97 protein-coding genes, 5 tRNA genes and 3 pseudogenes (2 of these 105 running past the window's edge) are annotated in these 115,343 nt (G+C 68.7%); 47 read left to right on the top strand and 58 right to left on the bottom strand.

Annotation, left to right across the window (positions count from 1 at the left end):
- On the top strand, positions 1-811 hold the 3' portion of the coding sequence (locus tag RBB84_RS24885; protein ID WP_024103041.1) for a universal stress protein. 83 nt of this gene lie to the left of the window's left edge; 811 of the gene's 894 nt are visible here — the last part of the coding sequence; the start codon falls outside the window, past its left edge; it ends in the stop codon at positions 809-811.
- Between the two features lie 71 nt (positions 812-882).
- Here RBB84_RS24885 and RBB84_RS24880 read toward each other — a convergent pair whose 3' ends face one another.
- Positions 883-2,364: a bifunctional aminoglycoside phosphotransferase/ATP-binding protein gene (locus tag RBB84_RS24880; RefSeq protein ID WP_064852773.1), complete on the bottom strand. Its 1,482-nt coding sequence runs from the start codon at positions 2,362-2,364 to the stop codon at positions 883-885.
- Positions 2,365-2,579: 215 nt separating this feature from the next.
- Between RBB84_RS24880 and RBB84_RS24875 the strand changes: the two genes are divergently transcribed.
- The 6 genes from RBB84_RS24875 (at position 2,580) to RBB84_RS24850 (ending at position 10,318) form a co-directional block, all read left to right on the top strand.
- Complete coding sequence (locus RBB84_RS24875) at positions 2,580-4,982, top strand: glycerol-3-phosphate 1-O-acyltransferase (protein WP_051424882.1); 2,403 nt, start codon at positions 2,580-2,582, stop codon at positions 4,980-4,982.
- On the top strand, positions 4,979-6,409 hold the full coding sequence (locus RBB84_RS24870) for an HAD-IB family hydrolase (RefSeq protein WP_064255941.1): 1,431 nt from the start codon (positions 4,979-4,981) through the stop codon (positions 6,407-6,409). The genes RBB84_RS24875 and RBB84_RS24870 overlap by 4 nt, the downstream gene beginning before the upstream one ends.
- Positions 6,410-7,528, top strand: coding sequence for a YbhN family protein (locus RBB84_RS24865; protein WP_024103037.1), 1,119 nt, complete (start codon positions 6,410-6,412; stop codon positions 7,526-7,528).
- A gap of 84 nt (positions 7,529-7,612) precedes the next feature.
- On the top strand, positions 7,613-9,217 hold the full coding sequence (locus RBB84_RS24860; RefSeq protein ID WP_019289992.1) for a sodium-dependent transporter: 1,605 nt from the start codon (positions 7,613-7,615) through the stop codon (positions 9,215-9,217).
- Positions 9,214-9,321, top strand: coding sequence for a methionine/alanine import family NSS transporter small subunit (locus RBB84_RS24855; RefSeq protein ID WP_006551747.1), 108 nt, complete (start codon positions 9,214-9,216; stop codon positions 9,319-9,321). Before RBB84_RS24860 ends, RBB84_RS24855 begins: the two co-directional genes overlap by 4 nt.
- A 169-nt stretch (positions 9,322-9,490) precedes the next feature.
- Positions 9,491-10,318, top strand: a complete 828-nt coding sequence (locus RBB84_RS24850; RefSeq protein ID WP_064255942.1) for a hypothetical protein — start codon at positions 9,491-9,493, stop codon at positions 10,316-10,318.
- 47 nt (positions 10,319-10,365) lie between these two features.
- Here the strand turns inward: RBB84_RS24850 and RBB84_RS24845 are convergent, their stop codons facing one another.
- Positions 10,366-11,049: a TetR family transcriptional regulator gene (locus tag RBB84_RS24845; RefSeq protein WP_006551749.1), complete on the bottom strand. Its 684-nt coding sequence runs from the start codon at positions 11,047-11,049 to the stop codon at positions 10,366-10,368.
- Between the two features lie 163 nt (positions 11,050-11,212).
- Here RBB84_RS24845 and RBB84_RS24840 point away from each other — a divergent pair, with 163 nt between their 5' ends.
- On the top strand, positions 11,213-12,058 hold the full coding sequence (locus tag RBB84_RS24840) for an LLM class F420-dependent oxidoreductase (RefSeq protein WP_024103036.1): 846 nt from the start codon (positions 11,213-11,215) through the stop codon (positions 12,056-12,058).
- Positions 12,059-12,081: 23 nt separating this feature from the next.
- A complete protein-coding gene (locus tag RBB84_RS24835) occupies positions 12,082-13,545 on the top strand; it encodes an FAD-dependent oxidoreductase (RefSeq protein ID WP_064255943.1) in 1,464 nt (487 codons plus the stop codon).
- A gap of 49 nt (positions 13,546-13,594) precedes the next feature.
- Here the strand turns inward: RBB84_RS24835 and RBB84_RS24830 are convergent.
- The 3 genes and pseudogenes from RBB84_RS24830 to RBB84_RS24820 all read right to left on the bottom strand — a co-directional run.
- A pseudogene (locus RBB84_RS24830) lies at positions 13,595-13,747 on the bottom strand (GMC oxidoreductase); the annotation flags it as partial.
- Between the two features lie 237 nt (positions 13,748-13,984).
- The gene (locus tag RBB84_RS24825) at positions 13,985-14,545 is read right to left on the bottom strand and encodes a TetR/AcrR family transcriptional regulator (RefSeq protein WP_024103033.1); all 561 of its coding nucleotides are present in this window, start codon (positions 14,543-14,545) and stop codon (positions 13,985-13,987) included.
- Positions 14,546-14,621: 76 nt separating this feature from the next.
- Positions 14,622-15,361, bottom strand: a pseudogene (locus tag RBB84_RS24820) (cytochrome P450); the annotation flags it as partial.
- On the opposite strand from RBB84_RS24820, the gene RBB84_RS24815 reads away from it, so the two are divergent.
- Positions 15,290-15,709, top strand: coding sequence for an oxygenase MpaB family protein (locus RBB84_RS24815; RefSeq protein WP_331712450.1), 420 nt, complete (start codon positions 15,290-15,292; stop codon positions 15,707-15,709). The pseudogene RBB84_RS24820 and the gene RBB84_RS24815 overlap by 72 nt on opposite strands.
- Positions 15,710-15,755: 46 nt before the next feature.
- On the top strand, positions 15,756-16,028 hold the full coding sequence (locus tag RBB84_RS24810; RefSeq protein ID WP_252174248.1) for an oxygenase MpaB family protein: 273 nt from the start codon (positions 15,756-15,758) through the stop codon (positions 16,026-16,028).
- 97 nt (positions 16,029-16,125) lie between these two features.
- On the opposite strand, the gene RBB84_RS24805 is transcribed toward RBB84_RS24810, so the two are convergent.
- Positions 16,126-16,761, bottom strand: a complete 636-nt coding sequence (locus RBB84_RS24805; protein WP_024103032.1) for a TetR family transcriptional regulator C-terminal domain-containing protein — start codon at positions 16,759-16,761, stop codon at positions 16,126-16,128.
- 93 nt (positions 16,762-16,854) lie between these two features.
- Here RBB84_RS24805 and RBB84_RS24800 point away from each other — a divergent pair, with 93 nt between their 5' ends.
- On the top strand, positions 16,855-17,082 hold the full coding sequence (locus RBB84_RS24800) for a hypothetical protein (RefSeq protein WP_197481815.1): 228 nt from the start codon (positions 16,855-16,857) through the stop codon (positions 17,080-17,082).
- A gap of 34 nt (positions 17,083-17,116) precedes the next feature.
- Here RBB84_RS24800 and RBB84_RS24795 read toward each other — a convergent pair.
- A pseudogene (locus RBB84_RS24795) lies at positions 17,117-17,281 on the bottom strand (short-chain dehydrogenase); the annotation flags it as partial.
- Between the two features lie 83 nt (positions 17,282-17,364).
- Between RBB84_RS24795 and RBB84_RS24790 the strand changes: the two are divergent.
- Entirely contained in the window at positions 17,365-18,102 is a 738-nt protein-coding gene (locus tag RBB84_RS24790) for a phosphotransferase (RefSeq protein ID WP_024103030.1), read from the top strand.
- Between the two features lie 48 nt (positions 18,103-18,150).
- A complete protein-coding gene (locus tag RBB84_RS24785; protein ID WP_006551778.1) occupies positions 18,151-18,813 on the top strand; it encodes a class I SAM-dependent methyltransferase in 663 nt (220 codons plus the stop codon).
- Position 18,814: 1 nt separating this feature from the next.
- Here the strand turns inward: RBB84_RS24785 and RBB84_RS24780 are convergent, their stop codons facing one another.
- The 8 genes from RBB84_RS24780 to RBB84_RS24745 form a co-directional block, all read right to left on the bottom strand.
- Entirely contained in the window at positions 18,815-19,906 is a 1,092-nt protein-coding gene (locus RBB84_RS24780) for a prenyltransferase (RefSeq protein ID WP_041803549.1), read from the bottom strand.
- Positions 19,893-20,624, bottom strand: a complete 732-nt coding sequence (locus tag RBB84_RS24775; RefSeq protein WP_024103028.1) for a class I SAM-dependent methyltransferase — start codon at positions 20,622-20,624, stop codon at positions 19,893-19,895. The genes RBB84_RS24780 and RBB84_RS24775 overlap by 14 nt, the downstream gene beginning before the upstream one ends.
- Positions 20,618-21,856 (bottom strand): glycosyltransferase family 4 protein, encoded by a 1,239-nt coding sequence (locus tag RBB84_RS24770; RefSeq protein ID WP_024103027.1) that lies wholly within the window; start codon positions 21,854-21,856, stop codon positions 20,618-20,620. Before RBB84_RS24770 ends, RBB84_RS24775 begins: the two co-directional genes overlap by 7 nt.
- Before the next feature lie 224 nt (positions 21,857-22,080).
- A tRNA-Asp gene (locus tag RBB84_RS24765) sits at positions 22,081-22,154 on the bottom strand.
- A gap of 85 nt (positions 22,155-22,239) precedes the next feature.
- Positions 22,240-22,316, bottom strand: a tRNA-Phe gene (locus RBB84_RS24760).
- Positions 22,317-22,355: 39 nt separating this feature from the next.
- Positions 22,356-22,429 (bottom strand) — tRNA-Asp (locus tag RBB84_RS24755).
- 54 nt (positions 22,430-22,483) lie between these two features.
- A tRNA-Glu gene (locus tag RBB84_RS24750) sits at positions 22,484-22,556 on the bottom strand.
- Between the two features lie 100 nt (positions 22,557-22,656).
- The gene (locus tag RBB84_RS24745; protein ID WP_006551782.1) at positions 22,657-23,316 is read right to left on the bottom strand and encodes a TetR/AcrR family transcriptional regulator; all 660 of its coding nucleotides are present in this window, start codon (positions 23,314-23,316) and stop codon (positions 22,657-22,659) included.
- Between the two features lie 333 nt (positions 23,317-23,649).
- Between RBB84_RS24745 and RBB84_RS24740 the strand changes: the two genes are divergently transcribed.
- Positions 23,650-23,722, top strand: a tRNA-Lys gene (locus RBB84_RS24740).
- Between the two features lie 84 nt (positions 23,723-23,806).
- Here RBB84_RS24740 and RBB84_RS24735 read toward each other — a convergent pair.
- Positions 23,807-24,445 (bottom strand): hypothetical protein, encoded by a 639-nt coding sequence (locus RBB84_RS24735; RefSeq protein ID WP_064255946.1) that lies wholly within the window; start codon positions 24,443-24,445, stop codon positions 23,807-23,809.
- Positions 24,446-24,632: 187 nt separating this feature from the next.
- Here RBB84_RS24735 and RBB84_RS24730 point away from each other — a divergent pair, with 187 nt between their 5' ends.
- The 6 genes from RBB84_RS24730 (at position 24,633) to phoU (ending at position 31,765) form a co-directional block, all read left to right on the top strand.
- Positions 24,633-25,094: a hypothetical protein gene (locus tag RBB84_RS24730; protein WP_006551784.1), complete on the top strand. Its 462-nt coding sequence runs from the start codon at positions 24,633-24,635 to the stop codon at positions 25,092-25,094.
- A gap of 86 nt (positions 25,095-25,180) precedes the next feature.
- Positions 25,181-25,783, top strand: a complete 603-nt coding sequence (locus RBB84_RS24725) for a DUF937 domain-containing protein (protein ID WP_019290016.1) — start codon at positions 25,181-25,183, stop codon at positions 25,781-25,783.
- Positions 25,784-25,988: 205 nt separating this feature from the next.
- Entirely contained in the window at positions 25,989-26,942 is a 954-nt protein-coding gene (locus RBB84_RS24720; protein WP_024103025.1) for an acyl-ACP desaturase, read from the top strand.
- Between the two features lie 167 nt (positions 26,943-27,109).
- Positions 27,110-28,252, top strand: coding sequence for a tRNA dihydrouridine synthase DusB (dusB, locus tag RBB84_RS24715; RefSeq protein ID WP_024103024.1), 1,143 nt, complete (start codon positions 27,110-27,112; stop codon positions 28,250-28,252).
- A gap of 770 nt (positions 28,253-29,022) precedes the next feature.
- A complete protein-coding gene (locus RBB84_RS24710; RefSeq protein ID WP_350247723.1) occupies positions 29,023-30,957 on the top strand; it encodes an LCP family protein in 1,935 nt (644 codons plus the stop codon).
- Positions 30,958-31,042: 85 nt separating this feature from the next.
- The gene (phoU, locus tag RBB84_RS24705) at positions 31,043-31,765 is read left to right on the top strand and encodes a phosphate signaling complex protein PhoU (RefSeq protein WP_006551790.1); all 723 of its coding nucleotides are present in this window, start codon (positions 31,043-31,045) and stop codon (positions 31,763-31,765) included.
- Positions 31,766-31,853: 88 nt separating this feature from the next.
- On the opposite strand, the gene pstB is transcribed toward phoU, so the two are convergent.
- The 6 genes from pstB to RBB84_RS24675 all read right to left on the bottom strand — a co-directional run bounded on the left by pstB (position 31,854) and on the right by RBB84_RS24675 (position 37,865).
- Entirely contained in the window at positions 31,854-32,630 is a 777-nt protein-coding gene (pstB, locus tag RBB84_RS24700; protein ID WP_064255947.1) for a phosphate ABC transporter ATP-binding protein PstB, read from the bottom strand.
- 45 nt (positions 32,631-32,675) lie between these two features.
- The gene (gene pstA / locus RBB84_RS24695; protein ID WP_006551792.1) at positions 32,676-33,599 is read right to left on the bottom strand and encodes a phosphate ABC transporter permease PstA; all 924 of its coding nucleotides are present in this window, start codon (positions 33,597-33,599) and stop codon (positions 32,676-32,678) included.
- Between the two features lie 3 nt (positions 33,600-33,602).
- Entirely contained in the window at positions 33,603-34,658 is a 1,056-nt protein-coding gene (gene pstC / locus RBB84_RS24690) for a phosphate ABC transporter permease subunit PstC (RefSeq protein ID WP_006551793.1), read from the bottom strand.
- Between the two features lie 88 nt (positions 34,659-34,746).
- On the bottom strand, positions 34,747-35,871 hold the full coding sequence (gene pstS, locus RBB84_RS24685) for a phosphate ABC transporter substrate-binding protein PstS (protein WP_064255948.1): 1,125 nt from the start codon (positions 35,869-35,871) through the stop codon (positions 34,747-34,749).
- A 276-nt stretch (positions 35,872-36,147) separates the two neighbouring features.
- Positions 36,148-37,059: a mycothiol synthase gene (gene mshD / locus RBB84_RS24680; RefSeq protein WP_350246984.1), complete on the bottom strand. Its 912-nt coding sequence runs from the start codon at positions 37,057-37,059 to the stop codon at positions 36,148-36,150.
- Positions 37,056-37,865: a response regulator transcription factor gene (locus RBB84_RS24675; RefSeq protein ID WP_024103019.1), complete on the bottom strand. Its 810-nt coding sequence runs from the start codon at positions 37,863-37,865 to the stop codon at positions 37,056-37,058. Before RBB84_RS24675 ends, mshD begins: the two co-directional genes overlap by 4 nt.
- Positions 37,866-38,030: 165 nt before the next feature.
- On the opposite strand from RBB84_RS24675, the gene RBB84_RS24670 reads away from it, so the two are divergent.
- The 7 genes from RBB84_RS24670 to RBB84_RS24640 all read left to right on the top strand — a co-directional run bounded on the left by RBB84_RS24670 (position 38,031) and on the right by RBB84_RS24640 (position 42,044).
- Positions 38,031-38,813: an LmeA family phospholipid-binding protein gene (locus RBB84_RS24670; protein ID WP_081364962.1), complete on the top strand. Its 783-nt coding sequence runs from the start codon at positions 38,031-38,033 to the stop codon at positions 38,811-38,813.
- Entirely contained in the window at positions 38,810-39,235 is a 426-nt protein-coding gene (locus RBB84_RS24665; RefSeq protein ID WP_064255949.1) for a thioredoxin family protein, read from the top strand. Before RBB84_RS24670 ends, RBB84_RS24665 begins: the two co-directional genes overlap by 4 nt.
- 66 nt (positions 39,236-39,301) lie before the next feature.
- The gene (locus tag RBB84_RS24660) at positions 39,302-39,364 is read left to right on the top strand and encodes a putative leader peptide (RefSeq protein ID WP_350247722.1); all 63 of its coding nucleotides are present in this window, start codon (positions 39,302-39,304) and stop codon (positions 39,362-39,364) included.
- Positions 39,365-39,482: 118 nt separating this feature from the next.
- A complete protein-coding gene (locus tag RBB84_RS24655; RefSeq protein WP_006551799.1) occupies positions 39,483-39,947 on the top strand; it encodes a DUF4395 domain-containing protein in 465 nt (154 codons plus the stop codon).
- 105 nt (positions 39,948-40,052) lie between these two features.
- On the top strand, positions 40,053-40,889 hold the full coding sequence (locus RBB84_RS24650; RefSeq protein WP_006551800.1) for a sulfurtransferase: 837 nt from the start codon (positions 40,053-40,055) through the stop codon (positions 40,887-40,889).
- 2 nt (positions 40,890-40,891) lie between these two features.
- Entirely contained in the window at positions 40,892-41,197 is a 306-nt protein-coding gene (locus tag RBB84_RS24645; RefSeq protein WP_006551801.1) for a DUF1416 domain-containing protein, read from the top strand.
- A 184-nt stretch (positions 41,198-41,381) separates the two neighbouring features.
- Positions 41,382-42,044 carry an FABP family protein gene (locus RBB84_RS24640; RefSeq protein WP_006551803.1) on the top strand — a complete coding sequence of 221 codons (663 nt, stop codon included), beginning with the start codon at positions 41,382-41,384 and terminating at the stop codon, positions 42,042-42,044.
- A 75-nt stretch (positions 42,045-42,119) separates the two neighbouring features.
- Here RBB84_RS24640 and RBB84_RS24635 read toward each other — a convergent pair whose 3' ends face one another.
- Entirely contained in the window at positions 42,120-43,817 is a 1,698-nt protein-coding gene (locus tag RBB84_RS24635) for a BCCT family transporter (RefSeq protein WP_231911985.1), read from the bottom strand.
- Here RBB84_RS24635 and RBB84_RS24630 point away from each other — a divergent pair.
- On the top strand, positions 43,756-43,893 hold the full coding sequence (locus RBB84_RS24630; protein ID WP_228045205.1) for a hypothetical protein: 138 nt from the start codon (positions 43,756-43,758) through the stop codon (positions 43,891-43,893). The genes RBB84_RS24635 and RBB84_RS24630 overlap by 62 nt on opposite strands.
- A gap of 309 nt (positions 43,894-44,202) precedes the next feature.
- Here the strand turns inward: RBB84_RS24630 and cydC are convergent, their stop codons facing one another.
- The 5 genes from cydC to RBB84_RS24605 all read right to left on the bottom strand — a co-directional run bounded on the left by cydC (position 44,203) and on the right by RBB84_RS24605 (position 51,242).
- Positions 44,203-45,849, bottom strand: a complete 1,647-nt coding sequence (gene cydC / locus RBB84_RS24625) for a thiol reductant ABC exporter subunit CydC (RefSeq protein ID WP_197481818.1) — start codon at positions 45,847-45,849, stop codon at positions 44,203-44,205.
- 17 nt (positions 45,850-45,866) lie between these two features.
- Positions 45,867-47,594, bottom strand: coding sequence for a thiol reductant ABC exporter subunit CydD (gene cydD, locus RBB84_RS24620; protein WP_019290026.1), 1,728 nt, complete (start codon positions 47,592-47,594; stop codon positions 45,867-45,869).
- Positions 47,595-47,596: 2 nt separating this feature from the next.
- Positions 47,597-48,634 carry a cytochrome d ubiquinol oxidase subunit II gene (gene cydB, locus RBB84_RS24615; protein ID WP_006551807.1) on the bottom strand — a complete coding sequence of 346 codons (1,038 nt, stop codon included), beginning with the start codon at positions 48,632-48,634 and terminating at the stop codon, positions 47,597-47,599.
- A 12-nt stretch (positions 48,635-48,646) separates the two neighbouring features.
- The gene (locus tag RBB84_RS24610; protein ID WP_006551808.1) at positions 48,647-50,146 is read right to left on the bottom strand and encodes a cytochrome ubiquinol oxidase subunit I; all 1,500 of its coding nucleotides are present in this window, start codon (positions 50,144-50,146) and stop codon (positions 48,647-48,649) included.
- A 241-nt stretch (positions 50,147-50,387) separates the two neighbouring features.
- Entirely contained in the window at positions 50,388-51,242 is an 855-nt protein-coding gene (locus tag RBB84_RS24605) for an aminodeoxychorismate lyase (RefSeq protein WP_024103013.1), read from the bottom strand.
- A 56-nt stretch (positions 51,243-51,298) separates the two neighbouring features.
- Here RBB84_RS24605 and RBB84_RS24600 point away from each other — a divergent pair, with 56 nt between their 5' ends.
- The 4 genes from RBB84_RS24600 (at position 51,299) to RBB84_RS24585 (ending at position 54,493) form a co-directional block, all read left to right on the top strand.
- Positions 51,299-52,429, top strand: coding sequence for a folate-binding protein YgfZ (locus RBB84_RS24600; RefSeq protein WP_064255952.1), 1,131 nt, complete (start codon positions 51,299-51,301; stop codon positions 52,427-52,429).
- Positions 52,426-53,130, top strand: coding sequence for an MOSC domain-containing protein (locus RBB84_RS24595; protein WP_064255953.1), 705 nt, complete (start codon positions 52,426-52,428; stop codon positions 53,128-53,130). Before RBB84_RS24600 ends, RBB84_RS24595 begins: the two co-directional genes overlap by 4 nt.
- Positions 53,127-54,107 carry an asparaginase gene (locus RBB84_RS24590; RefSeq protein ID WP_006551812.1) on the top strand — a complete coding sequence of 327 codons (981 nt, stop codon included), beginning with the start codon at positions 53,127-53,129 and terminating at the stop codon, positions 54,105-54,107. The genes RBB84_RS24595 and RBB84_RS24590 overlap by 4 nt, the downstream gene beginning before the upstream one ends.
- A 194-nt stretch (positions 54,108-54,301) precedes the next feature.
- Positions 54,302-54,493, top strand: a complete 192-nt coding sequence (locus RBB84_RS24585; RefSeq protein WP_006551813.1) for a DUF3073 domain-containing protein — start codon at positions 54,302-54,304, stop codon at positions 54,491-54,493.
- 225 nt (positions 54,494-54,718) lie between these two features.
- Here RBB84_RS24585 and purM read toward each other — a convergent pair whose 3' ends face one another.
- The 12 genes from purM to RBB84_RS24525 form a co-directional block, all read right to left on the bottom strand.
- Positions 54,719-55,792 (bottom strand): phosphoribosylformylglycinamidine cyclo-ligase, encoded by a 1,074-nt coding sequence (purM, locus tag RBB84_RS24580; protein WP_006551814.1) that lies wholly within the window; start codon positions 55,790-55,792, stop codon positions 54,719-54,721.
- A gap of 137 nt (positions 55,793-55,929) precedes the next feature.
- Positions 55,930-57,513 (bottom strand): amidophosphoribosyltransferase, encoded by a 1,584-nt coding sequence (gene purF / locus RBB84_RS24575; RefSeq protein WP_006551815.1) that lies wholly within the window; start codon positions 57,511-57,513, stop codon positions 55,930-55,932.
- 98 nt (positions 57,514-57,611) lie between these two features.
- A complete protein-coding gene (locus RBB84_RS24570; protein WP_024103011.1) occupies positions 57,612-57,998 on the bottom strand; it encodes a sterol carrier family protein in 387 nt (128 codons plus the stop codon).
- 11 nt (positions 57,999-58,009) lie between these two features.
- Entirely contained in the window at positions 58,010-58,696 is a 687-nt protein-coding gene (locus RBB84_RS24565; protein ID WP_064255954.1) for a CPBP family intramembrane glutamic endopeptidase, read from the bottom strand.
- Positions 58,693-60,468, bottom strand: coding sequence for an alpha/beta-hydrolase family protein (locus RBB84_RS24560; protein WP_006551818.1), 1,776 nt, complete (start codon positions 60,466-60,468; stop codon positions 58,693-58,695). Before RBB84_RS24560 ends, RBB84_RS24565 begins: the two co-directional genes overlap by 4 nt.
- Positions 60,469-60,470: 2 nt before the next feature.
- Positions 60,471-62,750, bottom strand: coding sequence for a phosphoribosylformylglycinamidine synthase subunit PurL (purL, locus tag RBB84_RS24555; RefSeq protein ID WP_024103009.1), 2,280 nt, complete (start codon positions 62,748-62,750; stop codon positions 60,471-60,473).
- Positions 62,751-62,817: 67 nt separating this feature from the next.
- A complete protein-coding gene (locus RBB84_RS24550; protein ID WP_024103008.1) occupies positions 62,818-63,408 on the bottom strand; it encodes a Uma2 family endonuclease in 591 nt (196 codons plus the stop codon).
- An 80-nt stretch (positions 63,409-63,488) separates the two neighbouring features.
- Complete coding sequence (locus RBB84_RS24545; protein WP_064255955.1) at positions 63,489-64,784, bottom strand: M18 family aminopeptidase; 1,296 nt, start codon at positions 64,782-64,784, stop codon at positions 63,489-63,491.
- Between the two features lie 72 nt (positions 64,785-64,856).
- On the bottom strand, positions 64,857-65,207 hold the full coding sequence (locus tag RBB84_RS24540; protein WP_024103006.1) for a VOC family protein: 351 nt from the start codon (positions 65,205-65,207) through the stop codon (positions 64,857-64,859).
- Positions 65,208-65,555: 348 nt separating this feature from the next.
- Entirely contained in the window at positions 65,556-66,233 is a 678-nt protein-coding gene (gene purQ, locus RBB84_RS24535) for a phosphoribosylformylglycinamidine synthase subunit PurQ (RefSeq protein WP_006551823.1), read from the bottom strand.
- Entirely contained in the window at positions 66,230-66,475 is a 246-nt protein-coding gene (purS, locus tag RBB84_RS24530; RefSeq protein WP_006551824.1) for a phosphoribosylformylglycinamidine synthase subunit PurS, read from the bottom strand. Before purS ends, purQ begins: the two co-directional genes overlap by 4 nt.
- Positions 66,476-66,601: 126 nt before the next feature.
- Positions 66,602-66,997: an LLM class flavin-dependent oxidoreductase gene (locus RBB84_RS24525; RefSeq protein ID WP_006551825.1), complete on the bottom strand. Its 396-nt coding sequence runs from the start codon at positions 66,995-66,997 to the stop codon at positions 66,602-66,604.
- Between the two features lie 187 nt (positions 66,998-67,184).
- On the opposite strand from RBB84_RS24525, the gene RBB84_RS24520 reads away from it, so the two are divergent.
- The gene (locus tag RBB84_RS24520) at positions 67,185-67,829 is read left to right on the top strand and encodes an MBL fold metallo-hydrolase (RefSeq protein ID WP_064255956.1); all 645 of its coding nucleotides are present in this window, start codon (positions 67,185-67,187) and stop codon (positions 67,827-67,829) included.
- A gap of 94 nt (positions 67,830-67,923) precedes the next feature.
- Here RBB84_RS24520 and RBB84_RS24515 read toward each other — a convergent pair whose 3' ends face one another.
- Both RBB84_RS24515 and RBB84_RS24510 read right to left on the bottom strand, forming a co-directional pair.
- Positions 67,924-69,567, bottom strand: a complete 1,644-nt coding sequence (locus tag RBB84_RS24515) for an FAD-binding dehydrogenase (protein WP_064255957.1) — start codon at positions 69,565-69,567, stop codon at positions 67,924-67,926.
- Between the two features lie 58 nt (positions 69,568-69,625).
- The gene (locus tag RBB84_RS24510) at positions 69,626-70,330 is read right to left on the bottom strand and encodes a DUF2334 domain-containing protein (protein WP_064255958.1); all 705 of its coding nucleotides are present in this window, start codon (positions 70,328-70,330) and stop codon (positions 69,626-69,628) included.
- A 138-nt stretch (positions 70,331-70,468) separates the two neighbouring features.
- Here RBB84_RS24510 and RBB84_RS24505 point away from each other — a divergent pair, with 138 nt between their 5' ends.
- Positions 70,469-72,595, top strand: coding sequence for an FAD-dependent oxidoreductase (locus RBB84_RS24505; protein ID WP_064255959.1), 2,127 nt, complete (start codon positions 70,469-70,471; stop codon positions 72,593-72,595).
- An 82-nt stretch (positions 72,596-72,677) separates the two neighbouring features.
- Here the strand turns inward: RBB84_RS24505 and bluB are convergent, their stop codons facing one another.
- The 3 genes from bluB to RBB84_RS24490 all read right to left on the bottom strand — a co-directional run bounded on the left by bluB (position 72,678) and on the right by RBB84_RS24490 (position 75,426).
- Positions 72,678-73,337, bottom strand: coding sequence for a 5,6-dimethylbenzimidazole synthase (gene bluB, locus RBB84_RS24500; RefSeq protein ID WP_019290034.1), 660 nt, complete (start codon positions 73,335-73,337; stop codon positions 72,678-72,680).
- A gap of 1 nt (position 73,338) precedes the next feature.
- A complete protein-coding gene (locus RBB84_RS24495) occupies positions 73,339-73,833 on the bottom strand; it encodes a glutathione peroxidase (protein ID WP_019290035.1) in 495 nt (164 codons plus the stop codon).
- A 228-nt stretch (positions 73,834-74,061) separates the two neighbouring features.
- The gene (locus tag RBB84_RS24490; RefSeq protein WP_064255960.1) at positions 74,062-75,426 is read right to left on the bottom strand and encodes a cation:dicarboxylase symporter family transporter; all 1,365 of its coding nucleotides are present in this window, start codon (positions 75,424-75,426) and stop codon (positions 74,062-74,064) included.
- Between the two features lie 261 nt (positions 75,427-75,687).
- Between RBB84_RS24490 and RBB84_RS24485 the strand changes: the two genes are divergently transcribed.
- Entirely contained in the window at positions 75,688-77,241 is a 1,554-nt protein-coding gene (locus tag RBB84_RS24485) for a sensor histidine kinase (protein ID WP_064255961.1), read from the top strand.
- Positions 77,238-77,930, top strand: coding sequence for a response regulator (locus tag RBB84_RS24480; protein WP_006551834.1), 693 nt, complete (start codon positions 77,238-77,240; stop codon positions 77,928-77,930). The genes RBB84_RS24485 and RBB84_RS24480 overlap by 4 nt, the downstream gene beginning before the upstream one ends.
- Positions 77,931-78,013: 83 nt before the next feature.
- On the opposite strand, the gene RBB84_RS24475 is transcribed toward RBB84_RS24480, so the two are convergent.
- Together RBB84_RS24475 and RBB84_RS24470 are read right to left on the bottom strand one after the other, a co-directional pair.
- A complete protein-coding gene (locus tag RBB84_RS24475; RefSeq protein WP_064255962.1) occupies positions 78,014-80,161 on the bottom strand; it encodes a S9 family peptidase in 2,148 nt (715 codons plus the stop codon).
- Positions 80,162-80,167: 6 nt separating this feature from the next.
- Positions 80,168-81,055 carry a phosphoribosylaminoimidazolesuccinocarboxamide synthase gene (locus RBB84_RS24470; protein WP_064255963.1) on the bottom strand — a complete coding sequence of 296 codons (888 nt, stop codon included), beginning with the start codon at positions 81,053-81,055 and terminating at the stop codon, positions 80,168-80,170.
- 108 nt (positions 81,056-81,163) lie between these two features.
- Between RBB84_RS24470 and RBB84_RS24465 the strand changes: the two genes are divergently transcribed.
- Both RBB84_RS24465 and RBB84_RS24460 read left to right on the top strand, forming a co-directional pair.
- On the top strand, positions 81,164-82,597 hold the full coding sequence (locus RBB84_RS24465) for an MDR family MFS transporter (RefSeq protein ID WP_024102997.1): 1,434 nt from the start codon (positions 81,164-81,166) through the stop codon (positions 82,595-82,597).
- A gap of 74 nt (positions 82,598-82,671) precedes the next feature.
- On the top strand, positions 82,672-83,070 hold the full coding sequence (locus tag RBB84_RS24460) for a hypothetical protein (protein ID WP_064255964.1): 399 nt from the start codon (positions 82,672-82,674) through the stop codon (positions 83,068-83,070).
- Positions 83,071-83,138: 68 nt separating this feature from the next.
- Here RBB84_RS24460 and entS read toward each other — a convergent pair whose 3' ends face one another.
- The 5 genes from entS to RBB84_RS24435 all read right to left on the bottom strand — a co-directional run bounded on the left by entS (position 83,139) and on the right by RBB84_RS24435 (position 102,962).
- On the bottom strand, positions 83,139-84,389 hold the full coding sequence (gene entS / locus RBB84_RS24455) for an enterobactin transporter EntS (RefSeq protein WP_024102995.1): 1,251 nt from the start codon (positions 84,387-84,389) through the stop codon (positions 83,139-83,141).
- A gap of 10 nt (positions 84,390-84,399) precedes the next feature.
- The gene (locus RBB84_RS24450) at positions 84,400-84,621 is read right to left on the bottom strand and encodes a phosphopantetheine-binding protein (RefSeq protein WP_006551840.1); all 222 of its coding nucleotides are present in this window, start codon (positions 84,619-84,621) and stop codon (positions 84,400-84,402) included.
- Positions 84,543-93,920, bottom strand: coding sequence for a non-ribosomal peptide synthetase (locus RBB84_RS24445; protein ID WP_064255965.1), 9,378 nt, complete (start codon positions 93,918-93,920; stop codon positions 84,543-84,545). Before RBB84_RS24445 ends, RBB84_RS24450 begins: the two co-directional genes overlap by 79 nt.
- Positions 93,921-94,030: 110 nt before the next feature.
- Positions 94,031-95,059, bottom strand: coding sequence for an ABC transporter substrate-binding protein (locus tag RBB84_RS24440; RefSeq protein ID WP_039585887.1), 1,029 nt, complete (start codon positions 95,057-95,059; stop codon positions 94,031-94,033).
- Between the two features lie 94 nt (positions 95,060-95,153).
- A complete protein-coding gene (locus RBB84_RS24435; RefSeq protein ID WP_064255966.1) occupies positions 95,154-102,962 on the bottom strand; it encodes a non-ribosomal peptide synthetase in 7,809 nt (2,602 codons plus the stop codon).
- 178 nt (positions 102,963-103,140) lie between these two features.
- Here RBB84_RS24435 and RBB84_RS24430 point away from each other — a divergent pair, with 178 nt between their 5' ends.
- Genes RBB84_RS24430 through RBB84_RS24420 form a run of 3 tightly spaced genes read left to right on the top strand, consistent with a single transcriptional unit; the run spans position 103,141 to position 106,755 of the window.
- Positions 103,141-104,283, top strand: a complete 1,143-nt coding sequence (locus RBB84_RS24430; RefSeq protein WP_024102991.1) for an isochorismate synthase — start codon at positions 103,141-103,143, stop codon at positions 104,281-104,283.
- On the top strand, positions 104,280-105,062 hold the full coding sequence (locus RBB84_RS24425; protein ID WP_064255967.1) for a 2,3-dihydro-2,3-dihydroxybenzoate dehydrogenase: 783 nt from the start codon (positions 104,280-104,282) through the stop codon (positions 105,060-105,062). Before RBB84_RS24430 ends, RBB84_RS24425 begins: the two co-directional genes overlap by 4 nt.
- A gap of 43 nt (positions 105,063-105,105) precedes the next feature.
- The gene (locus tag RBB84_RS24420) at positions 105,106-106,755 is read left to right on the top strand and encodes a (2,3-dihydroxybenzoyl)adenylate synthase (protein ID WP_064255968.1); all 1,650 of its coding nucleotides are present in this window, start codon (positions 105,106-105,108) and stop codon (positions 106,753-106,755) included.
- Here RBB84_RS24420 and RBB84_RS24415 read toward each other — a convergent pair.
- Positions 106,706-108,604: an ABC transporter ATP-binding protein gene (locus tag RBB84_RS24415; RefSeq protein WP_350246972.1), complete on the bottom strand. Its 1,899-nt coding sequence runs from the start codon at positions 108,602-108,604 to the stop codon at positions 106,706-106,708. The two genes, RBB84_RS24420 and RBB84_RS24415, sit on opposite strands and share 50 nt — an antisense overlap.
- Positions 108,605-108,693: 89 nt before the next feature.
- Between RBB84_RS24415 and RBB84_RS24410 the strand changes: the two genes are divergently transcribed.
- Both RBB84_RS24410 and RBB84_RS24405 read left to right on the top strand, forming a co-directional pair.
- On the top strand, positions 108,694-109,122 hold the full coding sequence (locus RBB84_RS24410; protein WP_033096969.1) for a MarR family transcriptional regulator: 429 nt from the start codon (positions 108,694-108,696) through the stop codon (positions 109,120-109,122).
- An 82-nt stretch (positions 109,123-109,204) separates the two neighbouring features.
- Positions 109,205-109,924, top strand: coding sequence for a 2OG-Fe(II) oxygenase (locus RBB84_RS24405; RefSeq protein ID WP_064255993.1), 720 nt, complete (start codon positions 109,205-109,207; stop codon positions 109,922-109,924).
- A 36-nt stretch (positions 109,925-109,960) separates the two neighbouring features.
- On the opposite strand, the gene RBB84_RS24400 is transcribed toward RBB84_RS24405, so the two are convergent.
- Together RBB84_RS24400 and RBB84_RS24395 are read right to left on the bottom strand one after the other, a co-directional pair.
- Positions 109,961-110,932: a phosphotriesterase gene (locus RBB84_RS24400; RefSeq protein ID WP_064255970.1), complete on the bottom strand. Its 972-nt coding sequence runs from the start codon at positions 110,930-110,932 to the stop codon at positions 109,961-109,963.
- A 44-nt stretch (positions 110,933-110,976) separates the two neighbouring features.
- Positions 110,977-111,807: an SDR family oxidoreductase gene (locus RBB84_RS24395; RefSeq protein ID WP_064255971.1), complete on the bottom strand. Its 831-nt coding sequence runs from the start codon at positions 111,805-111,807 to the stop codon at positions 110,977-110,979.
- A 120-nt stretch (positions 111,808-111,927) separates the two neighbouring features.
- Here RBB84_RS24395 and RBB84_RS24390 point away from each other — a divergent pair, with 120 nt between their 5' ends.
- From RBB84_RS24390 to RBB84_RS24380, 3 genes are all read left to right on the top strand, one after another.
- Entirely contained in the window at positions 111,928-112,590 is a 663-nt protein-coding gene (locus RBB84_RS24390) for an alpha-ketoglutarate-dependent dioxygenase AlkB (RefSeq protein ID WP_024102984.1), read from the top strand.
- 149 nt (positions 112,591-112,739) lie between these two features.
- The gene (locus tag RBB84_RS24385) at positions 112,740-113,492 is read left to right on the top strand and encodes a cutinase family protein (RefSeq protein WP_064255972.1); all 753 of its coding nucleotides are present in this window, start codon (positions 112,740-112,742) and stop codon (positions 113,490-113,492) included.
- Positions 113,493-113,550: 58 nt separating this feature from the next.
- Positions 113,551-114,030, top strand: a complete 480-nt coding sequence (locus tag RBB84_RS24380; protein WP_064255973.1) for a MarR family transcriptional regulator — start codon at positions 113,551-113,553, stop codon at positions 114,028-114,030.
- Positions 114,031-114,086: 56 nt separating this feature from the next.
- Here the strand turns inward: RBB84_RS24380 and RBB84_RS24375 are convergent, their stop codons facing one another.
- The 3 genes from RBB84_RS24375 to RBB84_RS24365 form a co-directional block, all read right to left on the bottom strand.
- On the bottom strand, positions 114,087-114,332 hold the full coding sequence (locus RBB84_RS24375) for a type II toxin-antitoxin system RelE/ParE family toxin (RefSeq protein ID WP_082920998.1): 246 nt from the start codon (positions 114,330-114,332) through the stop codon (positions 114,087-114,089).
- Positions 114,333-114,361: 29 nt separating this feature from the next.
- A complete protein-coding gene (locus RBB84_RS24370; protein WP_006551856.1) occupies positions 114,362-114,652 on the bottom strand; it encodes a type II toxin-antitoxin system Phd/YefM family antitoxin in 291 nt (96 codons plus the stop codon).
- Between the two features lie 213 nt (positions 114,653-114,865).
- Positions 114,866-115,343, bottom strand: partial view of a family 1 encapsulin nanocompartment shell protein gene (locus tag RBB84_RS24365; RefSeq protein WP_006551857.1) — the 3' portion only. 341 nt of this gene lie beyond the right edge of the window; 478 of the gene's 819 nt are visible here — the last part of the coding sequence; its start codon lies beyond the right edge, outside the window — the gene reads right to left on this strand; it ends in the stop codon at positions 114,866-114,868.

Genomic DNA, 115,343 nt, shown 5'->3' with positions numbered 1-115,343 from the left:
TGCCGTCGCGTCGCGCATCGGAGCACCCCTCCACCTCGTGCACTCGATGCCCCCGGAGGGCATCTTCTACAGCGAGGCCGCAGTGCTCGTGCAGTCGCAGATGATCCAGCAGCTCGAGGAGGACGGCAAGAAGCTCCTCGCCGACGCCGCCGAGCGAGTCCGCGCAGATCACCCCGAGCTCGAGATCAGCAGCTTCATCGGTCCCGGTCCCGCAGCCAAGTCGCTGCTCGAGGCCGCCGAGGACGCACGCCTGGTCGTCATGGGCGCCACCGGCGCGGGTGCGCTGGAGAACTTCCTCCTCGGCTCCACCGTTCTGCGCGTCGCGAACCATGCGCCCTGCCCGGTGGTCGTGTGGCGCGGCAACACCGATTCTCCGCTGCCCGATTCCCGGCCGATCGTCGTCGGTGTGGACGGTAGCGAATTGTCCTCTGCCGCAGTCACTCACGCGTTCTACCTCGCGTCGACCCTCGGGGTTCCGCTGCGGGCAGTGCACTCCTGGCTCGGTGACGCCGCACTCGGTGTCGGCGCCACGGCCGCGCTGGTCGATTGGGATGCCGTGGAGACCTCGGAGACCGCGGTTCTCGCCGAGACGCTGGCCGGCTGGAGTGATCGCCACCCCGAGGTCACCGTCGAGCGTGTGATCGACCGGGGCCCGGCCTCGAAGGTCCTGCTCGCGCACCTCGACGACGCCCAACTCGTCGCAGTCGGAAGCCACGGACGTGGCCAGTTCCGCGCCGCCCTGCTCGGATCCACGAGCCAGAACCTGCTGCACAAGGCTCCGTGCTCGGTGCTCATCGCCCGCAAGGTCTAGAACCGATCGTTCCGGTCCGACGGGGATCGCTTCGACGAAGCGATCCCCGTTCACTGTTCTCAGGGGCGCGATCACCAGGGCGCTGGACCGAGCATGCTCTCCAGTCGCGCCGCGTCGACGGTCTCGACACCCGTATCGATCGCCGCTGCCTCCGGCCACGGATCCCGCCGGCGGAGTTGCTGTTCGAGCACGGCAGGGGTCGCATCGGAGGCATCGTCGCCGCGCTCGGCTCGGGATGCCATCCGTTGCAACAGGATTCCCTTGTCTGCACGGCACTCGATCTCGATCACATCCACGGAAGCACCGTCCGCGACCTTGCGGGCCGCGTCGCGCTGCCCGGACGACAACCAGGTCGCGTCCAGCACGACGGATCGTCCCCGGGCCAGAGCGGTCTCGGCACGGCGCAGCAGTTCGCGGTAGGTCGCCTCCGAATGCGTCGGTGCGTACAGACCGGCATCCGTACCGTCGCCGGTGCGGTCGGTGGGTTGCAGACCCGCCAACTCCTTGCGGACGATGTCGCTGCGCACTACATCCGCTCCGAGATACGCACCGACCGTGCGCGACAGTGTCGTCTTGCCGGTCGCGGAGACACCACCGACGAGCACCATGCGCACGCGTCCCCGGTCGAGATGTCCCTCGAGCAACTCGACGAAACCGGTCGCTGTTTCCCGCGCCGCTGCATCACCCTGCTCGTAGCGTAGGGCAGTCACCTTCGCGCGCACCAACGCTCGATAGGCGATGTAGTGGTGCACGAGAGAGGAGGGCGGGTGATCGCCCGAGACCTCACCATATTGCTCGAGCAACCGCCGTGCTGCGGGTTCGGCACCGAGACGTTCGAGATCCATTGCGAGGAAGGCGAGATCGAGTACTGCGTCGCCGTAGCGCAACTCGTCGTCGAACTCGAGGCAGTCGATGATGCGCGGACCGTCGTCGAGACAGAAGATGTCGTCGGCGAGCAGGTCGCCGTGTCCGTCCACGGCCCGGCCCGCCGCGATGCGTTCGTCGAACAGCACCGCCCGGCCGGCGAGGTAACGGTGCACGGACTCCCGGATCCGCGTCAACGCCCCGGCACGATCCGCCCCTACCTCCAGCCGGCCGAGATGGTCGAGACTGAGATCCCATAGCTCGGCGACGAAATCCGCGGAGGCACACCGGTCGATCTCGGGACCGTGCGGCGAGGAGGCGTGCAGTGCGGCGACCTGCTGTGCCACCTCGTCGATCACCACCGACACGTCCTCACCTCGGCGGACCGCGGCGGCCAGGCGCCGGTCGTCGGGCAGCCGCACCATTTCGACGAGGTGCTCGCACAACTGTCCGTCCGGGCCGTGGACGTCCGCGACGCCCAGATAGACGTCCGGTGCGAGACGCCGATTGAGCTCCACCTCCCGGTGGCAGATCCGTTCACGGGCCTCACGCGTGCGGTTGTCGAGGAAGCCCAGGTCGAGCGGCTTCTTCAGCTTGTGCACGCGCTCGCCGACGAAGAAGACCACCGACGAATGCGTCTCCCTCACCCCCGCGTAGCCGACACCCTCCGGTCCGGCACCTGTGGTCACTGCGCCCTCCCTGTCGTCGGCGGCTCCCACCGAGTCCTCTCGTCCACCATATTGTCGTTCAGACACTCCAACGGTGCATCTGCACAGCGCCCACCGGTGCATCCGCACAGCCCACCGGTGCATCCGCACAGTGTGTGTGTTCTCCTCCGGATCGCCCGAACGAACCGGCCGCGACAGGTAGCTTTCACACCGAGGTGACTTCTGGACGGGGTGAGATGAGAAACGATCAACCGAGCCGGGTACGAGGAGACGACACCGTGCGGGCGGACGACGGACCCACGGTGGCGGTCCTCGCGTACACGACGGCTCTCGAACGAACGATGATCGAGGATTGGCTGCGCTCGGACGAGCTTCCCGCCGAGTACCGCACGCCGACCCGCCCCGAGTCGCTCGACCTCGACTCACGGGTGCTCACCGAGGAGCTCGTGACCCGCACCGACGATCCGCTGATCCTGCCCTTGCGGGTCGTGTGGCTCCCGGAAGAGCGCGACGGTGCGCGGCGTATCCGGTTCGCCGACGTCCTCGCCCTCACGAACCCACGCAATCCGAATCTGCTGCTGCAGAAATGGCTCGTGCGCAAGGGTGCCGACCGCTACCGGATCGTCGTCGCGAAACCGGCCCGCCTGTCCGAACTGCGGGACGCGCTCAGGGCGGAGGGCGGTGACGGTGACGACGGGGCACTAGCGCGGTACGTGACCCGTCGCGCCGTCGTCGCGCTCGAACGCGCGGAGCGAGCGGTGATCGGCGACCGCTACAAGGTCCCGCGGCTCGTCGCCGCCCAGATCATGGACTCGCCGATCTTCCGGCGCCGTCTCGACGAGATCGCCGCCGAGCACGGCCTCTCGCGCGCCGAGGTCGAGTCGCGGGCGCGCAGTTCCCTCGACGAACTCGTGGCCGTGCAGTCACGATTGGTCACCGACCTGTTCACGCAGGCGATGCGGCCGTTGCACGCGTCGGCATGGACCGTGCACGCCGACGAGGCCGGTCTGCGCGCACTGCGCGAGTCCAACCGCCGGTACGCCCTGGTCTTCCTCCCCTCGCACCGGTCCTACGCCGATGCCTTCGTGCTGGGCGACATCCTGGCGGCGAACGATTTTCCCGGCAACCACATCATGGGCGGGGCCAACCTCACCTTCTGGCCGATCGGTCCCGTCGCCCGCCGCACCGGCACGGTGTTCATCCGGCGCAGTTTCGCAGACGACGACGTCTACAAGGCCGCGCTCGAGGAGTACTTCGCGTTCCTGCTGAGCAAGCGGTTCAACCTCGAGTGGTACTTCGAGGGCGGCCGGACCCGCACCGGCAAGCTCCGGGCCCCGCGCTACGGATTGCTCAGCTACGTCGCCAACGCGATCCGCGGCGGACGCGTCGAGGACGCGATGCTGGTGCCGGTCTCGATCACCTACGAGGGACTCGCCGAGGTCGCGGCGGTCGCCGCCGAACAGACCGGCGCGACGAAGAAAACCGAAGGCCTGGGATGGCTGGTGCGCTACGCCCGCAATCAGCGCAAGCGGGCCGGGAACGTGTACGTGCGGTTCGGCGATCCCGTGTCGATGCGCGAACTGCTGGTCGCCGGTGGGGATCCGGACCTGACCGCACCGGCGCCGGCAGCCGACCCGTCCGCGGCGCCGACGGATTCCGAGGAGATACGGGTGCTGCGCCGCAAGGCGCTGCAGAAGGTCGCCTTCGAAGTCGCGGTCGGCATCAACTGCAACACTCCGGTGACGGTGAACTGCCTGGTCACCCTGGCCCTGCTCGGTGTGCGCGACCGCTCGCTGACGCTCGAGGAGGTGCGGGCCGTGATCGCACCTGTCCGCCGTTATCTCGATCGCCGCGGTGTCCCGCAGGGCGGGCTCCACATCCTCGACGTCGAAGGTGGGCTCGAGGACGTGCTCTCGTCGCTCACCCACGCGGGGGTGGTCACCACCTACGCCGGCGGGGAGGAACCGGTCTACTCGATCCAGCCGGGTCAGCATCTCGTCGCGGCGTTCTACCGCAACAGCGGCGTGCACTGGTTCGTCAACCGGTCGATCATGGAGCTGGCCATCCTCTACGCGCACGCCAATCTCGGTGACGATCCTGTCCGGGTGGCGTGGGAGGAGGCGAAGAACCTGCGCGACCTGCTGAAGTTCGAGTTCTTCTTCCCCGACCGAGACACCTACGAGACCCAGATGCGCGACGAGCTCGCCTGGCTCGTCCCGTCCTGGGGCGACACGCTGCCGACGAAGGACGAAGCGCTGACCGGTCTCGTCGAGACCGGCTTCTTCATGTCGCACCGCACGCTGCGGTCGTTCTTCGACGCGCAGCTCGTCGTCGCCGAGCGCCTCGCCGTCCGGGATCCGGAGCTCGAGGTCGACCGCGCCGCCTTCCTGTCGGAGTGTGTGGCGGTGGGCCGGCAGATGCTGCTGCAGCGCCGCCTGTACGGGCCGGAATCGGTGTCGTCGGAGTTGTTCGCGTCCGCGCTCGACCTGGCGCGCAATCGAGGATTGCTCGACCACGACGAGGATCCCGAGACCGTCCGCGAGCGCAGGAAGGCATTCGCAGCGGAGCTGTCCGAGTTGGCCCAGCGGGTCGCGCTGGCCGAGTCGCTCGACGTGTCGAACAGAAAGGTGGAACGGTGAACCTCGAGCAGGCCCTCGAACGGGTGCGTACGGGTCCGCAGGGACCCGAGGTGGCGGCCTTCTTCGATTTCGACGGCACCATCGTGCACGGCTTCTCCGGTGTCCACTTCTTCCGCGACCGGGTGCTCGCCGGGAAGGTCTCCGCATCCGAACTGGCCGCGACGATGATCAACGGGATCCGCGGGACGGAGACCGAGGAGGACTTCGAACGCTTCGTCGCGATCGCCTTCAAGGCGTGGCGCGGTCACACCGAGGACGAGCTCTACGAGATCGGCCACCGGCTGTTCATGACGACGATCGCCGGACACCTTTATCCGGAGGCGTGGCAACTCATCGGCGCGCACCAGAACGCGGGCCACACGGTGGTGATCGCCTCGTCGGCGTCCCGCTACCAGATCCAGGCCGCCGGGGACGCGCTGGGCGTCGAGCACATCCTGTTCACCCCACTCGAGGTCGAGAACGGTGTGCTCACCGGACGGGTCGACGGGAAATCGTTGTGGCGCAGCGGCAAAGCGGAGGCGGCACGCAATTTCGTCGAGACACACGGCATCGACGCCGAGGCCAGCTACACCTATTCCAACGGTGGTGAGGACGTGGAGTTCCTGGCCGTCGCCGGCAACCCCACGGCCACGAACCCCGATCGCACTCTCACCCGATTCGCCATCGAACGCGACTGGCCGATCATGCGGTTCCGGCCGCGCGGTACGCCGGGCGCCCGCGAACTCGTCCGCACCGCCGCCGCCTACGGCGGGATGTTCGGCTCGGTGTGGACGGGTCTCGGTCTCGGTCTGATCAACCGCAGCCGCAAGACCGCGCTGGACTCGATCATCAGCATCGGCACCGAGGTCTCCCTGGCCCTCGCCGGAGTGAACGTACGAATCGTCGGGGAAGCGAATGCGTGGGCCGCCCGGCCGGCGGTGTTCATCTTCAACCACCAGAGTCAGCTCGACCCGGTGGTGCTGGCCAAGGTCCTGAGGCAGGACTTCACGGGCGTGACGAAGAAGGAGATGGCCAACGACCCGTTGTTCGGGCCGCTTCTGCGGTTCGTCGGCGCCACCTTTGTCGACCGCACGAACACCGAGCGGGCGGTTGCGGCGCTCGGACCCGTCGTCGACACCCTCCGCGAGGGGACGTCGATCGTCATCGCCCCCGAGGGCACACGCTCGCTGACCCCGGCGATCGGCAGGTTCAAGAAGGGCGCCTTCCACATCGCGATGCAGGCCGGTGTCCCGATCGTGCCGGTCGTGATCCGCAACGCCGGCGAGATCCTGTGGAAGCACTCGACCCTGCTGCGGTCGGGCACCGTCGATGTGGCGGTGCTCGAACCGATCGACGTGAGCGGCTGGTCGCGGGAGAACTTCGGTGAGCACATCGCCGAAGTCGAGGACCTCTACCGCCGCACGCTGTCGAGCTGGCCCACCGACTAGATGACGAACGAGACCGTGACACCCGAGGAGCCGGACGACGGAGCCGACGAGAGCCCGCACGGTGAGAGCGGGCCGCTCACCCCGAAGCGACGCCGGTATCTCAAGTGGATCGTCGGCGCTCTGCTCGTCGTGGTGCTCACCGTCGAGATCGTGCTCGTGTGGCCGGAACTGTCCGACAGCGTCCGCGGCCTCGGGCATCTTCACTGGGGCTGGGTCGCGGCAGCGGTGTTCGCCTCGATGGCGGAGATGTCGACCTTCGCACGGGTGCAGCGGGCGCTACTGTCCGCGGCGGGTGTGAAGGTCTCGCAATGGCAATCGCTTTCGGTGGCCCTCGCGGCGAACTCCATGAGCGTGACCCTGCCGGGCGGACCGGTGGTCGGGACGACCTTCACCTACCGACAGATGCGGCGCTGGGGCGCACCCCCGGTGGTGGCGACCTGGCAGCTGGTCATGGCCGGGCTCCTCCAGGCCGCCGGACTCGCACTGCTCGGCATCGTCGGCGCTCTGCTCGTCGGCGCCAGCAACAACCCGTTCTCGCTGATCTTCTCGCTCGGCGGTCTGCTGCTGCTGGTCGTGCTCATCCAGTACGCGGCCGGCAATCCTGGTTCGTTCGAATCGATCGGCCTGATCGCCCTGCGGAGCCTGAACCGGTTGCGGAAGAAGCCGGAGCAGGCGGGTGCGCGGGCGTGGCGGAGGATCGTCGGCCAGCTGAGCGCGGTGCAACTCGATCGTCCTCATGCGGCCCGCGCGTTCGGCTGGTCGCTGAGCAACTGGGTATGCGACGGTGCGTGCCTGGCGTTCGCCGCATACGCGGTCGGTGGCGCGCCGAGCCTGGCCGGTATCGCGGTCGCCTACGCGGCCGGAACCGCCACCAGCCGTGCCATCCCGCTGCTCCCCGCCGGTCTGGGTGTCATGGACGCCGTGCTCGTGCCGGCGCTCACCGCCTCCGGCATGACCGGCGCGCAGGCCCTGTCGGCGGTGGTCGTCTACCGGTTGATCAGTTTCGTGCTCGTCGCCGCGGTCGGCTGGATCGTCTTCGCATTCCGCTACCGGAACGTCGGCGAGGAGGGGGACGAGGACGAAACTCCCCCGGACCTGCGGCTCTGGGACGACGGCTGAAGGCGCCGACCCGAAAAGATCGCCCGCGCGCCGGTCGGGGCGCTAGCGTTGTCCTCCATCCGGATGAATGGAGGGACGAGGTTCGTGGCACAGCACGAGGTCACACGTAAACGGGAAGTCTGGTCGGGCCGGTCGGTGTTCATCATGGCCGCGATCGGCTCGGCGGTCGGACTCGGCAACATCTGGCGCTTCCCGTACATCGCTTACGAGAACGGTGGTGGCGCATTCCTGATCCCGTATCTGGTCGCGCTGCTGACCGCGGGTATCCCCCTTCTCCTGGTCGACTACGCGATCGGGCACAAGTTCCGCGGATCGCCGCCGCTGGCCTTCCGCAGACTGCGCCGCGGCGCCGAGTTCATCGGCTGGTGGCAGGTGCTGGTGTGCTTCGTCATCGGCGTGTACTACGCGGTGATCGTGGCCTGGGCCGCGCGGTACACCTTCTTCTCGATCACCGAGGCCTGGGGCGACGACCCCGAAGGCTTCTTCATGAGTTCGTTCCTGAACCAGGACACCGATGCGACCTTCGGCCTGAGCTTCGTGCCGGGCGTCGCGTGGACGCTGTTGCTGGTCTGGATCGCGACGCTCGCGGTGCTCGCTCTCGGCGTCCAGCGCGGTATCGGCAACGCCAATCGGTTCTTCGTGCCGTTGCTGGTCCTGCTGTTCGGTGCGCTCGTCGTCCGGTCGCTGACCCTCGACGGCGCGACCGCCGGTCTCGATGCGTTCTTCACCCCGAACTGGTCGGCGCTGACCGACACCGGGGTGTGGATCGCGGCGTACGCGCAGATCTTCTTCTCGCTGTCCGTCGCCTTCGGCATCATGGTGACCTACGCGTCGTACCTGAAGCGCAAGACGAACCTCACCGGTTCGGGTCTCGTGGTCGGGTTCTCGAACTCGAGCTTCGAGGTGCTCGCCGGCATCGGCGTCTTCTCCGCTCTCGGCTTCATGGCCCAGGCGCAGGGTGTCGAGGTCGGTGAGGTGGTCGCGGGCGGTATCGGCCTCGCCTTCATCGCTTTCCCCACGATCGTCTCGGAGATGCCCGGCGGCCCGCTCTTCGGTGTGCTGTTCTTCGGTTCGCTGGTCTTCGCCGGGTTCACGTCGATGATCAGCATCATCCAGGTGACCGTCTCGGCCTTCCAGGACAAGACGGGCCTCGGCCGGGTGCCGGCGGTACTCGCCATCGGTGGTGTGTCGGCAATCGTGTCGCTGCTGCTCTTCCCCACCACCACCGGCCTGAACACTCTCGACGTGGTGGACCGCTTCGCGAACCAGTTCGGCATCGTGGGTGTCGCCTTCGTGGCGCTCGTGGTGGTCGCGTGGATCTATCGTCGTCTGCCCGAACTCCGCGACCACCTCAACTCGGTGTCGTCGTTCAAGGTCGGCACGGGCTGGATGGTGTTCACGGGCATCATCACCCCGCTCGTCCTCGGCTACATGCTGTTCAGCGAGATCCGCGACCGTGTCCGCGACGGCTACGGCGGTCTTCCCGACAGCCTGGTCACGGCCTTCGGCTGGAGCGTGCAGGCCGGCGTGATCATCCTCGCCGTCCTCCTGACGTTCATCCCCTGGCGCAGGGGAATCGACGAGGAATACGAGCTGGACGAGAACCGTCCGCCCGCATCCGCCCAGGCGCCTGCTTCGTCCGGTGCTCCCTTACCCGGACCCGACTCGTCCACAGGAGGTACCCGATGAGCACAGCGGCCGTCGCCATGATGATTCTCGCCCTCGTCACGCTGTGGGGCGGTCTCCTGCTGAGCATCCTGCATCTGCGTAAGCATCCGGACGATCCGGACTGATCATCCGCACCACCGACTCACATGGGTGTCGGTTCGGTAACACCACGGGGCGGCGCTCTGGCCGGAGCGCCGCCCTTGTGGTCTCCTGGAGCCGTCGTACTCTAAACCTCTAGTTTAGAGTTAGGTAGAGCCCGTCCGGGTGTCACGACCCACAGGAGGAGAACCCCATATGAGCCGCAGACACCGCAATCGGATGCGTCGCATCTCGGCCGCCGCAGCCCTGACCGTCGCCGCAGGTCTGGCGCTTCCCACCATCGCCGGCGCCGAACCCGCACCCACGGACCCGGCAGCACCGGCGGAAGCGCCCGCCACGAGCCCGCTCGTGAGCTCGCTCGAGGCTCTCCGCGCGCTGCCCGGCGTCGATCCCACGACTCTCGCTGCCGCCGAAGCGATCGCGAACGCACGCGGAAGCGCTGTCGACGCGGCCGAAGCGACACCGCTCGGCGCCTACGAGGACGGCATGGAGTTCCTGCGTCGCCTCGGCGTCGAACCGTTCCTCTACCCCACCGGCGCACCGTTCTGCACGGCCGACGGCGACCTGCCGCTGGGCACCGTGCCCGCCGTTGCGGGTGCTCTGCCCGGGCCCTGGCCGAACCGCAGCCTGTCGCCGCTGCCGGGCACCCTGAACGTCGTCTCGCCCGGTGAGACGCTCTTCGCGTTCGTCCCCGTCGGCCTCGAGGAGGACGCCGACACCTCGGGCATCCAGCTCGCGTGGTTCAACGTCAACACCTTCCAGGGTGGCTTCGTCCCGATGGGCACGCCGGAGGAGACCGCGGCGGGAGCCATTCCGGCCGGCCTTCCCGTCCAGGCCCGCGGCATCGTCGAGCAGGCCATCACGACCTTCATCGCCGACACCCTGCCGCCGGGTGGCGTGCGGGTCGCGCCGGTCGAGACGGGGTCGGGCACCGTGCTCTCGGCCGTCTTCGGCAACGTGCGCAACGGCGACACGCAGTGCTTCTTCCTGCCCACGATCGGCATCGTGGACGTGCCGGCCTGATCGAACCAGAGCTCCCGAGCGGAGCCCAGAACTGCAGCGGGTGGGCGTCAGCTCGCCCGCTGCAGTCGGTTCAGCCGGTCGAACACGAGCGTGACAGCGGTGTCCATGTGCGCGAGCACATCGTCGACCGACTGCCGGCCCGCCACCCAGGCGACCAGCGCCGACATCCACACGTCGGCGATGATTCGCACGGCGTTGAGCACCTCTTCGGTGACGATGTCGATGCCTGCCGCCTGCGCGAACAGTCGGGTGAGCACCTCACCGAGACGGTCGAGTTCGGGCGCCGAGGACGCGTCGGCGAACATCGCCGCCCGGATGAGCGCGTCGTAGCGCAGCGGGTTCTCGGACAGACGCGGCATCACTCCGCGCAGGACGCCCATCAGGCGCTCGGCGGCACTGTCGCCAGGGATCTCCACGGTGGTCACGGCTTCGGCGGCGGTCTCGAATTCGAGTACGAGCGCCACGACGAGCAGGTGGTTCTTCGAGGGGAAGTAGCGGTAGACCGTGCCGAGAGCGACACCGGATCGGTCTGCGACCGCCCGCATCTGCACGGCGTCGTATCCACCCTCGGAGGCGAGCTCCTCGGCGGAGGCGATGATCCGCATGTACCGCGCCCGCTGTGCCGGTCGCAGGCCCGCACCGGGCGACCGGGTGGACCCGAGGGCCGGCCGCGAGGTCTGCGTCGACGCCGACTCCTCGCCCGCGGTCTCCGTCGTCGACTGCTCCGTCATCACGCCACCTTCCGTTCATGCCCGTTTCGAGGATAGTTCAGCGTGGGACGACTGCCTTTTCGTACGGCCGACCGGCCGCAACCGGACAGGTGTCCGGAAATCTCTTCCCTCCGGATGTAGAACGCGTTACATTTTCTCCGTCACCGTCTGGAGAGGGGCTGTTGTGCGCCACGGAATCACCCTGTTCACGAGCGACCGGGGAATCCGGCCCGAAGTCGCTGCCTCGACCGCGGAGAGTCGCGGTTTCGACAGTTTCTACGTGCCCGAACACACCCACATCCCGATCCGCCGCGAATCCGCGCATCCGGGAACGGGCAACGAGACCCTTCCCGACGACCGTTACATGCGCACCCTCGATCCGTGGGTGGCGCTGGGGCTCGCAGCCGCGGTGACGTCGACGATCAAACTGGGCACCTCCGTCGCACTGCCCCTCGAGCACGACCCCATCACGCTCGCCAAGACCATCGCGAGCCTCGATCACCTCTCCGGCGGCCGGGTAAACTTCGGTGTCGGATTCGGTTGGAACGCAGAAGAACTCGCCGACCACGGCGTACCGCCGAAGAAGAAGCGCACCGCCATGCGCCAGTATCTCGAAGCGATGCAGGCGCTGTGGACCGAGGAAGAGGCCTCCTACGAGGGAGACTTCGTCGCATTCGGGCCGAGCTGGGCGTGGCCGAAACCCGTGCAGCAACCACGGCCCCCGATCTTCCTCGGCGCCGGTTCCACCGACCGCAACTTCGACTGGATCGTCCGCCACGCCGACGGCTGGATCACCACCCCCACGGAGAACAACGTCGTCGACAACGTCGCCCGTCTCCACAAGGCCTGGGCCGACGCCGGTCGTGCCGGAACTCCCGAGATCCTCGCTCTGGCAGGCCGTCACGACGCCGAACAACTGAAGATCTGGGAGGACGCCGGGGTCACCGAGGTGATCTTCGGTCTGCCCGACCGCGCCCAGGACGACGTCGTCGCATACATCGGCCGACTCGCCTCGAAACTCGACCACTGATCACCGACCCCGAACGGACCCCGATGAGCACCGATCTCCACCCCCTTCCCGCCGGCAGCGTCTCCACCTGGGACCACGAAGCCGACGTCGTCGTCGCCGGTTACGGCATCGCCGGTGTCTCGGCGTCCATCGAGGCCGCCCGCGCGGGTGCCGACGTGCTCGTGCTCGAGCGGACCGGCGGTTGGGGCGGTGCGGCCTCACTGTCGGGCGGCATCGTCTACCTCGGCGGCGGCACCCCGCTGCAGAAGGCCCTCGGATTCGACGACACGCCCGAGAACATGAAGGCGTTCATGCTCGCCGCGCTCGGGCCGGGCGCCGACGAAGCGAAGATCATCGAGTACTGCGAGGGCAGCGTCGAACACTACGAGTGGCTCGTGGACAACGGCGTGGTGTTCAAGGAGAGCTTCTGGGGCGAACCCGGGTGGGAGATCCCCGGTGACGACGGCCTGATGTACTCCGGCGGCGAGAACTCCGCGCCCTTCAACGAGATCGCGACGCCCGCCCCGCGCGGCCACGTCCCGCAGATGACCGACAAGCGGACCGGCGAGAAGGGTGGCGGGTACATGCTCATGCAGCCGCTCTCCCAGATCGCCGAAAGCCTCGGTGTGCGTGCCGAATACGACGTGCGGGTGCAGCGGTTGATCGTCGACGGCGACGGACGCGTCGTGGGCCTGACGGCCAAGCAGTACGGCAAGGACGTCCACATCCGGGCCCGCCGCGGCGTCGTCCTCGCGACCGGCAGTTTCGCGTACAACCAGGAGATGGTCGAGTCGTACGCGCCGCAGCTCAGCGGTCGCCCGGGTGCGGCGATCGAGGAGCACGACGGCCGTGCGATCCGCATGGCGCAGGCGCTCGGCGCCGATCTCGCGCACATGGACGCCACCGAGGTCGCCTTCTTCGGCGACCCGCAGTTGATGGCCCGCGGCATCCTCGTCAACGGCCGCGGTCAGCGGTACGTCCCCGAGGACACCTATCCGGGCCGTATCGGTCAGCTCACGCTGCTGAAGAACGACAACCAGGCCTATCTGATCATCGACGAACAGGCGTACGAGGAGGGTTGTGCGGCAACGAGTTCGACGCCCTTCTTCCGGTTCCGTCCGAAGTGGGTCGCGGAGACCGTCGCCGAACTCGAATCCGACATGGAACTGCCTGCCGGGACGTTGCAGGCGACCGTCGAGGTCTACAACAGACACGCGGAGAGCGGCAGCGATCCGGTGCTGGGCAAGAAGAGCGAGTGGGTCAAGCCCATCGGCAGCCCGATCGCCGCGCTCGATCTCCGAAACTGCACAGCAGGTTTCACGCTCGGCGGTCTGCGCACCTCGGTGAGTTCGGAAGTGCTGCACGTGTCCGGCGATCCGATCCCCGGCCTGTTCGCCGCCGGTCGCTGCACGTCGGGCGTGTGCGCGTGGGGTTATGCGAGCGGCACGTCGCTGGGGGACGGAAGCTTCTTCGGTCGCCGCGCCGGTCTGTCGGCCGCGAAGGGCTGAGACCGAACGGGTGGTTCCCGCGGCCGAGCCACCGGAACCACCCGTCAGGTCAGAACACGCGATCCAGGTCGCGTGAGACGATCCGATCGGCGCCGTACTCGGCGAGTGCCGCGATCGTCATCGACGGATTGCACGCCCCGGTCGATCCCGGGATCTTCGCGCCGTCCACCACATACAGGCCGGGCTGGCCGTGCACGCGACCGGCGTCGTAGTGCCGGACTCCTCGGCCGTCGACGATCCCCAGACCGATCATCGTGGTCGTTCCCACATCGACAGGGAACGGCAGCGGGCCGGTGACGACCATCAACGGTCCGGCGGGATCGGTGTAGTCGGGCATACCCACACAGGCGGAGCTGAAGATCACGGCGCCGAGCGTCGGTGGATCGGGCGAAGCGGGCCCTGCGTGCGACGCGGAGCCCGGGGATGCCTGGATCGTGGATCACTCCAATAGAAGTCGGGCGGATGTCTCCAGCCTGTCGGCGAGTTTCTCGTAGGTGCCGTAGCCCATGCCGGCCCGGACGAGCGCGCCGGCGTAGAGCAGTTCGAGTGCTTCGAGTTCGTCGGGATCGGAGTCGGCGCCGAGGGCTGCCGAGACCCGGTGACGGATGTCGAGTCCGATGCGCGCACGCAGGTGTTCGACGTCGGGGTCGTGACCGAGCAATGCACTGGTGACCGCGGCCGCGAGTTCGGGTTCGTCGGCCAGCAACAGCGCGATTCCCCGCAGCACCGCGACCACCCGATCGGCACGGCTCGCGCTCTCGGCGTCGGCCGTGGGAGCGTTGGCCAAGCGACGCCAGAACACCTCGGCGACGAGGTGTTCCTTGGACGAGAAGTAGGTGTAGGCGGTGGCCGGGGCGACACCGGCGCGGGCTGCGACCATACGCACCGTCAACCCCGTGAATCCCTCCTCGCGGAGCACCTCGACCGCGGCCTGCGTGAGCCTCGCAACCGTGTCGGCCTGCTTCTCGGTCAAGCGACGACGGGTCGATTCGAGATTCACGTTTCTGGACACGTGTCTGGACATTACTACGGTTGGAGGGGGTCGGCAACGCCCGCAGCGCGTTCATTCGGCGAATTCAGCGCTCTCGTCGGTGGATACGGACGGGCATGGACTTGATGCCGTTGATGAAGTTCGATCGCAACCGCCGCGGTTCGCCGGCCGGTTCGACCCCGTCGATACGGGCAATGAGAGTCTCGAACATGATCCGCAGTTCGAACCGCGCCAGATGTCCCCGAGACAGAAGTGCACGCCCGTCCCGCCGAAGGCGACGTGCGGATCGTGCTCGCGCCCGATGTCGAAGACGTGCGCGTCGTCGAAGACCTCCTCGTCGCGGTTCGCGCTCGGGTAGTAGACGATCACATTGTCGCCCCGTTCGACCTGCTGGTCGCCGATCGACGCCGGACAGGTGGGCGTGCGATGTCGTCGCGCGGCGATCTCGTTGGCGTACAGGAAGATCTCGGCGGCGGCGAGTTCGTCGTCCTCCTGAGTGGTGCCGTATTCGGGGTCGTCCCAGCCGATCATGCGGTTCGACCAGTCGTAGAGCTTGCCGACGTCCTCGGCCGGTGCGCCCAGCAGCGCTGCGATCACCTCCAGCGGCAGGGGTGCCGAGATCGCCGGGACGAAGTCGATCACCGTGCCGTCGCGTGCGGCCTCGATCGCGGCGTCGACGGTGCGTTCGCACGTCCGCCGGATGCGCTCCTCGAGCGTCTTCACCATGCGCGGGGTGAAGCCACGGCTCACGCGTTGCCCGAGGCGGGTGCGCTCCGGCGGGTCGAGGTCGAGCAGCATGGACGCCTGTTTCAGGCGTGTCTCCTCGGCGTCGGCCAGGGGGTCGTCGACAGCACGGTCGACACCGGCCGTGCCGATCTCCATCCAGTCAAGCGGGCCCTCACGACCGGCACCTATCTGGCGGTTGCGGTGTTCGGCACCGAGGCCGACCGCGATTTCGTCCGCAAGTCGGTGCGGAAGATCCACGCGCGGATCACGTCGTCACCCGGCGCGGAGGTCAGCTACAGCGCCAACTCCCCCGCCCTGCAGTTGTGGGTCGCGGTCTGCCTGCTCGAGTACTTCATCGACCAGCACGAGTTCCTGTACGGCCTGCTCACCGAGGAGCAGTACGCCCGCGCGCCCTTCGCGACGGCGCGACCCTCGCGACGACGCTGAACGTCCGGCCGGGTCGTGGCCCACGACCCGCGAGGAGTACGAGGAACTGTGGAAGGCCGGTGTCGCCGACATCTCCATGAACGAGCAGGTGCGCGAGTACCTCACCGGAGTCTGCGATCTCGCGTTTCTCGAGAAGCGTTTCGGACGACTGGGCCGCGGGATCCACCGGGTGCTCGGCCGGTCGTTCGAACTGATCACCCGCGGTGCACTGCCGCCGGAGTTCCGCGACCTCATGCACTATCCCTGGACCGCCGACGACCAGCGACGCTTCGACAGCTATCTCGTGGCGGTCCGGCGCCTGCACCGCGTCACGCTGTAGGTGTGGCCGTTGCTGTGGAAGGCCTACCTTTTCGATCTGCGCACGCGGCGACGTCTCGGGCTGCGGGTCCTCTGAGCCCTGCCCTCACACGACGAAGTCACCCGTCCGCCTCGGGCGACGTGTCGAGCAGTTCGGTGAGGCGGTGCGTCAGAATGTCGCGGGCCGCTCGCGGCGCGAGAGCGTCCACGACGACCAGTGCGGCGAGACCGGTTGCCAGACCGAGCAGTTCGTAGGCCCGGGACCGGAACCGTGCCGCGTCTGCCTGCTTGCCGCCGTGGGTGTCAAGACATCCGCCGATCAGCTGCGCCAGGAGCGATACGAGTTCGTCGTATCCGCGCACGACGCGGTCCTTCAGCTCGGATCGTGTGTACGCATACGTCTCGAACGCCTGCGCGACGCGCACGAGCCGGCAGTCGTCGGCCGTCTCCGGGATCAGTTCGGTCAACACGGCGTCGAGGATCGATGCGGGACCCTCCCCCTCGAGACCGTTCTCCGAGGTCCGTCGCCGCACGCGCTCGGTTCCCAGTTCGTTGACTGCAGTGAACGCTCCCGTCAACAGGTCGTCCTTGGTCGGGAAGTAGTGCTGGACCCGCCCCACCGACACGCCCGCCACCGCCGCGACGCGCCTGATCGTCACCTGCTGGGCACCTTCGGTGTCGACGACGGTGAAGACCGCGTCGAGGATCTCCCACCGCCTCTCGTCGTGCGTCGCCCCGAGCCCGCGAACCGTCACGGCATCACCCTCATTTCAGTTGATTTGTATTGATTTATTTGTTTCCCTACCGTAGCGTGGGAATCGGATCAATACAAATGTATCGTAAAAAATGTGGAGGCATTCGTGGAATCGATCGCGACGCTCGTCGGTGTCCTGTTCATCGTCCAGGGCGGAGGCGGCCTGATCAACAATCTCTTCAGCGACTCGAAGAGTTGGTTCGCGCTCAACTACGTCGACCTGCCCGCGCCGCTGCATCTCGCGGGGCATGCACTCCTGCTCGCCGTCGGACTGCTGATGGTGGTGCGTACCAAGGGCTGGAAGTGGCTCGTCGAGGATTGACCTGATCCGGCGCTCCCGCACGACTCGCGCCTTCCACGAGGTGGGCGAATTTGTCGAGCGTCCGGGACGGCGACGTGTTGTGGTCCCGCCACGCCGGCAGCGTCGGTGCCGGCTTATCGAACCGACCGACAAAGCATCCGGAGCCGGCGAAGATTCCGCCGGTCACGGACGCCAGGTCGCTCACGAGGAAGGCGTAGAGCCAACCCCGGCCGGAGCGCACCATGACCGATCTGTTACTCACTCGTCGCGAAGCTGCCGTCACCCGATCCCGGGACACGGAGGATGCTCGCCGGCGCCTATGGCGGGGAGGCACGCTTCTACAGCGACATCGAGCCGTCCGTCGCGGTGCTCACCCCCAGCTGCTATCACGTCACCGTCGGCGAGGACGGGGAGTTCACCCTCCTCCTCGAGGACGCCGCCCCGGCACTGCCCGGCGACCAGCTCGCCGGGTGCATCGTCGACGAGGCGCACGACGCCGTCCGCAATCTCGCCGGACTGCACGGTCCCCGCTGGTGCGCACCCGACCTCCACGAATCGGACTGGCTCACCACGACGGACGCCGAGCAGGCACGGATCCTCGCCGAGTTGCACGGCCCGGCCATCGAGCCCTTCGTCGACGGTCGCGGCGAGCTGATCGGCGCCGACGACCGCGACACGCTGTGGGCCTGCGCCGAGCTCACCGAGGGGTGGGTGCTCGCGCGATCCGACCGGTTCGCGCTGCTGCACGGCGACTACCGGCTCGACAACCTCCTGTTCCCACCCCGTGGCGAGAGCGGTGTCGTCCCGGTGGACTGGCAGACCCTGACGGTGGGGCTTCCCGCCCGCGACCTCGCGTGTTTCGTCGGGACGAGCCCGGCGCCGGCGGTCCGGCGCGAGCACGAGCAGGCCCTGGTCTCGACCTGTCATCGCGCGTTGCTGTGCCACGGTGTCGAGTGTTACGGCCTGCAGCAGTGCTGGGACGACTACCGCTTCGCGATGCTGCCGTGTCCGAGAGCATCGGACGGCGCGACCGGTCGGTAGGGTGCTCGGGATACACCGCATCACGCGAGAAGAACGGAGATCCATCCGATGTCCCGCACCACCCTGCCCCGTGAGGCGATCGAACTCGCTGAGGCGACACCGGGTTTCATGCCCCAGGACGAGGGAACCGCACTGCACGAGGCTGCGGTGCAGTATCTCGGTGACGGCGTCGGCGTCGAGATCGGCACCTACTGCGGCCGCTCGACCGTGTATCTCGGCGCTGCGGCCAAGGCGACCGGCGGCACCATCGTCACCGTCGACCACCACCACGGTTCGGAGGAGCATCAGCCCGGCTGGGATTACCACGATCCGTCGCTGGTCGACCCGCACACCGGCCGCCTCGACACGGTCGGCGCACTGCGGCACACTCTCGCCGACGGCGACCTCGAATCGCACGTCGTCGCGGTGGTCGGCAATTCTCCTGTGGTGGCGTCGTTCTGGCGCACCCCCGCCTCGTTCGTGTTCATCGACGGCGGACACAGCAGCGAGGCGGCCCGGGCGGACTACGACGGCTGGGCGAGATGGGTGCGCATCGGCGGCGCCCTGATCATCCACGACGTCTTCCCCGACCCGAAGGACGGCGGCCGGCCTCCGTACGAGATCTACTGTCTCGCACTGGAGAGCGGGGAGTTCGTCGAGAAGTCGGTGACGTCCTCGCTGCGGGTTCTCCAACGCACCGCCGGCACGGTCGGATCACGGCCCGGCAGCTGAACTACCGGACGAGCACCGGGCAACGCTCGGTGCAGCGGTCGGCGCCCACCTGGTCGGCGGGTGCCGCCGCATCCCGGAAGATCGCGTTTCCTCCCGTCGTGCGCGAGAGCGCGTCGGCGGCGAGGATCACCGCTGCGCTGGTCCAGGAACTGACCTCCACCGGCCAGCGCTTGCCGTCGGCGTAGACCAGACCGGTCCAGTACGAACCGTCCGGGTCGCGCAGATGCTGCATGGCCGCGAACAATTCGCGGGCACGCCCGGCGTGGCCGAGTGCGTCGAGCGCCAGGACCAGTTCGCACGTCTCGGCTCCGGTGACCCACGGACGATGGTCGACGCACCGGATCCCGAGACCGTCGACGACGAAATCCGACCAGCGTTCGCGGATCCGTTCGTGCGCATCGGTGCCGCGCACCGCTCCCCCGAGGATCGGGTAGTACCAGTCCATCGAGTACTCGGGCTTGGGCGTGAACGCCTCGGGATGCCGACGCAGAGCGTGGCCGAGACGGATCAGCGCGACCTCCCATTCGGGTTGCGCCTCACCGATCAGATCGGCGATCCGCAGACCGCACCACAGACTCTGGTGGATACTCGAACAGCCTGTGAGCAGCGCTTCGTCGAACATCCCGCCGTCGCCTCGCGCCCAGGAGATCTGGCCGCCCGGCAACTGCATGTCGACCACGAGGTCGAGCGCTGCCCGCACCGTCGGCCACATGTGCTCGACGAACCCGCGATCACCCGTCACGAGATGGTGGTGCCATACGCCAACGGCGATGTAGGCCGTGAAATTGCTGTCGGTGTCGTGGTTCTCGACGATGTCGCCCCGGAACTGGATGGGCCACGACCCGTCGGCGCGCTGCGTCCGCCGCGACCACTCGAAGGCGGCGTCCGCCTCTTCGCGTAAACCGATGACGGTCAACGCCATCGCGGATTCGATGTGATCCCACGGGTCGATGTGCCCACCGGGGAACCACGGGACGGCGCCCGAGGGCTCCTGCATCCGCGCGATGGCCCGGCCCGTCGCCAGGCTCTGTTCCGGCGACAGCACACCCGGCACCGACGGCACCGTCACGCGCGCGGATTCACCGCGCCGCACCGGCGTTTCCCGGCTTCTCGAGGTAGAACACGACACTCTTCCCGATGACGGGATCGAGGATCTTCTCGGCCGTGCGAGTGATCCACGGGGCCTTCATAAGATCCCAGACCAGCAGCCGGTGGTACGCCTTCGTCAGCGGATTGTCGTCGTTGTCGACGCCGACGGCGCACTTGAGCCACCAGTACGGTGCGTGCAGTGCGTGGGCGTGGTCGGTGCCCGAGACCGTCAGACCGGCTGAGGCGAGTTTCGCGGCGAGTTCGTCGGCCTTGTAGATGCGGATGTGCCCGCCCTCCACCTCGTGGTAGGCGTCCGACAGGGCCCAGCAGATCTTTTCCGGCAGCCAGCGCGGCACGGTCACGGCCGCGACACCACCGGGTTTGAGGACCCGGACGAGTTCGGCGATGGCCCGCTCGTCCTCCGGCACGTGCTCGAGCACCTCGGAGATGAGCACGAGATCGAAGGTCGCGTCGTCGTACGGCAGCGCGAGCGCGTCGCCGACCTCGGCCCGGGCCAGCGCACCCTCGGGGACCTCGCCTTCGAGTTCCATCGCGACGAACATGTCGGCGACGGCCTTCATGTCGTCGGCGTTCTGGTCGAAGGCGACGACATCCGCGCCGCGGCGGTACAGCTCGAAGGAGTGGCGCCCCGCGCCGGCCCCGATGTCGAGAGCGCGTATCCCCGGTACGACGCCCAGGCGGTCGAAGTCGACGGTCAGCATCCGTTCTTCCCCTCTCGATGCGCGGCGATCGCCTTGTCGTAGATCGCGGCGGTCTGCGCGGCCACGGCCGCCCAGCTGTAGCGTTCGAGCACACGCTCGCGGCCCTTCGTGCCGAGACGCCGACGCTCGGCCGGGTCGTCGAACAGGCCCGCGAGCCCTGCTGCAAGCTGTTCGGCGTCGCCCGGAGGCACCAGCCGACCGGCGTCCCCGACGACCTCGGGGATGGCCCCGGCGCGGCTCGCGACGAGCGGTGTTCCGCACGACATCGCCTCGATGGCCGGCAGCGAGAATCCCTCGTACAGCGACGGCACCGCCGCGATCTCGGCGGAGGCGAGCAGGTCGGCGAGTTCGGTGTCGTCGATCCCGGAGACGGTGCGCACGACGTCGCCGATCGCGAGTTCGTCGATGAGCTTCTCGGTGGCGCCGCCCGGGGCGAGCTTCGAGACGAGGACCAGTTCGATCTCGCGTTCGGTGCGCAGCTTCGCGACCGCCTCGAGCAGGGTGGGAACACCCTTGAGCGGGGCGTCGGCGCTCGCGACGCAGACGATCCGACCGGGAACTCGCTCGTCCTTCCGCGGCGCGAACACCTCCGTGTTCACGCCGAGCGGGATCGTGTGGATGCGTTCGGATTCGATCCCGAAGGCGGTGCGGATGTCGTCGGCCGAGTTCTCCGACACCGTGAGCAGCGTGGGAATCTGCTGGGCCACCTTCTCCTGCATGCGCAGGAATCCGTACCAGCGCCGGAGCGTGACCTTACGGCTGAGGGTGGTCGCGGAGGCGAGATCGAGTTCGCGGTCGCGGGTGATCGGATGGTGGATCGTCGCGACGAGAGGAAGGTCCTCGGCGATGCGCAGCAAGCCGGACGCGAGCGACTGGTTGTCGTGCACGACGTCGAAGTCGCCGAGGCGGTCGCGCAGCAGTCGTGCGGCGCGCAGACCGAAGGTGCGTGGTTCGGGGAAACCGGCGGTCCACATGGTGGCGACCTCGAGGACGTCGATCCAGTCGCGGTACTCACCCAGCTTCGGGGTGCGGAACGGATCGTCGTCGCGGTAGAGATCGAGACTGGGCACCTTCGTGAGCGTCACGCCGGGGTCGAGCTCGGGGTACGGCTGCCCGGAGAACACCTCGACGGTGTGCCCCTGGGCGACGAGTTCGCGACTGAGATGGCGGACGTAGACCCCCTGACCCCCACAATGCGGCTTGCTCCGGTACGACAACAGAGCTACGCGCACATTCCACCTCGGGGTTCGCTCGGAGGGCCAGGTCGCTCGGACAGATGTCCACTAGTTGTGTAGGGCACACACTAGAACATGTTTTGTGTCCTCACGATAGCGAGCCGGACCGCACCCGGTGCGGATCGGCGATACGAGTGGGACCACGACGCAGACACCGGACCGCGAACAGGTGACGACGACGAAGCCCCGGTATCGATGTGATGCCGGGGCTTCGCCTGGAGCGACCCTGACGGGACTCGAACCCGCGACCTCCGCCGTGACAGGGCGGCGCGCTAACCAACTGCGCCACAGGGCCATGAGGAACCGGAGTTCCCACAGCTCGACCCACCGCAACCGGTGGGTCGAAGATATGAAATTGATGGTTGTTCGCCGGACAACCGTGGTGGCCAGGGCCGGGATCGAACCGGCGACCTTCCGCTTTTCAGGCGGACGCTCGTACCAACTGAGCTACCTGGCCGGACGGCACCCGAACCGAATGCCGATCGAAACTCTGGAGCGACCCTGACGGGACTCGAACCCGCGACCTCCGCCGTGACAGGGCGGCGCGCTAACCAACTGCGCCACAGGGCCATATATATTCACTTCTCACACCAAGATACTGCACACTTCGACGAGGTCGAAGCGTACCCCCTACGGGATTCGAACCCGCGCTACCGCCTTGAAAGGGCGGCGTCCTAGGCCGCTAGACGAAGGGGGCCCGATCGGATTTCTCCGAACCGCACCCTCAACGGGTTTGGCGTTCCGTTGGGAGCTTGGACAGCTTATGCCACGGCATTCGCGAATCACAAATCAGCAGGTCAAGTGGCTGATTCGTCGTTGTTGGGCCTGCTCGGCCAGCCCTTCTCCCGCCACTGCGCGAGCCACTGCTCCGATGCCATCGCCTCGAGCGGCACCTCCACGCAGGCCTCGAAACGGGCGCGGACGTCGGTCTCCGGCGACGTGAGGTCGGCGAGATAGCGTTGACCGGCGAGTGACGACGCGATGGCCTCGACGAAACGCTGGAGGTCGACATCGGGCCGGAACAGGCCCTTCTCCTGCGCTTCGCGCGCCAGCTGGTAGCCGGCCCGCCCCCACAGGACGCTGCCGCGCAGCCTGACCTCCTCCGCGAACTCGGGTTCGGTGACCAGACGGAACTCCGCGGCGATGACCACGTCGTCGTGCAGAGCCGCACCGAGATCACCGACGAGACCGTGCAGCCGCTCGAAGGGGTCGAGATCGGGGACGTCCATCCACCTGCCGACGATGGCACGGTAGTGCTCGAGTCCTTCGTCGAGCACCGCCCGGGCCAGATCCTCCTTGGACGCGAAGTGAAAGTACATCGCACCCTTGGTGGCGTTCGACTGCTCGAGGATGGCGTTGATCGATGCTGCGGCGAAACCTCGCCGCGCGAATTCGGTGGCTGCCGATCGGACGATCGCAGCCCGCGTACGACGCGCACGCTCCTGTTGACGAGGCATGGGGAAATTCGGCCTTCCACGTTCCTGTGTTCCCCCACGAGACAACTCTAGTCTGCCCCCTCACAACCCCGCTTCCAGGCCGTGTTCCACCGGGTGAAATGTGAAACTCCACCCCCGACACCCGGGTTTCCACAGAACACACCGAGTGGTACGCTTTGTCCGGCTCGGGTGCGGAGCAGGGGGTGGGCACCCGAGCCTCTTTCCATTCGTCACGGGTGGCGTCCGCACCGCCGGATGTCCGATATCATCGATCGCGCAGCGTGGCTCACCCTGTGATGTGGTCACCGGACCATGCGGTGTGATCACTGCGGTGTGGTTACACTGTGCGCCCATGCCCCTATAGCTCAGTTGGTAGAGCTACGGACTTTTAATCCGCAGGTCGTAGGTTCGAGCCCTACTGGGGGCACCGGCAACGCCGGCGTCGTACACGACGCCGGCGTTCGTCGTTCCGGAACGTCCCACGGTCCTTCGTCGGAGTCCGGGTCCTTCGTCAGAGACGGTGGGAGCCGGGCGGGACGTCGTCGGTGTTCCGGCCGAGTTCCTTCTCCGCCTCACGGCGCGCATCGAGGCGCTCCTGCTCGATCCGGCGCTGCTCGAGATCCGTGCGGGCCTGCTTCAGATCACGTCCGCGCTTGCGGTAGCGGGTGAGCGCGACGACGAAGATCACCGCGAACAGAGCTCCGACGATCGCGCCGATCAGCGTGGCGCCGCGGAAGCCGGGCGCGTCCACGTCGAGGATCCGCTCCCCCGCGTGCGCACCGTTCCCCGTACCCAGCACGACCGCCAGGGTCATGAGGTTCGGCAGGGCGACCACCAGCGCGAGCACGCCGAAGGTGATCTGCAGCCCGCGGCTGTACCGCCAGTTGCGGACCTGCCAGATCCACGCGAGCAGCGCGATGGGGATCGCCGTGCACAGGATGCCGAAGAGCAGACCCCACAGCACTCCGCGCGCGAAGCCGCCCTCGGCGAGGTTTGCGATCCGCTGCGCCCACCAGCGAGGAACGAACGCCGCCAGGGTGTAGTAGGCGATGACGAGCACGATCAGCGCCACGACCACGGCGATGGTCTTCTTCGCCCACGGCGGCAAGCCTTTCCGCGAACCGGTCTCGTCGACATTCATGTCCGTCATTTCGAACCTTCCTGGCCGATCGGTCCATGTGCACCTGCCGTGCGCATCTCACCCTACGGACCACCGCGTTCGGAGCAGTGCATTCGGGCAGGTCTCTTCGCACTGCGAATTTCACCCGGTGCGGTTGCCCGTCTTTGTATACGGTGAGCCGCAGGGGTAATCGAATATTCATCGTCCGGGGAGGAACATGCGCAGTTTCGTGGACCTGGGCCTGTTCCTGGCCGCCGTCGCTCTGGGAATCGGGTCGGTGTTGCCGGTGGTCGGCGGAATACGACCCACCGAGATTCCCCTGTCGGCGCTGCGCGACGGTTTCCCCGAGGGCGATCTCGCCGGTGTCGCGGTCCCGGGTCTACCGCTGTACGAGTCCCTCGCGGTACCGCTGGTCGTGGCCGCGATCCTGCTCCTCGCTGCCGCACTGTTCGACTCGGTGGCCGTCGGCTGGGCCGGGACGCTGATCGGTGTCGCGACGGCCGCGGTGTTCTGGACGCGTCTGTTCCAGACCCACGGCGAGTACGTCGAACTCAATCGCAGTACGACCCTGACCAATCAGAACGGGACAGTGCTCCTGCTCAGCGGCACGCTCGTCGCACTGCTGTGTTGCCTGATCGCGTTGCGCCGTTCGCCGACGAGCGCCGCCTCGCTCGACTGACACCTCCCGCTGCAACGGGCTTCGTCCCGATACCCTCTCGGCACCGGGTGGCCACTTCGGGGCACCCACGAGCCAAGGCAGGAACGATGGCAAGTCTCGACGATCTGATGTCCCGCATTCCCGTCGACCAGGTGGCGCAGCGACTCGGTGTCGACAACGCGACGGCGGAGACGGCCGTCCGCGCCGCACTCCCCACCCTCGTCGGTGGTCTCGACGCCAACGCCCAGAATCCGACCGGGGCGGCCTCGCTGCTCTCCGCGCTGGGCAAGCACTCCGAGTCGAACCTGGCCGAGGGTCAGGTCGACGTCGACGGGATCGACACCGAGGACGGCGACAGGATCGTCTCCAATGTCTTCGGCGACAAGAAGGATCAGGTGATCTCGACCCTCGGTTCCGTGAACGGCGCCGGCGGGAACGATCTGATCGCCAAGGTCCTGCCGATCATCGCCCCCATCGTGCTGTCCTATCTCGCCAAGCAGATCGGTGGCGGTGCGGGAACGAACACCGCGAGCGCTCCGCAGGGCGGAGGTCTCGCCGATCTCCTCGGGGGTCTGCTGAAGAACGCCGGTGGTGGATCGGTCGGCTCCGGCGGTGGGATCGGCGACGTCCTCGGCAGCGTGCTCGGCGGCAGTTCGGGTGGTGGACTCGGCGGTCTCCTCGGGGGACTTCTCGGTGGAGGCAAGCGCTGAAACCCTCCGGAACCGCACGTTCCGCTCGTCCGTGTGATACGGCACGAGCGGGACGGTACTGTCCTCGAGCCGCTCGGACCTGTACCGTGATCCGGGCGAATGTGGGGGGCCACCGGTGCACCGCGTGCCGCGGCGACGAACGGCCGGGCTCCCCTCCTCCGTAGGCCGGCGGAATACACGGACACGATGTGAGGGGTAGAAGAGTATGACGCGAGTCCTGACTCAACTGGAGCTGCTGCGAGAGCTGGAGCCTGTGGCCGAGGCGAACCTCAACCGGCATCTCTCGATGGCGAAGGACTGGCACCCCCACGACTACGTGCCGTGGGACGAGGGCCGGAACTTCGCCGCGATGGGCGGTGTCGACTGGGAACCCGAGCAGTCGAAGCTCGACGAGGTCGCCAAGGCTGCCATGATCACCAACCTCCTCACCGAGGACAACCTGCCCTCCTACCACCGGGAGATCGCCGAGAGCTTCTCGCGCGACGGAGCCTGGGGCACCTGGGTCGGCCGGTGGACCGCGGAGGAGAACCGCCACGGCATCGTCATGCGCGACTACCTGGTCGTCACGCGCGGTGTCGATCCCGTCGCACTCGAGAACGCCCGCATGGAGCACATGACGAACGGCTTCGCGTCCCCCAACTCGACTGGCATGCTCCACTCCGTCGCCTACGTGACCTTCCAGGAGCTCGCGACCCGCGTGTCGCACCGCAACACCGGTCGTGCCTGCGACGACTCGATCGCCGACAAGATGCTCCAGCGCATCGCCGCCGACGAGAACCTGCACATGATCTTCTACCGGAACATCTGCGACGCGGCGATCGACATCGCTCCGGCCCAGACGCTCGCCGCGATCGTCGAGGTGCTCGAGAACTTCCAGATGCCGGGTGCCGGCATGCCGAACTTCCGTCGCAACGGTGTGTTGATGGCCAAGCACGGCATCTACGACCTGCGTCAGCACCTCGACGACGTCGTGATGCCGGTGCTGCGCAAGTGGAGGATCTTCGAGCGAGATCTCGGCAGCGAGGCGCAGCAGGATCTCGACAAGCTCGGCAACTTCCTCGACGAACTGGAACGTCAGGCGGGGCGGTTCGAGGAGATGCGCGATCGCTCCCTCGCCCGCGAAGCTGCCAAGCGCGAGAAGGTGGGCGCGCACGCCTGAGTCCGGATGCACACAGCCGCCCGAGTCCGGATGCACACAGCCGCCCGAGTCCGGCGGAGGTTATCCTGTGCCCGGTGCCGTTTTCGGTGCCGGGCACAGTCGTTTCCGCGGCCCATCACTGACGGGCACGCTATTTCTTTGTCACACAACGTTTTCCAGAGGTACCCATGTCTTCCCTCCGTATCGGCCCGCTCGAACTGAACAGCCCGGTCGTGCTGGCGCCGATGGCGGGAGTGACGAATGTCGCATTCCGCACGCTGTGCCGCGAACTCGAACTCGAACGGGCCGGCAGCACGTCGGGCCTGTACGTCTGCGAGATGGTCACCGCCCGCGCCCTCGTCGAGCGGCACCCGGTCACCATGCACATGACGACCTTCGGCCCCACCGAGACGCCGCGGTCGCTGCAGCTCTACACCGTCGATCCCGGCACGACCTACGCGGCGGCGAAGATGATCGTCGACGAGAACCTCGCCGACCACATCGACATGAACTTCGGATGCCCGGTCCCGAAGGTGACCCGCAAGGGCGGAGGGTCGGCCCTCCCTTACAAGCGCCGGTTGTTCGGGCAGATCGTCGCGGCCGCCGTCCGCGCGACCGAGGGCACCGACATCCCGGTCACGGTCAAGTTCCGCATCGGGATCGACGACGAGCACCACACACATCTCGACGCCGGTCGCATCGCGGCCGCCGAGGGTGCCGCGGCCGTTGCCCTCCACGCCCGGACCGCTGCGCAGCGGTACTCCGGAGCGGCCGACTGGGACGAAATCGCGCGGCTGAAGGAGCACGTCACCGACGTGCCCGTGCTCGGCAACGGCGACATCTTCGACGCATCCGACGCCGAGAAGATGATGGCGCAGACCGGTTGCGACGGCGTCGTCGTCGGTCGCGGTTGCCTCGGACGTCCGTGGTTGTTCGCCGAACTGAGCGCCGCGCTCGGCGGTCGCCCGATCCCCACCCCGCCGAATCTCGGTGAGGTGACGCAGATCATGCGGCGGCACGCCGAACTGCTCGCCGATCACCACGGCGAGGATCGCGGTCTGCGCGACATGCGCAAGCACATCGCCTGGTATCTGCGTGGTTTCCCTGCGGGTTCGGAGATCCGCAACGGCCTCGCCCGCGTGTCGACGCTCGCCGAACTCGACGACCTGCTGGGCAAACTCGACCACGACGTACCCTTCCCCGCCGATGCCGAAGGCCCGCGGGGACGTCAGGGCTCCCCGAGCAGCGTCGCTCTGCCCGACGGCTGGCTCGACGATCCCGAGGACACCTGCGTGCCCGAGGGCGCCGACATGATGCACTCGGGCGGGTAACCCGTCCCGGCATGTAGTCCCGGACGATAGACGGATCGACCGGTGGATGTCGTGCGACACAGCCGCGTCACCGTCACATGAAACAGACGATCAGTATCATTGCGGAGTCCTCGCGACGGTCGCCGGTGAGCGATCACGTGGACGACGACGGATCCGAGGCGGTGCGACCGCGGAAAGAGCAGGTATCGGTGGACGAGGAGCACGAGACAGGATCCCCGGATCCTCGCGCTCCCTGGGAACGGCCGATCGCCGACAGCAGCTACCGCGAATCCCGCTCGTCCCGCCGCAGCCGCTCGGGTGGGGTGCACCGCTCCGACGACACCGATCCCGATTCGCGTCGCCACGAGAGTGCACGCAACCGCCGGGCCGCGGACTCGGACGATCCGGAGCAGCTCACGGTCGCCGAACTGCTCGACAAGATGGGACGACGATCCGATCCGTCCCCCCGGTCGGATCCGCCCCCGGCCGATCCGCCGCACACGTCCACCTCGTCGTTGCCCCCGGCCCGTCCCCGCGACCCGGAATCCGCCCGGCACGTCGCGACCGAGGACGATGCCGGTCGAGCGGAACTCCCGCGCAGGACGCCGCCTCCGGCTGCGCCGCCGACTCCGTCGGGACCTCCCAGCCCTCCGGTGCCGCCGGCTTCTTCGGGACCGCCGACCACGGTCGCCCCCCCGGTGCAGCCCGGTGCTCCCCGGGTGCCCCCGGGACCGTCCCGGCCCCGGCCGCCGGAAAAGCCCGTCCCGCCGCACATCCAGGCTCCCGATCGGATGGCGGGCCCCTCGTCCGTTCCGCCCCCGGTACCGACTCCCCCGGCCTCGGCGCAGCCCCCTCGAGCAGTGCCTCCCGCGGACTCGCGCCCGGTGCCTCCCGCGGACTCGCGCCCGGTGCCTCCCGCGGACTCGCGCCCGGTGCCTCCCGTGGACTCGCGCCCGGTGCCTCCCGCGGACTCGCGCCCGGTGCCTCCCGCCGGGTCGCCGCAGACCGTCAGACCGCCGCAGACGCCTCCTCGACAGCAACCGCCGATCGCGGACGAACAGCCGACCGTCAAGATCGATGCGGTATCCCCCGAGGGCGCTGCGTCGCCCGCCGAGGACGAGAACGACGACCGGACGACGGACGAGAAGGCGCACGGCTCCGCTCGGCCCCGCACGGTGGGCAACGCGACTCTCGGCCGGCTCGCGCAGAGCAAACAGCGCAAGCGGAAGCGTCTGAGGTTCGCGGCGAGAGCGGCGGTGGCGTTCGTCTCGGTCCTCGCGCTCCTCTGTAACGGTGCGGTGTGGGGATACGTCCGGTCCACGGAGGCCGGCTTCTCCCAGATCGCCGCGCTGGACACCGAGTCGGAGGACATCGTCGACCCGGTCGGTCAGACCGGCGACGAGACCTATCTGATCATCGGCACCGACACCCGCGCCGGTGCGAGCGGTGAGATCGGCGCCGGGACGGCCGACGACGCCGAGGGCGCTCGTGCCGACACCGTCATCCTCGTCAACATCCCCGCCGATCGCAGCCGCGTGGTCGCGGTGTCGTTCCCCCGCGATCTGGACGTCGATCGACCGGTCTGTCGCGGATGGGACAGTACGACCGGCGAATACGATTCCGAGCTCTATCCGGCCGCCGAAGGCGACAAGCTCAACGCGACCTACGCCCTCGGCGGACCGAAGTGCCTGGTCAAGGTGATCCAGAAGATGTCCGGATTGAGGATCGGCCATTTCGTGGGCATCGACTTCGCCGGCTTCGAATCGATGGTCGACGAGATCGGCGGCGTCGAGGTGTGCACCTCCATACCGTTGTACGACAACGAACTCGGTCCCCTGATCGAGACTCCCGGCACCCACACGCTCGACGGCAAGCGGGCACTCGACTACGTCCGCGCCCGCAAGATCGACCAGGAGGGCAACAGCGACTACGGCCGGATCAGCCGACAGCAGAAGTTCCTGTCGTCGCTGCTGCGCTCGACTTTGTCGAACAAGGTGCTGTTCGATCCCGTGAAGCTCAACGGCTTCATCAGCGCCTTCACCCGCGCGACCTTCGTCGAGAACGTCAACGCCGAGTCGCTCGTCAAACTCGGGCGTTCGATGCAGAACGTCGAGGCGGGTGCGGTGTCCTTCCTGACCATCCCCACGGCCGGTACCAACGACTGGGGCAACGAGATCCCGCGCACGGACGACATCAAGGCGATCTTCACCGCGATCATCGACGATCTCCCTCTGCCGGGTGAGAAGCGGGGGGAGGACCCGACGGAGGTCGCGGCCGCTCCCCCGGCCGAACCGCTGCCCGCCCAGCTCGCTGTCGATCCGTCGACGGTGTCGGTGCAGGTCTCGAACGCGTCGGGTCTGTCCGGGCTGGCGGCCGGCACCGCCGAGGAGGTCGCCGCCTACGGCTTTCCGGTCTACTCGATCGGTAACTATGCCTCCGGGACGAGCAAGCAGACCGTGATCCGCTTCAGCGAAGGACAGGAGACCGACGCTGCGACGGTGGCCTCGGCCTTCCCCGGTGCGGTGCTGCAGGAGGCTCCGCCCTCGGCCCAGCTGGGCAGCATCGTGGAGATCGTCCTGGGTACCAGCTTCGACGGCACCGTCGTCGCTCCCACCCCCGCGGGCACGCCGCTCGCCCCGATGCAGATCCGGACCCGGTCGGAGTCGTCGGTCGAGCTCCCCGCCGATCTCGCGATCACCAACGCCGCCGACGATCTGTGCACGTAGACACCACTGTTCGGCCGTCGACGTTCACCTCTGGTTCATCCGATGCTCGCTGTTCGGACCGCTCGAGGTCGTAGGCTGTGCCACTATGCGCGTCGTCTACAACGAACAGATGGGCGAACTCGGCGATCTCCTCGGGGAGATGGCCGGGCTCGCCGGGACCGCGATGGAGCGGTCCACCAGAGCTCTTCTCGAAGCCGATCTCGCTCTCGCCGAGCAGGTGATCGACGAGCACGAGAAGATCACCGAACTCGTCACGATCTGCGAGGAGAAGGCGTTCCAGCTGCTCGCCCTGCAGGGTCCGGTCGCCGGCGATCTGCGTGCCGTCGTCAGCGGCATCCAGATCGTGGCCGACATCGACCGCATGGGTGCGCTCGCACTGCACATCGCGAAGGCGACCCGCCGACGTCATCCCAAGCACGTGCTCCCCGACGAGGTGAAGGGCTACTTCGCCGAGATGGGACGGATCGCGGTCGCCCTCGGTGCCGCCACACGGGAGATTCTCGAGACCCGTGATCCCGCCCGGGCCGCCCGCCTCCACCACGAGGACGAGGCGATGGACGATCTGCACCGACACCTGTTCACCGTGCTCATGGACCGCGAATGGGCGCACGGCGTCGCAGCCGCCGTCGACGTCGCCCTGCTCGGCCGCTTCTACGAGCGGTTCGCCGATCACGCCGTCGAGGTGGGCCGCCGCGTCATCTTCCTCGTGACCGGCAAGCTCCCCACCGAGGAGGAGATCCGTCAGCTCGTGGAGAAGGTGGACAGTCTGACCGTCTACCCGGAGCACCACCGAGCGCAGAACCCCTGAGCCCACGACTGTCGAGTGCAGTAAGCACACGAACGACGAGACCCCGACCGGACGGATCCGGTCGGGGTCTCGTGTAGGTAGTGGCGGCTCAGCCGAAGCGGCCGGAGATGTAGTCCTCGGTGGCCTTCTTGCTCGGGTTCGAGAAGATCTTCTCGGTGTCGTCGATCTCCACCAAACCACCCGGGCGGCCGGTCGCCTCGAGGTTGAAGAAGGCCGTCTGGTCGCTCACGCGCGCGGCCTGCTGCATGTTGTGCGTGACGATGACGATGGTGAAGTCCTTCTTCAGCTCACCGATCAGGTCCTCGATGGCCAGCGTCGAGATGGGGTCGAGGGCCGAGCACGGCTCGTCCATGAGCAGCACGTCGGGCTGGACCGCGATGGCGCGGGCGATGCACAGACGCTGCTGCTGACCACCGGACAGGCCACCGCCCGGCTTGTCGAGACGGTCCTTGACCTCGTTCCACAGGTTGGCGCCGCGCAGCGACTTCTCGGCGATCTCGTCGAGGGTCTTCCGGTCGCGCATACCCTGCAGCTTGAGGCCGGCGACGACGTTGTCGCGGATCGACATCGTGGGGAACGGGTTGGGACGCTGGAAGACCATGCCGATCGTCTTGCGCACACCGACCGGGTCGACGTTCTGATCGTAGATGTCCTCGCCGTCGAGGAGGATGGATCCCTCGACACGGGCGCCGGGCGTCACCTCGTGCATGCGGTTGATCGACCGGAGCACGGTGGACTTGCCGCAACCGGACGGGCCGATGAAGGCGGTGACGTTCCGCGGCGGCACGGACAGCGTCACGTCGGCCACGGCGTGGAACTTGCCGTAGTAGATGTTGACGTCCTTGAGATCCAGACGCTTAGCCATTACCGGCTCCCTACTGGTGTATCGATGTGAGAAGAGGTCTGTGGGTTACTTCTTGCCGACCTGCGAGTACCGGCTGATCAACTTGGCCGCGATGTTGAGGACCGCGATGACCAGGATCAGGGTGAGCGCGGCGCCCCAGATGCGCTGCGAACCGGCGTCGGTCGGGTTGTTCATCTCGGCGACCATGACGCCCGGGAGGGTGCCTTGCTCACCGCCGAACAGGTCGAGATTGATGAAGGGCGCGTAGCCGACGAGGATCAGCAGCGGCGCCGTCTCGCCCATGACGCGGGCCAGGGCGAGCATGATGCCGGTGATGATGCCGGCGAGCGAGGTGGGCAGCACGATGCGCGCGATGGTCTTCCACTTGGGGACACCGAGGGCGTAGGACGCTTCGCGCAAGTCCTGCGGGACGATGCGCAGCATCTCCTCGGTGCTGCGCACGACCACCGGCACCATGAGCAGAACGAGCGCGAGCGACACCGCGAAGCCCGACTTGGGCATCCCGAAGGTCGACACCCACAGTGCGTAGATGAACAGTGCCGCGACGATCGATGGGACACCGCTGAGGATGTCGACCATGAACGTCGTGATCCGGCCGAGCCGCGACCGGCCGGCGTACTCGACGAGGTAGATCGCAACGAAGACGCCGAGCGGGATGGAGATGATCGCGCAGACGAGTCCCTGCAGGAGGGTGCCGACGAGAGCGTGGTAGATGCCGCCGCCCATCGACGAGGACGTCAGTCCGCTCAGCGAGTGCGTGAACCAGGTCGGCGAGGTCAGGGCCGGCAGGCCCTTGGCGACTACGGTGAACAGCACCCAGGCCAGGGGAATCAGCGCGACGACGACCGACAGCGTGACGAGCACGGTGGCTGCGGTGTCCTTGATGCGGCGACGCCCGCTGACCCGCTGGAAGGCCGGGGGCTTGACCGGCGAGGAGAGCGCGGTGGTCGACGTGGTGGTGGTCGACATGGATCAGTCCTTCTTTCCTGCGACGATCATGCGCGCGGCGGCGTTGACCACGAAGGTGAGCACGAAGAGCACGAGACCGGCGGCGATGTAGGCGCCCGCCTGGATGTCGTTGTTGAATTCGGCGTATCCCAGCGCAATCTTGGACGCGATGGTCGCGCCGCCGTCGAACAGCGACCAGGAGAACGCCTGCGAGGTGGTGCGCAGGATGAGGTACAGCGCCATCGTCTCGCCGAGCGCGCGGCCGAGACCGAGCATCGAACCGCTGATGTAGCCGGACTTGCCGAACGGGATGACGGTGGTCCGCACGACCTCCCAGCGGGTCGCGCCGAGTGCGAGCGCGCCCTCGATGTGGGCCGTCGGGGTCTGCACGAACACCTCGCGGCTCACCGCGGCGATGGTCGGCAGGATCATCACGGCGAGGACGATGCCAGCGGTGAAGATCGTTCCGCCGCCCACGATGGACCCGCTGCCGGTGGCGAAGAGCGGGAACCAGGCGAGGGTGGTGTTGAGCCATTCCGCGACGGGGCGCAGGAACGGGGCGAGGACGAGCATGCCCCACAGGCCGTAGACGATCGACGGGACCGCGGCGAGCAGGTCGATGACATACGCCAGCGGTTTCCGGAGCCGGTCGGGGCAGTACGAGGTGAGGAAGATCGCGATGCCCAGCGCGACGGGCATGGCGAGGAACAGCGCGAAGAAGGAGACGAGCACCGTCACCTGGAACAGGTCGAGGACACCGAACGCCATGTCGGTGATGTCCTGCGTGATCCAGTCACGGCTGGTGAGGAAGTTGACCTGGTTGCGCTGCAGCGCCGGGACGGCACGCCAGACGAGGAAGACTGCGATCGCGCCGATGATCACGGAGATCAGGACGGCGGAGCCGGAGGCGAGCGAGCCGAAGATTCTGTCTCCCGGCCGCACGACTGTCTTGCGTGCCCTGTCCGGGGATGGGGGTGGGGTGCTGATCGTGTCCTCCGTGATGCCGGTTGCACCGCCCGTTCCTGAGCGGGTCGGTTCGTCGGTCGCGATAGAGACCGACGTGTTGTGCGCGTCACTCATGTGCGCTCGCAATCCTTCTCAGCGTATTCCTCAGGAACGGGCGGGTCGATGATCCCTCGGTTACTCACCGGACCGAGGGATCGGCGGGTCATCCGGCGGCGATGGCGTCGATCGACTCGGTGAGGCGGGTCTTGAAGGCGTCGGGCAGCGGGACGTAGCCCTGCTCGGACAGGCCTTCCTGGCCCTCGTTGGCGGCGGAGATCAGGAACGACTTGACGGCCGCGGCGGTGTCGGCGTCGTAGCCGGCCGAGCACACGATCTCGTAGGTGGCCAACACCAGCGGGTAGGCACCCTCTTCGGAGCTGCCGAAGATCGACGACAGGTCGAGCGTGAGGTCGCCCTCGGAGGCCGGGACGAACTCGGCGCCCTCGATGGCCTTGCCGGCGGTCTCCTCGGTCAGTTCGACGGGTCCGGAGCCGTTGTCGATCTGCGCGATGCTCAAACCGTTCTGGTCGGCGAAGGACTTCTCGACGTAGGTGATGGAGTTCGGCGAGCCGGAGACGGCCTGCGCGACACCCGCAGAACCCTTCGCGCCCTCACCGACACCGCCGGTGAAGTCCGAACCGGCACCGGAGGTCCATGCGCCGTTCGACGCGGTCTCGAGGTACTGCTGGAAGTTGTCGGTGGTGCCCGACGAGTCCGAGCGCACGATCGGGGTGATGCTCGCGTCGGGCAGCTCAGCGCCCTCGTTGAGAGCGGCGATGGCCGGATCGTTCCACGTGGTGATCGAGCCGTTGAAGATCTTCGCGGCCGTCTCGGCGTTCAGCACGAGCTCGTCGACACCCTCGACGTTGTAGGCCAGTGCGACCGGGCCGAAGACCAGCGGCAGGTTCCATGCGGGATTGCCGGCGCAACGCTCGGCGGCCTGTGCCGCCTGCTCGTCCTTGATGGCCGAGTCCGAGCCGGCGAAATCGATCTGGTTCGCGATGAACTGCGTGCGGCCGTCACCGGAACCGGTGGGGTTGTACGCGACGTTGACGTTCGTGCCCTTCTCGGAGCACACCGCGATGTAGGTGGAGACGAACTGGTCCATCGCGTTCTTCTGGGCCGACGAGCCGGCACCCGAGAGGTTGGACTTGCCGTCGCAGGCTGCAGCGGACGCGGACGCATCGACGTCGACCGACCCGGCATTGTTGTCGGTACCGCACGCGGCGAGCGTGAGGGCTCCAGCGGCCACAACACCGAGCAGGGCGCCATTGCGCTTGAGGTTCACCTGTTCTCCTCCGGAAGTAACTTCACACGACCGCGGCGCCGAGCGGCGGCGGCATCGAGGCGCGGGCGACGCCGGCGCCGGGTCTGCGGCACTCGACCCGCTAGTGAAGTTAGGAGGAGACGGTGGACACTCGGACTACCGAAGGTTAACGCCGGATGAACACGCCGGATACACCTGGCGATGGTGTTGCGACCATCACTCGAATCCTGACCGCGATCGGCGTGTCGGGTGGCAGAGTCCACCCTTCACGCCGTTCGTCCACCCGATCGGAGAGGGTCACGCCCGGGCGTAGGCGACGTCCACGTGGAACCGCTCGAAGCCGAGTTTGCCGTAGGTGTTCAACGCCGCGGTGTTGTCGCCCTCGACGTAGAGCAGGACACCGGGCAGACCCCGATCGCGCAGATAGTGCAGACCCGCGAGGGTGAGCAGGCGACCGAGCCCTCTGCCCTGCGCGGACGAGTCGATACCCACGACGTAGACCTCGCCCAGCTGCGGGTCGGACGCCGTGGCCGGGTGCACCTTGGTCCAGTGGAATCCGAGCAGCTTGTCGGGCTCGGCGGGATCGAACGCGAGGAACAGGCCTTCGGGATCGAACCACGACTCGCGTCGGCGTTCCTCCACGTCGGCGGCCGTCCAACGCCCCTGCTCGGGATGCCACTCGAAGGCCGCCGCGTTGACGCGGAGCAGTTCGGGGTCGTCCTGCGGGCCGCCGTAGGTGCGCATCAGCACCGAGTCGGGCACCTCGAGGGCGGGAAGATCGTCCTGCTCGAGGGATCGACGCAACTGCAGGAGTTCGCGGACACCGGTCAGACCGAGACGGCGCGCCACCGCCTGCGCGGCGGGCAGGTCGCCGTGTGCCCACACGCGGGTGCCGTCGCCGCCCTCGGTGAGTGCACGCTCGACGAGTTCGCGGCCGAGTCCATGCCCGCGCTGCGGCGGGTCGACGACCACCTCTGCCATCGCCGGATGACCGTCCTGGGCAGGAACGACGTTCGCGTAGCCCGCGACCTCACCGTCCTCTCCGAACGCGACGAGATGCCGGGCCGCGCCCTCCCGTCCGAGGGAGTGCACCGCCTGTTCGGAGATCGGCGCGGTGCCGTCGGTCTGCGTCGCCCGCGACACCACGGCGCGTACGGCTTCGGCGTGGTCGGTGGACGGGTGGTCGACGAATTCCGTATCGGTGCTCACGGAACGAATTGTGCCCCGGACTCCCCTGCGCCCGAGTCACCCGCGCCGGATTCCTCCGCACGGGGGTCGTCGAGAAGCGTGTCGTCCACATCGTCGTCGTCGACATCGGGAGTGGCATTGCCACCCTTGCCCACGCGGTTGGAGGGACGCACCGCCTTGTAGCCGACGTTGCGGACCGTTCCGATCAGCGCTTCGTGCTCGGGGCCGAGTTTCGCTCGCAGACGTCGGACGTGGACGTCGACGGTGCGGGTACCACCGAAGAAGTCGTAACCCCAGACCTCCTGCAGCAGCTGGGCGCGGGTGAACACCCGACCCGCGTGCTGGGCGAGGTACTTGAGGAGTTCGAACTCCTTGTAGGTGAGGTCGAGGGGACGTCCGCGCAGGCGGGCGGTGTAGGTGCCCTCGTCGATCGTGAGTTCCCCGAGAGTGATCTTGCCGGTGTTCTCCGGTCCCACCGCGACACCCGAGCGGCCCATGAGCAGGCGCAGGCGCGCGTCGAGCTCGGCCGGTCCGGTGCTGGACAGCAGGATGTCGTCGAGTCCCCATTCGGGGTTGACGGCCACGAGTCCGCCTTCGGTGAGCACGGCGACGACGGGCAATGCCGACCCGGTGCTGCCGAGCAGTCGGCACAGTCCTCGCGCGGCCGCGAGATCGGAGCGGGCATCGACGATGGCGATATCCGCCGAACCCGCCTCGAGCAGCGACGATACCTCTGTAGGAGCCGGCCTGACCGAATGCGGGAGCAGCGCCAAGGACGGCAGGACCGCATCCGGATTCGGGTCGGAGGTCAGCAGGAGCAGCTCCACCGGGCCTCCAGTTCTTCGCGCGACCAGCGCGGATAGGGGTCGTAAACGTCGTGCAACAGACTAACGCCCCGATTGTTACCGCTATGTAAGCACGAGAATTCCGTGGACGGCCTCGGAGCGGACTGGCGCGGTCCGACCGACGGCGCGTCCGACACAATGGTGGGCGTGCGCAAACTGATCTTCGGTCTCGTAGTCCTGCTCGGACTCGCAGTCCTCGCCGACTTCGGCGCGGCGGCGTGGTCGGAATACCGCGTCTCGCGTGCGCTGCGGGAGGGTGGCGTTCTCGAGTCCGATCCGGCGGTGACCATCCACGGCTTCCCCTTCCTCCTCCAGGCCCGCGACGGTCACTACGAGAACGTCGAGATCGTGGCCGACAACGTCCACACCGATCTGCTCGGGGACATCACGGTCGAGGCCAATCTGATCGGTGCGCACGCCGAGGCCGGTGAGCTGCTCGACGGGTCGATCCGGTCGGTGCCCGTCGACCTGCTGTACGGCCGCGTCATGCTCGACGCCACCGAGCTCGGACAGCTCTACGGCATCCCCGACCTGCAGGTTTCCGCTCCCCCGGCGAGCAAGTCCGACGGGACGGGCGGATCCGGCGGGTCCGGTCCGACGACCGCCGGCGGGGTCGTCCTCACGGGGACGGTGCCGGTCGGACCGGTGGATGCGACGGTGAGTGTCCAGGCCGATCTGGTGCTCGACGGCGACCGCGTCCACATCGTCGCGTCGGATCTCTACTTCGGCCCCGAGGGACGCGCCGACTTCTCGGTTCCCGACGTCCTGAAGCCGGCGGTGCTCGGACTGTTCACGACGACGATCGAGCCGCAGAATCTGCCGTTCGGCGTGCGGCCCACCTTCGTCGAGGCGCGGGGCTCCCGGATCGTCATCGAGGGCGAGGCCCGCGACGTCGTCATCGATCTGCAGGAAGTGCAGACGCCCGCATGACCGCAGTGATCGTCCTCATGGCCGTGATAGTCGCCACACTGGCGGTGGGAACGGCCCTGCGCACCCGTTCCGGCAAGCTCCGCACCACCGGCGCCGGCGCCTCGGCGGGCACCCACGAACTCCATCCCGCGCTGGCCACAGCGGGTGTCGGTGACGGCGTACCGGTGGTCCTGCATTTCTCCGCGCCGTGGTGCGGACCGTGCGCGGCCGTGCGACGGGTCGTCGTGCAGGTTCTCGACCGCGATCCCGGTCGGGCACGCGAGGTCGAGCTGGATCTCGACGAAAATCCGGTCCTGGCACGGAAACTCGGGGTGCTGTCGCTGCCCACTACCTTCGTCTTCGACGGCGAGGGGCGCGAACGGTTCCGAGCGTCCGGCGTTCCGTCCGTCGACGACCTGCGCACAGCCCTGTCGTCGTTGTGATCCCGGGGGTCCACCCCCGAGGGGACGTGCGTTAAACTCCCTCGCGTGCAGAACCGCCACGAGCTGATGCTCACCCGACGCCGCGCAGTCGATCTGTGCCGCCTCGGTGGCTGTTGTTGTCCCTGCTGAACGCATCGACGGGCTGGCCCCGATCCTTGCGGCACCGATGCCGCCGAACCGATGCGTCGCCCCGCGGTCGTATGAATACCCTCCGCCCAGCGAATCAGAATCCAGCAGGAGATTCCCCATGCCCGTATCCACTCCCCGCACGTCCGGTAGGCAGGTCGACGTCCGTGGCCCGCGTTTCGCGGCGTGGATCACCACCGGCGTCCTCGTCCTCGCCCTGGTCGTCGCCACCTTCTCTCCCGTCGCAGCGGCCGTGATCCTGGCCCTGCAGACGATCGTGTTCGCTCTCGGAGCGGCACTCGGCCCGCGACGCAGCCCGTACGGTGCGCTGTTCGCGAGGCTCGTCGCTCCCCGCCTCGGTGCTCCGATCGAGACCGAGCCGGTGGAGCCGCTGCGGTTCGCGCAGCTCGTCGGATTCGTCTTCGCCCTCGTCGGAACGGTCGCGTTCTTCGCCGGCGCCATCGTCGTGGGCTCGGTGGCCGCAGGCTTCGCGCTGTTCGCGGCGCTGCTCAACGCCGCCTTCGGCGTGTGTCTCGGCTGCCGGATCCACCCGCTGGTCGCTCGAATGCGTCGCGTGCCCGCCTGACCGGCGGTCACCGAACTCGACATCCCACACCTCACCCTGGCACGGACCCTCGCACGGGTTCCGGTCACGGAAACCTCCCGGATTCCCTCACCGAAAGGAACACCCATGGCTCGCTCCGACGTCCTGGTCTCCGCCGACTGGGCAGAGCAGAACCTCACTGCGCCGAAGACCGTCTTCGTCGAGGTCGACGAGGACACCTCCGCCTACGACGGCGGCCACGTCGAAGGTGCCGTCAAGCTCGACTGGCGCAAGGACCTGCAGGACGCCGTCCGTCGCGACTTCCTGAACCGTGAGCAGTTCTCCGAGCTCCTCTCACGTAAGGGCATCGCCAACGACGACACGGTCGTGCTCTACGGCGGCAACAACAACTGGTTCGCCGCCTACGCCTACTGGTACTTCAAGCTCTACGGCCACCAGGACGTCAAGCTCATCGACGGCGGCCGCAAGAAGTGGGAGCTCGACGGCCGTCCGCTGTCGAAGGACGAGGTCACCCGCCCGGCCACCGAGTACAAGGCCGCCGAGCCCGACTACTCCATCCGCGCCTTCCGCGACGAGGTCATCGACTCGATCGGCACCAAGAACATCGTCGACGTGCGTTCGCCCGACGAGTTCTCCGGCAAGATCCTCGCCCCGGCGCACCTGCCGCAGGAGCAGGCGCAGCAGCGCGGCCACGTCCCCGGCGCCATCAACATCCCGTGGAGCACCACCGCCAACGAGGACGGCACCTTCAAGTCCGACGAGGACCTCGAGAAGCTGTACGCCGAGAAGGGCTTCGACGACAGCAAGGAGACCATCGCCTACTGCCGTATCGGTGAGCGCTCGAGCCACACCTGGTTCGTGCTCCAGGAGATCCTCGGCAAGAAGAACGTCAAGAACTACGACGGCAGCTGGGTCGAGTACGGCTCGCTCGTCGGTGCACCCATCGAACTGGAGGTCAACTGATCATGTGCGGCGCCCCTGTCCAGACCCAGACCCTGCCCGCCGGCGTGGACACCGAGAAGGAGACGGTCATCACCGGCCGTGTCCTGAACGCCGACGGCGAGCCCGTGGGCGGTGCGTTCGTGCGCCTGCTCGACGGCACCGACGAGTTCACCGCCGAGGTCGTCGCCTCGGCGACCGGCGACTTCCGTTTTTTCGCCGCCCCCGGCGACTGGAAGATCCGCGCCCTGTCGAGCTCCGGCAACGGCACCTCCACCGTGAGCCCCACCGCTCCCGGCGTGCACAACGTGGACGTGACGGTCGCCAAGTAATCCGGCCGGAACACCCCGACGAAGGGCTCTGCTCCACCAGGAGCGGAGCCCTTCGTCGTACCGGAAAAGGGGTTGTCTAGAATGACCGCGTGGTCATCTTCTTCGAAATCCTGCTGGTCGCCGCGGCGCTCCTCATCACCTGGTTCGCGCTGTACACCATCTACCGCGTGGTCTCCGACGGATCGTGACGAACGACGGATCGGACGCCCAGCGGCGTAGCGGCGACGAGGCGATCGCCCGGGCGGCCGAGCGCGCTCGCGCCACCGCCGAGCTGAACCTTCCCGTCCTGGCCGGGCTGCCGGGCGCCGAGGACACCGCGAACCTGCGGCTCGGCCCCGACCTGAGCCCTGCCCTGCTCGCCGTCCTTCCCTTGGTCGGTGTGTGGCGCGGCGAGGGTGAAGCCAACGATCCCGAGACCGGCGACTATCCGTTCGGTCAGCAGATCACCGTCGCGCACAACGGCGGCGCGTATCTGGTGTGGGAGTCGCGCACGTGGCGTCTCGACGACTCGGGTGAATACGTGGGCGAGGATCGGCGCGAGAGCGGCTTCTGGCGCGTGTCCGGAACGGGCGCGCCCGACAGCGACGATCCCGAGACGCTCGAACTGCTGCTGACGCACAGCTCCGGCGTCGTCGAGCTGTACTACGGCACCGCACTCACCCAGTCCTCGTGGGAGCTCGCGACCGACGTCGTGATCCGCACCAAGTCCGGTGAGGTCGTCGGTGGCGCCAAGCGCCTCTACGGCATCGTCGACGGCGGCGACCTCGCCTACGTCGAGGAGCGCGTCACCGCCGACGGCGAACTGAAGCCCCGGATGTCCGCCCGCCTGTCACGCCACATCGGCTGACCAGGCCTCTTTCTTCCGAGACTCGAACGGTCCGGGTCTGTTCCCCTGTGAGGGAACAGACCCGGACCGTTTTTCTCAGTTATCCTCGACGACCGTCGTGCCGGTGGCACTCTTCTTGTCGGCATGTTCACCGTCGCCTCGTACACGGAGCGCATCGGGTTCGCCGGCATGGACCCGGTGGATTCCGGCGTCCTCGGCTGCGTTCTCGCCGTCCTCGCACTCGTCCGGGATGGCCCGCGTGTGGATGACGACCTCGGGTGCCGGTAGTTCCTGAGCAGCCTCGAGTTCCTCGGCCGACCGCACCTCGGGCCACTGACGGGTGATCGGCTCCGGCCGCTCGCCCAGGTCCTCGCGGATACCGCGCACCAGGCTGTACATCATGATGAAGCCCATCACGAAGAACGGCAGACCCACCACGGTGATGACCTGTTGCAGGGCGTCGAGCCCGTCCTTACCGGTCGCGACGAGCATGGTCGCTGCGACCAGGCCCATGAGCACCGCCCAGAACAAGCGCTGATGGATGGGCGCCTTCCCCTCGTGACCGGCCGCCATCATGTCGAGCACCATCGCGGTCGAGTCCACCGAGGTGACGAAGAAGATCACCACCAGGATGATCGCGATGCCGGACACCAGGCCGGTGAGGGGGAAGTTGCCGAGGAATTCGAACAACGCACCCGGGATGTCCCCGTCGCCCACGACCCGCTCGACGAGACCACCGTTGCCCTCGAGTTCGATGTGGAACGAGCCCATCCCGAAGATGCTGAACCAGATCACCGAGAACAGCACGGGCAGACCGAGGACACCGCCGACGAACTCGCGGATGGTGCGGCCTCGCGAGATGCGCGCGATGAAGATGCCGACGAAGGGCGACCACGTGATGGTCCACGCCCAGTAGAAGACCGTCCAGGTGTTCTGCCAGCCGGAGTCGGCGAAGGTGTCGTTCCAGAACGCCAGGCGCGGCAGGGCCTCGGCGTAGATACCGGCCGACTCGATCATGCCCTTGAGCAGGAACAGGCTCGGTCCGGTGACGAGCACGAAGACCAGCAACATCACGGCCATGCCGATGTTGATGTTCGACAGGCGCTTGATGCCCTTGTCGAGACCGAGAGCGACCGAGATGCCGGCCATCACCGTCACGATCGCGATGAGGGCGATCTGGACGATCCCGGATTCCTGGATGTCGAACAGCTGCGCGAGACCGGCGTTGATCTGCAGGGTGCCCAGGCCGACCGAGGTCGCGACACCGAAGATGGTGCCGATGATCGCGACGACGTCGATGGTCTTGCCGATCGGGCCGTAGATGCGACCTCCGAGCAGGGGCGCGAAGATCGAGCTGACGCGCGGCGGCAGGTGCCGCTTGTAGATGAAGTAACCGAAGCCCAGGCCGGGCAGGGCGAAGATCGTCCAGGTGTGCAGTCCGAAGTGGTAGAGCGCGAAGCCCATGGCCTCTTCCGCGGCCTCCACGGACTGCGGCTCGACATCTTGCATGGGCGGGTTCGCGAAGTGGGAGATCGGCTCGGCGACACCCCAGAACATGAGGATCGTGCCGATACCGGCGGCGAACAACATGGCGAACCACGCCAGGGTCGAGTGCTCGGGCCGTTCGTCGTCGCCGCCGAGCCGGACCCGGCCGTAATGGGTGAAGGCGATTCCGACGAGGAAGAGCAGGAAGGTCGTGACGCCCAGGATGTAGAACCATCCGAGGTTCGTCATGATCCAGTTGGACGCGGTACTGAAGATGGAATCGACGCCGTCGGTGAACGCGATCGTCACGACGACGAAGAGCAGCGCGATGAGCGCAGAAGAGAAGAAAACCCCCGGTGACGTGCGCAATCTTAACGAATCGTGAGCTTTTTGAAGTATCGGCACCAAACCGGTGTACCCAGAACGGACGAACTTGTACACCCGAAACGCCGATTTTGCACGAATGCGAACAGCCCCCGAGCCGCACCGCCGCACGGATCGCTCCGTGGACCGGCGGTCCCGATCGGACGGACCGGGAGCTCGGGGGCCGGGTGACTACCTGGGATTCGCCAGCCGCGCGCGGTCGGTGAATTCCGTCGTCTCGAGCAGCTAGCGGGTAGCCACCTCACGCGTCCGAATATCAATCACTTCCAGACCACCTCCTTCCTCGTGTACCAGCGAAACTACGCTTCGTTCACGAGGCGGGCAACGCATTTTTCTCGACGCGAACGACCAGGTCGGCGGCGGTATCCGCGGGCAGGCGGTGGGTGACCACCACGACGGTGCGCTCGGGGCCGACCAAGCGTGCGTCGCGGTCCAGGAGGAGTCGCTGCATCAGGTCGGCGCTCTCGTCGTCGAGATGTTCCGTGGGTTCGTCGAGCAGCAGGATCCGTGCGGGCGACAGCAGGGCCCGGGCCAGCAGGAGGCGACGGCGCTGCCCACCGGAGACCGTGCGGGCTCCGGCCCCCAGGACGGTGTGGACTCCCTGCGGGAGTCCGTCCACCCACTCCCCCAGCCCCACGGCGCCGAGGGCGGCCAGTGCCTCGTCCTCGTCCACGTCGCCCCGCGCGACACGCAGGTTCTCGAGGATCGACGTGTCGAACAGGTGGGCGTCCTCCGCGAAGAAGCCGATCTTGCGGCGCAGGGCTGCGGGATCGATGTCCGCGAGGTCGACACCGTCGAGCGTCACTGCGCCTCCGCGTGGGGCGAGCAGACCCGCGAGCGTCATGAGCACGGTGGTCTTGCCGCTGCCGCTGCCGCCCACGATCGCGACGCGACAGCCCGGCCTCAGGTCGAGGTCGACCGGTTCCGTGGACGGTCCGCCGGGCCATCCGCCTCGCAGACCCACCGCACGTAGCCGGCCGGGTCCGTCGGCCGGTTCGGTGCCGTGCGGCACCGTCCTGTCGGCGCGGTCGAGCATCTCCGTGACGCGACCGGCCGCCAGGCGTGCGCGGTTGAGGGTCTGCGCGGCTGCCGGGAGGACGGCGGTGGCCTCGAACGCCGACAGCGGCAGCAGGACGAGGATGCCGAGTGTCGTCGGGCTCATGGCCGCCGGACCGGAGCCGAAGACGGCGATACCGACGAGGAGCGCACCGAGCACACTCGCGCCGACCGCGAGGGGTGCGGCCGCGTCGGCGAACGCCGCGGGGACCGCGGAACGGTCGGTGGCACGGATGGAGGCGACGTTCGCGGCGCGGGCCCGCCGCGTGAGCGTGTCGAGCCGTCCCGCGACCCGCAGTTCCGCCGCGTGGTCCAGCACCGTGACCGCGTCCTCGGTGAACCGGGTCCGTGCGGCGTTCGCATCGGCGTCCGCACGGGCCGCGGCGCGGGCGGACAGCCACGGTGCGAACAGTCCGGCAACGAGCAGCGCCGCGGCGAGGACCACGCCGGCAGCGGGAGCGATGACGGTGAGGGTCACGACCGCCGCGAGGGAGAGCACGGCCGCGACGGCGATGGGCACGAGTGCGCGCACCACGACGTCGCCGAGAGCGTCGACGTCGGCACCGGTGCGCGCGAGCAGGTCGCCGCGTCCCACGCCCAGGGCGGCGGCCGGGTCGCCGTCCGCGAGTCGCCGGTAGAGATTCGCGCGGGCCGAGGTGGTGCCGCGCAGCGCGGTCTCGTGCGTTGCGAGTCGTTCGAAGTAGCGGAACAACCCGCGGGAGATTCCCAGCGCCCGCACCGCGACGACCGCGACGGTCAGGTCCAGGACGGGCGGCATCTCCCATGCCCGCACGATCAGCCACGCCGAGAGACCGGCGAGCAGCAGGGCACTGCCGAGGGTCGCGACACCGGCGAGGACGGCGAGCAGCACTCGGCGCGGCTCGAGCTCGAGCAGGGCCATCGCCCGGCGCAGATCCTTCACCGGGACACCTCCGTCGGTGCTGCGTGGACGGTGACGACCTCGTCCGCGATGGCGAGCAGGGTGGGGCGATGCGCCACGACCACCACGGTGCGGCCGGCCGCGGCGAGCCCGCGCAGCGTGGACAGGACGGTGGCCTCGGTGTCCTCGTCGAGGTGGGCCGTGGGTTCGTCGAGCAGCAGGACCGGGCGCGGGGAGGCGAGGGTGCGGGTGAGCGCCAGTCGCTGACGTTGGCCGAGCGACAGGCCCGTGCCGCCGGCCCCCACGACGGTCCGCCAGCCGTCCGGGAGTTCGGCGAGCACGCTGTCGAAGCCGGTGGCGGCGCAGACGTCGTCGAGTTCGGTGGCCTCCGGGTCGACACCGGTGAGTCGCAGATTGTCGGCGAGCGTGCCGGGCAGCAGCACCGGCCGCTGCGGAAGCCACGCCATCTGCGACCACCAGTTCTCGTCGCCCGCGACGGGACGTCCGTCGACGGTGACGGTCCCCTCGCTCGGCTCGGCGAGCCCGAGCAGCGCCAGCAGGGCGGTGGACTTGCCGGCCCCGTTGGCGCCGGTGAACGCGGTGATCCGGCCGGGACGGCAGATCGCGTCGAGCCGGTGCGGGGCGCAACCGTCGCGGCCGGGCACGGAGACGCCGTCGAAGACGATCTCGCAGTTCGCGACCCGGTCGGTGCCGATCGTGTCCGTGGAGGTGCGACGCGAGGAGGCGCGGCGAGAGGAGGCGGCGTCCGGCACCGAGTCGAGCACGGCGAATGCCTTGTCGGCCGCCGCCATCCCGTCCTCGGCGGCGTGGAACTTGCTGCCGACGGTGCGCAGCGGGAGGTAGGCCTCCGGCGCGAGGATCAACGCGATGATGCCGGCTTCGAGGGGCATGGATCCGTAGACGAGGCGCATACCGATGCTCACGGCGACGAGGGCGACGGACAGCGTCGCGAGGAATTCGAGGACCGTGCCGGACAGGAAGGCCACGCGCAGGGCCGACATCGTAGTCGCGCGATGCTCGTCGCCGAGTTCGCGCACGCGATCGGCGGGCCCCTTCTCACGACCGAGGGCGCGCAGTGTGGGAAGACCCGCGAGGAGGTCGAGCAGTTGTGACGACAGTGTCGTCATCGCGCGCAGGGTGCGGTCGGCCTTGCCTTTGGTGAGCAGGCCGATGAGGATCATGAAGATCGGGATGAGCGGCAGCGTGATCACGACGATGACCGCCGAGGTGAGGTCGTGCAGGGCGATCACGACGATCGTCACCGGGGTGAGGATCACGGCCAGCAGCAGCGCCGGCAGATAGCCGGTGAGATATTCCTTCAGCCCGTCGAGTCCGCGGGTGAGAACCACCGCGATCTCGTCGCGTCGCGGGTCGAGTTCGCGCGGGGGCAGATTCGCCGCGGAATCGAGGACCTCGTGTTCGAGTTCGGCGACCACGCGGGTCGCGGACCGGTGCGCGTACCGCGACTGCAGCCACGTCACCGCGACCCGCACGACGATCGCCACGGCGAGGATCGCCAGTTCGGTCGTCCAGTCGCCGACGGACCGGGCGTCGGTGGTGATGACGCCCGCGAGGACCCGTCCGATCATGAGTGCGGTGACGACGACCATCACGACATCGACCACCGAGGTGACCACGGTCAGGACGAGATATCCGCGGGCTGCGGCCGAGTAGCGCCACAACCGCGGGTCCACCGGCCCCCGCCGACGCGCGGGCGCGTCGGCGGGGGCTGCGGACTGCGTCATGCTCACTTCGAGCCGATCTTCAGACCGATCGAGTGCGGGATGTGGTCGGTCGACAGACGCTGACGGAACACCCAGTACGTCCAGCCCTGGTAGGCGAGGACGACCGGGGTCATGAACGCTGCGGCCCACGTCATGACCTTCAGTGTGTACGGGCTCGACGACGCGTTCTCGATCGTCAGCGACCAGGACGGGTCGAGGGTCGACGGCATGACGTTCGGGAACAGCGACGCGAACAGCAACACCGAGGTCGCGGCGATCGCGACGGTGGTGAACACGAACGCCCAGCCCTCACGCGCGACGATGGTCAGCGCGACCACCGCGAGCAGGGAGATCGCCGCCACGGCGACGAGCGCGATCGTCCAGCCCTTGCCGTAGGCGAGTTGGGTCCACACCACGAACGCACCGGCCACGAGGACGGCGGGCACGGCCAGCTTCCGCGACATCGCCACGGCATCCGTCCGGACCTGTCCCTCGGTCTTGAGCGCGATGAACACCGCGCCGTGCAGCGCGAAGACCAGCGCCGTCGTCGCACCGCCGAGCAGGGCGTACGGGTTCAGCAGGTCGAAGAATCCGCCGACGTACTGCTTGTCGGCGTCGATCGCCACGCCGCGCACGATGTTCGCGAACGCCACACCCCACAGCACGGCGGGCACCCACGAGCCGAAGATGATCCCCCAGTCGCAGCGGCGACGCCAGGTCGGATCGTCGACCTTGCCGCGCCACTCGATGGCGCACACCCGCACGATCAGGGCGAGCAGGATCAGCAGCAGCGGGAGATAGAAGCCGGAGAAGAGGGTCGCGTACCACTCGGGGAACGCCGCGAACAGCGCACCACCCGCGGTGATGAGCCAGACCTCGTTGCCGTCCCAGACCGGACCGATCGTGTTGAGCAGCACCCGGCGCCGGGTGTCCGCCTCGACGGTCCTACCGCGGCCGAGCACCGGGAAGTGCATGCCCACACCGAAGTCGAACCCCTCGAGGACGAAGTAGCCGGTGAACAATACTGCGATGAGAATGAACCAGATTTCCTGAAGTCCCATGTCCGCCCACTCCTAGTACGCGAAGGACAGCTGTTTCGGCTGCGTGTCGTCGGTGTCGTCGTCGGAGCCCGGCGGTTGCGCGTCGTGCTCCTGCGGGCCTTCCATCGCGTACTTGCGGATGAGCCAGAACCACACCACGCCGAGCGCTGCGTAGACGAGGGTGAAGGCGATCAGCGAGGTGAGCACCGTTCCTGCCGCATGATCGGAGACACCCTGGTCGACGGTGAGCCGGATCATGTCCACGCCCGTGGGATTCGGATGCACCACCCAGGGCTGCCGGCCCATCTCGGTGAAGATCCAGCCCGCACTGTTGGCGAGGAAGGGCGTGGGGATCGCGACGAGCGACAGCGTCGAGAACCACCTCTGGTCGGGCACCCGGCCGCCGCGGGTGACCCACAGCCCGGCCAGGGCCAGGGCCGCGGAACCGGCGGCGAGGCCGATCATCGCGCGGAACGACCAGTAGGTGACGAACAGGTTGGGCTTGTAGTTGCCGGGGCCGAATTGCTGTTCGTACTGCGCCTGCAGGTCCTCGACGCCCTGGAGGGTCACGCCGCTGAACTCGCCCTGCGCGAGGAAGGACAGCACGTAGGGCACGTCGAGGACGTGGATCACGCCGTCGCAGTCGTTGTGCGTGCCGATCGTGAGGATCGAGAAGTTGGGGTCGGTCTCGGTGTGGCACAGCGACTCGGCCGAGGCCATCTTCATCGGTTGCTGCTCGAACATGAGCTTGGCCTGGACGTCACCGGTGACGAACAACCCGATGCCCGAGATGATCATGACCATCAGGCCGAGGCGGGTCGCGGGGCGGAACAGTCCGCGGGCGTCGTTCTCGAGGCGCTGGGCCTCCTCGGGTTCCGAGGTGCGGATCTCGGCGGCGCGTCGCATGTTGCGGACCATCCACCAGCCACCGATGCCGGCGACGAAGGTTGCGGCGGTGAGGAATCCGCCGGCGACCGCGTGGGGGAAGGCTGCGAGCGCGGTGTTGTTGGTGAGCAGTTCCCAGATGCTCGTCAGCTCGGCGCGGCCGGTCTCGGGGTTGTAGGTGGCCCCGACGGGATGCTGCATGAACGAGTTCGCCGCGATGATGAAGAAGGCGGAGGCGTTCACGCCGATCGCGACGAGCCAGATGGTCGCGAGGTGCACGAGTTTCGGCAGGCGCGTCCAGCCGAAGATCCACAGGCCGAGGAAGGTCGACTCCATGAAGAAGGCGACGAGACCTTCGAGGGCGAGGGGTGCGCCGAAGACGTCGCCGACGAAGCGGGAGTACTCGCTCCAGTTCATGCCGAATTGGAATTCCTGCACGATGCCGGTCGCGACACCGAGCGCGAAGTTGATCAGGAACATCTTCCCGAAGAACTTTGTGAGGCGGTACCAGTGATCCTTGCCGGTGACCACCCACATCGTCTGCATGATCGCGACGAGCGGCGCGAGGCCGATCGTCAACGGCACGAGGATGAAGTGATACACCGTCGTGATCCCGAACTGCCACCGGGACAGATCCAAGACGTCCATTGCCACTCCGAGTGAGGCCCGGTCGATACGGAGATCCAGAGCGGGGCCGACGCTGCGGTTCTCGTTCGCGAAGACACGCCGGTAGTACTGCTCCGGCCTTGCTACTACCGAATGTAGTAGCGATTGCGCGAAGTGGGACAGGTTCGTGTCGCCCGACACATCGGACTCACGTCACATCGGATACGGATCACCCGCGGGGGCACACCCGCCGCCACTCAGGAAGCTGCATCGACCGATTCGCTCACGAAGCGGCGTCGACCGCCTCGTCGACGAGGCCTTCGATCTCGCCCTCCTGGACCCGCGAGACCAGCGCGTGCCCGTTGAGGGTGTGCACCCGCACCGCGAGCGCCACGCTGGAGATCAGCCAGAGACCGTCGGCGACGACGAGATCCGCCGGGCGCAGCGGCTCGTACCGGACCGTGAAGTCCCGCTCCCCCGCCAGGTCGAACAGTGCCTGCTGCGTGGTGCCGGGGAGGATCCCCTGCTCCGGCGGCGGAGTGAGCAATGTCCGGCCACGCGCGACGAGCACCGTCGACCGCGGACCCTCGAGCACGTAGCCCTCGGCACTGACGAAGATCACGTCGTCGGCGCCGACCGACTCGGCGTGACGCAGTGCCGCCATGTTCGTCGCGTACGACAGCGTCTTGGCACCGAGGAGCTGCCACGGCGCCTTCTGCGCCAGATCGGTCGAAAAACCCCGTTCGAGGGTCACCACGGACACGCCGTCGCGCCGTGCGATGCCGACACGCTCGGCCACCGGCGTCACGAGCAGGAAGGCCGTCGGCGTGTCGGCGCCCTCACGACCACGCGTGTAGACCAGGCGCAGCACGCCCTCCTGCTCGGCGCCCCACTGTTCGAGTGCCACGTCGACGGCGAGCCGCCAGTCGTCGCGATCGGGTTCGGGCAACTGTGCGGCGGCCGCGGACGCCGCGAGCCGGGCGAGATGCAGTTCGAGCGCACGCGCCCGGCCGCCTCGCACGAGCAACGTCTCGAACACCCCGTCGCCACGAAGAACACCGAAATCGTCGGCGTGCAGAAGGGGTGCGTCCGCATCCCTCACCTCGCCGTCCAGCGTCACCAGCACCCGCTCAGCCATGGCGCTCAGCCTAGCCACTGGCAGACCTGTCGGCCGGTTCCCCATAGACTGGTGTCGTGACCGAGTCTCCGATCGTGTCCGAAAGCGCCCTTCTCGCACTTCCCGGCGCAGTCGCCTCGCCTTCCGGCGGGCCCGATGCCGGACTTCCCTGGCATTACGGCGACCCGCTCGGCGAGCAACGTGCCGCCGCCACGTCCGCCGCCGTGGTCGACCGTTCCACCCGCTTCGTCCTCGCTGTTCCGGGCGACGAACGCCTGAGCTGGCTGCACACCATTTCCAGCCAGCACATCGCGTCGCTCCCGAACGGCACCTCCGCCGAGAACCTGAGCCTCGACGCGAACGGCCGCGTCGAACACCACTTCGTGCAGACCGACCTCGACGGCGTGACGTGGATCGACACCGAAGCCGACCGCGGACCCGACCTGCTGGCCTTCCTGAAGAAGATGGTGTTCTGGGCGAAGGCAGAACCCCGCGACGGCAACGAACTCGCGGTCCTGAGCCTCCTCGGGCCGGACGCCGGCAGCCCCGCCGTGCTCGCCGTGCTCGGGATCGACGCGCTGCCGGCCGAACCCTATGCCGCCGTCGCCCTGCCCGCCGGTGGCTTCGTCCGCCGCATGCCGTGGCCCACCGAGCACTCCTTCGACCTCCTGGTGCCACGCGAGTCGCTCACCGCGATCTTCACCGCCCTGCGGGACGCCGGCGCGCGTCCGGCCGGCAGCTGGGCGTTCGAGGCCCTGCGCGTCGAAGCGGTCCGTCCCCGGATCGGTGTCGACACCGACGAGCGCACCATCCCCCACGAGGCCCGCTGGATCGGCGGACCCGAGCAGTACGGCGCCGTCCACCTCGACAAGGGCTGCTACCGCGGTCAGGAGACCGTCGCGCGGGTCCACAACCTCGGCAAGCCCCCGCGACATCTCGTCCTTCTCCATCTCGACGGCTCGGCCGACGGACGACCCGAGACGGGCGACGACATCACCGCCGGAGGTCGCGCGGTCGGACGCATCGGCACGATCGTCGACCATCACGAACTCGGGCCGATCGCGCTCGCGCTCGTCAAGCGCACCATCACGCCCGACACGGCCCTCGTCGCAGGACCGTGCGCGGCGTCCATCGACCCCGACTCCATCCCTCCCGACGACGGCATCCAGGCAGGAAGGGCGGCGGTCGACCGATTGCGCGGCCGGTGACCGCCGAGACGGCCGGCACGCGGCCGGCGACCTCGGGGACCGTCGCAGCGGTCTGCGTCGTGCACACGCTGCACGAGACCGGACTGCGGCGTAATCCCGTCACCGCGATCGACAAGCGTCCCGTCGACGGGCCGGTGCACGTCGGCGAGCTCGGCTTGACCGGCGACCGCCAGTGCGACACCGCCAACCACGGCGGCGTTCACAAGGCCGTCTACGCCTTCTCGCAGGACGAGTCGCGCCGCTGGGGCACCGAACTCGACCGGGAACTGCCCATCGGCTGGTTCGGCGAGAATCTGCACGTCGCCGGGTTCTCCCCCACCGACGCCGTCATCGGCGAGCGGTGGCGCGTCGGCGACGGCGGTCTGCTCCTCGAGGTGACCGGCCCCCGTACCCCTTGCCGCACCTTCGCGATCCGTTCGGAGGAAGGCGACTGGGCCACCCGGTTCGTCGCTCGCGGCGATTGCGGCGCGTACCTGAAGGTGATCTCCGAGGGACCGGTGGCCGCGGGCGACCGCATCGTCGTCGAGCACATCCCCTCCCACGCGGCCACGGTGCGCGATCTGTTCACCGGGCAGGGCCACGAGCGGGTCGCCGCGATGCTCGAGCAGCAGGCCGACATCGCTCCCAGCGTCGCCGACAAGGCCCGCCGCCTCGCCGGACGACCACAGGAGGGGCGGGCACGGAAGGGAGAGAGTCGTTGAGCGTCGAACTGGTCGAGGTGGTGCGCTCGGGCTTCCGGGAGTGCATCCACCGCGGCTCGCTGATCGTTCTGGACCCGGACGGCGAGGTCCTCGTCTCGCTGGGCGAGGTGCACACGCCGATCTATCCGCGGTCGTCGAACAAGCCGATGCAGGCGGTCGCGCTGCTGCGCGCCGGCTTCGTCCCCCGCGACTCCGCCGAACTCGCGATCGCCACGGCGTCGCACGAAGGTGAGGCCGACCACGTGGAGGCCGTCGAGCGGATCCTGTCCGGTGCCGGTTTCACCGAGAAGGACCTGCGCTGCCCGACGGATCTGCCCGGCAACGAACTCACCCGCGCCGAGGTGCTCGCCGCCGGACGCACGCCGCGGTCGATCTACATGAACTGCTCGGGCAAGCACGCGGCGATGCTCGCGGCGTGCGCGGCGAACGGCTGGGACACCGACGGCTACACCGACGCCGGCCACCCGCTGCAGCAGCTGGTGACCGAGACGATCCTCGAACTGACCGGCGACATCGAGGACACCGATCTCGGAATCGACGGCTGTGGTCTGCCGATCGTGCCCGTCCCCCTGTTCAATCTCGCCCGCGCCTACTCGCGGCTCGCGACGGCGGAGGTCGGCACGCCCGAGCGCGCCGTCGCCGACGCGGTGCGCGAGCATCCGTTCCTGATCTCCGGCACCGGCAAGGACGATCTGAAGCTCATGCGCGCGGTGGGCGGTCTGCTGTGCAAGGCGGGCGCCGACGGGATCCACGCCGGCGCGCTGCCGGACGGCACATCCTTCGCCTTCAAGATCGACGACGGGCACGAGCGGGCACGCCTCCCGCTCACCGCGGCCCTGCTCCACCGCCTCGGAGCGGGTGCCGCCGCGAACGCCGCGACCTTCGATTCCGAACGGCTGGCGGTGCTCTCGTCGGCACCGGTCTTCGGTGGTGGCGTGCGAGTCGGCACCGTCCGGGCCGTCCCGGGGGTGTTCTGAAGGGCATCTCTATCACATTTCAACAGCATTCATGCAGGTCGGGTCGTTATGAGGCGTAACGGACACCGGCCCAGCCGGGTGTGTGGAGGCGCAACCGAAGTTTCCACGCTAAAGTGGGCGTCAGGAAAATACTCAACACACCGGGGCCGCCACTTTTCCCCAGGCCGCCCCGTCAAAGCGCGAGGGGGTTGGCCATGGGCCGCGGCCGGGCTAAGGCAAAGCAGACCAAGGTTGCACGGCAACTCAAGTACAGCTCGCCGTCCACCGACTTCGAGAGCCTCCAGCGAGAGCTGTCTGGCGGAGCAACCAACTCGCAGCGGGACGAAGTCTTCGCCGAGCAACGTTCCGGTTGGGACGACGACTACGACGACGACTGGCGTCGCTGACCTGATATCACTCTCCGACGGAGGGGGAGGCCGACTTTCGGCTCCCCCTCCGTCGGTGGTGTGGTCGGCGTTCGACGCGAGGCCGGACGGCGCTCGTCACCGTCCGCAGCCTTCGAGCCTGTGACTTCCGAGTTCACAACACGGCAGTAGCCGAAAGGCCGGTTCCCCCATTCATCCTGGGGGAACCGGCCTTTCGTCGTGTTCGCGTCGGGCGACGCGCGCCCGTCAGAAGCGCGGGTGGTCTCCGAGCAGCACCGCGCGCTCGTCGGCGCCGTCCTGCGCCTTGCGGACCGTGCCGAGCGTCCAGCAGTCGATGTGCCGGGCGGTGAGCACCGCCAGAGCCCGGTCGACGTCCTCGGGGGCCACGATGGCCACCATGCCGACGCCCATGTTGAAGGTCTTCTCCATCTCGACCCGCTCGACCCGTCCGCGCTGCGCGATGAGGCCGAAGACCGGAGCCGGGCTCCAGGTGGTGCGGTCGAGCTCTGCGACGAGCCCCTTGGGCATCACGCGCGCGAGGTTCGCGGCGAGACCACCACCGGTGACGTGGCAGAAGGTACGCACCTCGGTCTCGGCGGCGAGCGCGAGGCAGTCCTTGGCGTAGATACGGGTGGGCTCGAGCAGCTCCTCGCCGAGGGTGCGACCGAACTCGTCGACGTGCGCCGTCAGGCTCATCTTGCCGATGTCGAGCAGCACCTTGCGGGCGAGCGAGTAGCCGTTCGAGTGCAGACCCGAGGCGCCCATCGCGATGACGACGTCGCCGGGGCGCACGCGGTCGGGTCCGAGCAGCTTCTGGGCCTCGACGACACCCACGCCGGTCGCGGACAGGTCGTAGTCGTCGGCCGCCATGACGCCCGGGTGCTCGGCGGTCTCGCCACCGAGCAGCGCGCAGCCGGCCTGGACGCAGCCCTCGGCGATGCCGGCGACGATCTCCGCGACCCGCTCGGGCACCACGCGGCCGACGGCGATGTAGTCCTGCAGGAAGAGCGGCTCGGCGCCGCAGACCACAAGGTCGTCGACGACCATGGCGACGAGGTCGAGACCGACCGTGTCGTGCTTGTCGAGTGCCTGCGCCACCGCGAGCTTGGTGCCGACACCGTCGGTGGACGCCGCGAGCAGCGGCTCCTTGTATCCGTCCTTGAGCGCGAACAGACCGGCGAACCCACCCAGGCCGCCCATGACCTCCGGGCGGGTGGCCCTCTTCGCGTGCGGGGCGAACAGTTCGACGGCTCGGTCACCGGCCTCGATGTCCACGCCCGCCGCGGCGTAGGAAGCTCCGGGGGTTGCGTCCTCGGTCATGAGTTGTCGGCTCCAGCCTCGAGTTGTGTCTTGTCGTGAAATATCTGGCTACATGCGGGCAGGCACACCTGCGTCCGGGCATGCGAAACGCACGCCGAACCGTGCCGACCGCGGCACTTACGGTACCCGACCAGCTTCTACGGCCGACTGAGAACGTCCGCGTTGTCGTTGTCCAACACGGTCGGGGTGGCCGAATCGGTGTCGACGACGCCGGCGAGGACGTCCTTGCCCGCCTGGTGTTCGCTGGGGAGGGCGATCGGGTAGTGGCCGTCGAAACATGCAGCGCACAAACGGGATGCGGGCTGCTCGGTGGCGCCGATCATGCCGTCGATCGAGATGTAGCCGAGCGAGTCGGCACCGATCGACCTGCGCACCATCTCGACCATCTCGTCGTAGTCGTGCCCCTCCTCGACGGTGTCGCGGGTACCTGCACCATTGGCGATCAGCTCGGCCGGCGACGCGAAGTCGATGCCGTAGAAGCAGGGCCACTTGACCGGCGGCGAGGCGATGCGCACGTGGATCTCGAGAGCACCGGCCTCGCGCAGCATGCGGATCAGGGCGCGCTGGGTGTTGCCACGCACGATCGAGTCGTCGACGACGACGAGGCGCTTACCGCGGATCACCTCGCGCAACGGGTTGAGCTTGAGCCGGATACCGAGCTGGCGGATGGTCTGGCTGGGCTGGATGAAGGTGCGGCCGACGTAGGCGTTCTTCATCAGGCCCTGGCCGTACGGGATCCCCGAGCCCTGCGCGTAACCGACGGCGGCCGGGGTGCCCGACTCGGGTACCGGGATGACCAGATCGCCGTCGATCGGGTGTTCCTTCGCGAGCCGGCGGCCGATCTCCACGCGGGTCGCGTGGACGGAGCGACCGGCGATGGTCGAGTCGGGGCGCGCGAGGTAGACGTACTCGAAGACGCAGCCCTTGGGTTCGGGGTTCGCGAAGCGCGACGAGCGCACACCGTCCGCGTCGATCGCGAGCAGTTCGCCGGGCTCGATGTCGCGAACGAAGGAGGCACCGACGATGTCGAGGGCGGCGGTCTCGCTGGCGACGACCCAGCCGCGGTCGAGGCGTCCGAGGCACAGCGGGCGGATACCCCAGGGGTCGCGGGCCGCGTAGAGGGTGTGCTCGTCCATGAAGGTCAGGCAGAACGCGCCGCGCAGCTGCGGGAGCAGCTTCATCGCGGCCTCTTCGATCGTGCTGTCCTTCGCGCCGTGAGCGAGCAACGCACCGACGGTGTCGGAGTCGGAGTTCGCCGCACCGGGCCGTGTGGGATCGAGCACGCCGAGACGACGTCCGCGTTCGGCGAGTTCGGCGGTGTTGACGAGGTTGCCGTTGTGGCCGAGCGCGACGCCCGAGCCGGCGGCGGTGGTGCGGAAGATCGGCTGCGCGTTCTCCCAGGTCGTCGACCCGGTTGTGGAATAACGGCAGTGGCCGATGGCGATGTGGCCGGTCATCGCGGCGAGCGTCTGCTCGTCGAAGACCTGGCTGACGAGACCGAGATCCTTGAACACGAGCACCTGCGAACCGTCGGCCACGGCGATGCCCGCAGCTTCCTGCCCTCGGTGCTGCAGCGCATAAAGACCGTAGTAAGTGAGCTTCGACACGTCCTCGCCGGGAGCCCACACTCCGAACACTCCGCACTCTTCGCGGGGTTCGTTCTCGGGTTCGGTGGAGGCGAGAAGATTACGTGTGTGGACCGACAGATCGGCACTGGTCACGGACGTGCTCCCTGAGGCTGGACAAGCGGGGCTCCCCCCATTCTACGGGCAGCGCGGGGTGCTTCTTCCCGGACGCCCGGCGTGAACCCCGGCAAACGTCAGAGTCGGGCGATCGGGAGCAGCCGTCCGATCTCCGCTGCGCGCCCACCCGACGCCTCCACCGCACCCGAGTCCACGGCCCCGGCGAAATCGATGCTGCCGACCACCAGACGCAGCCACGTCCGCGGATCGGTCTCGACGACGTTCGGTGGTGTCCCCCGCGTGTGACGCGGGCCTTCGATGCACTGGACGGCCACGAAAGGCGGCACCCTAACCTCCACACTCGACCCAGGGGCTATCTGCTCGAGGCTGCGGGCACTGAGCCGCACAGCGGCGGCGAGATCGGAGCGCGGCGGTTTCTCGTCGCTCTCCCCCCTCATCCACGGACCCACCCGTTCGAGAGCTGCGCGCAGTTCGGCGGGATCGACGGGTCTCCGGGGTGCCATGGCAGCACACCCTAGCGACGCGCGTCGCGCTCGGAAGTACGCAGCCTCGTCGCGATGCCCACGGCGACGGCCCCGCCGGCGTTGATCGCCAGGTGCAGGAGCATCGGCGCGACGACGCTGCCGGTCCGTCGTCGCAGTTCGTCGAACACCACCCCGCTCAGGGCGGTGAGCGCGACGGTTCCGGGCACCGAGTCCCCGGCGTGCCGGGCGGGGGCGACGTGCCAGAGCCCGAAGGCTACCGAGGTCAGCACCCGGTGCCACCTCCGTGACTCGCGGCGGGTCAGTGCGTACAGAACCGATCGGAACAGCAGCTCCTCGGCCAGGACCGTCCCGAAGGGGATGTGCACGAAGACCCACTCGGTGTGGTCGGCGCGTCGCGCTCCGGCGGCCATCCGCCGTCGTACGGGTGGGACGGCGAGCATCACCGTGTAGGCCGCGACGGGCAGGACCACCGACGCGGTCCCCCACCGCAGGCCCTTCCCTGCCCCGCGCCAGCCGAGCTCGGTTGCGGAGACCCCGGCCGCGCGGGTCGCCGCGGCGAGCGCGACTCCGAATCCGGCGTTCGCTGCGGCCCGGCCGCGCGGACCGAGATCCATCGCCGGGAGGACGAGGTTGTTCCACGCGACCAGCGCGGCGGCACATCCCGCAGCGGTGCAGCTCACGGCGGTGCCGGTCACTGCAGCGACTCGCGATGTCATTTCTCGGGCCCGTCGTCCTCCGCGAACGCCTCGAGGGCGATGCGCACCCGCTCGGTGTCGTTCTCGGTCCAGCCCTCGGGCTGGGTGATCTCGATCCATCCCTCGAGCACCGCCGACCCGTAGTTGTGGCCGTGTCCGTCGGGGACGCCGGCAGCGTTGGTGAGGTCTGCGGAGACCTGCCAGAAGGTGACGAAGGGGAACCACCGCATCTGCGGCAGCCGGTCGCGTCCGGGCGGCTCCGACAGCCAGTCGGGGCGGGAGAACAACAGGTCCGGCGACCACCAGACGACGGGATCCGAGGCGTGCTGGATGTAGAGCACGCGCGGCGACAGCCACGGTGTGTCGGGCTCGTGGATCGCCTCCCGGCTGTCTGCGAAGCGCACGACGAGACCGTCCGCGTACACCGGTTGCACCTCGGTCGTGCCGGGATCGCGGCGCTCGACGAGCTGCCGCCACAGACGGTTGGAGTTGGGCGGGCCCACCCACAACACCCCGTCCATCTGGGCGCGGATCTCGGCAAGGCTGTCGAAGGCACCCTCCCCCGACTGCGTGCCGAGGCTCTCGCCGTAGAGGAACAGATCGGGGCGGTCGTCCTCGGGCAGCTGCGACCAGCGTTCGTGTACCCGCTCGATCAGCATCTTGCCTGCGGCCGCAGCCTTCTCACGGTCGGCGAGGAAGGAGATCCAGCTCGGGAGGTAGGAGTACTGCCAGGCCACCATCGCCAGGTCGCCGTTGTGCACGAGCTCCATCGCGCGGGCCGCGGTGGGATTGACCCAGCCGGTGCCGGTGGTGGGGATCAGGACGAGCGTCGAGCGGTCGAAGGCACCGGTCCGCTCGAGTTCCGCGAGGACGAGGTCGATGCGTTCTTCCGGGGTGGGTGCGGTGTCGAGACCGACGTACACGCGGATCGGTTCCGGTGCGGGACTGCCGTTGACGGCGGTCAGTTCCTCGGCGTCGAGTCCTCGCGAGACGAAGTTGCGACCCTCGAATCCGAGCGTCTCCCAGGCCGCGAGGGACTCGGGACTGCCGGACTTTGCGGGGTCGACCGGTTGGATCGCCCCGGGACGAGTGGTGTCGTCCTCCAGGCCGAACGCCTGATTGACGATCGCGTAGGAGCCTCGGACGAGCACGCCGTCGATGAGCATGAAGGTCGCCAGCACGACGACGAGAACGCCGAGCGTGCGGGCGAGACCGAGCGGCATCCGGGTGCGGCGCATGAGCAGCATCGACACCCAGCGGACGATGTCGCGCAAGCCGCGCCACAGAGCGATGAGGGCGGCAGCGACCGCGACGCTCAGCACGATGGTGCGCAGATATCCCGAGGTCGTGGTGCCCTCGACACCCATCAGGGCGGCGAGCTGGCGTTGCTCGCCGGCGGAGAGCACGAGCGCGACGAGCGACGCGAGAACGGCCGCGACCGGAACCGCGACCTTGATGGCACGCAGCACAGGCAACGGCGGCGGCCACCATCGCCACGCGGGGAGCAGGAAGCGGGCCACGGGCCAGCCGACGACGCATCCGACGCCGTACCCGATCGTGGCGTTGATGCCGCCGATCAGGCCCTGGAAGAGCCAGTCGCGCGGAAGCAGCGACGGCGTCAGCGACCAGCAGAAGAACAGCGCGGCGAAGGCGACGCCCGTGAAGTCCAGGCCGAGCCACCCCCACACCCGCGCGGTGAGGGGGTGGCGCTCACCGAAGTCGGTGACCGCGGCGATGATCCGGCCCTGCCGGGCCTCGAACGCCGCCAGTCGATCGACCTGGGTGGCCGGCACGGTTACCCGAACAGGGCAGGCAGGGTCCCTTCCCACACCTCGCGCAGCTCGGTCATGGGGATCGAGAACAGGCCCTGGATCTCGACGGAGTCGGATCCCTCGTCGACGACGCCGATGCGCACCCACGGCATGTTGCGTGCGGTGCACATGCCCGTGAAGCGCGATTCCTCGGTGCGCGGCACGGCCACGAGCACGCGGCCGGCCGATTCGGAGAACAACGTCACGAACGGATCGGCGCCCTCGGGGAGCAGCACGCGGCAGCCGGTCTCGCCTGCGAGTGCGGCCTCGACGACGGCCTGCGCGAGACCACCCTCGGACAGGTCGTGTGCGGCGGAGATCAGGCCGTCGCGCGAACCGGCGGTGAGGATCTCCGACAGCAGCCGCTCACGGTCGAGATCGACCTTCGGCGGGACACCACCGAGGTGGTCGTGTTCGACCTGCGCCCAGATGGAGCCGTCGAACTCGTCGCGGGTCTCGCCGAGCAGGATCAGCGTCTCGCCCGGCTCGAGGCCGACGCCGGTGGGGATGCGACGGTGCACATCGTCGATCACACCGAGCACCGCGACGACCGGGGTCGGCAGGATCGCGGTGGCGCCGGTCTGGTTGTAGAAGCTGACGTTGCCACCGGTGACGGGGATGCCGAGCTTCGCGCAGCCGTCCGCGAGGCCGCGCACGGCCTGCTGGAACTGCCACATCACGCCGGGGTCCTCGGGCGAACCGAAGTTCAGGCAGTTCGAGACGGCCTTCGGCGTCGAACCGGTGACGGCGACGTTGCGGTAGGCCTCGGCGAGGGCGAGCTGGGCGCCCGTGTACGGATCGAGCTGCGTGTAGCGGCCCGAAGCGTCGGTCGCGAGCGCGATGCCGCGGCCGGTCTCCTCGTCGATACGGACCACACCGGCGTCGGCGTTCTCGGCGAGCACCGTGTTGCCGCGCACGTAGCGGTCGTACTGCTCGGTGATCCACTTGCGGCTGCACAGCGCCGGCGACGCGAGCATCTTCAGCAGCGTCTCGCGCAGCTCGTCGGCGGTCTCCGGACGCTTCAGGCCGGCGGTGGTGTTCGCGATCAGCTCGTCCTGCGAGGCCGGGCGCTCGACGGGGCGCTCGTAGACCGGGCCCTCGTGCGCGACCGTGCGCGGCGGCACGTCGACGACGGTCTCGCCGTGCCAATCGATGACGAGGCGGTCGCCGTCGGTGACCTCACCGATGACGGTGGCCAGGACGTCCCACTTCTTGCAGACGTCCATGAAGGCGTCGACGTTGTCGGGCGTGACGACCGCGCACATGCGTTCCTGCGACTCCGAGGACAGCACCTCGGCCGGGGTCATGCCCTTCGCGCGCGTCGGGACACGCTCGAGGTTGATGTGCATGCCACCGTCGCCGGCGGCGGCGAGCTCGGAGGTCGCGCAGGACAGACCGGCACCGCCGAGGTCCTGGATGCCGACGACGAGCTTCTCGCGGTAGAGGTCGAGGCAGCACTCGATGAGCACCTTCTCGGTGAAGGGGTCGCCCACCTGCACGCTCGGGAGCTTCTTGGGGCGGCCGCCGGCGCTGTCGTCGAAGGTCTCGGAGGCGAGGACGGACACGCCGCCGATGCCGTCGAGGCCGGTGCGGGCACCGAACAGGATGACCTTGTTGCCCGTGCCGGAAGCGTGGGCGAGGTGCAGGTCCTCCACGCGCATCGCACCCGCGCACAGCGCGTTCACGAGCGGGTTGCCTTGGTAGGAGGCGTCGAAGACGGTCTCGCCACCGACGTTGGGCAGGCCCAGGGAGTTGCCGTAGCCGCCGACACCGCGCACGACACCGTCGACGACGCGACGGGTGTCGGGGTGATCGGCGGCGCCGAAGCGGAGCTGGTCCATCACGGCGATCGGGCGGGCGCCCATGGCCATGATGTCGCGGACGATGCCGCCCACGCCGGTCGCGGCGCCCTGGTACGGCTCGATGTAGGACGGGTGGTTGTGCGACTCGACCTTGAAGGTGACGGCCCAGCCGTCGCCGATGTCGACGACGCCGGCGTTCTCACCGATGCCCGCGAGCATCGACTCACGCATCTCGTCGGTGGTGGTCTCGCCGAAATAGCGCAGGTGCACCTTCGACGACTTGTACGAGCAGTGTTCGGACCACATCACCGAGTACATGGCGAGTTCGGCGTCGGTGGGGCGACGGCCCAGGATCTCCTTGATCCGGGTGTACTCGTCTTCCTTCAGACCCAGCTCCCGATAGGGCTGAGCGGCGTCGGGGGTTTCGGCGGCGTGGGAGACGGTATCCACGTGCGGTGACACTGGGCGTCGGGTCCCTTCACTCTGGGATCGAAAACGGCAGGCCGGGCGGGAACTGCCGCGGATCAGTCTATCGTTGTGCAGGCGCGACGGGGTTCACCGGTGCGGGCACGAGCCCCGACGGTGTGACGGCCACCTCGGTGCCCAGCGCATCGAGGGTGACGGTGCCCGAGTGCTCCCCGTCGAATCGGTACCACCCGTCGACGAGCGTGAAGGTCGCGATCACCGGCGGTCCGCCGAGATCGACGATCCAGTACTGCGGGACGCCGGCCTCCGCGTATTCGGAGAACTTCGTGACGCGGTCGGTGCGGGCCGTGCCGTCGACGGTGACCTCCACGACCAGCTTCACCTCGGAGATCGGCGCCCGATCGGGATCGGCGTCGACGAGGGAGCGTCCCACGACGATCACGTCGGGGCACCGCACCGTCAGCGGCTTCTCCGCGACCAGCACCTCGACGCCTCCGAGCGCGCACCATTCGTCGGGCAGCTTCTCGTCGAGGAGCAACGCCAGGGTCACCGCGGCATGATCGTGCGCCGCCCCCGGCGCAGGCGCGGCGAGGAGCACGCCCTCGCACACCTCCACATGGTGCCCGTCGGATTCGGGCAGGGCCGCCCACTCGTCGAGGGACAGCAGATGATCGGGGTAGGACGGGACGTCCACTGCATTCCCCCGTTCTCTCCGACCGGACACGACCGTCTTCAGTGTGTCACCGGCGGGTGCTTCGGGGCGGGCGAACGCGGTCACGATGCCGGGGTCAGGAAAGCGGTCAGCGCCTGCGCATAGCTGGCCACGTCGTCCGCGCCCATGAACTCGCGCGCCGAGTGCATGGCGAGCTGCGGGGCGCCGACGTCGACGGTCGTGATGCCGGTCCTCGACGCGGTGATCGGGCCGATCGTCGAGCCGCACGGCAGGTCGGCGCGGTGCACGTACCGCTGCAGCGGGACCCCCGCCTGCTCGCAGGCCAGCGCGAAGGCTCCGGCGCCGGTCGCGTCGCTCGCGTAGCGCAGGTTCTGGTTCACCTTCAGGACCGGTCCGCCGTTGACCGCGATGCGGTGGGCGGGTTCGTGCCGCTCGGGGTAGTTGGGGTGCGTGGCGTGCGCCATGTCGCCGGACGCGACGATCGAGCCGGCGCGGGCGCGGAGGAACTCCTCCCGGCCGCCACCCCGGAGCAGGACGATCCGTTCGAGGACGGTGTCGAGCAGTTCCGAGAAGGCGCCGCGGTCGGACATGCTGCCGACCTCCTCGTGGTCGAACAGGGCGAGGAGCGGCATCGGGCCACCGTGCGCTGCGACGTGTGCCACGGCGGCGAGAAGGGCGTGCAGTCCGGCGTAGCAGGTGCCCTGGTTGTCGAGACGCGGTGCGCTGACCAGGTCGCGGCCCGGCCCGACGACCGCGCTCGGTGCGAGGTCGTGGGTCATCAGTTCCCAGCCGAGCACCGCGCCCGGGTCGATTCCGTGCTGCTCGGCGACCCACGCGATGAACGAGCGCGGTTCGGTGCCGACTCCCCAGACGCCGTTGACGTGGCGCTGCGGGTCGAGCTGGACGCCCTTGCGGTCCTCGGACAGGTGGATGGCGAGCTGCGGGACACGCAGGACCGGCGCGTCGACTCGGACGAGGACGTCCTCGGTCGTCTCCGCCGCGCGCACGGTGAAGCGGCCGGAGATGCCGAGGTCGCGGTCGAGCCACGAGTTGAGCCACGCACCGCCGTACGGTTCGAGTCCCACCATCCGCCAGCCCGCCGATGTGAGGTCGGGATGCTGCTTGACGCGCAGGTTGGGGCTGTCGGTGTGCCCGCCGACGATGCGGAAGGGTGCGGCCGGATCGTCGGCGACACCCTCGGTGCTCCATGCGATCAGCGACCCGCCGCGTATCAGGAAGAAGCGTCCCGGTTCGGCGGGCCAGGCCTGCTGCTCGTGCAGTTCGACGAAGCCCGCCTCGGTCAGCGCCGCGGCGACGGTGGCGCAGACGTGGAACGGCGACGGCGACAGGTCGACGAAATTACAGAGACCCCGAGCATCGGCACGCGTGGAAAACATGACTGCATCTTCGCATCACGGACAGCGGGAGCGCCGACCGAAAGCGCCGGCCCGCTCTCCTCGTACCGAGTGTCAGTGCCCCTCGGCGACGCAGAACAGGTTGCCCTCGGGGTCGGCGAGCGTCACCCAGCGGAAGTCGTCGCCCATGTCCTCACGGTGGACCTCCTTCGCGCCGGCCTGCACGAAGCGCTCGACCTCGGCGTCGAGGTCGGGGGCGGCGAGATCGAGGTGCACGCGGTTCTTCCCGGGTGTCGGATCGGACACCTTCTGGAAGCCCAGCCTGATGCCCTGTGGCAGGGCGACGATGAAGAACCAGCCGTCGTTCTCCTGCTCGATGCGGCCGCCCGTACGCTCGGCCCACCATCTCGCGATCGGAGCCGGATCGGTCGTGTCGAAGGTGATCATCGCAATGGTCGCTGTCATGGCGCGACGGTACCGCCGGGGACCGACACGCAACGCCCGTCGACGGACAGGTCCGATTTGGGTAGTCCTACTCAGGACAGGACGATTCGGCTCCGGCAGACTGATCCGCGATGTCGCGCATGGGGGATGACGACGACATCGCGCCCGGGACTTGATCGGGGGGTCGAGCTCCGGGTTGTAGGGACGAGGGATTCCGCAGCCGATCGGGACGGTGGCGGGGTCCCTCGTTCCGTCTCTCCTGTTCCGGAACTTCGGTTCGAAGGATTCCTCGAGCCCGCCGGAACGAGCGACGCCCCCACGACCCGGGAGGGTCGATGGGGGCTTCGCCGGAAAATTCCGGTCAGGCGGTCACGCGTTGACGACCGCGTCCAGCACGCTGTAGAACATGCCGAGTCCGTCATCGCTGGGGCCGGTGAGCGCCTCGGTGGCGTGCTCGGGGTGCGGCATGAGACCGACGACCCGGCCGTTCGCCGACGAGATGCCGGCGATGCCGCGCTGCGAACCGTTCGGGTTGTCGCCCGCGAAGCGGAACACCACGCGACCTTCACCCTCGAGCTCGTCGAGCACCTTCTCCGATGCCTGGTAGCGGCCCTCACCCGACTTGAGCGGGATGAGGATCTCGGCGCCGGCCTCGTAGCGCGAGGTCCACGCGGTGGTGTTCGACTCGACCTTCAGCCACTCGTCGCGGCAGACGAAGTGCAGACCGGCGTTGCGGGTGAGCGCGCCGGGCAGCAGACCCGCCTCGCACAGCACCTGGAAGCCGTTGCAGATGCCGAGGACGGGCATGCCCTTCTGCGCGGCCTCGACGACCTTGCCCATCACCGGTGCGAACCGTGCGATGGCACCGCAGCGCAGGTAGTCGCCGTAGGAGAAGCCGCCGGGCACGATCACCGCGTCGACCCCCTTGAGATCGGCGTCCCCGTGCCACAGGCTCACGGCCTCACCACCGGCGAGCTTCACCGCGCGGGAGGCGTCGACGTCGTCGAGCGTGCCCGGGAAGGTGATGACTCCGATGCGTGCGCTCATGCGTCACCGTCGATCCGCCGGATGGCCCAGTCCTCGATCACCGTGTTGGCGAGCAACGACTCGGCGATCTTCTCGAGCTCCTCGTCGCCGACGCTGCCGTCGACCTCGAGCTCGAAACGCTTACCCTGACGGACGTCGGTCACGCCCGCGAAGCCCAGCCGCGACAGCGCCCCGGTGATGGCCTGACCCTGGGGGTCGAGAATCTCGGCTTTGGGCATGACTTCGACGACGACACGCGCCACGTGCTGCTCCTCGGTAGTAGTGCTGGCGCCCGGGGACGGACACCGGACATCCAGCAGTTTACCGGCCGTGGCCACCGGGAAGGGCATCGGCCGAGGTCCCGCTCGTGCGAGACCCGTCACCCCCGTTCAACGCCGCTCGGCAGCAACGAGTTCGCGCACGCGGGGCGCGACCTCACCGGCGAAACGTTCGAGGTCGGACCGCGACCCGTCCGCGGTCTCCGCGAAGGTGCCGGAGATGTTGTAGAGCCGGCGGATCGCGGCGGGATCACGCCCGGCACGGTGCGCACCCTCGTCGACGCGGGCGCTCATCTCCCCCAGCTTCTCGGGCCCGGCGGCGAACGAACTCGGCAGCCATCCGCCGGCGAAGCGGCCGGTGACGTCGAGCATCCGCTTGCCGTAGGCGCCGAGCCAGATGCCGAGAGCGTGCGCGGGGAACGGGCCCCGCTTCGCGCCGGTCAGCCGGTAGTACGTGCCGTCGATCCCGGCCGCGCCCTTCTCGTCCGACCACAGAGCACGGATCACCTCGATCGCCTCGATCAGTGCGTCGACCGCTTCGCCGGGGCTGCGATGCGGTCCAGGCGCTCTCCGACACCACGGCGAGGTCGACGACGCCCGCCGGATCGGCAGCGGACGGCGTGACGAAGCTGCCGAAGCGGAGTTCCTGTCCGTAGTCGGTCATCGGGCTCCTCCCGACGGCATACTCGACGACATGCAACTGACCCATTTCGGCCATTCCTGCATCCTCGTCGAACACCTCGGCGCGAAGCTCCTTCTCGACCCCGGAAATTTCTCCCACGGGTTCGAGGGCATCACCGGACTCGACGCGATCCTCGTGACCCACCAGCATCCCGACCACGCCGATACCACCCGGCTGCCCGCGCTCCTCGAGGCCAACCCCGGAGCGCAGTTGTTCTCCGACCCGCAGTCGGCGAACCTGCTCGACGGCGACTGGACCGCGGTGCGTCCCGGCGACTCCTTCTCGGTGGGTTCGCTGACCGTACGCGGCACCGGCGGACGGCACGCGGTGATCCACCCCGACATGCCCATCATCGACAACACGGCCTTCCTCGTGGGCGACGACGAGAATCCGTCGCGGCTGCTGCACCCCGGCGACTCGCTGTACATCCCACACGAGCGCGTCGACGTGCTGGCCCTGCCGTCGACCGCGCCGTGGCTCAAGATCTGGGAGGCGATCGACTACCTGCGCGCGGTGAATCCGCGGGTCGCCGTGCCGATCCACCAGGGCATCGTCAACGACAACGGTCGCGGCATCTTCTACGGCCGGTACAGCGAGATGGCGCCGGAGGGCACCGAATTCCGCGTGCTGCCGCACGAAGACGGCGTCGAGGTCTGACGCTGCGGAGCGCGAAACGGTCGTCGGCGCGGGATGTTTCGCGCTCCTACGACCGTTTCGCGCTCTGCTGTCCCAGTCGACGCCGACGGAAGGTTCAGCGGGCGGCGGCGCGACCCGCCGCCCGGCCCGAGAAGATGCATCCGCCGAGGAAGGTGCCCTCGAGCGACCGGTAGCCGTGGACGCCGCCACCACCGAAGCCGGCGACCTCACCGGCGGCGAAGAGGCCGTCGAAGACCGACCCGTCCGACCGCAGCACGCGCGACGACAGGTCGGTCTCGAGCCCGCCGAGCGTCTTGCGGGTGAGCAGGTGCAGCTTGACCGCGATGAGCGGTCCGGCCTTGGGGTCGAGGATCCGGTGCGGCGCCGCGATGCGGACGACGCGGTCGGGTGCGTAGGCCCGCGCCGAGCGCACCGCCGCGACCTGCAGGTCTTTGGTGTACTTGTTGTCCATCTCGCGGTCGCGGGCCTCGACCACCGAACGCACCTGCTCGTAGTCGAGCGGCGCCTCGGGGGTGAGTTCGTTCATGCCCGCCACGAGATCGGCGAGCGTGTCGCGGACGACGAAGTCGACACCGCGCTCCTTGAAGGCCTCGACCGGTCCGGGAGCACCCGACCTGACCCGCTGCAGCAGCAGGCGGAGGCTGCGCCCGGTGAGGTCGGGATTCTGCTCGGAGCCGGAGAGCCCGAATTCCTTCTCGATGATCTTCTGGTCGAGCACGAACCAGGTGTGGTCGTAGCCGGTGCTCACGATGTACTCGAGGGTGCCGAGCGTGTCGAAGCCGGGGAACAACGGCACCGGCAACCGCTTGCCGGTGGCGTCGAGCCACAGCGAGGACGGGCCGGGCAGGATGCGGATGCCGTGATCGGGCCACACCGGGTCGTAGTTGGTGATGCCCTCGGTGTAGTGCCACATGCGGTCGCGGTTGACGATGTTCCCGCCGGCCTTCTCGGTGATCTCGAGCATCCGGCCGTCGACGTGCGCGGGCACACCGCTGAGCATGTGCTTCGGCGGCTCCCCCATCCGCTTCGGCCAGTTCTTCTTCACGAGGTCGTAGTTGCCGCCGATACCGCCGGAGGTGACGATGACGGCTCCGGCGGAGAACTCGAAGTCCCCGACGACGGTGCGGGAGGACGCCACGCCGCGCGCCGCGTCGGTGGGCTCGAGGATCGCTCCGCGCACACCGGTGGCGGCGCCGTCGGTGACGACGAGTTCGTCGACCCGGTGGCGGTGCTTCAGCGTGACGAGACCGCGTTCGACGCCTTCGCGGAGCTTGCGCTCGAAGATCTCGACGAGGCCCGGACCGGTACCCCAGGTGATGTGGAATCGCGGGACCGAGTTGCCGTGCCCTGCAGCGTCGTATCCGCCGCGTTCGGCCCAGTTGACCATCGGGAAGATCTTCAGCCCGCGTTGCTTGAGCCAGGCGTGCTTCTCCCCCGCGGCGAACTCGACATAGGCCTGGGCCCAGCGCCGCGGCCAGCGGTCCTCGATCTCGCGGTCGAAGCCGGCGGTCCCCATCCAGTCCTGCAAGGCGAGTTCGTAGGAATCCTTGATCCCGAGTCGTCGCTGTTCGGGACTGTCGACGAAGAACAACCCACCGAACGACCAGAAGGCCTGCCCACCAATGTTGTTCGAGTTCTCCTGATCGACCAGCAGAACCTTGCGACCGGCGTCGATCAGTTCACCGACCGCCACGAGCCCCGCGAGTCCCGCCCCCACCACGATCACGTCAGCATCCATGGCCGCCAACATTACCGAGCGGATGCGGCGACCGGGAGCACCGGCGGGCCAGGCGGGATCACGCCACGCGGCTGTTCGACGGACGCGGCCGCCAGGCGTGGACGGTCGGTTCGGCACCGTGGTGCAGCGCGAGGTCGACGGCGTCGAGGATCGCCTGCCGGGGTCCGGACTCGGCGAGCCGGGGAGCGGCGATCGCCAGACGCAGCAGCTCCCCGCGCCGCGCCGTCCGCGACGCGCCCATCACCATCGCGCGGCAGCGCCACACGTCCGACCCCGCACCGTCACCGAGCGCGTACAGCCGCGTCTTCGTCACGGTGCCCGCCACCAGATCGTGGATCCCCGCGTTGTCCGCCATCATCCGGAAACCGACCTGCGGAAGTGCTGTCACTGCGCCCGGCGACGCGCGCCATCGCGGTGGTGCGAACAGCCGGGCGCGCAGTCCGGTCTCCTCGAGCACACGGTCGGCGGCGAGCAGGCGCAACCGTGCTTCGTGCTCGGGCAGCGTCGCGAACTCGGCGCGACGTCGCTTCGTCGCCGCCTGGTCGTAACCGTGCAGCACGATCGCGTCGCCGCCCTCGCGTCGCTCGAGCAGCCACTCCTGCGTCGCCGGATCCCGCACGAGGCGGTAGTGGTCTTTCAGGCGGGGTGCGACGAACAGCGACAACGGCACCCCACGCGCGTCCGTCTCACGGGCGAAGGCGTCCACGAGGTCGCGCGTGACGTCCCGGATCCCCGACACCGACACGATCATCCGTCCGCTCATGACCCCGAGCCTGCTGCACTCGGGTGAACGGCGTCCTGCCCGACCGGGAAGTCCGGATGAAGACTCGGGCCGGCGATCCGTATCCCGTTCATCGGGACAGTGTCGACGACCACACGGAGCCGGGCATACCGTCCGGGCGTGGCAGTCCCGAACCAGACCTATACGCGCCTTCTCTCCCCCGGCACCATCGGGCCGATCACCCTGGACAACCGCGTGGTGATGCCCGCCATGGACATGAACCTCTGCGAGGACGGGGAGATCGAGCAGGGCGACATCGATCATTTCGTCGCCCGCGCGGCCGGAGGCACCGGGCTGATCGTCACCGGATGCTGCGCGGTCGCCTATCCGGCGGGATGCACCAGCACGAAGGAACCCGGCCTGTCCGAGGACCGGTTCATCCCCGGCCTCCGCGCACTGACCGACGCCGTCCACGAGGCCGGCAGCAAACTGTGCGTGCAGATGGTGCACCACGGCAAGGTCGCCCGTATCGACACCCTGCAGGGCCGGCCGCAGCTCGTGCCGAGCATCCCGAAGCCGCCGAGCGACATGAGCGCCATGGCCGACTGCACGCCCGCGGAACTGCAGCGCATGGCATCGATCCAGGGTGGCGCGCAGGCCACCTACAACGAGGCCTCCGAGAGCGACATCGAATGGTTGATCCGGATGTTCGCCGAGGCCGCGGGCCGGGTCGCCGCCGCCGGAGCGGACGCCGTCGAGATCCACGCCGCCCACAACTACGTGCTCGGCGCCTTCCTCAGCCGCTACACGAACCAGCGCACCGACGGATACGGCGGGTCGCTGGAGAACCGGGCCCGGCTGACCTGCGAGGTGATCCGCGCGGTCAAGGCCGAGGTCGGCGACCGCCTCGCCGTCATCGTGCGGCTGGCAGGGCAGGAATACGGTGAGACGGACGGCCTGACCGTCGAGGAATCCGCTGCTGCCGCAGTGCTGTTCGAGCAGGCCGGTGCCGATGCACTCCACGTCACTGGCACCGCGCTGAACGCGTTCGCGAATTTCACCGACGGCCCGTTGCCGGACAAGGTCGGCTACTACACCCACAACGCGGCGGTCATCAAGCGTGCGGTGTCGATCCCCGTCATCACCGTCGGCCGCATGCTGCCGGAGGTCGGCGAGCGAATGATCGACGAGGGCGTCACCGACTTCGTCGCGATGGGACGTCAGTTGCTGGCCGATCCCGCGCTCGTCGCCAAGCTCAAGCAGGGCCGCAGCGAGCAGATCCGCCCGTGCATCAACTGCTATGTGTGCGTGCAGGAGAACTTCTGGGATGCCACGCCCATCTGTGCGGTCAATCCGGCGCTGGGCAACGAGACACTCGTGCCGTTCGTCCGCACTGCGGCGCCGAAGCACGTCGTCGTGGTGGGTGCCGGGCCGGGCGGCCTCGAGACTGCGCGGGTCGCCACCGAGCGCGGGCACCGCGTCACCGTCCTGGACAAGACCGACCGGCTGGGCGGGACCCTGTGGTTCTCGACCCTCACCACCCCCGACAACGAGCGGCTGCTGAAATGGCTGACGGCCGAGGTCACCCGCCTCGGCATCGACGTGCGGCTCGGCGCCGAGGCCACCTCCGCATCGATCCGCGCCCTGGAGCCGGACGTGGTGGTCGTCGCGACGGGCGCCGTGCGGGAACGTCCCACCGTGCCGGGCGGGGACTTGCCGCACGTGCACACCGGCGACAGCATGCGTGCGCTCATGACGGGTGCGGGCGACGTCTCCGATCAGTCCCCGGTGCTGCGGGTGATGGGCCGGGTGGGCAGGCTCGCCGGTATCACCACGAGCCCTCGGAGGATCCGTGATCTGAGCCGGCGGTTCCTGCGTTTCCTGCCGATGGCGAAGGACGTCGTCGTGATCGGCGGGTCGCTCGTCGGGCTCGAACTCGCGGAGTTCATGGCCGAGCGGGGAAGCCGGGTGACGCTGCTCGCCGAGGGGAAGCAGCTCGGGGTGCCGATGGCGATGCCGCGCCGGTGGACCGCCGTCAAGCACGCGCGCGAGGTCGGCCTCGAGGTGCATCGTGGTGCGACGGTTCAGCGCATCACCCCGAAGACGGTGGAGTTCACCGTGGGTGGCGAGACGAAATCGGTACGCGCCCGCATGGTCGTGGTCGCGTCCGGTGTGTCGGCGGCAGCACCGCTCGCCGACGAACTGGCCGGCTCGGACATCGATGTCCGCGTCGTCGGGGACGCGGGTCGGGTCGACTACATCGAGGGCGCCATCCACAGTGCCTGGAAGGTCGCGACCGAACTCTGAAAACAGGCAGGTGGCGACCGATCTGTGAAACAGCGGGTGGCGGCCGGCTCGCGCGCTCACGAACCGGTCGCCACCCGTCGGATCAGGCTTCCCGGTCACCCGGCGCCGCGAACCTGTCGCGGTGCACGGCCTCCTCGAGCTGGCGCCCCTTGCGCCAGCCGAACCGTTCGAGGTCGGGTATCTCCTGGAGCCGCGTGACCGGCCCGACACACAGCCACGCGATGGGACGCACGGGTGCGCTCACTCCGACGAAGTCGGCGAGGAAGTCCTCCTCGTAGAACGACACCCATCCCACGCCGAGACCCTCGGCGGTCGCGGCGAGCCACAGGTTCTGGATCGCCAGCACGGCCGAGAACAGGCCGGATTCGTCGATGGTGTGACGGCCGAGGATGTGCTTGCCGCCGCGTTCGGGGTCGTAGGTGACGACGACGCCGGTCCCCGATTCGACGATGCCTTCGATCTTGATGGGGTCGAAGGTGCTCTTCCGGTCCTCGGGGAGCGAGTCGGCGAACGCCTGCCGGCAACCGGCGACGTGCTCGGCGAACTCCTTCAGTCGCTGTTCGTCCTGTACGACGACGAAGTCCCAGGGCTGGGTGTTGCCGACACTCGGTGCGTGATGGGCGGCCCGCAGGATGCGCATCAGCGTGTCCTCGTCGAGCCGTTCCCCGCTGAATTCTGCACGGACGTCGCGACGCATGCGGATGATGTCGTACAGCGCGTCCCGCGCTTCTGTGCCGAACATGTCAGGCCGGCAGGATCTCTTCGAGGGCGTCGAGGATCTCGGGCGCATCCGGTTCCGTGCGGGGACGGAAGCGCGCGGCGACCGTGCCGTCGGGAGCGATGAGGAACTTCTCGAAGTTCCACTGGATGTCGCCGGCCTCGCCGGAGGCATCCGGGTGCTTGGTGAGCTCGGCGTAGAGCGGATGCCGGTTCTCGCCGTTGACCTCGATCTTCTCGAGCAGCGGGAAGGTCACGCCGTAGGTGGCGGAGCAGAACTCCTGGATCTCCTCCGGCGTTCCGGGCTCCTGACCCATGAACTGGTTGCACGGCACGCCCACGACGAACAGTCCGCGGTCGCGATATTCCTGCGCGAGCTTCTCGAGTGCCGTGTACTGCGGGGTCAGGCCGCACTTGGACGCGACGTTCACGACGAGTACCGCGTGGCCCTCGTACGAGCCGAGATTCGTGGGTTCACCCGAGAGGGTGTTGATCGGGATGTCCTGGAGAGGCGTGGTCATGCACCCAAACTATCGTGTGCCCGATCACTCCCCCGAACATCGGCGTGCTACATCTTCTCCCCCGGCAGCGCGGCGGCCTGTCTCACCCACTTCCGGACCTTCTCCTCGTCGAGGTCCTCGAGCCGGCGGATGTCGTGATAACGCCGCCGGCGCGTAGTCGCTACAGAAATAGCTGTCCGCTACGGAAAATTTCCGTAGCGGACAGCCATTGTCGTAGCGGATGCCGGATCAGACGGAGACCTTCTCCAGGTTCGCCGGTTCGCGCTCGGGGGCGGGCTCGTGATCGTCGACCATCATGCTCTCGTCGAACGGCAGCCGTCCGCTGAGCACCTCGTCGACGCGGTCACGGTCCACCGACTTGGTCCACGTGCCGATGAGCAGGGTCGCGATGGCGTTGCCGGAGAAGTTGGTGACGGCACGCGCCTCGGACATGAACCGGTCGACACCGACGATCAGGCCGACACCGTCGAGCAGGTCGGGGCGGTGGCTCTGCAGACCGCCGGCCAGCGTCGCCAGACCGGCACCGGTGACCCCGGCCGCACCCTTCGAGGCGACGATCATGAACAGCAGGAGCGAGATCTGCTCACCCATGTTCAGGGGACTGCCCATCGCGTCGGACACGAACAGGGCGGCCATCGTCAGGTAGATCGCGGTGCCGTCCAGGTTGAACGAGTAACCGGTGGGCACGACCACGCCGACGGTGGTGCGCTGGACACCGAGGTGCTCCATCTTGGCGATCAGACGCGGCAGCGCGGACTCCGACGACGACGTCGCGAAGATGAGGAGGTACTCGCGGGCGAGGTACTTCACGAGCTTGAACACCGAGACACCGGAGACCGCTCGCAGCAACGATCCGAGAACACCGAAGACGAACACGACGCACGTGAGGTAGAAGGCGATCATCAGAACACCGAGCTGCAGGACCGCGCTCAGACCGGTCTGGCCGACGACGTTGGCGATGGCACCGAAGGCACCGATCGGGGCGAGCCACAGGATCATCGTCAGGATGCGGAAGACCAGCTTCTGCAGGTGGCCGATGCCCCGCAGGATCGGTTCACCCGACTTGCCGATGCCCTGGATGGCGAAGCCGACGAGCAGCGCCACGAACAGGGTCTGCAGGACGCTGCCCTCGGTCAGTGCGGACAACAGGGAGGTGGGGATGATCGACGCGATGAAGTCGACGGTGCCGCCGGCGGCATGCGCCTTCTCGGCGAGTTCGGCACCCGAGCCGGCGTTGGCCGGATCGAGGGTGAGCCCCGAGCCCGGGTCGAGCAGGTTGCCCACACCCAGGCCGATCGCGAGGGCCACGGTCGACATGCCCACGAAGTAGATCAGCGCGAGTCCACCGATCCGGCCGACGCTCGCCGCTGCCCGGACCGACCCGATGCCGAGCACGATGGTGCAGAAGATCACCGGGCTGATCATCATCTTGATCAGGTCGACGAACATGGTGCCGAGGACACCGAGCGACTTGCCCGTCTCGGGGGCCAGCCATCCGACGGCGATACCGGCGACGACGGCGATGATGACGCCGATGTACAGCCGGTGGGTACGGTCGCGGCGTTTCTCGCCCCGCACGGTTGTGGTGCTCATGGAGTGCCCTTCGATCATGCGCGGGCTCGTCGCGCGATGTTCACGGATAACGGGATGCGGTGACGCACCGGCGAGGACTCGGGAATCGACCGTGGTTCGGTCGGGTACTACGGGACCCTGGTAGGGCCGCTCCGCGCCCGGGTGGTGACCGGCATCACGTCCACATAAGGACATGGTGGTGGCCGGGTCGCCGCGGGAGAAGTTTGTGTACATAGTGTTCACGGGAGGTGACCGGTGAACCGTCGCGAGACGAGACCGCCGATGAGCGTGGCGGGCCAGTTGCTCATCCTCCAGCTGGTGGTGTTCACGGTGGTAGCGATCGTGGCGGGTGCGCTCATCGTCGTCGACGAACGCCGCGACGCCGACGAGGCCACGCGCCGCACCGTGACGGATATCGCAGTGACAGCCGCGCTCTTCCCGGAGGTCGCGGACGGGTTGCTCTCCCCCGATCCGACCGCAGCGCTCCAGCCCCGCGCCGAGCAGATCCGCGAGGCGACAGGGGTGGACTTCGTCGTCGTCGTGGACCCCGAGGGCATCCGCGTGACACATCCGGTGCCGGAGCAGATCGGGTTGCCGTACACGGGCCACACCGATGAGGCCCGTTCGGGCACGCCGTTCACCGAGACGTACACGGGCAGCCTCGGATCGTCGATCCGCACCATCGCGCCGGTCTACGACGACAGCACGCTCGTCGGATTCGTGTCGGTCGGGGTGACACGGGAGAGGATCGCCGAGAACTTCGTGCGGAGCCTTCCGGGCATCGTCGGCCTGGTGGCGGCCGGGCTCGTGGTCACCGCGGCGGGCGGATACCTGATCGCGCGGCGCCTGCGCCGTCAGACCCTCGGGCTCGATCCCGACCAGCTGCGGCGCATGTACGAACACCACGACGCCGTCCTGCACTCGATCGGCGAAGGGCTGCTGGTGTTCGGTGGAGCACCCGGCGCCTCACCGCAGGTCGACGTCGTCAACGACGAGGCACGCCGCCTGCTCGGCCTACCCCCGACCGGGCCGGTCCCCTTCGACGCCCTGCCCGAGACACTGCGCGAACTCGCAACCACCGGCGAGGCACGCGACGAGGTGCACCTGACGCGCGACCGCACCCTCGTCGTCAACAGCGACGCGGTGAACTGGAACGAGCGCCGCATCGGCACCGTCGTCACCCTCCGCGACCACACCGAGTTGCGCGGTGTCCTCGGTGAACTCGACTCGGTCCGCGGATTCGCCGAGTCGCTGCGGGCGCAGGCCCACGAGTCGGCGAACCGTCTGCACACCATCGTCACGATGGTCGAACTCGGCCGGACGGAGGACGCGGTCGCGTTCGCGACGCAGGAACTGGCGGTCTCCCAGCACCTGATCGACAGGTTGACAAGTGCCATCCACGAGCCGGCGCTGTCGGCGTTGCTGCTCGGCAAGATCGACGAGGCGGCCGAGCGAGGTGTGGAACTGACCGTCACCGACGACACGGAACTGGGCCCGGTTCCGTCCATCCCGGCGCGCGATATCGTCACCCTCGTCGGGAATCTCATCGACAACGCCATCGACGCCTCCCATGCGTCGGACGACCCATGGGTGGAGGTGACTGTGCGTCGGGACGATTCGTCGATGATCGTCGAGGTCGCCGACAGCGGGCCGGGGATGTCGCCGGAGGTGCTGGCCCAGGCCATGCAGCGCGGCTACTCCACCAAGTCCGAGCAGCGCGGCCTCGGACTCGCACTCGTCGCCCAGGTCGTGGCGCGTCACGGGGGAACTCTGCGCACCGAACCGTCGCTGGGTTCGATGATCGTCGCCGTGATCCCCTTGGAGAGCCGGTCGTGATCCGGGTGCTCGTCGTCGAGGACGAACCGCTCATCGCCGAGGCCCACCGCGAATACGTCGGGAGGGTGGACGGATTCGAGGTGGTAGGTGTCGCGCACACGGGTAGCGACGCCGTGCGGGCGGTCGCGTCGGCTGCGCGGGTGGGCACACCGGTGGATCTGGTGCTGCTCGACATCGGGCTCCCCGACACGAGCGGCCTCGAAGTGGCTGCACGCCTGAGCGCCGGTCGTCCGAGTCCCGACATCATCGCCGTCACGTCGAACCGCGATCTGGAGGTCGTGCGGACGGCGGTCGCGCGGGGTGTGGTGCTGTATCTGCTCAAGCCGTTCACCTTCGCGGCACTGCAGGACAAGCTCGAACAGTACGTGGCCTACCGCTCGGCGTTGCGCGACGCCGAGACCGCGGCGGGCCAGCACGATATCGATCGCGCCATGTCGGCTCTGCGCACGAGCAGTTCCCGTCCGTCCACACCCAAGGGCATCTCCCCCGACACGCTGTCGAAGATCACCGATTTCCTTCATCACGCCGACGGGCCGCGAACCGCTGCGGAAGTCGGATCGGCCGTGGGGGTCTCACGCGTGACCGCGTGGCGTTACCTCGAACGGCTCGCCGACGACGGAGCCGCGACCCGCATCACCGAGTACGGCCGCGCCGGCCGGCCCCAGGTCCGGTACGAACTGCGCAGGTGAGCGGTCTGCTATCGGCTACACAGTTCGTCATTCGCGTCGGCAATTGCTGCGGCGAATAGCGAGAACGCGAGCGGATACCGAGCTCAGCCCGCAGCGGTCTCCGCGCGGCAGGCGCCCGACGTCTCGAGCACCCACGCGAACTCGAACGCGACCTCGCGCCACTTCTCGTACCGGCCCGACACACCGCCGTGTCCCGCGCTCATCTCCGTCTTGAGCAGCAACGGCGCATCGCCGGTCTTCGTCGCGCGCAGCTTGGCGACCCACTTGGCGGGTTCGACGTAGAGCACGCGCGTGTCGTTGATGCTGGTGATCGCGAGGATCGCCGGGTAATCCTTGGCCTCGACGTTCTCGTAGGGGCTGTACGAGCGCATGTACTCGTACACCTCTGGGTTCTCGAGCGGGTTGCCCCACTCGTCCCATTCGATCACCGTGAGCGGCAAGGACGGATCGAGGATCGACGTGAGCGGGTCGACGAACGGGACGTTCGCGAGGATGCCCGCGAACAGCTCGGGTGCGATGTTCGCGACCGCACCCATGAGCAGGCCACCGGCACTGCCGCCGTCGGCGACCAGCTTCTCCGGGCTCGTGACGCCGGCGTCGATCAGGTGCCGCGCGCACGCCACGAAGTCGGTGAAGGTGTTCTTCTTCGTCAGCGACTTGCCGTTCTCGTACCAGTGCCGGCCCATCTCGCCGCCGCCGCGCACGTGCGCGACCGCGAAGACCATGCCCCGGTCGAGCAGCGACAGGCGTGCGACGGAGAAGGCCGGGTCGATGCTCGCTTCGTACGAGCCGTAGCCGTACAGCAGCGTGGGCGCGTTCTCGGGGGTGCCCTTGCGCGCGACGATCGACAGCGGGATCTTCGTGCCGTCCTCGGCGGTCGCCCACTCGCGGCGCTGCTCGTAGAGCGTCGGGTCGAACTCGCCGAGCACCGGCTGCGACTTGAGCAGCTTCAGCTCACCGGTGCTCACGGTGTAGTCGTAGACCCGGCTCGGGGTGATGAACGACGTGTAGCCCAGACGCAGTGTGGGCTGGGTCCATTCGGGGTTCGCGCCCGGTCCGACGGCGAAGAGTTCCTCGTCGAACTCCAGTTCGGTGAGCTTGCCGTAACCCTCGTCGGTCAACGGCCACACCGCGAGTCGGGTGAGGGCTTCGCGGCGGTAGCCGAGCACGAGGTGTCCCTCGAACGCGTCGACATCCTCGAGGCGCACTTCGTGCCGGTGCTCGATCAGGGTGCGCAGCGCGGACGGGTCGTCGACGGGAGCCTCGGCGAGGACGAAGTTCTCGGCCTTCTTCCCCGTCTCGGGGTCGACGTCGTTGTGCAGGATCAGGAAGCGGTCCTCACCGGCGATCACGGCGTGCTCGGCACCGTACTCGACACCTTCGCGGCGCGGCAGGATCACACGGAATTCGCCTGTGGGGTTCTCGGATTCGAGCACCCATCCCTCGGTGGTGATCTTCGAGCCGACCCAGATCATGAGGTACTTCTCGCTGCGGGTCGAACCGATCGACACCCAGTACCGCTCGTCGGGTTCGTGGAAGACCTTCACGTCCTCGTCGACGGAGGTGCCGAGCTTGTGCCGCCAGACGGTGTCGGGCCGCCACGACTCGTCGACCGTCTGGTAGAAGACGTGGCTGTGGTCGAGCGCCCACGTCGCTCCCGGTGCGGTGCCGGGGATCTCGTCCGCCCGCATCTCACCGGTGGTGAGGTCCTTGATGCGCAGGGTGTAGCGCTCGTCGCCCACGACGTCGGTCGAGTACGCGAGCAGCGTGCCGTCGTGGCTGATCGAGAACGCCCCGAGCGAGAAGAACTCGTGCCCTTCCGACTCGACGTTGCCGTCGAGGAGCACCTGCTCGCCGGGGAGTTCCACACCAGGCGTGACGTCGGGCGGTGTCCAGTCGTCGGCGTCGGCGATCGGGCACCGGCACTGGATCGCGTACTGCTTGCCCTCGACGGTGCGGGCGTAGTACCACCAGTCACCCATCCGGGTGGGGACCGACATGTCGGTCTCCTGGGTGCGCGACCTGATCTCCTCGAAGATCGCCTCACGCAGCGGAGCGAGATGTTCCGTCTGCGCCTCGGTGTACGAGTTCTCCGCTTCCAGGTACGCGACGACCTCGGGGTCGTTCTTGTCGCGCAGCCATTCGTAGTCGTCGACGAAGGTGTGCCCGTGATGGGTGCGCTCGAGCGGCACCTTCTTCGCGACCGGCGGAGTGATCTTCGAGGAGGTCATATGCGGTCAGCCGATCCAATCGTCGAAGGACAGTCCCGAAATACGTTCGTACGCCTCGATGTAGCGAGCTCGCGTCTTGGCGACGACGTGCTGCGGCAGCGGCGGGGGCGGGGTGTCGGAGGCGCGGTCCCAGCCCGATTCGGGTCCGGTGAGCCAGTTCCGGACGATCTGCTTGTCGAAGCTGGGCTGAACCTTGCCCTCCTCGTACTCGTTCGCGTCCCAGTAGCGGGACGAATCCGGGGTGAGGACCTCGTCGGCGAGCACCAGATTGCCGGCCTTGTCGAGACCGAACTCCAACTTGGTGTCGGCGAGCAGGATGCCGCGGTCGGACGCGTACATGGCGGCGCGGTCGTAGATATCGAGCGTGTCCTGGCGCAGCTTCATCGCCAGGTTCAGACCGACCTTCTCGACGACGTCGTCGAAGGAGATGTTCTCGTCGTGGTCGCCGAGCGCAGCCTTGCTGGCCGGGGTGAAGATCGGTTCGGGCAGTCTGCTGGCCTCGACGAGCCCCTGGGGCAGGGTGACACCGCAGACGGAGCCCGTGGCTTGGTAGTCGAGCAGGCCGGAGCCGGTGAGGAAGCCTCGGGCGACGCACTCGACGGGCACCATCTCGAGGCGCTTGACCACGAGTGCGCGGCCGAGGACCTCCTCGGGGATACGCTCGTCGTCGGGTTCTCCCGCGAGGTGGTTGTTGGTGGCGTCGAGCAGCTTGAAGAAGAACACGCTCATCGCAGTGAGGACCCGTCCCTTGTCGGGGATCGGGGTCTCGAGCACGTGATCGTAGGCCGAGATCCGGTCACTGGCGACGAGGAGCAGGTGCTCGTCGTCGATCACGTACAGATCACGCACCTTGCCGCCGGCGAGGTGTTGGTAGGACTCGAGTGAAGGACGCACGCTGACACCCTAGTGCTCATCGAGTGGGCGTACCGCACCCCGTGGCGGATATCCCACTCGTTCACCGCCGGGTGGAACAACGAACGTACGAGTGGGAACAGGAGTGGCATGGCCGCATCGTCGCGAGTGGACGTCGGGTTCGGGTCCGAGCGGGGCCCGATCCTCATCGCTCTGATGCTCGCCACCTCCCTCGTGGCGCTCGAGAGCACCATCCTGGCGACCGCGATCCCGACGATCGTCGCGGACCTGGGCGGCTTCACGCAGTTCCCGTGGTTGTTCTCCGCCTATCTGCTCACGCAGGCGGTGCTCGTCCCGGTCTACGGCAAACTCTCCGACGTCTTCGGCCGCACTCCGCTGTTGTTGTTCGGGATCGGGGTGTTCGCGGCGGGTTCGGTGCTGTGCGCGGTGGCGTGGAGCATGCCGGCGCTGATCGCGTTCCGCGCGGTGCAGGGACTCGGCGCCGGTGCGGTGCTGCCGATGGCACAGACGATCGCCGGGGACATCTACACGGTCGCCGAGCGCGCCAAGGCGCAGGGCTATCTCGCCAGTGTGTGGGGCATGTCGGCGGTGATCGGCCCGGCCGTGGGCGGTGTCTTCGCAGACTTCCTGTCGTGGCGGTGGATCTTCTGGATCAACCTGCCGTTGTGTGCCCTCGCGGCGTGGGTGCTCGTCCGCAACTTCCGCGAGGACACGCCGTCGGGACCGCGACCGCGCGTGGACTGGGCCGGCGCGGCGACACTCGCGGTAGGCGCCGCCCTGCTGATCCTCGGCCTGCTCGAGGGCGGGCAGTCATGGGCGTGGACGTCGGCGACCGGGATCGGCATCTTCGCCGCCGGTGCAGCCCTGATCGCGGTGTTCGTGTGGATCGAGTCCCGCGCCGCCGAGCCGATTCTGCCGATCCGGCTGTTTACGCGACGTGTGCTGGTCACCACCAGCGCGGTGTCGTGCCTGGTGGGCGCGGTCGTGCTGGGCCTGACCTCGTACGTTCCGTCGTTCGTACAGGGCGCGCTGGGGACCACGGCGCTCGTCGCGGGCTTCACGCTGGCGACGATGACGATCGGCTGGCCGATCGCGGCGGCGCAGTCGGGCCGGCTCTATCTGCGGATCGGTTTTCGCAACACCGGTCTGGTGGGTGCGGTGCCGCTGTTGTGCGGCGCGGCGCTGTTGACGCAGGTCGGGGTGGATTCGGCTCCCGGGGAGGTGGCGCTCTGCTGCGTGCTCGTGGGACTCGGGATGGGGTTGATCGCCAGTCCCGCGCTGATCGCGGCGCAGTCCAGCGTCGACTGGTCCGAGCGGGGCGTCGTCACGGGCGCGAACGCCTTCGCACGTGCGATCGGCAGCGCGGTGGGCGTGGCGGTGTTCGGTGCGCTGGCCAATGCAGCCCTCGGGGGCGCAGCGGCGGACGAGACCGTCACCGGAACTCCCGGTGCGGCGCAGTTGGCGGACTCGGTGGCGCCGGTGTTCGTCGCCGTTCTGGTCTGCGCCGTCCTGCTGGTGTCGTGCGTGTGCCTGATCCCGAACCGTCCGGCGGCGGCCGGGTAGGCGACACGCCGCGTGCCTATACCGTTACCTACGAGCTGTTTCGTATTCGCTCGAGATCGGGCACCATCTCTGCGGTGAGAACGACAAGCGGCGGCAAGGACACCATCGACGACGTGACGTACTTCCCCGTCGGAGCTGCGGAGCATGCTCTGCAGCGACTGGCACACGCTACGGCGATGCAGAACACGACGGATTACGAGTCGCTGCGCTCTGCCATGGACGCGGAGTACTTCTGGCGCGGTGTCGCCGAGACCTTCCGGATCGCCGACGAAGCGTTCCGGATCGTGTCGTCCGCGACACGCGACCGGCAGGACATCTGCGCGCACGTCATGGCACGCGCTGCCGACTGGGTGGGCACCATCGAGCTCGCCACCGAGGGATCCCGGTTGTACGGCGCGCTCGTCGCTTACACCCAGGGCGTCAGCGAAGGGTATTCGGCCGTGGAGGCCTGGGCGCGCGACGGACGGGTATGACGCGAAAGCGCTGATCGACGCGAAGGCGGGGCCGGGGATCACCCCGGCCCCGCTCGTCGACCCGCAGGTCAGCCCACAGCTTCGAGATCGCCCGTGTCCTCGAACCGCCGCAGCGTCGGGGTCGCAACGAACATGATCGCGATGATCACCACACCGGCCACGCCGTAGATGGTCAGGGCCATCGAGATCGGCACCAGCGAGGCCACGACGCCCGCCGCGACCGCGCCGACGGAGGTACCGGCCGTCACCTGCGCGCCCCACACGGCCGCGATCCGTCCGCGGTACTCGTCGGAGGTGTTGCGCTGGACGGTCGCGTACCGCACGACGTCCGCGAGCGAGTCGCCGAAACCGTGCGCGGCCAGACCGAGCAGCACGACGGCGAGGACGCCGGTCGCGCCGGCACCCACCAGACCGGCGGCGGAGACCGCCATGAGCAGGTACACCACCAGCCCGTACCGGCGGATCGAGCCGGTCCAGCCGCTGGTCAGCGAGCCGACCACGGCTCCGACGGCGGGTGCGGTGTAGAGCAGGCCGACCACCGACGGTCCGACGCCGAGCACCTCGTCGGCGAACTCCGGGATCAGCACGGCCCAGCCGGACAGCAGCATCGCGAGGAATCCGACGATCAGCACCTGCCCCACCACGCGGTTGTGTGCCGCGTACCGGAAACCCGACACCACCGACTTCAGCGGTGATTCCTCCGCCACGTGCGTCGGCGGCAGCGACGGCAGGCGGGTGATGCAGAAGGTGGTGATCGCCGTGGTGAACGCCGCGAGCGCGTAGGCCACACCCACACCACCGGCGGCGATGACGACACCGCCGAGCGCCGGGCCGATCATGGAGCCGAGGTCGGCGGTCAGCGCCATGAGCGCGCCGGCCGCGGCGAGCTTGTCGCGCGGGATCAGGCTGGGGGTTACCGCCATGAGCGCGGTCGACGAGATCCCGCCCGCGATGCCGTCGACGACGGCGAGCACGTAGATCGCCCACATCTGCGGTTCGGGCAGGAACGCGTTGATCGCCAGCAGCGCGAAGGCGACGCCCGCGGTGCCGCGGGCGAGGGCGATGACGTTCCGCCGGTCGTACCGGTCGGCGAGCACCCCGCCCGCGAAGGTGGCCCCGAAGGTGGTCACACCGATCACCGCGGAGACGGCGGCGACCTGCGCCGTCGAGCCGGTGAGCTGGTACACCTGCACGGGCACGGCCACGATGAGGAAACCGAGACCGAACAGCGACACGACGCGTGCAGTGAACAGGTACCGGAACTCGCGGCTGGTCCGCAGCGGGTCGAGGTCGATGAGGAGCTTCTCGAAGACGGCCACGATCACCCGCTCATCCGCGGGTGAGCAGCGCGATCCACTGCTCGAGGTCGGGGGCGGAGGCGAGGTCCACGAAGTCGACCTCGACGCCGGCGCTACGCCACTGTTCCACGAGGGCCATCAGCCGGACGGAGTCGAGTCCCTGGTCGACGAGGCTCACCGAGGGGTCGAGTTCGTCGACGTCGATGTCCAGGATCCGGGCGGTGTCGGCGAGGACGGTAGTGCGATCGAGCATGGTGTTCTCCTTGTTTCGATGTGTGCAGGCGCTGTGCCCTGGTAAGCGGTGCCGGTGAGTTCTTTCGCGGCGACGACGACCTGCACCGTCTCCTGCCAGATCCGCGCGATCTCGGCGAGCGTGTCCGCGTCGATCACGTCCGCTGCGGCGGCGAACTCGCATTCCAGAACCGCGCCGTCCGGGGTGTCCTCGGTGATCGCGTCCACCTGCAGGACGTGGTCGAGCGGCATGTCCGGATCCACCGAACCCCCGATCGCAGCGGCGCCCGGTGCACCCGACCACGGGCTGCCCGACGCCTCGCCGAGCGTGAGCCGACCGAGGTAGTTGAAGACGACGGCCGGCGGCACGTACCGGGCGAAGCGGTCGCCGAAGTCCGGGTTCAGTCGACGCAGCAGGCCGAAGCCGATGCCGTTGTCGGGTCGTTCCCGCGACGCGCGGGCCACCGCACGCAGCACCGCGCCCGCGGCGTCGGTGTCCCGGGACGCGGACGCCACGTCGACCTCCGCCAGATCCACCGTCACCGGATACATCGACGTGAACCAGCCGACCGTGCGCGACAGGTCGGCACCGGGGACCACCTGCTCCTCCCGGCCGTGTCCCTCGAGGTCGATGCGGACCTGGTCGCCACCCCGGACCGACGCCACCGCGACGGCGAGGGCCGAGAGCAGGATGTCGTCGACGACGTTCGCGGCCAGGACCCGCTCGGTGACGTCGACGGGCAGCTGCACGCGGGTCGACCGGGTCGAGAGGACGGTGTCGCGTGCCGGGTCGAGCGGGCGCGAACCGAGCATCGGTTCGTCGGCGTCGACGGCACGCTGCCAGGCCGACCACGACGCGGTGATCCGCTCCGAGCGTGCCGCCTTCGCGAGTTCGTCCGCCCACACCCGGAAGGGTGTGCCACTCGACGACAGGGTCACCGTCTCCCCGCGTTCGGCCTGTTCGACGGCGTCGGCGAGGTCGGGGACGAGGATCCGCCACGACACGCCGTCCACCACGAGGTGGTTCACGACGATCAGGACGCGTCCGGCCTGCTGCGGCCCGAAGTCGAACCACACGATCTGCACCATCGTCCCGTTCTCGGGATCGAGTGCGGCGTACGCGTTCTCACGCTCCTCGTCGAACAACTCGTCCCAGTCCCGGCCCGTGGCGTCGACGCGCCGCACGGCTGCGGTGAGGTCGGGAACGGTCTCGGGGACCGTCCACGACGGTCGGCCTTCGTCGTCGACACGGAAGGTCGAGCGCAGCATCGGATGGGCGGCCACGAGTGCCTCGACCGCGGTACGCAGGGTGTCGAGCGTGAGCCCGACCGGCGCGACCAGCAGTCGCGCCTGCGAGAACCGGGACAACCCCGTCCACTGATCGAGGGTGTCCCACACGATCGGCGTGACGGTCACCTCGCCTGCCACGTCGCCGACGGCTGCCGGACGGGTCTGTCCGCCGCCACTGTCGATCGCGGCCGCGAGTGCCTCGACGGTGCGCAGTTCGATCACCTGACGCGTGGTGATCCACAGCCCGGCCGCCCGGACCTTCGACACGAGCTGGATCGAAACGATCGAGTCGCCACCGAGGGAGAAGAAATCGTCGTCGATCCCCACCCGTTCGAGTCCGAGCACGTCCGCGACGAGTCCCGCCAGGACCCGCTCGGTGTCGGTACGCGGTGCACGCGCCCCGACCAGCGACGAGAAGTCCGGCTCGGGCAACGCCTTCCGGTCGACCTTGCCGTTGGCAGTGACGGGGAAGGCGTCGAGTACGAGCACCACGGCGGGCACCATGTAGTCGGGCAGACGCTCGGCAACGGCGGCACGGACGACCGCCGGATCGACGGCACCGTCCGGGGTCACGTAGCCGACCGGACGCGTCACTCCACGACTGTCGGTGTGCGCGTCCACGACCGCGTCCCGCACCCCGCGCACCGCGGTCAGTGCGGCCTCCACCTCACCGAGTTCGACCCGGAAGCCGCGGATCTTGACCTGATCGTCGCCGCGGCCGAGGAATTCGAGCACGGGCCGGCCGTCGGCACCACGCACCCGCCGGACGAGGTCGCCGGTGCGGTACATACGGGTGCCGTCGTCGGCGAAAGGATTCGGCACGAACCGCACCGTCGTGAGGTCGGGTCGGCCGAGATATCCGCGGGCGACACCGGCACCGGAGACGTACAGTTCGCCGACCACACCCATCGGGACGGGCCGGAGCATCGCGTCGAGGACGTACGCGCCGGCGCCGTGCACGGCCCGGCCGAGGCACGGTGTGTCGGCGTCGGTGACGGCCCCGATGAGCGAGTCCACGGTGCATTCGGTCGGTCCGTAGAGGTTGAAGGCGCGCCCGTCGGTCAGCTCCCGCAGTCGCTGCCACGACGCCGGATTGACTGCCTCGCCTCCGAATCCGACGGAGGCGGGGCGGTGTCCGCTCTCGTACAGTCCGGCAGCGAGCATGCGGTCGAGGAAGGACGGGGTGACCTCGAGGAAGTCGAGTTCGTGCTCGAGCGTGTATGCGACCATCCGTTCGGGATCACGCATGGTGTCCTCGTCGAAGACGTGCACCGTGTGTCCGTCGAGCAGCCACAGGGTCGGCTGCCACGAGGCGTCGAAACCGAACGACCACGCGTGCCCGACGCCGACGGAATCGCGTCCGGACGCCGCTACGGTCGGGACGTAGAGATCCGCGCGGTGGCTCTCGAACAGGTTGAGCAGGTTCGCGTGCGTGACCGCGACACCCTTCGGCAGTCCGGTCGAACCGGAGGTGTAGATGACGTACACGCCGTTGTGCGGGCGCAGCGCACCGCGGCGGTCGGCATCCGTCATTGGGGCGGTGGAGAATTCGCCGAGTTGCAGGTCGGGGTCGTCGAGCACCACGATCCTCGTGTCGCCTGCGATGGGGACGATACCGTCGAGAACCGAGGCGACCGTGACGATCACCTGTGGTCGAGAGTCGGACACCATGTGCGCCAGTCGATCCTGCGGATAGGACGGGTCCATCGGCACGTACACGCCACCCGACGAGATCGCCGCCGCGATCGCGACGACCATGTGCTCGGACCGCGGCAGCGCGAGTCCCACGACCGTCTCCGGTCCGACTCCGGCGTCGACGAGGAGCCGCGCGAGTCGCGCGGAGCGCCCGCCCAGTTCCGCGAACGACAGTGTCGTGCCGTCGGCGACCACCGCAGGTGCGTGCGGGGTGCGGGCGATCTGCCGCGCCAGGAGATCGGCGACGGTCGCCGCTCCGCTCGACGGGGCCGCGGGGGTCGTCGACCGGTCGCTGCGCAGACCGGCCCGCTCGGCGGTCGTGAGCACATCGAGTTGCGCCACGGTGCCGGGGTTCTCGGCGACGAGCTGGTCGAGGATGCGGACGAGGCGCTCCCCCAGTGCGGTGGCGTCGTCCTCGGTGAACAGATCGGTCCGGTACTCGAGGCCGAGGTGCAGTTCGTCCTCCAGTCCCGCGACCAGCACGAGCGGGAAGTTCGTGGCGTCCGAACCCCCGACCGATCCGACCCGCACGCCGCCGTCCCGTTGCGCCGCGTCGAGGGCGTCGCGGTCGACGGGGTAGTTCTCGAAGACGAGGAGGGTATCGAACAGTTCGCCGATTCCGACGGCACGTTGGATGTCGGCGAGACCGACGTACTGGTGGTCCATCACGCGGTTCTGGGTGCCGTGCGTGCGAGTGACGAGATCGGTGATCGACTCCCCTGCCTGCGTGCGGACGCGTACCGGGACGGTGTTGATGAACAGGCCGATCATCGATTCCACGCCCGGCACGTCGGGGACGCGCCCGGAGACGATCGCACCGAAGACGACATCGGTTCTGCCGGTGAGCGACCCGACGAGAAGGCCCCAGGCGGTCTGCACGAGTCCGTTGACCGTGACGCCCTGTGCGCGGCTCGCTTCGACGAGCCGCCGCGACAGTCCGTCGGGCACGGCGACCGTCAGTTCGGCGGGAAACTGCGGTCGCAGCGCCGTACCGGACGGTGTGACGAGGGTGGGTTCGTCCACGCCGTCGAGCAACTCGCGCCACACTTCGACACCGGCCGCGACGTCCTGTTCGCCGAGCCAGTCGAGGTAGTCGGAGAACGGCACGACCGGCGCGAGTCCGGCGGCGGAACCCCCGGCGGCGTAGATCTGCAGGAGTTCCTGCACGAGTAGCGGGGTGGACCAACCGTCGGAGACGAGGTGGTGCATCGTGAACAGCAGTCGCGCACGCGTCGGTCCCGCGACCACCAGCGTGAAGCGCACCAGGGGTGCGGCCGCGAGATCGAATCTGCGGGTGCGGTCGGCGGCGAGCAGTTCCGCCACCCGCGTGTCGAGTTCGCCGGGCTCGACGGTCCCGAGATCGACGACCTCCCAGTGCGGTTCGGCGGCACGACGGACGACGCCGATCGGTTCGCCCGCTGCGCCGAGTCGATAGCCGGTGCGCAGAACGGCGTGCCGGTCGACGAGTGCACGCACCGAGCGCTGCATCGTGCCGGCGTCGACGCGGCCGTCGAGGGCGAGGTCGGTCTGCATCGTGTAGACATCGACACCCTCGGCGACACTGCCCGATCCCGACGGCTCGTCCAGTCCGGCCAGGAAGTACATGCCGCGCTGCAGGGGTGTCAGCGGCACGACGTCCTCGATGCCGTCCGGATTCTCGGCGTGCAGTGCGAGCACCTCGTCGACGGACAACCCGGACGCCGTGAGCACCGACGGCACGGGGACGCCCACGGCACCGCCGGAGACCGTGTCGGTGAGAAGGTGCAGTGCCGCGAGCCAGCGCTGCCCGATCCGGCGGGCCCGATCGGCGTCGAGAGCACCGGTGGCGTAGGTGAACACCGCCGAGATAGCGGGTCCGTCCGGTCCGTCCTCCGTGGTCGCGTTGACGTCGAGGACGTGGTCGAGGGGCATGGCCGGATCGACGGAACCACCGAGCGCGGCCGCCTCGGGTGCGGCCGACCACGCGGAGTCGGCGGTATCGCCGAGGGTCATCCGGCCGAGGTAGTTGAACATCACCTCCGGGGTCCGGTAGCCATCGAAGCGGTCGCGGTCGTCGCCGAGGAAACGCAGGAGACCGAAGGAGATTCCGTTGTCGGGAATGCGTTTCAGCGATTCGGTCGCGTGGGCGACGGCCCGGAGCGGAGCACCGCCGTCGAGTGCACGGTCTCCGCCGAGTTCGACCGTCACGGGATACAGGGAGGTGAACCATCCGACGGTACGCGACAGGTCGGCACCAGGCACGATCTGTTCCTCGCGTCCGTGACCCTCGAGATGCACTCGCAGGGCGGATCCGCCGCAGACGTCGGTGACGGCGAGTGCGAGGGCCGCGAGCAGCACATCGCCGGTGCCGATACCGAGGGCGGACGGCACCGTGGTGAGGATGCGTTCGGTGACGTCGACCGGTACGTCGATCTCGACGGACGCCGAGGTCGACACGATGTCGCGCTGCGGGTCCAGGGCGCGGCTTCCCACCGCGGGCGAACTCTCGGCGGCGAGGGCGGATTCCCAGAGCGGCCACGATCCGGTGATCCGCTCGGACGAGGCCGCTTCGACGAGCGATTCCGCCCACTCCCGGAAGGACGTCCCGGTGTCCTCCGGCGCTGGCGTCTCCCCGCGGGTGGCCGCGGAGACGGCACCGGCGAGGTCGGGCACCAGGATCCGCCACGACACACCGTCGACGACGAGGTGGTGCGCGACGACGACGATCCGTCCGGCCTGCTGCGGTCCCGGGTCGAGGAAAACCACGCGGAGCATCACCCCGGCTTCGGGGTCGAGTGCGTCGACAGCCTCCGCCGACGCTTCAGCGATGAGGTCGTTCCACGAAATTTGTTCCGTGGTCGAGTGATCCACTCGCCGGACGAGCGTCGCGGCCTCCGGGATGTCCTCGGGCACGATCCATGTCGCACCGCGACGAGTACGCCCCGACGGTCCCGAGTCGCCGACGGTGAACCGCGAGCGCAGCATGGGGTGGGCCGCGAGCAGTGCCCGCACACCCGTGACCAGATCCGTCTCTCGCAGGCCGACGGGGGCGACGAGCGTCCGGGACTGGGTGAATCGGCGCAGCAAGTCGAACGATCCGGACGCGAGGGATTCGTGCACGATCGGCGTGACGGGCACCGGGCCGGTCGCCGCCGTCCGGGCTCGCCGGGGTTCCTCGGCGGGTGCCTCGCACGCTGCGGCGAGTGCGGCTGCGGTGCGCAGTTCGAAGACCTGACGGGCGGTCACGCGCAGGCCGGCCGCGCGTAGACGCGACACGAGTTGGATGGAGACGATCGAATCGCCCCCGAGGGTGAAGAAGTCGTCGTGGACACCCACGCGGTCGAGGCCGAGGACGTCGGCGACGGTGGCGCACAGCGTCCGCTCGGTCTCGGTGCGCGGTTCGCCGGCACCCGCCAGGGACGAGAAGTCCGGTTCGGGCAACGCCGTCCGGTCGACCTTGCCGTTGGCCGTGATCGGAAGGACGGGAAGAGCGACGAGCACCGCCGGGACCATGTAGTCGGGCAACCGGTCGGCGAGCGCGGCCCGCACCTCAGCGGTGTCGGGTCCGTCGCCGACGATGTACCCGACGAGGCGGGTGGTCCCCCGGTGGTCGGTGTGTGCGACCACCACGGCGTTCCGCACGGCCGGATGCGCGGTGAGCGCGGTCTCGATCTCGCCGGGTTCCACTCGGAATCCGCGGATCTTGACCTGGTCGTCGTCGCGGCCGACGTATCCGAGTGTGCCGTCGTGCGTCCAGCGCACGACATCACCCGTGCGGTACATGCGGGCACCCGCGGCCCCGTAGGGATCGGCGACGAAGCGTGCTGCGGTCAGGTCGTGGCGGCCGAGATATCCACGGGTGACACCGTTTCCGGAGACGTACAGTTCACCGGCCACTCCGATGGGCACGGGACGCAGCCAGTGGTCCAGGACCCGCACGCTCGTCCCGGGAGTGGGACCGCCGATCGTCACGGTGTCCCCCGCGATGTGCGCGGAAGTCGCGTCGACGGTGCATTCGGTGGGTCCGTAGCAGTTCGTCGCCACCACGTCGCTCGCGGCGAGTCGCTGCCACAGCGCGGTGCTCACCGCTTCGCCGCCCACGGTGACGATCGCGGGAACGTGCCCACCCGGTTCGAGGAGACCGGCGTCGAGCAGGCGGTTCATGAGCACGGGCACGGTGTCGACGTAGTCGATGCCGTGGGTGCGCACGTAGTCGACGATGCGGTCGACGTCGGCACGGTTGTCGTCGGGAAGCACATGCAGCACATGGCCTTCGAAGAGCCAGGTGAGCGCGGCGACCGCCGAGTCGAAGGCGAACGGGTAGGTGAGCAGGACGTGCCACTGCCCGTCGCGCGGCGCACGACCGGCGGCGTGCATGGGCCCGGCGGCCTGTGCGGCGTGCAGGTCGGCGAGATTGGCGTGCGTGACGGCCACGCCCTTCGGCAGACCCGTGGAGCCGGAGGTGTAGACGACGTAGGCCAGATGATCCGGGCGGAGCGGAGCGCGCCGGTCCGCGTCCGTGAGCGGAGCCGACGACAGCGCCGACAGTGTGGACTCGACATCCGGGTCGTCGAGGACCAGCACGTCGACCCCGTCGAGCACCTCACCGAGACCCGCGCGCACGGCCTCGGTGGTGATCACCAGACGCGGTGCGGCATCGGTGATCATGTGCTTCGACCGGTCGGCGGGATAGGACGGGTCGAGCGGCAGGTAGGCGCCTCCGGCGGTGAGGACGGCAACGATCGCGTCGACCATGGCGCCGGTCCGGGAAAGCGCGAGACCGACCCGGTCGTCGGGTCGCACGCCGCGGTCGACGAGCAGCCTCGCCAGTCGCGCCGAGGCCGCGCCGAGTTCACCGAACGACGATTCCTGCTCACCGCACACCACTGCGGGTCGGTCGGTGCCGGTGGTGAACCGGTGCACGAGCAGGTCGGCGACGGTGCCGCTCGACGGTGCCGCGGGTGCGGTGGACCAGGTGCCCAGTACACGTTCCCGTTCCGAGGACGGCAGGACGTCGAGGTCGGCGACAGGCGCATCGGGCCGGGCACACAGGGCCTCGAGGATCGCGACGAGGCGGGCGCCCAGGGCGGCGGCCTCGTCCGCGTCGATCAGCGACGGGCGGTGGTCGAGCTTGACGACGAGCCGATCGGACATGCCGGCCGTGAGGACCAGCGGATAGTTGGTGGCGTCGCGTCCGTCGACGCCGGTGATCGTCACTCCCCCGGCGCGTTGCGCTCGCTCGAGGGCGTCGCGGTCGACGGGATAACTCTCGAAGACGGTGAGGGTGTCGAACAGTTCACCGATCCCGACGGCGCGCTGCACCTCGGACAGGCCCAGGTACTGGTGATCGACGGTGCGCGACTGCTCGAGCTGTACGCGTCGCAACAGTTCGGTGACGGTCGCGGCGGGATCGAGCCGCACCCGCACCGGAACGGTGTTGATGAACAGCCCGATCATCGATTCCACGCCGACGAGTTCCGGAGGGCGGCCCGAGACCGTCGCGCCGAAGACGATGTCGTCGCGGCCGAGCAGACCGGACAGGAGCATCGCCCACGCGGTCTGCAGCACCGTGTTGAGCGTGACGCCGCTCGCGCGGGTGAGCTCGGCGAGCTTCGCGCCGAGCCCGTCGGGGACCGGAACCTCGAGTTCGCCGCAGCGTTCCGACGAGCGGGTCGCTCCCGGCGGTGCCACGAGCGACGGCTCGCTCACACCGTCGAGCGCCTCCCGCCACAGCGACCGGGCGGCCTCGTGGTCCTGGCGCCCGAGCCACGCGAGATAGTCGCGGTAGGGGCGCACGGACGGCAGGCCCGACGCCGATCCCCCGGCGGCGTAGATCTCGAGCAGCTCGCGCACGAGGATCGGGGACGACCAGCCGTCGACGACGATGTGGTGGGCGGTGAGCAGCAGGCGCACCTCGTCGGCGCCGAACCGCACGAAGGTCCAGCGAACGAGCGGCGGTTGCGTCAGGTCGAACCAGTCGTGCAGGTCGTCCTCGACGATCCTCAGGAGCCGACGTTCCGCCTCGGCGCGTTCGAGACCGGACAGATCCTCGCTGCGCCAGGGATTCTCCACACCCGACACGACGAGACCCGCCGTACGGCCGTCCTTACGGGGACGGAAGCACGTGCGCAGCGCCGGATGACGGTCGAGCAGCGCCTGCGCGGAGGCCGCCATCCGCTCCTCGTCGACCGCCCCCGAGAGTCGCACCACCGATTGCACCGTGTAGGCGTCGGGATCGGCCGCAGCCGTGTCGTCGGATGTCGAGCCGGTCGGCGCCGCAACGGTACTCAGGTAGAGCAGGCCCTGTTGCAGCGGCGAGAGCGGAACGATGTCTTCGAGCGCAGTGGAACGGGTCATCTGTCGCTTTCGGTATAGACGGTCATTTCGGGCACGGACGACGAACGGCCCCCGCGCCGGGACGTCGGGGGCCGTTCGGTCGGTGGTGCGGGGCGGGCCCGCAACAGCGACTACTCCTGGTTCTGGTTGGCCGGAAGTTTCGCCAACTCGGCATCGATGGAATCGAGTGCCAGCAGAGCGGTTTCGTAGGTCGCTGCACTGGAGTGCTTGACGGCGACGAGGTTGCCGGCCTTCACGGCGGGAAGATCCTGCCACAGCGGGGAGGCGAACAGCTCCTCCAGCTCGGGCGGCAACGAACCGTCGGCCTCGACACCGTAGACGATCACGTCGGCCTCGCCGAGGTTCTCGGGCAACTGCTCGACCGACAGGTACTCGGCGTGAACTCCCTCGGGATCGGTCGGCTCACCGAAGAAGTCGAACCCGAGATCGTCGAACAGGTTGGTGGTGTACGACGAGGCGTATTCGCGGGAGAACTCACCGGGCTCGGTACCGCACACACCGCAGACGCCGGCGAACTTCAGGCCCCCGAGCGAGTCGGCGTACTTGTCGGCGATCTCGGCAGCGCGAGCCTCGTACTCCTCCTTGAACTCCCCGTAGGAGTCGCTGACGTTCGCGGCATCGGCGTACTGCTCACCGAGTTCGCGCCACTCGCCCGGGACCGTGAGTCCGACGAAGACCACCGGGGCGAGCGCCTCGAGCTTGGCCACGTCGACCTGCTCCTGCACGCGGGCCGGGACGCCCATGATGATGAGGTCGGGATCTGCGGCGGTGACTGCCTCGTAGTTGAGCTCCGAGACGGCGCCGTCGGGAGCGACCTTCGGCAGCGCCTCGTAGGCGGCCAGGGTCTCCTCGTCCATGTTGTCGAGCTCGCGACTCCACTCGCATACGGCGGCGAGGTTCGCGCCGGCCTGGATGAGCGGGAGGGTTGCGTAGCCGCAGGACACGATCCGCTGGGGGTCGGCCGGGATCTCGATGCTGCCGTTCTGCGCTTCGAAGGTGCGCGTCGCGGCGGAGTCGGTGCCGCTCTCCGCGCTGCTGCTGTCGCCGTCGCTCGAACATCCCACAAGTCCGACGGCCAGCAGGGCTGCCGCGCCGAGCGCCGCGGCGCCCCGCGCGCGCTTGCGTTCCAGAACGCGCATCGTTGTTCTCCCAGAGTCTCCCGCCGGGGCGCGTTGCCCCGGTCATGATTGGTTAGGCTAACCGAAAGAGACCGCCCCGCCAAGCGCTCCGTCCTCAGCCGAATTCGAGCGCGAAATCGTCGATCTCCGACTGGTCGAGGTCGTCGAGCGTGAGGTCGGACGGTGTGAACCCGCCCGCGTCCTCGTCCGACGCGTGCCCGGCGAGCGCACGCAGCGCCGCGATCCACTCGTCGGCCAACGCCGACACTCTCTCCGCAGGAACGAGATCGGGGCTGTACCCGAACATCCCGCGCAGCACCGGCTCGGCACCGGAATCGTCGGTGAGCACACCGATCTCGACGGCGTGCGCCACGGGCATGTCGGCTTCGGTGGCCCCACCGAGCGCCGAACCCTCCGGAGCACCGGCCCACGCCTGCCCTTCGGTCTCGCCCAGCGTGAACCGGCCGAGGTAGTTGAATCCGATGTCCACAGCGCCGACGCTCGCGAGTTCCGGGCCGCCCACTGGGTCGAGATGCCGCAGCATCCCGAATCCGATTCCACTGTCCGGGACCTCCCGCAGCTGTTCCTTCACGCGTTTCAGAGCGTCACCCGCGCTCGCTCCGCCGGCATACGCGTCGGCGACATCGAGTCCCGCGACGTCCAGGCGCACCGGATAGAGCGTGGTGAACCACCCCACCGTGCGCGACAGATCCGCCCCCGGAACGGCCTGTTCCTCACGGCCGTGCCCTTCGAGGTCGACCGCGACCGCCCCTTCGCCGCACACCCGCGCGGACGCCAGCGCCAATGCTGTGAGCAGGACGTCCTCGACGCCGGCGTGGAACCGCTCGGGAACGGTGGTGAGCAGCGCGTCGGTGAGCTCGGAGGGAACCTCGACCTGCACCTTCGCGGTCTCCGCCATGGTGTGCCGCACCGGATCCGGATCCCCGGACGCCAGACGCACGCGTCCCGCCGGTGCGAGGATCCGCCGCCACAACGACAGTTCGGATCTGCGCGCCGGCACCCCGTCGAGCAGTCCCCGCGCCCAGCGGCGCAGCGACGTGCCTGCGCGCACCGGGGCGACACCGTCGACCGCGCCGGCGAGATCGGGCACCAGGATGCGCCACGACACGCCGTCGACGACGAGGTGGTGCACTGCGACGAACACCCGTCCCGGCGCGTCGGGACCGGCGTCGAAGAAGATCACGCGCACGAGCGCGCCGGCGGCGGGATCGAGTTCGGCATAGGCGATCCCGGTCGCGGCGACGATCGCCTCCTGCAGGTCGACCGAGTCCGAGACATCCACGCGGGTCACGACATCGGCGGCGTCGACGGAACCGACCGGGCGGACGTCGAGCACCCGTGCCTGCGGATCGAAGACGGCCCGCAACGCGTCGTGCGTGTCGAGCAGGGCCTGGACGCCGTCGGTCAGCCGGTCGAGCGTCAGCCCTGCGGGCGCGAGGAGCAGCCGCGACTGCGCGTAGCGGGCGTACGGTCCACCACGGTCGAGCATGTCGTGGACGATCGGAGTCGCCGGGACGTCCCCGAGTGCCGCCTCGACGTCGACCGTCCCGGGCCCGTCCTCGATCTCCGCGACGCGGGCGAGTCCCGCCGGGCTGCGGTGTTCGAAGACGTGCCGCGCGGTGAACCGGATCCCGGCGGCGCGCGCCGCGGACACCAGCTGGATGGACACGATCGAATCGCCACCGAGAGCGAAGAAGTCGTCGTCGGGGCCCACGGCATCGAGTCCGAGCACCGACGCCGTCAGCTCGCACAGGCGTTGATCGAGTTCGTCCGCCGGCAGGCGACTCTCGGTGGCCGGCGTGAAGACCGGCTCGGGAAGTGCTCTGCGGTCGATCTTTCCGTTGCGGGTGACCGGGAGCTCGTCGAGCACGACCGTGACGGCGGGGACCATGTGGTCGGGCAGCCGGTCGGCGACGTACATCCGGAGGGTGTCGGGGTCCGTCGTTCCGGCCGCGTAGGCGACGAGCCGCTTTCGACCCGGTTCGTCCTCGCGGACCACGACCGCCGCGGCACTCACCGCGGGATGGCCGCCGAGCACGGTCTCGATCTCACCGAGTTCGATGCGGAAGCCGCGGATCTTCACCTGGTCGTCTGTGCGGCCGAGGTAGTCGAGCACCGGGCCGTCGGCGCCGGAGATCCTCCAGCGCACCAGATCGCCGGTGCGGTAGAGGCGCTCGCCGCCGGTGCCGAAGGGGTCGGCCACGAACCGTCCGGCCGTCTGCGCGCTTCGGCCGAGATAGCCGCGGGTGACGTGCGGGCCGCCGACGTACAGTTCGCCGGGCACGCCCGGGGGCACCTGCCGCAGGTGCGCGTCGAGGACGTACACCCGGCCGCCGTGGATCGGCGTTCCGATGTTCGGGGTGCTGCCCGGGGTGAGTACGACGCCGGTCGCGTCGACGGTGCATTCCGTCGGGCCGTACATGTTGCTCACGCGCACATCGGTTTCCGCGGCGAGCTGCGACCACAGCTCACCCGGGACGGCCTCGCCGCCGAGCACCATGGACTCGGGACGGTGCGGCGCGGCAGGGTCGAGGAGTCCCTCGGTGAGCAGGCGACCGGCGAGCACCGGACCGCAGTCGAGTGCGTCGATGCGGTGCCTCCGGACGTACCGGACGATCCCCTCGGCATCGGCCATGAGGTCCTCGGCGAGCACGTGCACGGTGTGGCCGCCCAGCATCGCGAGGAGAGGCTCGACGGACGAGTCGAACGCGAAGGTGTAGCTCAGGAGCACGGTGCGTCGGCGCGTCGCGGGATCGCCGACGGTACGGGTGCGCACCGTCTCCCACAGGTTCACGACACCGCGGTGCGGTACCACCACACCCTTCGGGGTGCCGGTGGATCCGGAGGTGTAGACGAGATAGGCGGTGGTGTCCGGGTGCACGACCGGCAGGTGCACGTCCGGGCGGTGCACATCCGGGCGGTGATCGGTGATCGAATCGACCGCGTCGGCATCGAGCACGACACCCACACCGGCGTCGCGGAGCATGTACTCGTTCCGCTCCGCCGGCTGTTCCGGGTCGAGCACCAAATAGGCCGCTCCCGACTTCCACACACCGAGGATCGCTGCGACCAGCACGGATTCCCGCGGAAGACTCAGTCCCACGACGTTGTCGGGGCCGATCCCGTTCGCGACGAGGTGACGGGCGATCCGGTCGGACCACGCGTCGAGATCGCGGAAGGTCAGGCGACTCGACGGGGTGACCAGCGCGGTCTCGTCGCCGTAGCGCTCCACGGTGCGGGCGAACAGTGCGGGCAGGCTGCGGGTCGCCGAGCCGTCGGCGCTGCCACGGTGCGGGCCGGACGGGTCCGGGAGCGCGGTGGCATCACCGGCACGCAGCACCTCGCGCTCGGAGCCGGTGAGCAGATCGAGCTGCGAGAGCCTCGCGTCCGGATCGGCACATACCGCGGCGAACGCCCGCTCGACCCGCGCGGCGAAGGCCTCGGCGGACGACTCGTCGAACAGGTCGCGGGCGTACTCGACGCGCACGCACAGACTGCCGCCGGATTCCTCGATGACATCGAAGGTGAGGTCGAACATCGCGGTGTCGTTCGAGACGAACGAGGGTGTCGGCGTCAGCTCGTCGAATCCCGTGATGGCGGGCGGGCTCTGATACTGCACCATCACCTGGAACAGGGGGTGCCGGGCAGCGCTGCGCTCGGGGTTGAGGGTCTCCACGACGCGGTCGAACGGGACGTCCTGGTGCGAGTACGCCGCGACGTCGGTGTCCTTGATCCGGGCGAGCAGCTCCCGCACCGTGGGGTCGCCCGAGAGGTCGGTGCGCAGCACCACCATGTTGACGAAGAAGCCGACGAGGTCGTCGAGTTCCGGGGCGGGCCGTCCCGCGGTGGGCGATCCGAGCGGGATGTCCTCGCCCGCACCGCTGTGCGACAGTGCGACCGCCACCGCCGCGTGCACCATCATGAACATCGTGGTGCCGGTCGTGCGCGCGGCCTCCCGGATCGTCGCTGCGCGGTCGGCGGGGATCCGGTGCTCGACACCGCCACCCGCGTAGGAGGCCACGGTCGGGCGCGGGCGGTCGACGGGGAGGTCGAGTTCGGCCGGGAGACCGTCGAGCTCCTTGCGCCAGAACGCGAGTTGTCGTGCGGCGAGCGAGTCCTCGTCGTCCTGGTCGCCGAGGAGTTCCCGTTGCCAGATCGCGTAGTCGGCGTACTGCACGGGCAGCGGTGCAGGATCGTGGGAGTCGCCACGTACGTGCGCGGAGTAGAAGTTGCCGAGATCGCGCAGCAGCAGCGGCGTGGACAGTTCGTCGCTCGCGATGTGGTGGGCGAGCACGAGCATCACGTGCTCGTCCGGCGCGATCGTGAACAACCGGATCCGCAACGGGATCTCGCGTTCGAGATCGAACGCGTGCCGGGCTTCTGAATGCAAGCGTCCGGTGAGCGCGTCGCGGTCGACGGCCTCGACCGCGAAGGGAACGGCGACCCCGGCAACTTCTTCCACTCCGCGCACCTGCTGCATCCCCGTGCCGTCAAGCTCGACGAGAACGGTGCGCAGACTCTCGTGGCGCGCGAGCACGTCGGAGACCGCCTGCCGCAACGCATCCGGGTCGACCGGTCCGTGCAGGTCCACCGTGATGGGGACGTTGTAGGTCGGACTGGGCCCTTCCATGCGGTACATGAACCACAGGCGCTGCTGGGCATACGACAGTGGTGCGAGGGACAGGGGGGCAAGATCGGTCCCACCGCGCGGGACGAGTGCCGGCCGGGCCGGAGGGGTGGTCGGTCGATCTCCGCAGCGCGCCGCGAGCGCGACGACCTGCGGATGGTCGAAGACCGTCCGGATCGGCAGCTCCACACCGAGCTCGTCGCGGATGCGGGCGAGCAGCTTCGCGGCGCTGAGCGAGTGCCCGCCGAGGGCGAAGAAGTCGTCGTCGGCGCCCACCGTGTCGAGGCCCAGGATGTCGGCGTAGATGCGGCACAGTGCCCGTTCGGTCTCGGTCTCCGCGACGCGGGACGAGACCATCGACGAGAAGTCCGGTTCGGGCAGCGCCGTGCGGTCGAGCTTGCCGTTGGAGGTCAACGGCAGCTCGTCGAGGACGACGAGCGCGGCGGGAACCATGTACCCGGGCAGGAACTCGGCGACGAGGCGGCGCGCCTCGACCGGTTCGGGCACGTCCTGCCCCACGAGATAGCCGACGAGCTGCGCAGCACCGGAGGGATCGGTGCGCACCACCGTCGCCGCACGGGACACGCCGGGGATGCGCAGCAGGGCGGCGTCGACCTCACCGAGTTCGATGCGGAATCCTCGGACCTTGACCTGGTTGTCGACCCGGCCGCGGTAGGCGAGGCGGCCGTCCTCGGTCCACTGGACGAGATCGCCGGTGCGGTACAGGCGGGCGTACGGACCGGAGGCGTCCGCCGAGTACGGATTCGCGACGAACCTCGTGGCGGTGAGGGCGGGTGCGTCGAGATATCCCCGGACCACGCCCGGTCCGGCCACGTACAGCTCGCCCTCGGTTCCGGCCGGCACGGGTGCGAGTCCCGCGTCGAGGACGTGGACGCGCAGGTTGGCGACGGGACGGCCGACGACCGGTGTCTCGGCGTCGGCGACCTCCGCGACGAGGACGTCTACGCTGCACTCGGTGGGGCCGTAGAAGTTGAAGGCCGCACCCCGGCGTTCGCGCAGGCGGCTCCACAACCGCTCGGAGACGGCGTCGCCGCCGAAACCGAGGGTGGGCACGGTGCCGTCCGGGAACAGGCCGTCGTCGACGAACTGCTCGAGCCGGCTCGGTGAGAACTCGACGAAATCCCATCCCTCGTCGAGGGCGCGGCGTGCGAGTGCCGCCGGGTCGCGCTGGGTCGCCTCGTCGACGATGTCGACGGTGTGCCCGGCGAGCATCCACAGCAGCGGCTGCCACGACGCGTCGAACGCGAGCGACCAGGCCAGTCCGAGGCGGACGGATTCGCGGCCGGCCTCGCGGGCGGCGCGGGTGAACACCTGGGCGCGGTGGCTGTGGAACAGATTGACCAGCCCGCGGTGGGGTACGACGACGCCCTTCGGTCTGCCGGTCGAGCCGGACGTGTGGATCACGTAGGCGATCGAGTCGGGTGTCAGCGGACCGCGTTCCGAGTCGTCGAGCGGAGCATCGGACACGGCGTCGAGGTCGAGATCCTCGAGCACGACGCGCTTCGGCGCCCCCGTCACCACGGCGACCCGGTCGTGGGTCGTGCGGGTGGTGAGGACGCAGACGGGGTCGGTGGAGCCGAGGATGTGGGCGAGGCGTTCGAGGGGCTGATCGACGTCGAGTGGGACGTAGGCGGCGCCGGTCTCGAGGACGGCGTGGATCGCGATCAGCGCGTCGACGGTGCGGGGCAGCGCGAGGGCGACCCGCGCGTGCGGCCGGTCGAGATCGAAGCTCGAGGCGAGGTGGCGGGCCAGGCGGTGCACCCGGGCGCCGAACTGTGCGTAGGTGAGCGTCACATGGGTGTCCGCCACGGCCGGTGCGTCGGGGGCCGCCTCGATCCGCTCCCGCAGCAGGTCGACGAGGGTCAGGTCGGGGTCGAACGGGATGTCGGGGCTGTGGCTCCAGTCGTCGAGGATCGTCCGTCGCTCGTCGGCGGTCAGGACGGACACCTGTGCGAGCGGGGTGTGCAGATCCCGCTCTGCCACCGAACCGAACAGCATCTCCAAGCGCTCGGTGTGGATCGTCAGATCCTCCTCGCTGTAGACGTCGGCGTCGACGTCGACGAACACCTCGAGTCCGGCACTGCCGTCGAGGGGCCGCACGGTGACCATGAAGTCCTGCAGGGGTCCTCGGGCGACCGAGTGCACGGCCGCACGCATGTCGCCGAACCGGAGCGAGTCTCCGAACGGTTTGACGTTGACCGACGGGCCGATGACGCCGCGGGATCCGGTCGGTAGTCGCAGGTCGCGCTGGATGTCCTCGGTCCGGTAGCGATAGTGGTTGCGGCACAGCGCAACTCCATTGCGTACCTGGGCGACGAGATCGACGAGCGTGACCGAGGCGGTGGGATTCAGGCGCAGCGGAACGACATTGACGGCAGTGATCGGCACCCGCAGTGCAGCGGTGCCCAGGCGGTTCATGACGGGGAAACCGAGTGTGAGGTCCTCGCGACCGGTCGCGCCACGCAGATAGACGGCGACGAGGGCGGTCACCGCATCGCCCCAACTCGCGCCGACCTCCTTGCCGAGGGCCACCAGACCGCGCTGCTGTTCTGCGTCGAGGGTGAAACGCGCGCCGCGGGAGCGCCGCGCGATGCCACCCGGGCCGGGTCGCAGGGCGACCGCTTCGTCCACGCCGTCGAGGTACTCGCTCCAGAAGGTACGGTCGGCATCGAAGTCGGCCGAGTCGCGATAGACCGATTCTTCCCGGATCACCGCTTCGACCGGATCGAACCGTGCGGCAGCAACTTCCGCACCGGCGACCGCGGCGGTGTACCGCTCGGCGATACGCCGGTTGAACAGCGAGAAGCCGAAGGCGTCGAGGACGATGTGGTGGGCGCGGAGGTAGAGCAGGACGTGATCGTCGGCGAGTCGCAGGACCGCTGCCCGGACGCACGGATCCACCGACAGGTCGACGGCCCGTTCGAGGTCGCGTGCCATCCAATCGTGGGCCGCCTCCCAGGGGTTCGCCGCGGAGGTGAGGTCGACGGCCGGGGCGAGATCGAGCGGGCGCGCACCGGGGATCCGGACGACCGTACCGTCGGCGAGGGTCTCGAACCCCGCGACCAGCGCCTCGGCCTCGGACGCCGCCCCGGAAACGGCCGCGACCAGCTTTTCCTCGTCGATCGCACCCCGCAGTTCGACGCACTCCGAAGTGTTGAACAGCGGGTTGTCGGGGTTCAGTTGCTGGGCGAACCATACACCCGACTGTGCGCGCGACAGGGCGAGCCGTGAGGCGTCCGGGCCGGCAAGGGGCACTGGAGATCCTCTTTCCTTCGGTTGAAACGAATGACTGAGAACGGAATCCGCTGATGGGCGCACTGCGGCGCCGGAGGGGACAGTACCAAAGGTTAGGCTTACCGTATATGTTGCTCAGTGATCGTGTGTCCTGTGGCGCGCTCCTGCCAGCAGACCTCCTCAACCGGAAGGTACGAGAATGCAAGTGCCGGTCCTCGGCGCAACCGCTACCGACCGGGCCGAGCGGCCCGTCGCGCACCCGTTCGTCCTGTCCCGCCCGCACGGCACGGTGATCGCCGAAGGCGTGAGCGAACACTTCGACCGCGCGTCCGCCGCCGCCGACGCCCTGCGCACCGGACAGGTCGCCGCGATCGTCGGAGCACTGCCCTTCGCACCCGACGGTCCGGCCGCACTGACCGCTCCGAACACACTCCATCACTCCCCCGCGCACTACGACGCACCGGCCGCCGACCTGCCCCCGATCACGATCACGGGCGCATTGCCGTCGGAAGGCGAGCACATCGATCGGGTGGAGACCGTACTGCGCCTGCTCCGCTCGGACGACAACGACCTTCTCAAGGTGGTCCTGGCCCGGGCACTCGCCCTGCGCGCCGACCGGCCCGTCACCCCGCACGACCTCCTCGTCGCTCTCACGCGAAACGATCCGCTGCACAACGGCTTCCTCGTCGACCTCACAGCAGCCGGTGGCGTGTGGACGGGACGTCACCTGGTTGGGTCGAGCCCGGAGGTGCTCGTGCGCCGTCGCGGAGATCGGGTCACCGCTCACCCCCTCGCCGGATCCGCACCGCGGCATTGCGACCCCGGGATCGATCGGGCGACGGCCGACAGGCTCGCCGGCTCCGCGAAGAACCTCGCCGAGCACGCGCACGTGATCGATGCGATCCGCGCCGCGCTCGAACCGTTGTGTGTCGACCTCGACATCCCCGAGCAGCCGACCGTGACGAGCACGCGCCAGCTGTGGCATCTCGGCACTCCCATCGAGGGTCGCCTGCACGATCCGGGTGTCACGGCCCTCGATCTCGCACTCGCGGTGCACCCCACCCCCGCGATCTGCGGCACGCCGACCGCGGCCGCCCGCGATCTGATCCTCGCGACCGAGGGTGACCGGGGCTTCTACGCTGGTGCCCTCGGATGGTGCGACGCCGCGGGCGACGGCGAATGGTTGGTCACGATCCGCTGCGCCGTCCTCGATGCCGACGGTGTCGGGCTCACGGCCTACGCCGGGGGCGGTATCGTCGCCGACTCCGACCCTGCCGACGAACTGGCCGAGACGACCGTCAAGTTCGGCACCGTCCTCGATGCACTGGGAGTACTCCGATGACCGAGACCGCACCATCCCCCGTCACGCTCGTCGTCGGGGCCGCGCAGGGTATCGGCCGCGCGACCGCCGAGGCCCTGGCGCGTGCCGGTCACCGTCTCGTACTCGCCGACCGCAACGCCGAAGGACTGCGCAAGACTGTCGCGCTGCTCGGCGGCTCCGTCCCCACCTACCCCGTCGACATCCGCGACCACGACGCCGTCGCCTACCTCGTCGAGAACGTCGAATCCGAGCACGGACCGATCGAGCATCTCGCGCACGTCGCAGGTGTCTTCACCACGGGCTCGGTGCTCGACTCCGATCCCGAGGACTGGCAGCACATGTACGACGTCAACGTCACCGGCCTGCTGTCGGTCCTGCGTTCGGTCGGACGGGCCATGCGGGAGCGGAGGTCGGGTTCGATCGTCGTCGTCGGATCGAACTCCGCGGGCGTGCCGCGCATGGGCATGGGCGCCTACGGATCGTCCAAGGCCGCGTCCACGATGATCGTCCGGATCCTCGGACTCGAGCTGGCGCAGTACGGGATCCGCGCCAACATCGTCGCGCCGGGCTCCACCGACACCGCCATGCAGCGCTCGCTGTGGGAGGACCCCAACGACGACGCCGGCGCACGCAGCGCCATCGAAGGTGACCTGTCGCAGTTCAAGGTCGGCATCCCCCTCGGCCGCATCGCCGAGCCCGCCGACATCGCCGAGGCCATCGAGTTCCTGCTGTCCGACCGTGCTCGTCACATCACCATGCAGGCGCTCTACATCGACGGCGGCGCCACCCTCCGCGCCTGACCGACAGACCTGCATCGACCCTGATCCCGAAAGGAACCGTTCCGTGACAACCGGTTTCGAGCGCACGCCGCTCGCCGACACCGCCCGCTACCCCGAGGAGTTCGCCGAGCGGTATCGCGCAGCCGGTTACTGGACGAACGAGACCTTCGGCGAATTCCTCCCGGCCCGCGCCGCCCGGTTCGCCGGTCGCATCGCCGTCGTCGGACACGACGCGACGGGCACCTGGCGGCGCATCACCTACCGCGAACTCGACGACGCCTCGGCCCGCGTCGCCGCCGGTCTCGCCGACCTCGGGGTCCGGAAGGGCGACCGAGTCGTCCTGCAGTTGCCGAACATCGTCGAGTACACCGAAGTGCTCTTCGCGGTCTTCCGCCTCGGCGCGCTCCCCGTCTTCTCCCTGCCCGCGCACCGCGCGTCGGAGATCGGCTACTTCTGCCGGTTCAGCGACGCCGCAGCGTACGTGATCGCCGCCGAACACGGCGGATTCGACTACCGCGTGCTCGCCCGGCAGGTCGCCTCCGAAATGGAGAATCCGCCGGTGGTCGTGGTCGCCGGTGAGGCCGAGGAATTCACTGCGCTCGGGTCGTTGCGCGACCACGAAGCGGCGCCGATCACGGAGAACGACGCCGGAAACGTTGCCTTCCTGCAGCTGTCGGGTGGCACGACCGGAACGTCGAAGCTCATCCCCCGCACCCACGCCGACTACCTGTACTCCGTACGCGAATCCGCGGTGATCTGCGGAGTGGACGAGAACACCCGCATGCTGGTCGCGCTGCCGGCGGCGCACAACTTCCCGATGAGCTCGCCGGGCATCCTCGGTGTGCTGCACGCCGGCGGCACCGTCGTCCTCGCTCCGGATCCGAGCCCCGACACCGCGTTCGCCCTCATCGAGAGCGAGGGCGTGACGATGGCGTCGCTCGTCCCGCCCCTCGCGCAGGCGTGGCTGTCGGCGCGGGCCCGCACCGAACGCGACCTGTCGTCGCTCGAGGTGCTGCAGGTCGGTGGTGCGAAGTTCCCGGCCGAGGCCGCCAAACGCGTTCGCCCCGAACTCGGCTGCACGCTGCAGCAGGTCTTCGGTATGGCGGAGGGTCTCGTCAACTACACCCGGCTCGACGACGACGAGGACACCATCGTCACCACCCAGGGCCGGCCGATCAGCCCCGACGACGAGATCCGCGTCGTCGACGACACGGACGAGCCCGTCGCCGCGGGCACCACCGGCCACCTGCTCACCCGCGGCCCGTACACGATCCGGGGCTACTACAATGCGCCGGAACACAATTCGATGGCATTCACCCCGGACGGCTTCTACCGCACCGGCGACATCGTCCGGCTCACCGAGCACGGCTACATCGTCGTCGAGGGACGCGCGAAGGACCAGATCAATCGCGGTGGCGAGAAGATCGCGGCCGAGGAGGTCGAGAATCATCTGATCGCGCACCCGACCGTGCTCGACGCGGCGGTGGTGTCGATGCCCGACAAGTATCTCGGCGAGCGCACCTGCGCCTTCGTCGTCACCGAGGGGGAAGCGCCGAAGACCCTCGCGCTCAAGAAGTTCCTGAGGGAGCGAGGGCTGGCCGAGTACAAGATCCCCGACAAGGTGCAGTTCGTCGACGCCTTCCCGGTCACGGGAGTGGGCAAGATCAGCCGGAACGAACTGCGGCGCGCCCTCGCGGCCACCCTGAAGGACTGATCTCGCTCCGCGACGACGGGATGACTTCACCCCGTTCGGCTCGAGCGGCGAGGATTGCGTAGCGGCCACCGCGGGCGACGAGGTCGTCGTGCGTTCCGCGTTCGACGATGTGGCCCCGGTCGAGGACCACGATCTCGTCGGCGTTGCGCACGGTCGAGAGCCGGTGCGCGATGGTGATGGTCGTGCGTCCGCTGCGCGCGGCGTCGAGGGCCTGCTGCACGGCGTGCTCGGTGTCGTTGTCGAGGGCGCTGGTCGCCTCGTCGAGCACGAGGACACGCGGGTCGCGCAGGAGCGTGCGGGCGATCGCCAGTCGCTGTTTCTCACCACCCGAGAAGCGGTATCCGCGGGCGCCGACGACGGTGTCGTAGCCGTCCGGCAGCGAGACGATCAGGTCGTGGATGTGTGCGGCGCGGGCCGCGGCCTCGATCTCGTCGTCGGTCGCGTCCGGCTTCGCGTAGCGCAGGTTCTCCCGGACGGTCGCGTGGAGGAGGTAGGTCTCCTGCGACACCACGCCGACCAGTCCGGCGAGATCGGCGAGCCTCATGTCGCGCAGGTCGACACCGTCGATGCTCACGCGTCCCTCGACCGGGTCGTACAGTCGTGCGACGAGCGAGCCGAGCGTGGTCTTGCCCGAGCCGGTCTCGCCGACGAGCGCGACCTGCGCCCCCGCCGGGACGTCGAGATCGATGCCGTCGAGGGCGTTGCGGTGCGCTCCTTCGTAGCGGAAGCTCACGTTCTCGAACCGCACCCGGCCGGCGACGGTCGCAGGGTCGACGGGCACCGGATCGCGCGGGTCGTCGATGTCGACCGGAAGGTCGAGGTATTCGAAGATGCGGCTGAACAGGGCCAGCGAACTGGTGACGGAGACACCGACGTCGAGCAGGCTCATCAGCGGCCGGAACAGCGCGCCCTGCAAGCCGGTGAAGGCCACCAGGGTGCCGATCGTCATGCCGCCCGAGGTGGCCGGCAGACCGGCGACGAGATAGAGGACGGCGGGGATCGCCGCGAAGACGATGTTCATCGTGGCCATGCGCCAGCGGCCGGACAACTGCGCGTGCACCTCGAGATCGGCGAGTTCCTCCGACGTGCGGGCGAACTTGTCGGACAGTGCCGGGCCGGTGCCCAGCGTCTTGACGAGCAGCACGCCGCTGACCGACAGTCCTTCGTCGATCTGCGACTGCATGTCGGCGAGGCGCCGTTGCTGACGGGCGGTGACGGCGCGGCGCATGAGCGCGACCCGGCGCGTGAGCCAGATGGCCGGCGGGAGCACGATCAGGGAGAGCAGAGCCAGTCGCCAGCTGAGGACCGCCATGGCGATCGCCGTGCCGACGACGGTGGTGACGTTGGACGCCAGTGAGGTCGCGGTGTTGGTGACCACGGACTGCATGCCACCGATGTCGTTGGTCAGCCGCGACTGGATCTCACCGCCGCGGGTGCGGGTGAAGAAATTCAGCGACTGTCGCTGCAGGTGGGAGAAGACCCGGGTACGCAGACCGTGCATGACGTTCTGGCCGACGGTCGTGGAGATCCAGGTCTGGACGACGGACAGGAGCGAGCTCGCGACGGTGACGGCCAGCATGCCGCCGACGGCCCACAACAGCAGGCTCACGTTCTGGTGCGGGATGGCGTCGTCGATGACGGCGCGGACGAGGAAGGGCGTCGCGAGGGAGATCACCGACGAGGCGATGATGAGCGCGACGACGAGGGTGATCTTCCACCGATAGGGCGCGAAGAGGACGCCGATACGGCGCAGGCTCACCGGGGCCTCGCGGAGCTGCTCGAGATCCTTCTTGTCGATCCTGCCGCGGCTGCCCGGCTTGCCGCCGAGAGTGGGTGGGGGCTGCATCATGTGCGCCACCTCGATTCGTGGTTCGTGACTCGTACTTGTTGAGGTTGCCTCATTGAGTGTCAACCGTCAAGTGAGGTACTGTGACCACCATGCCGGATTCACCCGTCGCACTGCGCGATCTCCTCCTCACCACCACGCGTACGCTGCGCCGACGCTGGCACGACCTCCTCCAACCGTGGGGATTGTCACCCCACGAGTACCGGGCGCTCGACGTCATCGGACGCGCCGACGACCCCATCCGCCTCGGCGTCGTGGCCAAGGAACTGCGCATCGTCCCCCGCTCGGCCACCGAGGTCGTCGACCGCCTCGAGTCGCGGGGTCTCACCGAGCGACTCCCCGATCCCGCCGACCGACGCGCGGTCTGCGTGCGGCTGACCGACGAGGGCCGCAGGATCCGGGCCGAGCTGGCCTCGGCCCGCGATGCCGACGCCGTCGAGATGTTCGACCGGCTCGACGCCGAGGAACGCGCACGACTGTCCGATCTGCTGCACAAACTCGTCGACGACCGGCCGCGCTGATCCCTTCCGGTTCCGGGTACTCACATTCCCGACGGCAGCGACGTCTTCCCTACGAGTGTCCGTGCCGATCGAGGAGAGCCCTGTGAAGACCATCGACAGTCTGCAGTCGCGCGTCGACGCACTGAACCTGCCCGAGCTGACGAGCGAACTCGACGAGAACGGCTGCGTCCTCACCGGGCCGCTGTTGAGCGACGACGAATGCGCCGAACTCGCGGCCCTGTGGGACGACGACGCCCGCTTCCGCACCACGGTCGACATGAGCCGCTACGGGTACGGGCACGGCACCTACAAGTACTTCGGCTCACCCGTCCCCGACGCCGTCGCACACCTGCGCTCGGCGTTCTACCGGCAGATGCTCCCCGTCGCGCGCTCGTGGGCCGAACGCCTCGGCGATCCGGCACCCTGGCCCGACGACTTCGACGACTGGCTCGACATGTGCCACGCGGCCGGCCAGACCGACCCCACCCCGCTGATGCTGCGCTACACCACCGGCGACTGGAACGCCCTGCATCGCGATCTCTACGGCGACCTCGTGTTCCCACTGCAGGTCGTGATCGGGCTCGACCGGGCGGGCGTCGACTACACCGGCGGCGAGTTCCTGTTGGTCGAACAACGGCCCCGCGCGCAGTCGCGGGGCACCGTCACCGTGCTCGAGCAAGGCCACGCGCTGATCTTCACCACCCGCGACCGACCGATCCGGTCGGCGCGCGGATGGTCGCGGGCGCCGGTCCGGCACGGCGTGAGCACCGTCCGATCGGGCCTGCGTCGCACGCTCGGCCTGGTACTGCACGACGCCGCCTGAGCGTCCTCGGTGCTACCCGACGCGACCTACGCCGCTTCAGCGTTCGAAGATCCGCCTCGGATTGTCCACGAGCATCGTGGTGATCTGCTCGTCGGTCACGCCCCGTTCGCGCAGGGCCGGCAGCACCTCGTCGCTGATGTGGTTGTAGTTCCAGTTGGGCACGGCGGTCTGCTTCACGTCGTGCGGGAACCAGTCGATGAAGCACGACGCATCGTGCGAGAGCACCATGCGCTCGGTGTAACCGGCCTCCACGAGCGCGACCACCGTGTCGACGCGCTGCTCGAACGGCAACAGCAGATCGAGGCCGAAGCGGTCCATCCCGAGAATCGAACCGGCGTCGGCAATGCGACGCAGGTAGTCCAGATCGGTCGAATCACCGCTGTGCCCGATCACCACCTTGGTGAGGTCGACACCTTCCTCCGCGAGCACCCGCTGCGCCACCTGCCCCGACCCGGTATGCGGATTGGTGTGCACCGTGATCGGCACACCGGTCTCGACGTGCGCCTGCCCCACCGCTCGCATCACGCGCTCGACGCCCGGCGTGAGTCCCGGAATCTCGATGGCGCACTTGAGCATTCCTGCACGCACCCCCGTGCCGGCGATGCCCTCGCGGATGTCTTTCACGAACAGTTCGGTGAGCGGCTCCGGTCCGTCCACCAGCAACCCCGGCCCGACGTTGTGGAACTGGAACGGCAGGTCGTTGTAGGTGTACAGGCCCGTCGCGACGACGATGGAGATGTCCACCCGTTCGGCGACGCGCTGGATGCGCGGAATGTACCGGCCGAGACCGACCACCGTGGGATCGATGATCGTGTCGATGCCGCGCTCCGACAACGCCTTCAACTTCGCGACCGCGTCGTCGACGCGTTCGTCCTCGTCCCACGGGCTCGGGTAGTCGGGAAAGTTGGTGCGGATCTCCTCGCCGAGTACGAAGACGTGCTCGTGCATGAGGACTCTGCCCAGACGGCCCGTGTCGAGAGGGCCGCGAACGGTGTCGACGGATGTCATGACCGGTGACGCTAGGACACCAACGTGGACAGGGGCAATCGATTTCACGAATCGGTGGGAGTCGACTCCTCGAGGGCCTGACGGTAGCGACGCATGCCGCGCAGCCACCGGTCGTAGTCGGCGCCCTTGTTCCGGTACATCTCGAGGACCTCCGGGTGCGGAAGGATCAGGAAGTGCTCCTCCTCCATTGCCGAGAACACCGTCTCCGCGACGTCGACGGGTTCGAGCACCGCACCGGCGGTCGTGACGGCCCGGGTGGCGAGTTCACCGAGTGCGTGCCCGGATGCGTCCCCCGAGTACAGCAGAGGTGTGTTGACGCCCATCGGGCACAGGCAGCTCACCCTCACACCCTTGTCGCCGTAGGTCACCGACAGCCACTCGGCGAAACCGACGGCCGCGTGCTTGGTGACCGAGTAGGTGGCCGAGCCGATCTGTGTGAGCAGGCCGGCCGCCGACGCCGTGCTGACGAAATAGCCCTCGCCACGTTCGACCCATCGGGGTACCAGCAGTCGCGCCGCACGGATGTGTGCGCGCAGGTTGACGTCGAAGGACTGCTCCCAGACCGAGTCCTCGATCTCCAGGCCGGGCACACCGGTGACACCCGCGTTGGCGAAGTACAGGTCCACGGGACCGAACTCCGCTTCGGCGCGCTCGACGAGGCCGCGGATGTGTTCGTCGTCGGAGACGTCCGCCGCCACCGCGACGGCGCTCCCCGGCGTCTCCTCCTCGAGCGTCGCGACGACGCGCTGCGCCGCGTGTTCGTCGAGGTCGGCGACCACCACTCGTGCACCTCGCTCGACGAGGCCGGCAGCGATGGCGCCGCCGATTCCGCCGCCCCCGCCTGTCACGACGGCCACTCTGCCTTCGACCTTCATCGCTGATACCTCCCCGTCGAATCGCAGTGCCGTCCCGTGCGGCACAGTTGGTACTGAACCTGTCTACACGTATCACCGGCTGTAGGTACCGCTCACACGCACGGAGGTCGAGCACCCGGGATGGACGAATTGTTCTCCGTCTCCCGTCCGCGACGCGAGATCGCGCCGGGCGCCGTGCATGTGCCCGACTGGCTCGACCCGGGCGAACAGCGCGAGCTCGTCGAGCTGTGTCGTGATTGGGCGCGCCCGCCGGCGCCGATGCGGCACACCCTGCTTCCGGGTGGCGGACGGATGTCGGTGAGCACGGTGTGCCTCGGATGGCACTGGTCGCCGTACCGCTACACCCGCACCGCGGTCGATGTCGACGACGCTCCCGTTCCGCCGCTTCCCGACCGGCTCGTCGAACTCGGGCGGCGTGCCGTCGCCGATGCCTACGACGATCCGGCGGCCGGGGGCGGGTACGAGCCCGATACCGCTCTGATCAATTTCTACGACCGCGACGCGCGGATGGGGATGCATCAGGACAAGGACGAGCGGGTGAGCGCGCCGATCGTGTCGCTCAGTCTCGGGGATGCCTGCTTGTTCCGGTTCGGCAACACCGAGTCGCGCGGCCGGCCATACACCGACGTGCGTCTCGAGTCCGGCGATCTGTTCGTCTTCGGCGGTCCGTCGCGGTTCGCCTATCACGGGGTGCCGGTCGTGTATCCGGACACCGGCAGTTCCCGCTGCGGACTCACCGCGGGGCGCCTCAACATCACCCTGCGGAGTACCGGACTTGCTTGATCGAACCGCTCGAAAATTCCGAACGTTCGGTCTGTGACTTTGTAACCAACTACACTAGGAGTAGCGTTTCGCCGGCGAGAAATACGTCAAATCGGACGATATTCTCGTGCGGTAGTCATCGGTGTCGGGGTCGATCACAGGAGACTGCCATGCCCGACTTCGCTTGTCGTCGTGTCCTGGCGATCATCGCAGGACTCGCCCTCGGCCTGACCGGACCCGTCGTCGCCGCCGCCGCCACTGACGGCACCGCGTCCACCGCCGGCGCAGAGACCTTCCGTCCGTGCCCGGAGCGGTTCGTCATCGCGGTCGACGGAACCCGCAACATCGACGCCCCGGATTCGATCGATCCCGATTCACCCCTCGCGAAGATCTCGGCGCGGTACGCGGCACCCGGCACGGTGGTCGAGCACATCCGCTATCCCGCCGTCGTGGTTCCGGTGCCGGAGTCCGGGTCGAGCGAGGGATCGGGGCGACTCGCGTACGACGAGTCCAAGAGGATCGGGCATCAGCGCCTGCGCGAGACGATCACCGTCCGGCACGGTTCGTGCCCCGACAGCGAGCTCGTCGTCCTCGGTTACTCGCAGGGCGCGTCGATCGCCGGCGACGTCCTCGCCGAGATCGCGGCCGACGGTTCGGTGCCGCCGGAGCGGATCAGCGGTGTGCTGTACTCCGACCCGCGTGACACCCGGGGAGTCGAAACGCTGTTCCCGGGCGAGGTCGTCCCGGGCATCACGCTCGGTGGCGGTCGCGACGACTTCGGCACGATCGCCGTCGAACGGATCTGCATCGAGGGCGACGCGGTCTGCGACGGCGTGACACCGGAGGAGAGCGAAGGGTGGTTGGGCGAGAACGTCACCGGCTACCTGAGGCTGCACACGACCTATCCCGACTACGACCCGTGAGGATCGTCGCACCCGGGAGAACCCGGGCCGGGATATACCGGTTCGGTATCGTCGGTTCATGAGCGTCGAGTCCCCGGCCACCCGCCTTCCTGCTTCCGGTGATGATCCTCTCGCGCTGGAGCGGCAGGTGTGTTTCGCTCTCGCCGTGGCGAACCGCGCCGTGCTCGCGGTCTATCGACCGATCCTCGACAAGCTGGGACTGACCCACCCGCAGTACCTGGTGATGCTCGCCCTGTGGGAACGCTCGCCGCTGACGAGCAAGGAAGTGGGGCAGTTACTCCAGCTCGACTCCCCCACGCTGTCTCCCCTGCTCAAGCGACTCGAGGCGCTGGGCCTGATCACCCGCGCGCGCAGCGCGGCCGACGAACGGCAACTCGTCCTCGAGCTCACCGACGCCGGCCGGGCGCTGCGTGCCGAGGCCGAGTCGGTGCCGGGACAGGTCGTCGATGCCCTCGGTGTCGGGCTCGACGAACTCCAGGACCTGCACGCCGCGCTCGTGCGCGTCAACGCGGCGGCGTTGAAGGCCGGAGCACTCTGACAGCTCGGTAGCTGCCGCAACCCCGACGGCTCGCGGCAGCACTGTCCGACCGTCTTCTATCGATACGCATCGGCACGGTGCGAAATCGCGGTGACCTCGACCGTGCGGTTCGCATCACCGATCAGATACAGGACGCGATATTCACCTCGCCGGGCGCTGTACGCCGGCGCAAGAGGCGGATTCAACGGCTTCCCCACCCGCTTCGGATTCTCGAGAAGGGGTCCTGTGACGAACTCGTATACCGCAGTTGCTACCTTCTCCGGCAACGACCTCGCCATGGCGCGTGCAGCCGACCTCGCCATCACCAGCCGATACGGGTGGTCCGGAGTGCTCATTCCTCGGACGACCGAGCATCACGCATCAGCTGCGTCAATTCCTGTACATCGACGACGTCTCCCGACTCGACCTCCGTTCGGCCCTCGACGTGCGCCCGCAGCAGATCCGTATCCGACAACACCGCGATCGTCTCCTGCATCGCGTCGTAATCGTCGGCACCGAGAAGCACCGCGGCGCGGTGCCCGTTGCGGGTGATCTCGAATCGCTCGTGTGTGCGCTCGGCCTCATCGACCAGTCGTGACAATTGCGCCCGCGCGTCGGCAACAGGAAGAGTCGTCATGTACATAATTCTAGCGAATTACTATGAGAAGTCTCAGGTCATTCCGTTCGCGGCGGTTCCGACACCGGCTTTCGACGGGAGGCCACGAACGCCAGGACGAGGCCGAAGGCCGCCCAGCACAGCAGGACGATCGTAGGTAAACCCGCGCCGGCGCCGTCGTGATCCGGCCGGACGGTCGGTGACCCGGGGCGCCGCACGCGCGGACGCCCCGGGACCGGCTCAGTGCGGGAGTTCGAGCGTCGTCGGCACCAGCGGAACCGAGGCCTCGCCGGTGTAGACGAGGAAGGTGAACGACTCCTGGAAGTACAGGTTCACCGTCTCTGCGTCGTGCGAGAGGTAGCCGATCGACAGATCCTGGCCGACCTGCAGGTCGTAGTCGCCGCCGCGCGTGGTCAGCACGAACGCGCCGTCGATCGCCGGGGCCCAGATGAGGTCGCCGTCGATGAGGCGGCGCAGTTGTTCGCGGATCGGGTAGCCGTGATCGGACGTCTCGCTGACCTTGGTGTACTCGTCGGCGCCGAGCAGGATCGAGTACGGGCCACCCACACCCGCCAGTCGCAGCTGCGACAGCGCCTGGCTGATGATCTCCGGGAAGTCGCGGGGATCCTCGGGCAGCTGAAGGGACGGGTTCGACGACGACGCCCGGATGCCCTCGATACCCGCGGCCGCGTAGCCTTCGAAGATCGCGCGGTCCTCG

Source organism: Rhodococcus sp. D-6 (genome assembly GCF_040256695.1).
In the GTDB taxonomy this organism is placed as follows: Bacteria; Actinomycetota; Actinomycetes; order Mycobacteriales; family Mycobacteriaceae; genus Rhodococcus; species Rhodococcus pyridinivorans.
Note: the sequence above shows the minus strand (reverse complement) of the source record. Positions and strands in the feature narration are given on the sequence as shown.

Bases quoted from the DNA above. Each gene is read 5' to 3' on its own strand.
- RBB84_RS24410 (WP_033096969.1), top strand. From the start codon at position 108,694: ATGCCGGATTCACCCGTCGCACTGCGCGATCTCCTCCTCACCACCACG.
- RBB84_RS24720 (WP_024103025.1), top strand. From the start codon at position 25,989: ATGACGCGAGTCCTGACTCAACTGGAGCTGCTGCGAGAGCTGGAGCCT.
- RBB84_RS24725 (WP_019290016.1), top strand. From the start codon at position 25,181: ATGGCAAGTCTCGACGATCTGATGTCCCGCATTCCCGTCGACCAGGTG.
- RBB84_RS24865 (WP_024103037.1), top strand. From the start codon at position 6,410: ATGACGAACGAGACCGTGACACCCGAGGAGCCGGACGACGGAGCCGAC.
- pstC (WP_006551793.1), bottom strand. From the start codon at position 34,658: ATGAGTGACGCGCACAACACGTCGGTCTCTATCGCGACCGACGAACCG.
- RBB84_RS24745 (WP_006551782.1), bottom strand. From the start codon at position 23,316: ATGCCTCGTCAACAGGAGCGTGCGCGTCGTACGCGGGCTGCGATCGTC.
- RBB84_RS24735 (WP_064255946.1), bottom strand. From the start codon at position 24,445: ATGACGGACATGAATGTCGACGAGACCGGTTCGCGGAAAGGCTTGCCG.
- RBB84_RS24610 (WP_006551808.1), bottom strand. From the start codon at position 50,146: ATGGACGTCTTGGATCTGTCCCGGTGGCAGTTCGGGATCACGACGGTG.
- RBB84_RS24515 (WP_064255957.1), bottom strand. From the start codon at position 69,567: ATGGATGCTGACGTGATCGTGGTGGGGGCGGGACTCGCGGGGCTCGTG.
- RBB84_RS24370 (WP_006551856.1), bottom strand. From the start codon at position 114,652: ATGTACATGACGACTCTTCCTGTTGCCGACGCGCGGGCGCAATTGTCA.
- RBB84_RS24395 (WP_064255971.1), bottom strand. From the start codon at position 111,807: ATGAAGGTCGAAGGCAGAGTGGCCGTCGTGACAGGCGGGGGCGGCGGA.
- RBB84_RS24645 (WP_006551801.1), top strand. From the start codon at position 40,892: ATGTGCGGCGCCCCTGTCCAGACCCAGACCCTGCCCGCCGGCGTGGAC.
- RBB84_RS24485 (WP_064255961.1), top strand. From the start codon at position 75,688: ATGAGCGTGGCGGGCCAGTTGCTCATCCTCCAGCTGGTGGTGTTCACG.
- phoU (WP_006551790.1), top strand. From the start codon at position 31,043: ATGCGCGTCGTCTACAACGAACAGATGGGCGAACTCGGCGATCTCCTC.
- RBB84_RS24450 (WP_006551840.1), bottom strand. From the start codon at position 84,621: ATGCTCGATCGCACTACCGTCCTCGCCGACACCGCCCGGATCCTGGAC.
- RBB84_RS24655 (WP_006551799.1), top strand. From the start codon at position 39,483: ATGCCCGTATCCACTCCCCGCACGTCCGGTAGGCAGGTCGACGTCCGT.
- RBB84_RS24785 (WP_006551778.1), top strand. From the start codon at position 18,151: ATGTCCCGCACCACCCTGCCCCGTGAGGCGATCGAACTCGCTGAGGCG.
- RBB84_RS24875 (WP_051424882.1), top strand. From the start codon at position 2,580: ATGAGAAACGATCAACCGAGCCGGGTACGAGGAGACGACACCGTGCGG.
- RBB84_RS24790 (WP_024103030.1), top strand. From the start codon at position 17,365: ATGCTCGCCGGCGCCTATGGCGGGGAGGCACGCTTCTACAGCGACATC.
- RBB84_RS24570 (WP_024103011.1), bottom strand. From the start codon at position 57,998: ATGGCACCCCGGAGACCCGTCGATCCCGCCGAACTGCGCGCAGCTCTC.
- RBB84_RS24425 (WP_064255967.1), top strand. From the start codon at position 104,280: ATGACCGAGACCGCACCATCCCCCGTCACGCTCGTCGTCGGGGCCGCG.
- purQ (WP_006551823.1), bottom strand. From the start codon at position 66,233: ATGAGCGCACGCATCGGAGTCATCACCTTCCCGGGCACGCTCGACGAC.
- RBB84_RS24710 (WP_350247723.1), top strand. From the start codon at position 29,023: ATGGCGGGCCCCTCGTCCGTTCCGCCCCCGGTACCGACTCCCCCGGCC.
- RBB84_RS24730 (WP_006551784.1), top strand. From the start codon at position 24,633: ATGCGCAGTTTCGTGGACCTGGGCCTGTTCCTGGCCGCCGTCGCTCTG.
- RBB84_RS24565 (WP_064255954.1), bottom strand. From the start codon at position 58,696: ATGACATCGCGAGTCGCTGCAGTGACCGGCACCGCCGTGAGCTGCACC.
- RBB84_RS24650 (WP_006551800.1), top strand. From the start codon at position 40,053: ATGGCTCGCTCCGACGTCCTGGTCTCCGCCGACTGGGCAGAGCAGAAC.
- RBB84_RS24475 (WP_064255962.1), bottom strand. From the start codon at position 80,161: ATGACCTCCTCGAAGATCACTCCGCCGGTCGCGAAGAAGGTGCCGCTC.
- RBB84_RS24585 (WP_006551813.1), top strand. From the start codon at position 54,302: ATGGGCCGCGGCCGGGCTAAGGCAAAGCAGACCAAGGTTGCACGGCAA.
- RBB84_RS24445 (WP_064255965.1), bottom strand. From the start codon at position 93,920: ATGACCCGTTCCACTGCGCTCGAAGACATCGTTCCGCTCTCGCCGCTG.
- bluB (WP_019290034.1), bottom strand. From the start codon at position 73,337: ATGTTCGGCACAGAAGCGCGGGACGCGCTGTACGACATCATCCGCATG.
- RBB84_RS24510 (WP_064255958.1), bottom strand. From the start codon at position 70,330: ATGAGCGGACGGATGATCGTGTCGGTGTCGGGGATCCGGGACGTCACG.
- dusB (WP_024103024.1), top strand. From the start codon at position 27,110: ATGTCTTCCCTCCGTATCGGCCCGCTCGAACTGAACAGCCCGGTCGTG.
- RBB84_RS24385 (WP_064255972.1), top strand. From the start codon at position 112,740: ATGCCCGACTTCGCTTGTCGTCGTGTCCTGGCGATCATCGCAGGACTC.
- RBB84_RS24415 (WP_350246972.1), bottom strand. From the start codon at position 108,604: ATGATGCAGCCCCCACCCACTCTCGGCGGCAAGCCGGGCAGCCGCGGC.
- RBB84_RS24845 (WP_006551749.1), bottom strand. From the start codon at position 11,049: ATGACGGAGCAGTCGACGACGGAGACCGCGGGCGAGGAGTCGGCGTCG.
- RBB84_RS24665 (WP_064255949.1), top strand. From the start codon at position 38,810: ATGACCGCAGTGATCGTCCTCATGGCCGTGATAGTCGCCACACTGGCG.
- pstA (WP_006551792.1), bottom strand. From the start codon at position 33,599: ATGTCGACCACCACCACGTCGACCACCGCGCTCTCCTCGCCGGTCAAG.
- RBB84_RS24855 (WP_006551747.1), top strand. From the start codon at position 9,214: ATGAGCACAGCGGCCGTCGCCATGATGATTCTCGCCCTCGTCACGCTG.
- pstB (WP_064255947.1), bottom strand. From the start codon at position 32,630: ATGGCTAAGCGTCTGGATCTCAAGGACGTCAACATCTACTACGGCAAG.
- RBB84_RS24540 (WP_024103006.1), bottom strand. From the start codon at position 65,207: ATGACAGCGACCATTGCGATGATCACCTTCGACACGACCGATCCGGCT.
- RBB84_RS24400 (WP_064255970.1), bottom strand. From the start codon at position 110,932: ATGACATCCGTCGACACCGTTCGCGGCCCTCTCGACACGGGCCGTCTG.
- cydB (WP_006551807.1), bottom strand. From the start codon at position 48,634: ATGGGACTTCAGGAAATCTGGTTCATTCTCATCGCAGTATTGTTCACC.
- RBB84_RS24495 (WP_019290035.1), bottom strand. From the start codon at position 73,833: ATGACCACGCCTCTCCAGGACATCCCGATCAACACCCTCTCGGGTGAA.
- RBB84_RS24850 (WP_064255942.1), top strand. From the start codon at position 9,491: ATGAGCCGCAGACACCGCAATCGGATGCGTCGCATCTCGGCCGCCGCA.
- RBB84_RS24375 (WP_082920998.1), bottom strand. From the start codon at position 114,332: ATGGCGAGGTCGGCTGCACGCGCCATGGCGAGGTCGTTGCCGGAGAAG.
- RBB84_RS24545 (WP_064255955.1), bottom strand. From the start codon at position 64,784: ATGTTTTCCACGCGTGCCGATGCTCGGGGTCTCTGTAATTTCGTCGAC.
- RBB84_RS24605 (WP_024103013.1), bottom strand. From the start codon at position 51,242: ATGGCTGAGCGGGTGCTGGTGACGCTGGACGGCGAGGTGAGGGATGCG.
- RBB84_RS24490 (WP_064255960.1), bottom strand. From the start codon at position 75,426: ATGAGCACCACAACCGTGCGGGGCGAGAAACGCCGCGACCGTACCCAC.
- RBB84_RS24520 (WP_064255956.1), top strand. From the start codon at position 67,185: ATGCAACTGACCCATTTCGGCCATTCCTGCATCCTCGTCGAACACCTC.
- RBB84_RS24630 (WP_228045205.1), top strand. From the start codon at position 43,756: ATGATCCAGTTGGACGCGGTACTGAAGATGGAATCGACGCCGTCGGTG.
- cydC (WP_197481818.1), bottom strand. From the start codon at position 45,849: ATGGCCCTGCTCGAGCTCGAGCCGCGCCGAGTGCTGCTCGCCGTCCTC.
- RBB84_RS24775 (WP_024103028.1), bottom strand. From the start codon at position 20,624: ATGCTGACCGTCGACTTCGACCGCCTGGGCGTCGTACCGGGGATACGC.
- RBB84_RS24440 (WP_039585887.1), bottom strand. From the start codon at position 95,059: ATGCGCGTTCTGGAACGCAAGCGCGCGCGGGGCGCCGCGGCGCTCGGC.
- RBB84_RS24390 (WP_024102984.1), top strand. From the start codon at position 111,928: ATGGACGAATTGTTCTCCGTCTCCCGTCCGCGACGCGAGATCGCGCCG.
- RBB84_RS24465 (WP_024102997.1), top strand. From the start codon at position 81,164: ATGGCCGCATCGTCGCGAGTGGACGTCGGGTTCGGGTCCGAGCGGGGC.
- RBB84_RS24380 (WP_064255973.1), top strand. From the start codon at position 113,551: ATGAGCGTCGAGTCCCCGGCCACCCGCCTTCCTGCTTCCGGTGATGAT.
- RBB84_RS24430 (WP_024102991.1), top strand. From the start codon at position 103,141: ATGCAAGTGCCGGTCCTCGGCGCAACCGCTACCGACCGGGCCGAGCGG.
- cydD (WP_019290026.1), bottom strand. From the start codon at position 47,594: ATGACGCAGTCCGCAGCCCCCGCCGACGCGCCCGCGCGTCGGCGGGGG.
- RBB84_RS24835 (WP_064255943.1), top strand. From the start codon at position 12,082: ATGAGCACCGATCTCCACCCCCTTCCCGCCGGCAGCGTCTCCACCTGG.
- purM (WP_006551814.1), bottom strand. From the start codon at position 55,792: ATGACCGAGGACGCAACCCCCGGAGCTTCCTACGCCGCGGCGGGCGTG.